Source organism: Mycobacterium bohemicum DSM 44277 (assembly GCF_001053185.1).
GTDB classification, from domain to species: domain Bacteria; phylum Actinomycetota; class Actinomycetes; order Mycobacteriales; family Mycobacteriaceae; genus Mycobacterium; species Mycobacterium bohemicum.
This window is the reverse complement of sequence record NZ_CSTD01000001.1, coordinates 1,775,562-1,876,212: the sequence shown is the minus strand read 5'-3', so window position 1 is coordinate 1,876,212 and position 100,651 is coordinate 1,775,562. Positions and strand designations below refer to the sequence as shown.

Sequence of the window (100,651 nt, the reverse complement as noted above, 5' to 3'; positions counted from 1 at the left end):
CGCGCCCGCGCCTTGCGTTCGGGCGCGGACAACACGTAGGCCGCGATGACGCCCGCGATCGCTCCGCACAGGTGGCCCTGCCACGACACGCCACCGCACTGGTGCAGCACCGGCATCGCCCCGAGCAGGACGCCGCCGTAGACGAACAGCACGACCAGCCCGACGATGATGTTCCACACCCGGCGGACGAACAGCCCGAACACCAGCAGGAAGGCCAGCCAGCCGAAAATCAGGCCCGAGGCCCCGATGTGATCGGTCGGACCGCAGGAGCTGCCCACGTTGCCGATGAGCCAGGTGCCGAACCCACCCAGGACCCAGACGATCACCGTGGCCCACACGAAGCGGGACATTCCGGCCAGCGTCATCAGGAAGCCGAGCACCAGCAGCGGGACGGTGTTGGCCGCCAGGTGCTGCCAGTTGGCGTGCAGGACCGGCGCGAAGACGATGCCCCACAGGCCGTCGGTCGTCAGCGGCCTGATGCCGTTGGAGTCCAGCCTGCCGCCGTCGAGCTGGTCGATCAGCTCGACCAGGTAGAGCAGGGCGACGAAGGTGAGGATGGCGGCCCCGCCGACGAACCACTCGGGCCGCTTCTTGGCCTGGGTCGCCGGAACGCCGGAACGTCCCCTCGGCGTGCTCCTCGCCATCGCTGCCCTTTCGACTCGGCCCGTCCAGGCTACCGGGGCGGCCCGCCGAACGCGCCGGGCAACACGTCGCGGTAGGTCGGGATGGCGGCGACCGATTCGGCGGCGAGCACCCCGGCCAGCACCGCCCGCATGAGGCAGTCGGCCGCCGCGATGCCCACCTCGGTCACCAGCCGCGTATCGGGGGCGAACGCCGCGGGCACCGGCTTCCCTGCGGCCGGGGGCGCGGCCTCGGGCGCCATTTCGATGGCCCCCGTCGCGAGCGCGAACACCGTGTCGCCGTCCAGCGGCGTGTGGGCCGGGCGGATCGCACGGGCCAGTCCGTCGTGGGCGGCGGCGGCGATCCGCCGGCACGCGGCCGCGCTCACCGCGGCGTCGGTCGCCACCACCGCGATCGTGGTGTTCAACGGGTTCAGCGGCGAGGGCAACCGGCCGAACGCCTCGATCTGGTCGGGCGGCGGCGGCCTCAGCCCGAACTCGTCGGCCAGCTCGGCCAGCCACGGCAGGCCCGTGGCCCGGTCGACGACGTCGCCCGCGGAGTTGACCGCGACGACCGCGCCGACGGTGACGCCGGACCCCAGCGTCGTCGAGGCGGTGCCGACGCCGCCCTTGAGCACCCCGGCCCGGGCACCGACGCCGGCGCCGACGCACCCGGCTGCCCGGGATTGCGCGGCCGCTTCGCACGCCCGGTAGCCGAACTCGGCCGTCGGCCGGCGGTCCCAGCCGCCGACCGGCAGATCGAAGATCACGGCGCCGGGCACGATGGGCACCACGCCGCCCTCCATCGCCACCCCGCGGCCCTGTTCCTCCAGCCAGGCCATGACGCCGTCCGCGGCGCCCAGGCCATAGGCGCTGCCGCCGGCGAGCAGCACGGCGTCGACGAACCGCACGGTGTTCGCCGGGTCGAGCAGATCGGTCTCCCGGGTGCCCGGCGCACCGCCGCGGCAGTCCACGGCCCCGACCGTGCCGGGCGGGGTCAGCACCACGGTGACGCCGCAGGCCCACCCCGCGCCCAGCGACGCGTCCGGGTCCAGGCGGTGGTAGTGACCCACCCGGATGCCCCCGACGTCGGTGATGGAACTCATCGGGCCGCCGGCGGGATCATCGCGATCCCATCAACACCAGCACGAGGTACTCCTGCAGCACGGTCAGCCACTGGTAGACGTCGAAGTGCACGGCCAGCGGATGGTCGGCCGGCAACCGTTCGGGCCCCTGCGGGCCGACCTCGAGCATGACGCCGAGCGTCAGCCGGATGTCGTTGACCGCCGCGACCCACGCGTCCGCGTCGTCGGCCGTCAGCTCGAACTTGCCCCCGTTGTCCGGGACGGTGTCCAACAAACGCTGGGCCGCAACACGTTTGGCGCCGATGATCTCGGGCTCGTGCAGGCTGCGCAGCGCGGCGTTGAGGTTCTCCGGGACGTCGGCGGGCGAGCCGTCGCCGTCGGCGGGCTTGATGAAGTCGGGCAGCAGCCGGCGCAGGGTCGGATCCCCCGGCGGGTCGGCATTCCCGGTCTTGATCCCGGTGATCTCCTCGAGTTCGTCTGCCGGCGAGGAGGATTCGCGCTCGTCGAGGAGGCCGATCATCGCCCCGGCCAGGTTCGTCAACAGGGCGGCCTCATGCGAGGCCAGGGAGGACCGAAAACGGGGACCGTTCGCGGTCTCGACGCGCTTCCATTTGCGCACAGCGTATCGCCGGTGCCTCGGCGCTCAGCTGTCCTGCTGCATCGTCGCCCACAGTCCGGCGGCATGCAGCTTGGACACGTCGACCTCCATGTTCTCCCGGCTCCCCGCCGACACCACGGCCTTTCCCTCGTTGTGCACCTGCAGCATCAGTTTGGTGGCGTGCGGCTCGCTGTAGCCGAACAGCTTCTGGAACACATAGGTCACGTACGTCATCAGGTTGACCGGGTCGTCCCACACGATGGTGACCCAGGGACTGGCCGTGGCGACCTCCGCGGCCGTCTCGCGTTGCCCGGTAGTGCCCGGCAGCGACTTCGGCTCCGTGGGCGCTGACGCAACAACCATGGCCCCCACGATACCGAGGCACACGCCGGGCGACGTCAGCCGTTACCGTTGCGGAATGAACGAGCCGGTCCTGGCTGGGCTGCTGACCGACAAATACGAGCTGACCATGCTGGCGGCGGCGCTGCGTGACGGCACAGCCAACCGCAGGACCACGTTCGAGATGTTCGCGCGGCGACTGCCCGACGGCCGCCGGTACGGCGTGGTCGCCGGGACCGGCCGGCTGCTGGAAGCCTTGCCGCACTTCATCTTCGATGACCGCGCCTGTGAGTTGCTGGCGGAGTTCCTCGACCCGGAAACGGTAGGTTACCTGCGCGACTTCCGGTTCCGCGGCGACATCGACGGCTACGCCGAGGGCGAGCTGTACTTCCCCGGATCCCCCGTGCTTTCGGTGACCGGCAGCTTCGCCGAGTGCGTGCTGCTCGAAACGCTGGCGCTGTCGATTTTCAACCACGACACCGCGATCGCGTCCGCAGCGGCGCGCATGGTCAGCGCCGCGCGGGAGCGTCCGCTGATCGAGATGGGGTCCCGGCGCACGCACGAACGGGCGGCCGTCGCCGCGGCCCGCGCCGCCTACATCGCCGGGTTCACCGCGACGTCCAACCTCGAGGCGCAGAAGCAATACGGCATACCGACGGAGGGCACGTCCGCGCACGCGTTCACCATGCTGCACGCCAGCGCCGAGGGCCCGGACGAACCGGCCGCGTTCCGCGCTCAGGTGGACGCGCTGGGCGCCGGCACCACCCTGCTGGTGGACACCTACGACGTGACCGAAGGAGTGGCCAACGCCGTGGCCGCGGCCGGCACCGGGCTCGGTGCGGTCCGCATCGACTCCGGCGAGCTCGGCGCGCTGGCCCGCCAGGTGCGTGACCAGCTCGACGGGCTGGGCGCCACCCGGACCCGCATCGTGGTGTCCGGCGACCTCGACGAGTTCTCCATCGCGGCGCTGGGCGCGGAGCCGGTGGACAGCTTCGGCGTCGGCACCTCACTGGTCACCGGTTCCGGCGCCCCGACCGCCAACATGGTCTACAAGCTCGTCGAAGTGGACGGCATGCCGGTCCAAAAACGCAGCAGCCACAAGGAAACCCGCGGCGGCCGCAAGGAGGCCCTGCGCCTGTCCCGCCCGACCGGAACCATCACCGAGGAGGTGGTCCATCCGGCGGGGCGCCCACCGACCACGAGAGAACCGTTCCGGGTGCTGACCACCCCGCTGGTCCGCGCCGGGGAGCCGGTCACCGAGCCGAACCTGGCGGCGGCACGCGAGCTCGTGGCCTCGGGCCTGCGCAGCCTGCCGTGGGAGGGGCTGAACCTGTCCCACGGCGACCCGGCGATCCCGACCGCGCAGGTCTCGGCACCGCAGCGCCAGCACGCCCCCTAGCGAAGAGAGTGACCACGTCCGAGGTATCCGTGCCCGAGTTGCTGGCCAAAGCCGTGGCGGCGCTCGGCGGCAGCGAACGGCCCGGCCAGGTGGAGATGGCCGCCGCGGTGGCGCGCGCGTTCGAAACGGGCGAGCACCTCGTCGTGCAGGCCGGCACCGGGACCGGCAAGTCGCTCGCCTACCTGGTCCCCGCGATCGTGCGCGCCCTGGGCGACGACTCACCCGTCGTCGTCTCGACGGCCACGATCGCGCTCGAGCGCGACCTGCCCCGCCTGGCCGACTCGCTCGCCGGCGCCCTGCCGCGCCCGCCGCGGTTCGCCCTGCTCAAGGGGCGGCGTAATTACCTGTGCCTGAACAAGGTTCACAACGGCGGCGCCGACGAGGAGGGCACCGGCGACGTGCCGCAGGAGGAACTGTTCAATCCCCTGGCGGCGACGGCCCTGGGCCGCGACGTGCAACGGCTCACCGCGTGGGCGTCGACCACCGAATCCGGTGACCGCGACGACCTCAAGCCCGGCGTCGCGGACCGGTCCTGGTCGCAGGTCAGCGTGTCCGCGCGTGAATGCATGGGCGTGGCGCGCTGCCCGTTCGGCACCGAATGCTTCTCCGAAAGGGCGCGGGCGACGGCCGGCCGCGCCGACATCGTGGTGACCAATCACGCCCTGCTGGCCATCGACGCGGTGGCCGAATCGGCAGTGCTGCCCGAACATTCGCTGCTGGTGGTCGACGAAGCCCACGAGTTGGTCGACCGGGTGACCTCGGTGGCCACCGCGGAGCTGACGCCCGCCGCCCTCGGGGTCGCCCTGCGCCGGATCACCCGCCTGGTCGGCCCGGAACTGAACCAGCGCCTGGAGGCCGCGACGGCCACCTTCGCCGCCGCCATCCACGACGCCACACCGGGCCGGATGGATCGCCTCGACGACGAGATGGCGACCTACCTGGCGGCACTGCGCGACGCGGCGAGCGCTGCGCGATCGGCGATCGACACCACCAGCGACGCGAAGGCCTCCGCGGCGCGCGCCGAAGCCGTTGCCGCGCTGAGCGAGATATCCGACACCGCGTCGCGGATCCTGGCGTCGTTCGCGCCCGCGATACCCGACCGCACCGACATCGTCTGGCTGGACCACGAGGACAACCGCGGGTCGCCGCGCCCGGTGCTACGGGTCGCGCCGCTATCGGTGGCAGACCTGTTGCGCGGCAAGGTGTTCGCCCGCTCGACCACCGTCCTGACGTCGGCCACGCTGACGGTCGGCGGCTCGTTCGACGCGATGGCCGCGGCCTGGGGGCTCGCCAACACCGAGGCCGCCGAGGCCGAAAGCTGGCGGGGACTCGACGTGGGCTCGCCGTTCCAGCACGCCAAGGCCGGCATCCTGTACGTGGCCGCTCATCTGCCGCCGCCGGGCCGCGACGGCACCGGTTCCGCCGAGCAGCTCACCGAAATCGCCGAACTGATCACCGCCGCGGGCGGGCGCACCCTGGGCCTGTTCTCGTCGATGCGGGCCGCCCGCGCCGCCGCGGAGGCCATGCGCGCCACGCTGTCGACGCCGGTGCTGTGCCAGGGCGACGACACCACCTCCGCGCTCGTCGAGCAGTTCAGCGCCGACCCCGAGACGTCACTGTTCGGCACCCTGTCCCTGTGGCAGGGCGTCGACGTGCCGGGCCCGTCGCTGTCGCTGGTGATCATCGACCGCATCCCGTTCCCCCGGCCCGACGACCCCCTGCTGGGGGCGCGGCAGCGTGCGGTCGCCGCGCGCGGGGGCAACGGCTTCATGGCCGTCGCCGCCAGCCACGCCGCGCTGCTGCTGGCTCAGGGGTCGGGCCGGCTGCTGCGCCGCGTCTCCGACCGCGGGGTGGTCGCGGTGCTCGACTCGCGGATGGTCACCGCCGGCTACGGGCGCTACCTGAGGGACTCGCTGCCGCCGTTCTGGCAGACGACCAACGCGGCGCAGGTGCGCGCCGCCCTGGAGCGGCTGAGGACTAGCGGGCCAGCGTGACCAGTCCGAGCTCGTTGGGGGCCGCGAGCATCGGGTGCTGGGGCAGCACGCGGACCGTGTAGCCCACCGCCCCGGCCAGCGGCAGCGGCGTCGTCGTCGAGAAGATCTCGTAGCCGCCCTCGGCGGTCGCGGTGTGCGACATCTCCACGGTCACCGGATCCAGCAGCGTGTCGGTGGAGTCGGCGCGGCCCAGCACGGCCTGCACCATGACCTCGTCGGGCCGCAGTCCCGCCAGCTGCACGGTCGCGGTCAGGGTCAGCTTGGAGCCGAGCTGCGGGGTATCGGGCAGGCCGGTGCTGTCGACGTCGGTGATCGCGATCTTGGGCCACGCCTGCTGCACCCGCCGGCGGTAGGCGGCCAGCTCGCGGGCCGCGCCGAACGCGTCGCCCCGGTCGGCGCCGTCGGGCGCCGCAACGGTCCGGCGCAGCGACCGCGCGGCCGGCATGTAGTACTGCTCCACGTAGTCGCGCACCATGCGCGAGGCAAGCACCTTCGGGCCCAGCGTCTGCAGGGTGTGGCGCACCATCTCCATCCAGCGCGGCGGCACCCCCTGCTCGTCGCGCTCGTAGAACTTCGGCGCGACGGCCTGCTCCAGCAGGCTGTACAGGGCCGCGGACTCCAGGTCGTCGCGGCGGGTCTCGTCGTTGACGCCGTCGGCCGACGGTATCTCCCAACCGTTTTCGCCGTCGTACCACTCGTCCCACCAGCCGTCGCGGATGGACAGGTTGAGCCCGCCGTTCAACGCGCTCTTCATCCCCGACGTGCCGCAGGCCTCCAGCGGCCTCAGCGGGTTGTTCAGCCAGACGTCGCAGCCCCAATACAACAGCCGCGCCATCGACATGTCGTAGTCGGGCAAAAAGGCGATGCGGTGGCGCACCTGCGTCCGGTCGGCGAACCGGACCACCTGCTGAATGAGCGCCTTGCCCCCGTCGTCGGCCGGGTGCGACTTGCCGGCGACGATCAGCTGGATCGGGCGCTCCTTGTTGAGCAGCAGCTGTTCGAGCCGGTCGGGGTCACGCAGCATGAGCGTCAGCCGCTTGTAGGTCGGCACCCGCCGGGCGAAGCCGATGGTGAGCACGTTCGGATCGAAAGCCGTTGCGATCCAGCCCAATTCGGCTTCCGAGGCGCCGCGCTCCAGCCACGACCGGCGCAACCGGCGGCGCACGTCGTCGACCAGCAGTGCGCGCAGTTGGGAGCGGATCCACCACAGGTGGCCGATGTCGACCTGCTGCAGCCGCAGCCAGACGCCGGGGTCGCCGAACGAGTCCGAGCCGAGCAGCTCGCGGCCCAGCTGCAACCATTGCGGCGCCGCCCAGGTACGCGCGTGCACCCCGTTGGTGATCGACCCGATCGGCACCTCCTCGGGGTCGAACCCGGGCCACAGCTCGTTGAACATGGCGCGGCTGACCCGCCCGTGCAGCAGCGAGACGCCGTTGGCGCGTTGGGCCAGCCGCAGGCCCATGTGCGCCATGTTGAATTTGGCGGGATCGTCCTCGGCGCCCAGCGCGACGATCCGATCGGTCGCCACGCCCGGCAGCAGCGTGGACTCGCCGGTGGCGTCGGCCTTCCCGCCGAGGTAGCGCACCACCAGGTCCACCGGGAACCGGTCGATGCCGGCGGGCACCGGGGTGTGGGTGGTGAACACGGTGGACGACCGCACCACCGTCAACGCGGTGTCGAAGTCCAGCCCCTGCTCGGCGATGAGCTCGCGGATGCGTTCGACGCCCAGGAATCCGGCGTGGCCCTCGTTCATGTGGAAGACCTCGGGCGCGGGCAGCCCCTCGATGGCGGTGAACGCGCGGATCGCGCGCACCCCGCCGATGCCGGCCAGTATCTCCTGTTTCAGGCGGTGTTCCTGGTCCCCGCCGTAGAGGCGGTCGGTGACGCCGCGCAGATCGTGCTCGTTCTCCGGCACGTCCGAATCGAGCAACAGCAGCGGGACGCGACCCACCTGCGCCACCCACACATGGGCGTGCAGCTGCGCCGAGTCGGGAAGCGTCAGCGCTATCACCACGGGATCGCCACCGGCGTCGGTCAGCAGCCGCAACGGCAGCCCCTGCGGGTCCAGCGACGGGTAGGTCTCGTTCTGCCAGCCGTCCGCGGTCAGCGACTGGCGGAAATACCCGGAGCGGTAATAGAGGCCCACCGCGATCAGCGGGACGCCGAGGTCCGACGCCGACTTCAGGTGGTCACCGGCCAGGATCCCCAAGCCGCCGGAGTAATTCGGCAGCACCTCGGCGACCCCGAACTCCATCGAGAAGTAGGCGATGCCGCTCGGGGCGTCGCCGCCGTCGGCTTCCTGTTGCTGATACCACAGGGGGCGGCTCAGATAGTCGTTGAGATCGGCGGCCAGCTCGTCGAGCCGGGTCAGGAAGCTCTCGTCGAGCGCCAGTTCGTCAAGACGGGCCGGGTTCACGCCGCCGAGCATGGCGACCGGGTCCGCGCCGCACCGCTCCCACAGCGCCGGGTCGATGGACGCGAACAGGTCCTGCGTCGGTTTGTCCCACGACCAGCGGAGGTTTGTCGAGAGCTGATCGAGCGCGGTGAGGCGCTCCGGGAGGTGAGCACGGACAGTGAACCGGCGAAGGGCTTTCACGCGCCATACCTTACTGAGGATTTCGGTGCGCGCACGGCGACCGCAACACACGTCTACCGCCGAGGGTGTGACCTGACACTAGGCTGGGTATCGGTTAAGTGTTGGGGCGGCGACGCAGCTTCCCCGCAGAGGAAGTCCCACGGCAGGGAAGTCCCACGACAGGAAGTCCGCCAGACGACAGGCATTCCGCGACGAGCACACCCGCGGTTTGGCCGCACACAAATTGAAACACTGCCGGCGACAATGCGGTCCGCGGAAGCGGACCGAGGAGGAGCCGGGCAAATTGAAATGGAGCGTTGGTGCCCGGTCGTGTCGAGATCGATAACGTCCAGCCCGTTGTGTCCTGCGGCGCGTACCCGGCCAAGGCCGTGGTCGGTGAGGTGGTCCCGGTCAGCGCCGCGGTGTGGCGTGAGGGCCACGAGGCGGTGGCCGCGACCCTGGTGGTCCGCTATCACGGCGCCAGGTACCCGCAGCCCAGCGAGACCCGCCGCATCAAGGCGGTGCAGGCCCCCGAGAAACCACTGGAATCCACGGCGTCCGACGGTGCCGAGCAGCAGCGCATCAAACCCTTGATGTTCCCGATGACCGAGGGTCAGGAACCCTACGTGTTCCACGGCCACTTCACGCCCGACCGGGTCGGACTGTGGACCTTCCGGGTGGACGGATGGGGGGACCCGATCCACAGCTGGCGCCACGGGCTGGTCGCCAAGCTCGAGGCCGGCCAGGGTGAGACGGAGCTGTCCAACGACCTGCTGATCGGCGCCGCGCTGTTCGAGCGCGCCGCCACCGGCGTGCCACGCGCCGTGCGCGAACCCTTGCTGGCGGTGGCGACGGCGTTGCACAGCCCCGGGGACCCGGTGACACGCACCGCGCTCGCGCTTTCCCCGGAGGTCGAAGAGCTGCTGGCCACCTACCCGCTGCGGGACCTGGTCACCCGGGGTGAGCAGTACGGGGTGTGGGTGGACCGGCCGCTGGCCCGGTTCGGCTCCTGGTATGAGATGTTTCCGCGCTCCACCGGCGGCTGGGACGCCGACGGCAAGCCCGTGCACGGCACCTTCGCCACGGCGGCCAAACAGCTGCCGCGCATCGCGGAGATGGGCTTCGACGTCGTCTACCTGCCCCCGATCCACCCGATCGGCAAGGTACACCGCAAGGGGCGCAACAACTCTCCCACCGCCGCCCCCGGGGACGTGGGCTCGCCATGGGCGATCGGCAGCGACGAGGGCGGCCACGACGCGGTCCACCCGGCGCTGGGCACCATCGACGATTTCGACGAGTTCGTTTCCGCCGCAAGGGATTTGGGCATGGAGGTAGCGCTGGACCTGGCGCTGCAGTGCGCACCCGACCACCCCTGGGCCCGCCAGCACCGCAACTGGTTCACCGAGCTGCCCGACGGCACCATCGCGTACGCGGAGAATCCGCCGAAGAAGTACCAGGACATCTACCCGCTGAACTTCGACAACGATCCCGCGGGCCTGTACGACGAGGTGCTGCGGATCGTCCGGCACTGGATGGACCACGGGGTGAAGTTCTTTCGCGTGGACAACCCACACACCAAGCCGCCGAACTTCTGGGCGTGGCTGATCGGGCAGGTCAAGAGCATCGACCCCGACGTGCTGTTCCTCTCCGAGGCCTTCACCCCGCCGGCCCGGCAGTACGGCCTGGCCAAGCTCGGGTTCACGCAGTCCTACAGCTATTTCACGTGGCGCACGGCCAAGCAGGAACTTACCGAATTCGGCGAAGCGATCGCCGCCGCCGCGGACTTCCGGCGCCCCAATCTGTTCGTGAACACGCCCGACATCCTGCACGCGATCCTGCAGCACAACGGGCCGGGCATGTTCGCCATCCGCGCCGTGCTGGCCGGCACCATGGGCCCGGCCTGGGGCGTGTACTCGGGCTACGAGCTGTTCGAGCACCGGGCGGTTCGCGAGGGCAGCGAGGAGTACCTGAACTCGGAGAAGTACGAGCTGCGGCCCCGCGACTTCGAGGGTGCGCTGGCCGAGGGCCGCTCGTTGGAGCCGTTCATCGCGCGGCTCAACGAAATCCGCCGTCTCCACCCCGCGCTCCAGCAGCTGCGCACCATTCACTTCCACAGCGTGGACAACGACGCGCTATTGGCCTACAGCAAATTCGACCCCGCGTCCGGCGACTGCGTGTTGGTGGTGGTGACGCTCAACGCCTTCGGCGCCGAGGAAGCCACGCTGTTTTTGGACATGGCGGCATTGGGTATGGAGCCTTACGAACGATTTTGGGTACGAGACGAGCTCACCGGCCAGGAATTCCAATGGGGCCAAGCGAACTACATCCGCCTCGACCCGGCACGAGCGGTGGCGCATGTGATCAACATGCCACTCATTCCGCAGGAGTTCCGGATGACGCTGCTCCGCAGGCCGCCACACGGACCGGAGGGATTGTGACATGAGCCAAGCCGATCAACTCGCCAAGACGCACCTGGCCCCCGACCACGAGGAGCTGTCGCTCCTGCTGGCCGGTGCGCATTACAACCCGCACGGCGTTCTGGGCGCCCACGAGTACGGCGACCACACCGTCATCCGCGCGTTCCGGCCGCACGCCGAAGAGGTTGTCGCGCTGGTGGGCAAGGACCGTTTCCCGTTGCAGCACATCGAGGCCGGCCTGTTCGCCGTCGCGCTGCCGTTCGTCAACCTGATCGACTACCGGCTGGAGATCACCTACCCGGGCGGTGAACCGTACGTCGTCGCCGACGCCTATCGCTTCCTGCCGACACTCGGCGAGGTGGATCTGCACCTGTTCGGCGAGGGCCGCCACGAGCGGCTCTGGGAAGTGCTCGGCGCGCATGCCCGTTCGTTCACCACGGCCGACGGCGAGGTGACCGGGGTGTCGTTCGCGGTGTGGGCCCCCAACGCCAAGGGCGTGAACCTGATCGGCGAGTTCAACGGCTGGACCGGCAACGACGCCCCCATGCGGGTGCTGGGCTCCTCGGGAGTGTGGGAACTGTTCTGGCCCGACTTCCCGGAGGAGGGCCTCTACAAGTTCCGTGTGCACGGCGCCGACGGGGTCGTGACCGAGCGGGCCGACCCCATGGCGTTCGCCACCGAGGTCCCGCCGCACACCGCCTCGCGGGTGACGCGCAGCAGGTACACGTGGAACGACGCCGACTGGATGGCCCGGCGCGCGCAGCGCAACCCGGTGTTCGAGCCCATGAGCACCTACGAGGTCCACCTGGGCTCCTGGCGTCCCGGTCTGAGCTACCGCGAACTCGCCCACCAGCTCACGGCTTACGTTGTCGACCACGGATTCACCCACGTGGAGTTGCTGCCGGTCGCCGAGCACCCGTTCGCCGGATCGTGGGGCTACCAGGTCACCTCGTACTATGCGCCGACGTCTCGATTCGGCACGCCCGACGACTTCCGCGTGTTGGTCGACGCTCTGCACCAGGCGGGCATCGGCGTCATCGTCGACTGGGTGCCGGCGCACTTCCCGAAGGACGCGTGGGCGCTGGGGCGCTTCGACGGCACCCCGCTCTACGAACACTCCGATCCCAAGCGCGGCGAGCAACTCGACTGGGGCACTTACGTGTTCGATTTCGGCCGGCGCGAGGTGCGTAATTTCCTGGTGGCCAACGCGCTGTACTGGCTGGAGGAGTTCCACGTCGACGGTCTGCGCGTGGACGCCGTCGCGTCGATGCTCTACCTGGACTACTCGCGGCCCGCGGGCGGCTGGACGCCGAACATCTACGGCGGCCGGGAGAACCTGGAGGCGGTGCAGTTCCTGCAGGAGATGAACGCCACCGCGCACAAGGCGGCGCCCGGGATCGTCACGATAGCCGAGGAGTCCACCTCCTGGCCGGGCGTAACGCGGCCGACAAGCCTTGGCGGCCTTGGTTTTTCGATGAAGTGGAACATGGGCTGGATGCACGACACGCTCGATTACATCAGCCGCGACCCGATCCACCGCAGCTACCACCACGGCGAGATCACCTTCTCCATGCTCTACGCCTACAGCGAGAACTTCGTGCTGCCGATCAGCCACGACGAGGTGGTGCACGGCAAGGGCACGCTGTGGGGCCGGATGCCGGGCAACAACCACACCAAGGCCGCGGGCCTGCGCAGCCTGCTGGCCTACCAGTGGGCGCACCCGGGCAAACAATTGCTGTTCATGGGGCAGGAATTCGGGCAGCGGGCCGAGTGGTCCGAACAGAACGGGCTGGACTGGTGGCAGCTCGACGAACAAGGCTTCTCCAACGGCATCCTGCGCATGGTGCGCGACATCAACGCCATCTACAGCAGCCACCCGGCCCTGTGGAGCCAGGACACCATCCCCGACGGCTACTCCTGGATCGACGCCAACGACTCGGCGAACAACGTGCTGAGCTTCCTGAGGTACGGCAGCGACGGCTCGGTGATGGCCTGCGTGTTCAACTTTTCGGGCAGCGAGCACGGCGACTATCGGGTCGGTTTGCCGTCGGCCGGCCGCTGGCGCGAGGTCCTCAACACCGACGCGACCGACTACAACGGCTCGGGCATCGGCAACATGGGCGGCGTCGACGCCACCGACGACCCGTGGCACGGCCGCCCGGCCTCGGCGGTGCTGGTGTTGCCGCCCACGTCGGCGTTGTGGCTCGAGCCGGAGTAGAGGGCGCACGGGCCTGACGGCCCTCGCGAGCAGACGCAGAATCGCATAAATCTTTCGATTTTCGTGCGATCTGCGTCTGCTCGGCGGTGACCTCAGTACAGGGCGTTGGCGAGGTTGCGCCGTCCGGCGACCACCTCTGGGTCGGCCGGATCGAACAGCTCGAACAGCTCGATCAGCCGGGTGCGCACCCGGGTGCGCTCGTCCCCGGAAGTGTTGCGCACCAGCGCGGTCAGGCGCTGAAACGCCGCGGTCACATCCTGGTTGAGGATCTGCACGTCGGCGGCCGCGAACGCGGCGTCGATGTCGCCGGGCGCGGCGTCGGCGACGGCGACGGCGTCCGGGCGTTGCGCGGTCGCGCGCGCAAGGAAGTCGATCTGGCGGATTGCGCCCTTGGCCTCCGCGCTGCCGGGATCACCATCCAGGATGGCCTGATACGCCGTCTTGGCCGCCTCGAAGTCGCCGGCATCCAGGTGCTCGCGGGCCGCGGCCAGCGCGGGGTCGACCGCCTCTGCCTCCTCTGAACCGCTTGCGCCCCTGAGCTTTCCGGCCGTTGCGGACAGCAGCGAGTCCACCCAGCGACGCAATTGGTCGGCGGGTTGCACGCCCTGGAAGCTGGACAGCGGCTGCCCGGCGGCCAGCGCCACGACGGTGGGGACCGCGTCGATGCCGAATATCTGGGCCACCCGGGGCGACACGTCGACGTTGACGGCCGCCAACGCCCACTTCCCCGCGTCCTCGGCGGCCAGGCCGGCGAGCGTCTCGACCAGCTCGACGCACGCGTCGCTGCGCGGCGACCACAGCGCCACCACCACGGGCACTTCCTCCGAGCGGATGATGACTTCGGCCTCGAAGTTGGCCTCGGTGATCTCGACGGCGGTGCCCGACGGAGCGGGTCCCGAGCGTCCCGTCGCCGTGGCTTGCTGCTGGGCCCGCTGCTTGAGACCGGAGAGATCGACCGCACCGGCCAGCGCGGGCCCGATAGAGGGTCGCGGACGCGTCACGCCGTCAAGTCTGGCATGCCGATCGGGGCCCCATCCACCCGGACCGGCCGCCGCTCGCCGACGGCGAAATCTGCTCCCGGCCACCCCCGGTGACGGAAATCACAAACGCCGCCGGAGGCCTCCGCCGGCAGCGCAGACGCCGCCGCACAGCAAACTAACCGGCCCGCAGGATCAGGGCGTCGCCCTGCCCGCCGGCGCCGCAGAGGGCGGCAACTCCGTAGCCGGAGCCGCGGCGCTTGAGCTCCAGCGCCACGTGCAGTGCGATGCGGGCCCCCGACATCCCGATGGGGTGGCCCACGGCGATCGCGCCGCCGTTGACGTTGACGATGTCGGGGTCGACGCCGAGCTCGCGGGTCGAGGCCAAGGCCACGGCCGCAAACGCCTCGTTGATCTCCACGACGTCGAGCCGGTCGACGGGAATGCCCTCGCGGCCGAGCGCCTTCTTGATCGCGTTGGCCGGCTGCGACTGGAGCGTGGAATCGGGGCCGGCAACCACGCCGTGGGCCCCGATCTCGGCGAGCCAGGTCAGGCCCAACTGCTGGGCCTTTTCCTTCTTCATGACCACGACGGCGGCCGCACCGTCGGAGATCTGCGACGCCGAACCGGCGGTGATGGTGCCGTCGCGCCGGAACGCGGGCTTCAGGCCGGCCAGCGACTCCGCGGTGGTGTTCGCCCGGATCCCCTCGTCCTCGGCGAACTGCAGCGCGTCACCCTTGCGTTGCGGGATGGTGACCGGAACCACCTCGTCGGCAAACACGCCGTCCTTCCAGGCCGCGGCCGCCCGCTGGTGCGAGCGCGCGGCGTATTCGTCCTGCTCGGCGCGGGTGAACTTGTCGAGGTCGTTGCGCTGCTCGGTCAGCGCGCCCATCGGCTGATCGGTGAACACGTCGTGCAGGCCGTCGTAGGCCATGTGGTCGAGCACCGTGACGTCGCCGTACTTGTAACCCGCGCGACTGTCCATCAGCAGGTGTGGCGCCTTGGTCATGGATTCCTGGCCGCCGGCCACCACCACGTCGAACTCCCCGGCGCGAATGAGCTGGTCGGCCAGGGCGATGGCGTCGATGCCGGACAGGCACATCTTGTTGATGGTCAGCGCCGGCACGTCCCAGCCGATGCCGGCGCCCACCGCGGACTGTCGCGCCGGCATCTGGCCGGCCCCGGCCGTCAGGACCTGGCCCATGATCACGTACTCGACCTGCGACGCCGGCACGCCCGCCTTCTCCAGCGCCCCGGCGATCGCGATGGCACCCAGGTCGCTGCCCGAGAAATCCTTCAGCGAGCCCATCAATTTTCCGATGGGTGTCCGTGCTCCAGCAACGATCACCGACGTCGTCATCACTGTCTCCTCACGCCTACCGGGCGGTCGCTAAACGGCCAATTCCGCTCCCCGACGAAGCGGAATCTTTGCCGCCAGGTTACCTTTATGTGATGACGACCGATCAAGTTGACGCCCGTCAGGTCCTGGCCACCGCGCTGGTGACGGCGATCGATCACGTCGGCATCGCAGTCGCCGACCTGGACGCGGCAATCACCTGGTACCACGACCACCTCGGCATGATTCTGGTGCACGAGGAGATCAACGAAGACCAGGGCATCCGCGAGGCGATGCTGGCGGCGCGCGGGGCCCCGACCGGCACCGCGCAGATCCAGCTGATGGCCCCGATCGACGAGTCGTCGACCATCGCGAAGTTCATCGACAAGCGCGGCCCCGGCATCCAGCAGATGGCCGTGCGGGTCAGCAACCTCGACGCCATGTGCGAGCAGCTGCAGGCGCAAAACGTCCGGCTGGTCTACGAGGCGCCCCGGCGCGGCACAGCAAACTCGCGGATCAACTTCATCCACCCCAAGGACGCCGGCGGGGTACTCATCGAGCTCGTCGAACCGGCCTGCTAGCGCCGGTCGCTCACGACCATTTCCGGGTCGGGCCGCGGGTGGCGCGGTGGCCCCAGCACGGGGTGTGCCAGTGCCGCCGGTCTTCCACCGATCCCGAATCGCCCCCGAACGGCGAGTCGATCGGCCACACCACCAGATGGGCAGTGCCCGAACGTATTTCGTGATCGCAACCGGGGCACCGGTAGGTCTTGACCGCGCGGGCCGCGGCCACCGGACGGACCTCGTAGGAGTGGCCGTCGGGCCCGATCTCCACCCGGCGCGGCGCCGGCAGGGGCGGCAGCGACCGTCGCCGGCGTGACGGTGGGCGGCGCGCAGCCATGCGGCCAGTGTATGCGGGCGCCTTCAGAACAGCCGGTATTCGTCGCTGTCCATCCCGCGCATCTGGTCGTAATCCAGTGTCAGACAACGAATGCCGCGATCGACTGCCAGCGTTCGCGCCTGCGGCTTGATCTGCTGCGCGGCGAACACCCCCTTGACCGGCGCCAGCACGCTGTCGCGGTTGAGCAGTTCGAGGTAGCGGGTGAGCTGCTCGACGCCGTCGATCTCACCGCGCCGCTTGACCTCCACCGCCACGCAGCCGCCCCGTTCGTCCCGGCACAGCAGGTCGACGGGCCCGATGGCGGTCATGTACTCCCGGCGGATCAACGTGTACCCGTCACCCAGCAGCTGCACATGCTCGGCGAGCAGGGCCTGCAGGTGCGCCTCGACCCCGTCCTTGACCAATCCGGGGTCGACGCCCAGATCGTGGCTCGAGTCGTGCTCGATCTCCTCGACGGTGATGCGTAGCTGTTCGCCCGCCTTGTTCTCCACCACCCACACGGGCGCCTCGCCGGGTTCCTCGATCAGCCAGCACGGCGGGCTCATCCAGTTGAGCGGCTTGTAGGCCCGGTCATCGGCGTGCACACTGACCGAACCGTCGGCCTTGAAAAGCAACAGCCGGCGCGCGGACGGCAGATGCGCGGTGAGCCGGCCGACGTAATCAACGGTGCACTGGGCGATCACTAGACGCACCCGACTCACCTTAGATCGTGACCGACCAAATAGGCTGGCGGCACCATGTCGGCCCACCAGTCCGTAGCTCAACGCCTGGGCCGGGTGCTCGAGGCTGTGACCCGTCAGAGTGGCCGGCTGTCGGAAACGCCTGCCTACGGCTCGCTGCTGCTCGGGCGGGTCACGGAAAGCCAGGCCCGCCGGCGCGTGCGCATCCAGCTCATCCTGACCGTCTTCATCCTGGTGGCCAACCTGATCGGGATCGGGGTGGCGATACTGCTGCTCACCGTCGCCTACCCGAGCCCCAGCGTCTTCAGCGACGCGCCGGCGTGGATCACCTTCGGCGTGTCGCCCGCGTACATCGTCGTCGCGCTGGCGTTCGGAACATTCCTGATCACCCGACAAACGTTGGCCGCGCTGCGGTGGGCCATCGAAGAGCGCAAGCCGACGCCCGAGGACGAAGGCGCCACCTTCCTGGCGCCGTTCCGGCTGGCGCTCGGCGTGCTGATCCTCTGGGGCATCGGCGCGGCGCTGTTGACGACGCTCTACGGGCTGGTCAACACCACCTTCATTCCCATCGTCGGTTTTCCGGTCAGCTTCTGTGGCATCTTGGTGGCCACCGCGTGCTACCTGTTCACCGAGTTCGCGTTACGGCCGGTCGCGGCCCAGGCGCTCGAGGCCGGCAGGGCGCCCAAGCGGCTGGCGCCGGGCATCATGGGCCGGACCATGACGGTGTGGGCACTGAGCTCCGGGGTCCCGGTTTTCGGCATCGCATTGACCGCGTTCTTCGCGCTCACGCTCAAGAACTTGACCGAGACGCAGCTCGCAGTCGCGGTCCTGATCCTGGCGACGGCCACACTGATCTTCGGCTGCCTGCTGATGTGGATCCTGGCCTGGCTCACCGCCACGCCGGTTCGGGTGGTGCGCGCCGCGCTGAGGCGCGTCGAGCAGGGCGACCTGCGGGGCGACCTGGTGGTGTTCGACGGTACCGAACTCGGCGAGTTGCAGCGCGGATTCAACGCGATGGTCGACGGCCTGCGCGAGCGCGAACGGGTGCGGGATCTCTTCGGCCGCCACGTGGGGCGCGAAGTCGCCCTGGCCGCCGAGCGGGAGCGGCCGAAACTCGGTGGGGAGGAACGCCACGTCGCCGTCCTGTTCATCGACATCGTCGGTTCCACGAAGCTGGTGACCAGCTGGCCCGCGGCCGAGATCGTCAAGCTGCTCAACCGATTCTTCGGGATCGTCGTCGAAGAGGTGGACCGCCATTGCGGGCTGGTCAACAAGTTCGAGGGCGACGCGACGCTGGCCATCTTCGGCGCACCGAATCACCTTGACAGTCCCGAGGATCAGGCGCTGTCGACCGCCCGCTGCATCCGCGATCGCCTCTGCCGCGAGATCTCGGAATGTCGGGCGGGCATCGGGGTGGCGGCGGGGCAGGTCGTCGCCGGCAACGTCGGCGCCCGAGAGCGGTTCGAGTACACCGTGATCGGCGAACCGGTCAACGAGGCGGCCCGGCTCTGCGAGCTCGCCAAGTCGCACCCGGGCCTGCTGTTGACGACGGCGGGCACCCTGGAGGGGGCGAGTGAATCCGAGCGTGCCCGTTGGTCGTTGGGCAAGACCGTGACGCTGCGTGGGCACGAGCACCCCACGCAACTGGCTTCACCCGCCGACCGCGGGTGAGGCTCACGCGTGGCGCAATACCAGCAATTCGCCGGTGAGCGTCCCGTCCTCGAGCAGCCGGCCGATCGTCGAACTCTGGCGTTCGGCCAACTGCCAGGCCTCCGTGTCCCCGTAGCGCTCGGCGAGCTTCTCGGTCACCGCGTCGATGCGTGCATCCCAGTCCTCCGGAATCTCCGGCAGATCGGCCGTACCCAGGCGCTTCTCGACGCGAAGGGAGGACCGCCCCACCAGATCGAGCAGGCCGTCGGGCGTCGGGAAATGGTTCTCCGGCAGCTCATCAGGACTGATCTCGCGGTGGATCACGAAGACCAGCAGGCCGATTCGCCCACCGGGCCGCACCGTGCGCCGCAGTTCCGCCAGCAGCGCGGGTTGGTCCGGCGTCGTGCACAACACCCCCAGCGACCACGCGGCGTCGAAGCTGCGATCCGCCAGCGGCAGCGCCGACGCGTCGGCGCGCACGACCGGATAGCCGAACAGCCGCTGCGCGGCGCGGCACGCGCCGGCTTCGGGTTCGGCAAGCACGGGCGCAACCGAGCGCGATTGCACGGCATACGCGGCGGGACCGCCGACGCCGGCCCCGCAGTCCAGGAGCGAGGCCCCGGCTGCCAGGTCCATGTGACCGATCAGCCAGTCCAGCGCGGCCGGACTGCCGCTGCCCCGGCATCCCGCCGGGATGTGGTACTCGGGGCCGAGGTCGGCGGCGACCCGTGCGTTCCACTCCGCGACGGTGTCGAACTCTGCATCCATAGCTTCGGTCACGAGGCCTCCTTCCGCACGCGGCGACCAACTTCCGCTTTAATCTCCGCGCCGACGCGGGCGCCCGACGCCGAGGCAAGCCCCGAAATGTTCACCCCGTCAACGCCATCAATGGACAGTAGCGTCCGTGCCTCATCGACCGCCGCCGCGATGCCGGCCGCCACCGGATCGGCCGCACCCAGGACCCGCTCGATCAGTTCCCCGTCCAGTCCGACGCCCGGCAAGCCCTCGAGCACCGCCGCCGACACGCTGTCGGTGAACACCGCGACCGCGGCGATCACCGGGATGACCAACCCCAGCGATCGGGCCGCCTTGGTGAATTCGGCCACTACGTCGGGAGACGGCACATGGTTGAGCACGGCCACGCCGGCCCCGGCCCGCTGCTTTTCCACCAGGCGGGCGGGGCGGGCGTGCACGGGTGGCGCGGTGGGCGTTTCGGGCACCGCCGGAACCATGTCGAGCGCGGCCGCCAGCGACACCAACCGCGGCCCGTCGAGATCGAACGTCTGCGTGACTTCCGGGCGGACGTCGTAGCCGCGTCCGTCCCCGGTCACACAGAGTGCGGTGTCTACCCCGATGGCCTTCAGCCCCCGCAGCTCCTGCTCGAGGACGACCCGGTTCCGGTCCCGGCATGACAGGGTGATCCACGGGGTCACACCGGCGTCCAGGAGTAAGGAACCCATCAACGTGGGCGGAAAATCGGGCTTGTTCTGATGCTCACCGACCAGAACGGCGTCGCACCCGGGCGCCAGGACGGAGGCCGTTGCCGCGACGGCTCCACGATCGAAGGGCGTGCAACTGAAATCGGCGAGCACCAGGGGCGCGCGCACCGGCCGCGGTGCGCGCGGTTCGACCGGGTCGCCCGACCACGGCACCACATCGCCGAATGAACAAGGACCCGGACGCATTTCGCACTGACCGTCGTGGCGCACCCCGCCGCAGGGGCCGAACTCCATCCGTTTCGGACACCCCAGCTCCGCCGTCAACGTCACCCCTTTTGCGCGTAAATGGTCCCAGGCGGGTACCCCGTGGGATGCGAGCGCAAGCGCTCGCGTTGGCCGCCGCCCACTGCCATGTCGCTTTTCCGCTAGTTTTGTCGGCGCCGGGGTGTAACTGTGGAGGCGTGCACGACGATTTCGAACGCTGCTACCGGGCCGTCCAGTCCAAGGACGCCCGATTCGACGGCTGGTTCGTCACGGCCGTGCTGACGACCCGGATCTATTGCCGGCCCAGTTGCCCGGTCCGCCCGCCGTTCGCCCGCAACGTCCGGTTCTATCCGAGCGCCGCGGCGGCCCAGCGGGCGGGCTTCCGGGCGTGCAAACGGTGCCGTCCCGACGCGTCGCCGGGCTCGCCGGAATGGAACGTGCGCGGCGACGTCGTGGCCCGCGCGATGCGGCTGATCGCCGATGGCACCGTGGACCGTGAGGGCGTCGGCGGCCTGGCCGCCCACCTCGGTTACACGGCCCGCCAGCTGGAACGGCTGCTGCGGGCCGAGGTCGGCGCCGGACCGCTCGCGCTGGCCCGCGCCCAACGGGCCCAGACGGCCCGCGTGCTGATCGAGACCACCGAGCTGCCGTTCGGCGACGTCGCGTTCGCCGCCGGGTTCGCCAGCATCCGCCAGTTCAACGACACCGTGCTCTCGGTGTTCGAAATCTCCCCGACGGCCCTGCGGCGACAGGCGGCGGCCCGACCGACCCCCGTCGCCGCGTCACCAGGTGCCGTCTGCCTGCGGCTGCCCGTGCGGACGCCGTTCGCCTACGAAGGCGTGTTCGGCCACCTGGCGGCAGGCGCCGCGCCCGGATGCGAGGAGGTCCGCGGCGGTTCGTACCGGCGCAGCCTGCGGCTACCCTGCGGCAATGCCGTGGTCGCGCTGACGCCCGCGGTGGACCACGTACGCTGCGCGCTTGTCCTCGACGACTTCCGCGACCTCACCACCGCCATCGCCCGCTGCCGGCGGCTGCTGGACCTCGACGCCGACCCGGAGGCCGTGCTGGACGCGCTGTCGGGGGACCCACAGCTGGCGCCGGCGGTGAAAAAGGCTCCCGGACAACGTATTCCCCGCACGGTCGACGAGACGGAACTCGCCGTGCGGGCCGTGCTCGCCCAACAGGTGTCGACGAGGGCCGCGCGGACCCACGCCGGCCGGCTGGTCGCGGCCTACGGTCAACCGATTCGTGACCCCGACGGCGGGCTGACCCACACCTTCCCCGACGTCGGGCAACTCGCCGAGATCGACCCCGCGCACCTGGCCGTCCCCAAGACTCGGCGGCGGACCCTGACCGCACTGGTCGGCGGCCTCGCCGACGGAAGCATCGCGCTGGATTCGGGCAGCGACTGGGAACGGGCCCGAACGCAGCTGCTGGAAGTGCCTGGCATCGGCCCCTGGACCGCGGAAGTCATCGCGATGCGCGGCCTCGGCGACCCGGACGCCTTCCCCGCCGGTGACCTGGGCCTGCGGTTGGCCGCCAAGGAACTCGGCCTGCCCACGGCGGAGCGACAACTGGCCGCTCACAGCGCGCGGTGGCGGCCCTGGCGCTCCTACGCCACCCAGCACCTGTGGAGCACCCTCGATCATCCCGTAAACCATTGGCCACCAAAGGAGGCCGCATGATCCGTTACCGCACCATCGACAGCCCAATCGGACCGCTGACGCTGGCCGGCCGCGACTCGGTGCTGACGCACCTGCGGATGGTCGACCAGACCCACGAGCCGAGCCGCGCCGACTGGTCCCCGGACCCTGGGGCGTTCGCCGACGTCGTCGACCAATTGGCGGCCTACTTCGCCGGCGACCTCACCGACTTCGACATCAGGTTCGATCTCGGCGGGACGCAATTCCAGCGGCGGGTCTGGCAGGCGCTGCTGACGATTCCCTACGGCGAGACCAGATCGTACGGGCAAATCGCCCAACAGATCGGCGCCCCCGGCTCGGCGCGGGCGGTGGGATTGGCCAACGGACACAACCCCATCGCCATCGTGGTTCCGTGCCACCGCGTGATCGGCGCCGGCGGAGGCCTCACCGGATACGGCGGCGGACTGGACCGGAAGCGGACCCTCCTGGAATTGGAGAAAAGGCGCGCGTCGACGAATTTGATGCTGTTCGACCGGCTTTAGGAGAATGCAAAAACACCCCCGTTGCCGGGGGCGTTTTTGTGTATGTTCGGCGGTGTCCTACTTTTCCACCCAGTCGGGCAGTATCATCGGCGCTGACAGGCTTAGCTTCCGGGTTCGGAATGGGACCGGGCGTTTCCCTGTCGCTGTGGCCGCCGTAACTCTATTTAAATTTGGGTATCGGTGGGGGGTGTGGTGTCCACGTCAATAATGACATGGGCATGGATATGTGGTTGCGATGTGTGTTGGTAAGTTTTCGGCCGGTTAGTGCCAGTTCCCTGCACCCATTACTGAGCTTCCAGGTCTGGCCTATCGAACCCGTGTTCTGCGGGGGGCCTTATCCCTCTAAAAGGGTGAGAAACCTGATCTTGGAGAAGGTTTCCCGCTTAGATGCTTTCAGCGGTTATCCTGTCCGAACGTGGCTATCCAGCGGTGCCCCTGGTGGGACAACTGGTATACCAGAGGTTCGTCCGTCCCGGTCCTCTCGTACTAGGGACAGGTTTCCTCAAGTTTCTGACGCGCGCGGCGGATAGAGACCGAACTGTCTCACGACGTTCTAAACCCAGCTCGCGTGCCGCTTTAATGGGCGAACAGCCCAACCCTTGGGACCTGCTCCAGCCCCAGGATGCGACGAGCCGACATCGAGGTGCCAAACCATCCCGTCGATATGGACTCTTGGGGAAGATCAGCCTGTTATCCCCGGGGTACCTTTTATCCGTTGAGCGACACCCCTTCCACTCGGGGGTGCCGGATCACTAATCCCGACTTTCGTCCCTGCTTGACTTGTAAGTCTCGCAGTCAAGCTCCCTTGTGCATTTACACTCAACACCTGATTGCCGTCCAGGTTGAGGGAACCTTTGGGCGCCTCCGTTACATTTTAGGAGGCAACCGCCCCAGTTAAACTACCCACCAGGCACTGTCCGTGAACCGGATATACGGTTCGACGTTAGGTATCCAATACGATCAGAGTGGTATTTCAACAACGACTCCGCCCCAACTGGCGTTGAGGTTTCACAGTCTCCCACCTATCCTACACAAACCGTACCGAACACCAATACCAAGTTGTAGTGAAGGTCCCGGGGTCTTTTCGTCCTGCCGCGCGTAACGAGCATCTTTACTCGTAGTGCAATTTCGCCGAGTCTATGGTTGAGACAGTTGAGAAGTCGTTACGCCATTCGTGCAGGTCGGAACTTACCCGACAAGGAATTTCGCTACCTTAGGATGGTTATAGTTACCACCGCCGTTTACTGGGGCTTAAATTCTCCGCTTCACCTTACGGTTAACGGGTCCTCTTAACCTTCCAGCACCGGGCAGGCGTCAGTCCGTATACATCGTCTTGCGACTTCGCACGGACCTGTGTTTTTAGTAAACAGTCGCTTCTCACTGGTTTCTGCGACCGGATTCCGCTCCCAGCGCAGGCTGTTCACGGTGTTCCGGCCCCCCTTCTCCCGAAGTTACGGGGGTATTTTGCCGAGTTCCTTAACCATAGTTATCTCGTACGCCTCGGTATTCTCTACCTGACCACCTGTGTCGGTTTGGGGTACGGGCCGTGTGTGAACTCGCTAGAGGCTTTTCTTGGCAGCAGAGGCTCACCGAATTCGCCTCAATCGGCTATGCATCACCTCTCAGGATTAATGAGCGACGGATTTGCCTATCGCTCTCCCTACAGGTTTGCCCCAGTATTACCACTGACTGGTACGGCTACCTTCCTGCGTCACCCCATCGCTTGACTACTACCAGCGAAGGTCCCATGCAGCCGGCGATCCTCGCACCCCGAAGGGATTGATAGACCACCATTTGGATGGTTAGTACCGCTGATTCATCAGGGACGCGCACACACGGGTACGGGAATATCAACCCGTTGTCCATCGACTACGCCTGTCGGCCTCGCCTTAGGTCCCGACTCACCCTGGGCGGACTGGCCTGGCCCAGGAACCCTTGGTCTTACGGCGGGCAAGGTTCTCACTTGCCTTATCGCTACTCATGCCTGCATTCTCACTCCCCCACCCTCCACCACCGGTCACCCGATGGCTTCGCTGAATGAGGGACGCTCCCCTACCCAACCTTGCGGTTGCCGCGGCTTCGGCGGTGTGCTTGAGCCCCGCTACATTATCGGCGCACAATCACTTGACCAGTGAGCTATTACGCACTCTTTCAAGGGTGGCTGCTTCTAAGCCAACCTCCTGGTTGTCTCTGCGACTGCACATCCTTTCCCACTTAGCACACGCTTAGGGGCCTTAGCCGGCGATCTGGGCTGTTTCCCTTTCGACGTACGGAGCTTATCCCCCGCCGTCTCACTGCCACGCTATACACCACGGCATTCGGAGTTTGGCTGACGTCAGTAACCTAGTAGGGCCCATCGGCCATCCAGTAGCTCTACCTCCGTGGTGAAACACGCAACGCTGCACCTAAATGCATTTCGGGGAGAACCAGCTATCACGGAGTTTGATTGGCCTTTCACCCCTACCCACAACTCATCCCCTCAGTCTTCAACCTAAGTGGGTTCGGGCCTCCACGCGGTCTTACCCGCGCTTCACCCTGGCCATGGGTAGATCACTCCGCTTCGGGTCCAGAACATGCCACTACACCCCAAAGGGGATGCGCCCTATTCAGACTCGCTTTCGCTGCGGCTACCCCACACGGGTTAACCTCGCGACATGTCCCTGACTCGCAGGCTCATTCTTCAAAAGGCACGCCATCACCCCACGAGGAGGCTCTGACGGATTGTAGGCACACGGTTTCAGGTACTATTTCACTCCCCTCCCGGGGTACTTTTCACCATTCCCTCACGGTACTAATCCGCTATCGGTCATCGAGAAGTATTTAGGCTTACCGGGTGGTCCCGGCAGATTCACAGCAGATTCCACGGGCCCGCTGCTACTCGGGAGTTGATACAAGGCAGGTGCCGGGTTTTCGCGTACCGGGCTCTCACCGTCTACGGCAGACCATCCCAGGCCATTTCCGCTAACCACGACACTTTCTGACTGCCCCTCAGCCAGGTAGAGCTGAGACATACCAATCCCACAACCCCGCACACACAACCCCTACCCGGTTATCCATGCATGCGGTTTAGCCTGTTCCGCGTTCGCTCGCCACTACTGACGGAATCACAATTGTTTTCTTCTCCTACGGGTACTGAGATGTTTCACTTCCCCGCGTTACCTCCCGCACCCTATATATTCAGATACGGGTAACACGACATCACTCGTGCTGGGTTTCCCCATTCGGAAATCCTCGGATCAACGCTCGGTTGACAGCTCCCCGAGGCATATCGCAGCCTCCCACGTCCTTCATCGGCTCTCGATGCCAAGGCATCCACCATGCGCCCTTAGACACTTACTTACACACAGAAATCAATAAAGAAATTACACAAATGAACACGCGCCAAGGGGCAGCGCATTCATTAGATGCTCGCAACCACTATCCAATACTCAAACACCACACCCCACCACCAAGATGGAGGGACACCACTCAGACAGACCGAGTGTTGTCTCAGGGCCCAATAGTGTGTCTGGCGAACGTTTGCTGTTGCGCACCCGGCCCCCGCCCACTACAGGCGGGAACCCCTCACGGCTCACACCCCACCAATTGGGGTGTTTTTCGTGGTGCTCCTTAGAAAGGAGGTGATCCAGCCGCACCTTCCGGTACGGCTACCTTGTTACGACTTCGTCCCAATCGCCGATCCCACCTTCGACAGCTCCCTCCCAAAGGGTTAGGCCACTGGCTTCGGGTGTTACCGACTTTCATGACGTGACGGGCGGTGTGTACAAGGCCCGGGAACGTATTCACCGCAGCGTTGCTGATCTGCGATTACTAGCGACTCCGACTTCACGGGGTCGAGTTGCAGACCCCGATCCGAACTGAGACCGGCTTTAAAAGGATTCGCTTAACCTTGCGGCATCGCAGCCCTTTGTACCGGCCATTGTAGCATGTGTGAAGCCCTGGACATAAGGGGCATGATGACTTGACGTCATCCCCACCTTCCTCCGAGTTGACCCCGGCAGTCTCTCACGAGTCCCCGGCATTACCCGCTGGCAACATGAGACAAGGGTTGCGCTCGTTGCGGGACTTAACCCAACATCTCACGACACGAGCTGACGACAGCCATGCACCACCTGCACACAGGCCACAAGGGAACGCCTATCTCTAGACGCGTCCTGTGCATGTCAAACCCAGGTAAGGTTCTTCGCGTTGCATCGAATTAATCCACATGCTCCGCCGCTTGTGCGGGCCCCCGTCAATTCCTTTGAGTTTTAGCCTTGCGGCCGTACTCCCCAGGCGGGGTACTTAATGCGTTAGCTACGGCACGGATCCCAAGGAAGGAAACCCACACCTAGTACCCACCGTTTACGGCGTGGACTACCAGGGTATCTAATCCTGTTCGCTCCCCACGCTTTCGCTCCTCAGCGTCAGTTACTGCCCAGAGACCCGCCTTCGCCACCGGTGTTCCTCCTGATATCTGCGCATTCCACCGCTACACCAGGAATTCCAGTCTCCCCTGCAGTACTCTAGTCTGCCCGTATCGCCCGCACGCTCACAGTTAAGCCGTGAGATTTCACGAACAACGCGACAAACCACCTACGAGCTCTTTACGCCCAGTAATTCCGGACAACGCTCGCACCCTACGTATTACCGCGGCTGCTGGCACGTAGTTGGCCGGTGCTTCTTCTCCACCTACCGTCAATCCGAGAAACCCCGGACCTTCGTCGATGGTGAAAGAGGTTTACAACCCGAAGGCCGTCATCCCCCACGCGGCGTCGCTGCATCAGGCTTGCGCCCATTGTGCAATATTCCCCACTGCTGCCTCCCGTAGGAGTCTGGGCCGTATCTCAGTCCCAGTGTGGCCGGACACCCTCTCAGGCCGGCTACCCGTCGTCGCCTTGGTAGGCCATCACCCCACCAACAAGCTGATAGGCCGCGGGCCCATCCCACACCGCAAAAGCTTTCCACCACAAGGCATGCGCCTCGAGGTCATATCCGGTATTAGACCCAGTTTCCCAGGCTTATCCCGAAGTGCAGGGCAGATTGCCCACGTGTTACTCACCCGTTCGCCACTCGAGTATCTCCGAAGAGACCTTTCCGTTCGACTTGCATGTGTTAAGCACGCCGCCAGCGTTCGTCCTGAGCCAGGATCAAACTCTCCAAACAAAATCTCCTCGATAACGAGGTGAATTCAAATCAGAGATAACCTGACAAGACGTCATTACTGACATCTAAATAACGACCACACCCACACACGGGGAGTGTGAGGTGCGGTCAAAAACAACAACAAACAATTACACCAAACACACTATTGAGTTCTCAAACAACACTTGTTCCGCCCGCTTCCGGGCAACCCTGCCAGCTTAATATCAGTCTGGCGGGGGCGTCAAGCCCCAATTTTGGTCATCCTGTAAGTCGGAGACCGCTTCGGGGCAGCCGTGCCAGGCTAGTACCGATCCGGCGAGGGAGTCAAGTGGCCCCAGGTTTCGATCTCCATGGAGTGGCGATCGCGCTTGTGGGGCACTGACTTTGGCTACTCTACCCGCTCGATCTCGGCTCCCAAAATCGCCAGGTTTTCCACGAACAACGGGTAGCCGCGATCGATGTGGAACACGTCGTGGACCTCGGTGTCACCGTCGGCGACCAGCCCCGCCAACACCAGGCCGGCGCCGGCGCGGATGTCCGAGCACCACACCGGCGCGCTGGACAATTGCGGGAGGCCCCGGACCACGGCGTGATGGCCGTCAGTGCGCGCGTCGGCGCCCAGGCGGATCATCTCTTCGACAAATCGGAACCGGGCCTCGAACACGTTCTCGGTGATCATCGACGTGCCATCGGCGATGGAGGCCAGGGCGATAGCCATCGGCTGCAGGTCGGTCGGGAATCCGGGGAACGGCAGCGTTGCGACGTTGACGGCCTTGGGCCGCTCGTACTGGGTGATCCGAAAGCTGTTGTCGGTCTGGGTGACCGTGGCGCCGGCGTCGTGCAGTTTGTGCAGCACCACCTGCAGGTGCGCCGGGTCGACGCCGGTCACGGAGATGTCCCCGCGCGTCATCGCCGCGGCGATGCCCCAGGTGGCGGCGACGATGCGGTCCCCGATCACCCGGTGCTCGGTCGGATGCAGGCGCGGCACGCCGGTGATGGTCATGGTCGGCGAACCCGCACCCTCGACCCGCGCCCCCATCTGGTTGAGCATGGTGCACAGGTCGACGACGTCGGGCTCGCGCGCCGCATTGTGGATCGTCGTCACGCCCTCGGCCAGGACCGCGGCCATCAGGATGTTCTCGGTGGCCCCCACCGAAGGGAATTCCAACTGAATCTCGGCCCCCCGCAACGTGTCCGCCTGAGCGACCACGCAGCCGTGCTCGATGTTGCATTGCGCGCCCAGCTGCCGCAGCCCGGCCTGGTGCATGTCCAGGGGACGCGATCCGATCGCGTCGCCGCCGGGCAGCGCCACCCTGGCCCGCTTGCACCGCCCGACCAGCGGCCCCAGCACGCAGACCGAGGCCCGGAACTGCCGCACCGCCGCGAAGTCGGCGTCGTACTTCGGCTCGTCCGGCGAGGTGATCCGGGCGACGTCGCCGTCGAGTTCCACGGTCGCGCCCAGGCCGCGCAACACCTCGGCCATGAGCGGAACGTCCAGGATGTCGGGGCAGTTCGTGATCGTGCTGGTGCCCTCGGCCAGCAGCGTCGCGGCCATGAGCTTGAGCACGCTGTTCTTGGCGCCCCCCACTGCGACTTCGCCGGACAACCGGTTACCGCCGGTCACCACGAATCGCTCAGCCACCCGGGTCAGTTTAGTGATGCGGTACCGGCTTGTCAGTCAGCCCGCTTGACGACGATGCGCGCCTTGTACCGTTTGCTCATGGCTATACACCTGACCCGCATCTATACGCGCACCGGTGACGACGGGACCACCGGATTGAGCGACTTCTCGCGGGTCTCCAAGAACGACCCGCGGCTGGTGGCGTACGCCGACTGCGACGAGGCCAACTCCGCGATCGGCGTCGCGATCGCCTTGGGACAGCCCGACGAAACGCTTGCCGGGTTGCTGCGGCAAGTCCAGAACGACCTGTTCGACGCCGGTGCGGACCTGTCCACCCCCGTGGTGGAAAACCCGCAATATCCGCCGCTTCGGGTGACCCAGCCCTACATCGATCGGCTCGAACGCTGGTGCGACGAGTACAACGAGCCGCTGCCGGCGCTCAATTCCTTTGTGCTGCCGGGTGGTTCACCCCTGTCGGCGCTCCTGCACGTCGCCCGCACGGTGGTGCGGCGGGCGGAGCGCTCGGCGTGGGCCGCGGTCAACGCCGCGCCGGACACCATGAGCGCGCTGCCGGCGAAATACCTCAACCGCCTGTCCGATCTGCTGTTCATCCTGGCGCGCGCGGCCAATCCCGAGGGCGACGTGTTGTGGAAACCGGGCGGCGGCGCGGCCGACGGCGGATAGCATGCGACGCAATCGGTCGATACCGCCGGTGACGGTGATCCCCGTGCTCGTCTATCCCGACGTCAGGGCGGCGGTGGACTGGCTCACCGCGGCGTTCGGCTTTACCGAGCGCACGCGGATCGGCGACAGCCACCGGGCGCAGATGAGCGTCGGCGCGGGCGGCGCGGTGATCGTGGCGGACGCGGCCGGTGAGCGGCAACCGCCCCGGCCCGAGAGCGTGACGCACGAGATCAAGGTGCGCGTCGACGACGTCGCCGCCCAGTTCGAGCGCGCGCGAGCGGCCGGGGCCACGGTTCTGGAGCCGCCCACCGACCGCGAATACGGCGAGCGGGAATGTACCGTTGCGGATCTCGCCGGGCACCGCTGGCAGTTCAGCGAAACGCTGCGCGACGTGGCCCCGGAAGAGTATGGCTGCCAAACGATTTCGCCGTGGCCGGGGGCAGACGGCTAGACGCTGCGGCGGCGGGCCCGCGGGGACGGGCGCGACTCCAGCCACGACAGGAACGCGGTCAGCGCGCCACGGTCGAGGGCAAGCTCGTAACCGGACCGGCGGTCCTGAGTGGTGTCGCGCAACTCCAGGACGACGATCTCATGGGTCATGATGTCGAACTCGTCGCCGCGGGGCGCGCGCCGGGCCACGATCTCCACGCCCCTGCGGCTGAGCCGGCGGTCCGGCCACAGGCGCAGACTGGACAGCCGGTAAAACGCGGCTTCGCCGCCGCGGTAACGGATTACGCCGTGCCGCCAGCCGTGACCCCCGACCGCGGGAATGTCGCGCATGATGCCCGCCGTCCCGCCCTGGCGCAGCTTCCACAATCGGTAGCTCAGGGCGACGACGGCGGCGGCCAACACGACGACGAGCACGACCATGCCGTTCATGGGCGCGCTCATCGAGGGTCAGTCGATCGCGCCGACGGCGCGCAACCTGGCTCGGCCGCGCGCCGCGATGCGAGGATCGTCGGACTCCGAATCCTCTCTGGCGGAGCTCTCGTCGATCTCCGACTCGAACTCCGCCGACTCCGCCAGGACGGTGACCGACTCCTCGGTCACCGACAAGAATCCGCCGTCGACCGCGATCCGCAGGTCGTCCTCACCCTCGCGTTCGACGCGGACCATGGCGTCGTCGACCAACTGAGCGACCAGCGGAATGTGGTGGGGCAGTATGCCGATCTCCCCCGCGGTGGTGCGGGTGAACAGGAACGTCCCCTCACCCGACCAGATCTTGCGGTCGACGGCGACGATCTCGATGTTCAACTCGGCCATGGCACAGCGCCTTTCACAAGCTTGTTACCGATCCTCAGGAGTCGAGCTTGGCGCCGAAGCTCTCGGCCTTCTTGGCCAGGTCGTCGAGGCCGCCGATCAAGAAGAACGCCTGCTCGGGAATGTGGTCGAACTCGCCCTTGGTCAGCCTGTCGAACGCCTCGATGGTCTCCTTCACCGGGACCGTCGAGCCGGGCTGGCCGGTGAACTGCTCGGCCGCCATCATGTTCTGCGACAGGAAGCGCTCGATGCGCCGCGCGCGCTGGACGAGCTGCTTGTCTTCCTCGGACAGCTCGTCGATGCCGAGGATCGCGATGATGTCCTGAAGGTCCTTGTAGCGCTGCAGGATCCGGATGACCTCTTGCGCCACCCGGTAGTGCTCATCGCCGACGACGCTCGGGTCGAGGATCGTCGAGCTCGAGGCCAGCGGGTCCACCGCGGGGAAGATGCCCTTGGAGAACACCGAACGCGACAACTCGGTGGTGGCGTCGAGGTGGGCGAACGTCGTCGCGGGCGCCGGGTCGGTGTAGTCGTCGGCGGGCACGTAGACCGCCTGCATCGACGTGATCGAGCGGCCGCGGGTGGACGTGATGCGCTCCTGCAGCTCACCCATCTCGTCGGCCAGGGTGGGCTGGTAACCCACCGCCGACGGCATTCGGCCGAGCAGCGTGGAGACCTCGGACCCCGCCTGGGTGAACCGGAAGATGTTGTCGATGAACAGCAGCACGTCCTGGCCGGCCTCGTCACGGAACCACTCGGCCATCGTCAGAGCCGAGAGCGCGACCCGCATACGGGTGCCGGGCGGTTCGTCCATCTGACCGAACACCAGCGCCGTGTCCTTGAGCACGTCGGCTTCCTTGAGCTCGACCCAGAGGTCGTTACCCTCACGGGTGCGCTCCCCGACGCCGGCGAACACCGACGTGCCGCCGAAGTTCCGGGCGATGCGGTTGATCATCTCCTGGATCAGCACCGTCTTGCCCACGCCGGCACCGCCGAACAGCGCGATCTTGCCGCCGCGGACGTACGGGGTGAGCAGGTCCACGACCTTCAGGCCGGTCTCGAGCATCTCGGTGCGGGGCTCGAGGTCCTCGAACGCGGGCGGCTTGCGGTGGATGGACCAGTGGTCGAAGTCCTCGCCGTACCCGGGCTCGTCCAGACACTTTCCCAGGGCATTGAACACGTGGCCCTTGACGGCCTCGCCGACGGGCACGGAGATCGACCTGCCGGAGTCGGTGACCTCGACGCCGCGCACCAGGCCGTCGGTGGGCTGCATCGAGATGGCGCGAACCAGGTTGTCGCCCAGGTGTTGTGCGACCTCGAGCGTCAGCGTCTTCTTGAGTTCCTCGAAGGTGATCTCCGCGTTGAGCGCGTTGAACAGCTCCGGGACGGAACCGCGGGGGAACTCGACGTCGACGACGGGGCCGGTGATCCGGACGACCCGGCCGCTGGTCTCGCCGTTGGTCGACTTCTTGTCGGTCTTCTCGTCGGTGCTTTGGATAGTAGCAGCCATAATCTTCTTCTTCCTCGTGTGCTACTTAGCATCGGCGAGCGCGTTTGCGCCGCCAACGATTTCGCTGATTTCCTGGGTGATCTGAGCCTGCCGCTCGCGGTTTGCCATCAGCGTCAGCTCTTTGATCAAGTCGTCGGCGTTGTCGGTGGCCGACTTCATCGCGCGCTGCCGCGACGCCAGCTCCGATGCCGCGGATTCCAGCAGTGCCGCGTAGACGCGCGTCGTGATGTACCGGGGCAGCAACGCCTCGAAAAGCGTTGTGGCGCCGGGCTCGAACGAGTACAGGGTGTGCAGCTCCTCGGGCTCTTCGACATACTCCACGATCAGCGGGGCGATGCGGTGGGCCACCGCCGCCTGCGACATCATCGACTTGAACTCCGAGTACACGACGTGCAGTTCGTCGACGCCCTGCTCGTCGCCGGTCTGATCGTCGTCGCCCGCGCCCTTCATGAAGGTATCGACCAAGGTCGAGGCGATCTCCGCGGCGTCTTCATACGAGGGTTGCTCGGAGAATCCCGTCCACGATTCGGTGATGTCCCAGTTGCGGAACCTGAAGTAATTCAGCGCCTTACGGCCCACCGTGTACACCACCGGCGTCTTGCCTTCCTCCCGCAACAGGGAGAACAGCTCCTCGGAGCGGCGGAAGATGCCGGAGTTGTGCGCGCCGCACAGACCGCGGTCGGAGGAGACCACCAGGACTCCCGCCCGCTTGGGTTCTGCCCTCTCGACCAGCAGCGGGTGGTCGAGTGCGGCCTCGGCGGACAGGGTGGTGAGCATCGCGGTGATCTGAAAGGCATAGGGCCGTGCGGATTCCAACCGCGCCTGCGCCCTGCCGATGCGCGAGGTCGCGATCATCTCCTGGGCCTTGGTGATCTTCTTGATCGACCCCGCGGAGCGAATCCGGCCCCGTAGTTCCCGAAGTGTGGCAGCCATTGTCCGCTACTTCTTGTCCTTCTTTTCCTTGGCCTTCGGCTTTTCCTTCTTGACCTTGACGGACTCCTTCGCCAGGTCCCCCTCGTCCATCGGCTCGACGTGCTCGTCGGGCACCACCGAACCGCCGTCCGAGGCCCCGAAACCCTTCTTGAACTTGTTGATGATCTCGACCAGCTGGTTCTCGCCCTCCTCCGAGAGCTTGCCGCTGTCGCGGATGCCGGCGAGGAACTTCTCCTCGGAGGCCCGCATGTGGTCCAGCAGTTCGGTTTCGAAGCGCCTGACGTCCTCGACGGGCACCGAGTCCAAGTGGCCGCCGGTGCCCAGGAAGATCGACACCACCTGCTCCTCGACCGGCATGGGCTGGTACTGCGGCTGCTTGAGCAGCTCGACCAGCCGCTCCCCGCGCTCGAGCTGGGCCTTGGACGTCGCGTCCAGGTCGGACGCGAACGCGGCGAAGGATTCCAGCTCCCGGTACTGCGACAGGTCAAGACGCAACGACCCGGCCACTTCCTTCATGGCCTTGATCTGCGCGGCGCCGCCGACCCGGGACACCGACACACCCACGTTGATCGCCGGCCGCACGCCCTGGTTGAACAGGTCGGACTCCAGGAAGCACTGCCCGTCGGTGATCGAGATGACGTTGGTCGGGATGTAGGCGGAGATGTCGTTGGCCTTCGTCTCGATGATCGGCAGGCCGGTCAGCGAGCCGCCGCCGAGCTCATCGGACAGCTTGGCGCAGCGCTCCAACAGCCGGGAGTGCAGGTAGAACACGTCGCCGGGGTAGGCCTCGCGGCCGGGCGGACGGCGCAGCAGCAGCGAGATGGCGCGGTAGGCCTCGGCCTGCTTGCTCAGGTCGTCGAACACGATCAGCACGTGCTTGCCCTCGTACATCCAGTGCTGAGCGATCGCCGAACCCGTATACGGGGCAAGCCATTTGAAGCCCGCGGAGTCCGACGCCGGCGCCGCGACGATGGTGGTGTAATCCATCGCGCCGCCCTCTTCGAGCGCACGCCGCACCGACGCGATGGTCGTGCCCTTTTGCCCGATCGCCACGTACACGCATCGGACCTGCTTCTTCTCGTCGCCACTCTCCCAGTTCTCGCGCTGGTTGAGGATGGTGTCGACGCACACCGCGGTCTTGCCCGTCTTGCGGTCGCCGATGATCAGCTGCCGCTGGCCGCGACCGATCGGCGTCATCGCGTCGATGGCCTTGATGCCGGTTTGCAGCGGCTCGCTGACGCTTTGCCGCTGCACCACCGACGGCGCCTGAATCTCCAGCGCGCGCCGGATGTCGGTGTCGATGTCGCCCTGGCCGTCGATCGGGTGGCCGAGAGGGTTCACGACACGCCCCAGGAAGCCGTCGCCGACGGGCACCGACAGCACCTCGCCGGTGCGCTTGACCTGCTGGCCCTCCTCGATCTTCTCGAAGTCACCCAGGATCACCGCGCCGATGCTGTGCTCATCGAGGTTCAGCGCGACGCCGAGCACGCCGCCCGGGAACTCCAGCAACTCCTGGGTCATGACCGAGGGCAGGCCTTCGACGTGCGCGATGCCGTCGCCGGCATCCGTGACCGTGCCGACCTCCTCGCGGGTGGTGTCGGAGGTGAAGGAGCCTACGTACTCCTCGATGGCGCCCTGAATGTCCTCAGCGGAGATTGTCAACTCGGCCATGGCTTTTCGTCTTCCTACTTGATCTGTGTTCGCGTCGGTTGTGATGAATCGTTCGTGGTCAGTCCGGCAACTGGGCCTCGGCGGCGGCCAGACGCGATGAGAGTGTCCCGTCGATGACCTCGTCGGCCACGGAGATCAGCAGCCCGCCCAGCAGCTCGGCGTCGACCTGCAGCTGCACCGCCACCGGGTGGCCGTAGATGCGGCTGAGCACTTCGGTGACGCGGCCCCGTTGCTCATCGCTGAGTTCGGCCGCGGCGTTGACCTGCGCGACGACTTCGCCGCGGCGCGCCACGGCCACCTCGGCCAGGAACTGAACGGCCTCGTCGGCGTTCTGGCCCCTCAGCAGCTCGATGGTCTGGGTCAGCAGTGCCCGCACGATCGGGTTGACCGAGCCGCTCGAGCCCTCAAGCACCTTGTGCAGCAAGCCGACCCGGCCCTCCACCGGAACGGCGTAGTCGCCCAACAGAATCGCCAGTCTCGGTTGCGCGTCGAGGATTCGGGAGAACCGGAATAGCTGGTCCTCGACCTCGTCGACCTTGTTTTCCCGCTCGGCGACCTCCAGCAGCGCCTGCCGGGAGATGTGTTCGATGGCGGCGACAAGGTCGGCGTTGGCCGACCAGCGCTCCGAGACCGCAAGTCGCAGGATGTCCAGGGTGGCGTCGCCGACCTTGCCCGTTACCAGTCGCTCGATCAACGTGACCCGGGGCGCGGCGTCTTCGGCGGGCACCGTGAGGTACCGGGTCACCACAATCTCGCGGTCCAGCATCTGCCCCACCGCGACCAGTTCGCGGGAAACGTTGGAAAGGGCGTCGTTGTCGAGGTTTTTGGCGATGTCGCGAAAGCGATCCATCAGATCGGTCAGCGCAGCCCGACTCGCCGACCGCATCTTGGTCAGCAGCGGGTAGGCGACTTCGGCGGGTGCGGGCGCCATGGCCTCGAGATCGTCCAGGAACCGGTCGACCGTGGCCGACTGCTGGGCAGGGTCGGCGACGTAGTCCCGCACCAATTCGCCGGCCCGGCGCACGGCCTCGTGACCGAGCTCGAAGCGAAGCTGGCGGCTCAGCTGGGTCCGCAGCAGGTCGACCTGGCGGGTGCCCTGGGATTCGATGCGTTCCGCCTCGACGCCGGACTGGGCCCGCAGCTGCTCGGCGATGCGGCCCGAATCCGTCTGCGCCTCTTCGACGATCCGCTCGGCCTCCGCCTTGGCCTCCTCCACGGCCTTGTCGTGGGCCGAGGTGGATTCCGTCAAGCGATCGGCCGCCGCGGCGGAGTCCTTCAATTGTTGGCGCACCGCGTCTTGCCGCGCGGCCATCAAACGACGCACGGGCGGCACGACGTAACGCACCACCAGAAACACGATGAGCGCGAAGCCGATCAGCTGTCCGATGAAAGTCGACATGCGTTGCTACCGCCCGGACTTCCCGGTTGACGAGGTGGGTGCGGCGACGGGGGCGATCTCGACACCGAGGATGCGGCTGGCCAGCGTCGCCGACATGCTCGCCACGTTCGCGCGCAGGTCCAATTCCACGGCGTCCCTCTCCCGCTTCAATTGCTCGGAGGCCATCTGCAATGTCGACATCACCTGTTGCTCGGCACGGGCGCGCGCGTCCTCGACCACCTTACGGCCTTCCGCGCGGGCATCGTCGCGCAACGACGACGCCCGCACGCGGGCCTCCTTGAGGGCTTCCTCGTAGTCGGCCCGGGCCGCCTCGAACTGCTCGGCGGCCTTCTTGTTGTCGGCAACGGTCTTGGCGACCATGGCTTCCCGTTCGCGCATCACCTTCAAAATCGGCGGTACGACGAAGGTGCCGATGACGGCCAGCACGATGAGGAAGATGGCCAGCACGAAGAAGAACGTGCCATTGGGGACGAGGAAGTTACTCCCGCCGCCCTTGCCGCCCTCGCCGCCCTGGCCCGCGGCCAGAACAACAAAACTCGTGTCGCCCATCACCACGAGTTAGGTGACCGGGGTGGCGAAGACGAACAGCGCCATGAACGCCAGGTTGATGAAGTAGGCCGCCTCGACCAGACCGACGGTGATGAAGAACGGGGTGAATAACCGGCCCTGCGCCTCAGGCTGCCGGGCGATGCCGGAAACCAGTGCGTTGCCGGCGATTCCGTCGCCGATACCGGCACCGATCGCGCCACCGCCCATGATGAGGCCACCACCGATGAGGGCACCGGCAGCGATAGTGGGGTCCATTCTTTCCTCCTTTATGTGGTGGCTGTCTGGTAGCGGTCTACCAGGCGCCTGTACTGATGTCTGAACTGGTGCTTGTTCGGGGACGATGGGCGGCGGACTCAGTCATGGTGTTCTTCCACCTCCATCGCTTGGCTGAAGTACAAGATCGTCAGGATGGAGAAGATGAAGGCCTGGATGGCGCCGACGAACAGGTCGAACGATTTCCAGATCGCGTTGGGCAACCACATGATGTACGGCGGGAACAGCGCGATCAGCGCGACCAGGATGCCCCCGGCGAAAATGTTGCCGAAAAGCCGGAGCGACAAGGAGATCGGCTTGGCGAGCTCCTCGACCAGGTTGATCGGCGCCAGGAACGCGACGTGCCCCTTGAGCACGGCCAGCGGGTGCCCGACGATGCCGCGGCGCCAGATGCCGGCCACGTGGTAACAGACGAACACGAACAGGGCCAGGGCCAGCACGTAATTGATGTCGGCGGCCGCCGACTTCAGCAGCTCGGTGGTGTGTCCGGATTTGTCGGTGTATTGCAGTGGCAGCACCGACAGCCAGTTGGAGATCAGGATGAAGACGAATATGGTGACGGCCAGCGGTAGCACGAAGGGCGCGATGCGCATGCCGATGGCGCTCTCGATCTGGCCGCGCATCTGCTCGGTGATCGCCTCCCAGAACAGCTGAACCCCGCTGGGCACGCCGGTCGAGGTGATCTTGGCGCGCAGGAAGAACGCCAGGGCCAGGACGATGACCGCGGCGATCGCGGTCGACAGGATCGTGTCCGTGTTGACGGTCATACCTAACCAGGTAGCCGTGTTGTGCTGGCCGACCTCGATCTGCGACTCGGCCAAGAACACTTCACTCATTGCCCGGGTTCCTTTCCTCCGCCACTTCGGGGGCCGCCACCCCGGTGGCGCGGATCTTTTTCCAGACCGGCAGCGCCGTCGTCGCGACCAGCAGCACCTGGAACAGCGCCAGGCCGAACATCACGCCCAGACCGGCCGGCCGGAAAACAAAGGCGATGATCAGCGCGAGAACCGTGATGACCGCCAGGCGGGTCGCGGAGTTCACCGCCATCGACCTTTTCAGCGGATGGTCCTGGGCCGTGATCGCTGCGACCGACCGGCGCACCAGCAGCGCGTTGAGCAAACCGAGCAGCAAGCCGATGCCGAAGAAGACCCCCGCCAGCAGGTGACCGGACAATCCGGCGGCCAACACGGCCGCGGCCGTGATGACGAGGCAGGTGACGAGAAGCCGGACGGGACGGAACGCAACAGAGGGAAACACCAACGGCGCATCCTGCGCTGGTGTCGTCACTGCAGCACCTCAATCCCAGCTTGACGGAACGGGAACCCCACGACCGACTGATCGGTGGCCCGCCGAGCGTATCGCACGCCACAGCCGAATTTGCCCAAGGGGTATCTCCCGGCGTCCGGCGTGAGCCGGCGCGGTCGAACCAGCGTCCGATGGGCCGTTCGGCCAGTAGCCTGCGAGGCTCGTTTGGGGGTTCTACCTGCACCTTATCACACGAGAGACGGTTACTACTACTGGTCGTCGTAGTCTTCGCGGCGGCGCAGCAGCGGGATGATCGTTGCGACGCCGGCCACCACTATGGCCGCCAGCATCACCATGGCGGTGTGGCGGGGATTGAAAAAGATCGTGCTCGCCGCGCCGAACGCGACGATGCCGACCCAGAGGTAGATCAGCAACACCACCCGGCGATGCGAATGGCCGATCTGCAGCAACCGGTGGTGCAGATGCATCTTGTCGGGGCTGAACGCGCTGCGTCCCGCACGCGTGCGGCGCACGATCGCCAGCAGCAGATCGAGCATCGGGACGAAGATGACCGCGGCGACCAGCAGGAACGGCGAGAGGAGAGCAAACACGTCGCGCGCGCCGTAGGCGTTTTGGGAGACCGGGCCCGCCGCCGTGGTCGAGGCGGCGGCGAGCATCAAGCCGATCAGCATCGAGCCCGAATCGCCCATGAAGATCTTCGCGCGATGAAAGTTGTGCGGAAGGAACCCGAGGCACGCCCCCGCGAGCACCACCGAGATGACGGCGGGCGGATAGAACAGCACGTCGCCGCCGTGATCGCGCAGCAGGCCAACGGAGAACATGCAGATCGCCAGCGCGGTGATCAGTCCCAGCCCGGCGGCCAGCCCGTCGAGGCCGTCGACGAAGTTCATCGCGTTGACCACCGACACCGTCAGCGCCAGGGTTAGCAGGATCGACGACGCCTGGTCCAGCACGATGGTGCCGACGCCGCCCAGCGGGATATAGAGGACACTCCAGGCCACACCCATGGTCACCAGGACGCTGGCCGCGGTGATCTGACCGGCGAACTTGGTCAGCGCGTCGAGCCCCCAGCGGTCGTCGATGAGGCCGATCCCCATGATCACCGCACCGGCCACCAGCACCGCGGGCATCCCCGTCGAATAGACGAAGCCCCGGGTGAGCGCGGGCAGCTGGGACGCCAGGAAGACGGCCGAGACGACTCCGATGAACATCGCGAGCCCGCCCATCCGCGGCGTCGGCGTCACGTGCACGTCGCGTTCCCGCGGATAGGCGACGGCGCCCAGGCGGGTGGCCAGCACGCGCACCGGGCCGGTCGCGAAGTAGGTCATGATCGCCGCGGTAAGCCCCACGAGCGCCAGCTCGCGCAGCGGGACACCGGCGCTGCGATCGGAGAGAGCGAAGAATCCACCGGCAAGGCTGGCTGCGTGGCTGGACACCTCGAGACCCTACTGCACCGACCTGAGGCACGAAAAACCGCGCCGGCCCCCTATGCGGTCAGCACCGCCGGATCGACACCGAGCACCTCCGCGACCCGCTCGGCGCTCACCGGACCGACCCGCAGGATGCGCGGGGCCGGCCCGGTGAGGTCGACGATCGTGGAGGCGGCCTGCCGGGCGGACGGCCCGGCGTCGAGGTAGACGTCGACGAGGTCACCGAACTGGTCGCGCGCCTCGGCGGCATCGACCGCCGGCGGGCGGCCCGAAACGTTAGCGCTGGACACCGCCATCGGACCGACCTCGCGCAGCAGCTCGATGGCGACGGGGTGCAGCGGCATCCGCAGCATCACGGTGCCGTGAGCGTCACCCAGATCCCATTGCAACGAAGGCGCCTGCGGGACAACCAGACTCAGCGCGCCGGGCCAGAATGCGCGGATGAGGTCGCGGGCCCCCTCGGGCATCGTGTAGACCAGCCCCTCGATGGTGTGCCAGGAGCCGACGAGCACACCCACGGGCATGTCCCTACCCCGGCCCTTGGCCGACAGCAGGGCGGCCACCGCGGCGCTGTTGAATGCGTCGGCGCCGATGCCGTACACGGTGTCGGTTGGCAGAACGACCAGCCTGCCGCCCTTGAGCGCCGTGACCGACGAGGCGATGCCGAGCGCGCGCCGATCCGGGTCGGCGCAGTCGAACACCTCAGTCATCGGCGCCGCTCCGTCCGGCCGTCACGAACCGCGGCCGGCCGGCCAGGTCGTGGCGGGTGCGGATGTCCTCGAATTGCCCTGCGGCACAGAATAGTGCGGCGGTCTGGGGCGCCGTGGTGTCGTCGTGCTCGACGGCGACCAGGCCGCCCGGTCGCAGCCAGCGCGCGGCGAGTCCGACGATCGGCGCGATCACCACCATCCCGTCCGGCCCGCCGAACACGGCGTGCCGCGGATCGTGCCCGGCCACCTCGGGCGCGACGTCGGCGTCGTCGGGAACGTAGGGCGGGTTCGCCACGACGAGGTCCACCCGGCCGTCCAGCTCGGGGAGCAGCCCGGGGTCGGTGACGTCGGCGCGCAGCAACTCCACGGACGTGCCCTCGGCATTGCGGCGCGCGTAGCCGAGTGCGTCCTCGGAGTCGTCGACGCCGATGACGCGCGCCGAGGGCAGGCGGTGGGCCAGGGCGATCGCCAACGCGCCGGAGCCGGTGCACAGGTCGACGATCAGCGGCCGGTCCGGAAGCGGTTGCGCCAGAGCCCATTCCAGAATCGCCTCGGTCTCCGGACGAGGGATGAACACGCCCGGACCGACATTCAGCTGCACCGGCCCGAACGACGCGGTCCCGATCAGGTGCTGCAGGGGGACCCGCCGCGACCGCTGGGCCACGATCTGCCGGTATCGGCCGAAGAATTCCTCGCCGGGCGCCTCGAGCAGCGCGAGCCGGCCGCGCTCGGTGCCCGCCAGGTGGGCGGCCAACTGCTCGGCGTCGTGCCGGGCCGAGTCGATCCCCGCTGCGGCGAGACGCGCCGCGGCACAGTCGATCTCCCGCCGCAGCTCCATCATGTGTGTTGCAGCCGGGATTGCTTGTCGGCGGCGCTCAGCGCGTCGAACAACGCGTCGAGGTCACCGTCGAGCACCTGATCGAGGTTGTGGGCCTTGAAACCGATTCGATGATCGGTGATCCGGTTCTCCGGGAAGTTGTAGGTGCGGATCCGCTCGCTGCGGTCCACCGTGCGGATCTGGCTGGCGCGGTCGGCCGACGCGTCGGCCGACGCCTGCTCCTCGGCCAGCGCCTGCAGCCGGGCGGCCAACACCTGCATCGCGCGGGCCTTGTTCTGCAGCTGCGACCGCTCGTTCTGACAGGTGACGACGATCCCGGTGGGCAGGTGGGTGATGCGCACCGCGGAGTCGGTGGTGTTGACGCCCTGCCCGCCCTTGCCCGACGACCGGTAGACGTCGACGCGCAGGTCCGACTCGTCGATCTGCACCTCGGCGACTTCCTCAGGCTCGGGATAGACCAGCACGCCGGCGGCCGAAGTGTGCACGCGCCCTTGAGATTCCGTGACGGGGACGCGTTGCACGCGGTGCACCCCGCCCTCGAACTTCATGCGCGACCACACACCGTCGGCCGTGTCGCCCTTGCTGGCGATGGACAGGGTGGCGTCCTTGTAACCGCCGAGGTCGGAGGTCGTTTCGTCCAGGATCGTCACGGTCCAGCCGTGCCGCTCGGCGTAGCGGATGTACATTCGCGCCAGGTCGGCCGCGAACAACGCCGACTCTTCGCCGCCCTCACCGGATTTCACCTCGAGGACGATGTCGTCGGCGTCGTGCGGGTCGCGGGGCGCCAGCATGTCGGTGAGCTGGGTGTCCAACTCGGCCACCTGCGATTCCAGCTGCGCCACCTCGTCGACGAACGACGCGTCGTCGGCGACGAGTTCGCGGGCCGCTTCCAGATCGCCGCGGGCGGCGGCCAGCTTGCGGTAGGTGGCGACAATGGGGGCCAACCGGGCGAACCGGCGGCCGGCCTTGCGCGCCTCGGCGGGGTTGCTGTGCAGCGCGGGATCGGCCAGCGCACGCTCGAGTTCGGCGTGCTCGGCCACCAACACGTCAATCGTCTGGACCGGCTGCGTCATCTCTCACCTCCTGCCCGCCTTGCCGCAAACGCGAACCGACGCCCGGCCCGTGCGGTTGCACAGTTCGGGCGTCGGTAAGCCAGCTATTTGTCGGCGTTTTCGGTGTTGTCCGTGTCGGCCGCGGCCTTGCGCTTGCCGTAGCGCTTCTCGAAGCGGGCCACCCGGCCGCCGCTGTCGAGGATCTTCTGCTTGCCGGTGTAGAACGGGTGGCACTGCGAGCAAACCTCGACGACGATGCGACCGCCCGTCTTGGTGCTGCGCGTCTGGAAGGTGTTGCCGCAACCGCAGACGACCGTGGTCTCCGCGTACTCGGGATGAATGTCGGTTCTCATGCTGTCCTCTTCGTGGTCGAGCGTCGATTATGCCAGGTCAATCGCTATCCCCCCAAAACGACGGGAGACGCCCCGGCATTCCCGCGGGCATCGAGGCCGTCGATCCGCCGAAACGTGCACTGTGGCGGCGCGACGCGGCGTGTCGTGTGCCTGGTGCACGTGTCGCGGGGGTGAATCGTCCTTAGTCGTTGTCCATCGAGCCGGGTGTGGTCTTGGACACCTGGACCAGGAACTCGTAGTTGGTCTTCGTCTTGCGCAGCTGGCTCATCAGCAGATCGATGGCCTGGTGCGAGTCCAGGCCGGAGAGCACCCGACGCAGCTTGTGCACGACCGCGAACTCGTCGGGCGACAACAGCAGCTCGTCCTTGCGGGTACCGGACGGGTTGACGTCGACCGCGGGGAACACCCGGCGCTCGGAGATCTTGCGGTCCAGCTTCAGCTCGGCGTTGCCGGTGCCCTTGAACTCTTCGAAGATGACCGTGTCACCGGTGGAGCCGGTCTCGACCATGGCGGTGGCGATGATGGTCAGCGACCCGCCCTCTTCGATGTTGCGCGCGGCGCCCAGGAAGCGCTTGGGCGGGTACAGGGCGGTGGAGTCCACACCACCGGACAGGATCCGGCCCGAGGCGGGCGACGCGTTGTTGTAGGCGCGGCCCAGGCGGGTGATCGAGTCCAGCAGCACCACGACGTCCTTGCCCTGCTCGACGAGGCGCTTGGCCCGCTCGATCGCCAGCTCGGCGACCGAGGTGTGGTCCGACGGCGGCCGGTCGAAGGTCGAGGCGATGACCTCACCCTTGACCGAACGCGTCATGTCGGTGACCTCCTCGGGCCGCTCGTCGACGAGCACGACCATCAGGTGGCATTCCGGGTTGTTCTTGGTGATCGCGTTGGCGATGTCCTGCAGGATGGTCGTCTTGCCCGCCTTGGGCGGGGAGACGATCAGCGCGCGCTGGCCCTTGCCGATCGGCATGATCAGGTCGATGACCCGGGTGGTCAGCCGGTCGGGGGTGGTCTCCAGGCGCAGCCGCTGGTTCGGGTACAACGGCGTCAGCTTGCTGAATTCCGGACGCTTCTTGGCGTCTTCGACCGGGCCGCCGTTGACGCTGTCCAGGCGCACCAGCGGGTTGAACTTCTGCCGCTGGTTGGGCTGCTCCCCGTCGCGGGGCACCCGAACGGCACCGGTCACCGCGTCGCCGCGGCGCAAGCCGTTCTTGCGCACCATGTTCATCGACACGTAGACGTCGTGCGGCCCCGCGAGGTAGCCGGAGGTGCGAACGAAGGCGTAATTGTCGAGGACGTCAAGGATTCCGGCGACCGGCTGGACGACGTCGTCCTCACGCAGTTCGGCGTCGGCGCCGTCGGCCGAGCGCTCCCCGCGGCGACGGCGGTCGCGGAACCGGCGTCCCCGCCGGCCCTGACGGCCCTCGCCGTCGTCGTCCTGCTGGTTTTGGTTCTGGTTCGAGCCGCCCCGGGACTGCTGTCCGCCGGAGTTCTGCTGGTCGCCGCCCGAGTCTTGTTCGCGCTCGTCGGTCTTGGTGTCTTGCTTGTTGTCTTGGCGGCCGCGGCGGTCGTTGCCTTCGCCGTCGCGGGGGGCCGAGCCGTCACGATCGGTCTGGCGGGCCGATCCGGCTTCGCGGGAGGCGCCGCGCCGTTCCCGGGCGGGCGAGCCGTTGCGCCCTTCCTGCGCCGGAGCCGTCTGCGGCTGCGTCTCCGCCGGTGTCTCGGCGTCGGCCTTGACCGGGGCTTCGCCCTGCGACGGGCCGGCGGTGGTGGTATTGGCCTTGCCGTCCCTGACCTCTTGGATCGCGGCGATCAACTCGTTCTTGCGCATGCCCGAGGTCCCCTTGACGCCGGATCGATTCGCCAGCGCGCGCAGTTCGGGCAACACCATCGCCGACAGCGAGCCAACCGGGGCATCCGTTTTGGCCTCCGGCGTGGTTTCGGAGGTGTCTGTGGTCACGGGGCCGGACAGCGGGTCGCTGTCGGTGCTCTCGCCAGCCGTGAACAGGTCCGTATCAGTCACGGATTTCCTTTCTTCCCCCGCTGATCAGCTCATACGGGAGGTCGTTGCATTCAGCGGAATCGCCGAGTGCGCCCAATCATCGACTCTGCAACGGGTTATCGCCTGGACCGGCGGGAGAGTATGGCGAACCTCGTCCACGAGAAGAATTGGTGGTTGTCCTAGCCGCAATGCAGTATGCAGATGCTGCGATTGCTGGACGGCTCCGAGGATAGCCTGCATCCTGGCCGGAAGCAAGCAAACCCTCCCGGCGCGCTGTGGATCAACCGAGCACCTTGACTCCCGGGCTCCAGCGAACTCCTTCGCCGGCGGTCATCGCAATGATGGTAAATCCTTTAGCGGCACCGTACTGGACCACTTCCGCGGGTAACTCCGGCTCGGTGGTCAGTGCGATCAGGGAGGGACCAGCCCCAGAAAGCGTCGCTGCCACACTATGACGCCGCATCAGCCGCAAATATTCCGCCGAGGCGGGCATCGCCGGGCCCCGCTGCCGTTGATGGAGCATGTCCTCGGTGGCCGCCATCAACAGGTCCGGACGTTCGGTCAGCGCCACCACCAGCAACGCGGCCCGGCTGACGTTGAACCTCGCGTCCTCGTGGCTGACCCGGCCGGGCAGCAGTACCCGGGTCTCGGCGGTCAGCGAGCGATCCTCCGGAACGGCGCAGAACAACCGGATGTCGGGGTGCAACCGCAGGGGTACCGCCGAGTAGACCGGCCGCTCCCCCGTGCAGTCCACCCACGACACCACCGCCCCGCCGAGCACCGCGGCCGCCGCGTTGTCCGGATGGCCCTCGAACTCCGAGGACAGCTGGATCAGCTGGGTCTCGGTCAGCGGTGGCGAATCCGTCTGTGCAACAAGACCGTTGGCGGCGGCCAGGCCACCCACCACGGCGGCCGCGGAGGAACCCAGACCACGCGAATGCGGGATCGCGTTGCGGCAGCGCACCACCAGCCCCGCGGCGCCGACCCCCGCCGCGTGCAGCCCGCGTTCGACGCCGCGCACCACCAGGTGGTCGCGGGTCAGCGGCACCTGGTCGGCGCCCTCCCCCTCGACGATCACCTCGAGACCGGATTCCGTTGTCTCGACCACGATCTCGTCACACAGGCTCAACGCCAGGCCGAGGCTGTCGAAGCCCGGACCCAGGTTCGCGCTCGATGCCGACACCACGGCGGTGGCGGCCAGGCCGGCGGGCAGCATCGGGGTCACGGACAGCCATCCATCTAGACGAGCCCCAGCTTCTCTACCACGAGCCCAGGGTCCACCGGCACCGGCGACACGCTGGGCATGTCCTTGAGCGCCGTGTCGGGATCCTTGAGGCCGTTGCCGGTGACGGTGCACACGACCGTCGAGCCGCGGGTCACCCAGCCATCATCGACGGCCTTGAGCAGGCCCGCGATGCTGGCCGCGGAGGCGGGCTCCACGAAGACACCCTCGGACCGGGCGACGAGATGGTAGGCGGCCAGGATCTCGTCGTCGGTGGCGGCCAGGAAGCGTCCGTTGGATTGCTGTTGCGCCTCGACCGCCGCCGTCCACGACGCGGGCGCGCCGATGCGGATCGCGGTGGCGATGGTCTCCGGGTGGCTGACCGGCTTCCCGAGCACCAGGGGCGCCGCGCCTGCGGCCTGGGTGCCCAGCATGCGGGGCAGCGCGGTGATCAAGCCCTCCTGGTGATACTCGCGATAGCCCTTCCAGTACGCCGTGATGTTGCCGGCGTTGCCGACGGGCAACGAGTGCACGTCCGGGGCCGCCCCCAGCGCGTCGACGATCTCGAACGCCGCGGTCTTCTGGCCCTCGATGCGCACCGGGTTGACCGAGTTGACCAGCGAGATGGTCGGGAAGTCTGCGGTCATCTTGCGGGCAAGTTCCAGGCAGTCGTCGAAGTTGCCGTCGATCTGAATGATCTTGGCGCCGTGCATCACCGCCTGGGCCAGCTTGCCCATCGCGATCTTGCCCTGTGGTATCAGCACCGCGCAGGTGATGCCGGCGCGCGCGGCGTACGCCGCGGCCGACGCCGAGGTGTTTCCGGTCGACGCGCACAGCACGGCCTGCTGGCCGCGCGCCACCGCGTCGGTGACCGCCATCGTCATCCCCCGGTCCTTGAACGAGCCGGTGGGGTTGAGGCCCTCGACCTTGAGGTGGACCGTGCAGCCGGTCCGCTCCGACAGCCGGGGCGCCGGGATCAGCGGGGTGCCGCCCTCGAGCAGGGTGACCGGCGTCCAGTCCGCGGCGACCGGCAACCGGTCGCGGTAGGCCGCGATCACCCCCGGCCACGGTTGGTGGGTGGCCGTCCGTGAAACGCTCACAGGCTGGTTCCTTCCAGTCGCAGCACGCTGGCGACGTTGCGCACGACGTCCAAATCGGCGAGCGCGTCGACGGTTTCGGATAGTGCCGCATCGGTGGCGGTGTGGGTCACCACGACGATGCGCGCCCCCACGCGGTGCCCGCCCTCGTCGGCCACCCCCTCCTGGCGGACCTCGGCGATGCTGACGTCGCGTTTGGCGAATTCCGCTGCCACCGTGGACAACACACCGGGCGTGTCAGCGACGTTCATACTGACGTAGTACCGGGTGGAGATCAGCCCCATCGGGGCGACCGGCAGTTGGGCATAGCGGGACTCCCTGGGCCCGCGGCTGCCCAGCACCCGGTTGCGGGCGGCCATCACCAGGTCGCCCGTCACCGCCGACGCGGTGGGCGTCCCGCCGGCCCCCTGGCCGTAGAACATCAGCCGCCCCGCGGCGGCGGCCTCGACGACGACGGCGTTGAAGGCGCCGTTGACGGTGGCCAACGGGTGCGACAGGGGCACCAGCGCCGGATAGACGCGGGCCGAAACCCGTTGCTGCCCATCGTCGCCGGTGATCCGCTCGCAGATCGAGAGCAGCTTGATGGTGCAGCCGAGCGCCCGCGCGGTCGCGAAGTCGGCCGGGGTGATCTTGGTGATGCCCTCGCGGTAGACGTCGTCGGCGTGCACCCGGGTGTGGAAGGCGATGGACGCCAGGATCGCGGCCTTGGCGGCGGCGTCGTAGCCCTCGACATCGGCGGTCGGGTCGGCCTCGGCGTATCCGAGGGCGCTGGCGTCGGCCAGGGCGCTATCGTAGTCGGCGCCGGTGCTGTCCATCGCGGACAGGATGTAGTTGGTGGTGCCGTTGACGATGCCGGCCACCCGCAGCACCGTATCACCGGCGAGCGACTGGGTGAGGGGGCGGATGACCGGGATGGCACCGGCGACGGCCGCCTCGAAATACAGGTCCACGTGCGCGTTTTCGGCCGCCTGCGCCAATTCGCCGGTGGACGTCGACAGCAGCGCCTTGTTCGCGGTGACGACGGACTTGCCGTGCTCGAGCGCGCACAGGATGGCCTTGCGCGCCGGTTCCACCGGCCCCATCACTTCGACCACGATGTCGACGTCCTCGCGGGACACGAGTTCCTCGACGTTGTCGGTGAGCAATTCGATGGGCACCCCGCGGTCGGCGGCCACCCGGCGGACGCCGACGCCGCGCAGCACCAGCGGCGCGCCGATGCGGGCCGCGAGGTCTCCGGCACTGTCCTCGATGATGCGGACGACTTCGCTGCCGACGTTGCCCAACCCGAGTACCGCTACGCCGACGGGCTTTTCGTCACCGGGCACGGTTCACCTCACTTCCAGACTCAGCAGATCGTCGACCGTTTCACGGCGCAGGATGAGGCGGGCGTGGCCCGCGCGCACCGCGACGACGGCGGGCCGCCCCACCATGTTGTAGCGGCTCGACAACGAGTAGCAGTAGGCGCCGGTGGCGGCGATTCCGAGGAGGTCGCCGGGCCGCAGATCGTCGGGGACCCAGGTGTCGCGGACGACGATGTCGCCCGTCTCGCAATGCTTTCCGACGATCCGGGTCAGCGTCGCGGGGGCGTCGCTGGTTCTGGAAACCAGTCGGGCGTCGTACTGCGCGTCATACAGGGCGGTGCGGATGTTGTCGCTCATGCCGCCGTCGACGCTGACGTACCGGCGGTGCGCCGTGGCGCTGATGTCAACGTCTTTGACGGTGCCGACCTCGTAGAGCGTGATGGTCCCCGGGCCGGCGATGGCGCGGCCGGGCTCGACCACGAGTGTGGGGCTGGACAACCCGACGGCGGCGGATTCCTTGCCGACGATCGCGCTCAGCTTGGCCGCGAGCTCGCTCACCGGCGGTGGGTCGTCGGTGGCCAGGTAGGAGATGCCCAGGCCGCCGCCGAGGTCGACGGTCGAGATCTGCGCGGTCTTGTCGACGCCGAATTCCTCGACGACCTCTCGCAGCATGCCGATGACGCGGTGTGCGGCGAGTTCGAAGCCGTCGACGTCGAAGATCTGCGAACCGATGTGGCTGTGCAGCCCGACCAGCCGCAGGTGGTCGGTGGCGAAGACCCGGCGAACGGCCGCCATGGCCGCGCCGCTGGCGATGGACAGTCCGAACTTCTGGTCCTCGTGCGCGGTCGAGATGAACTCGTGGGTGTGGGCCTCGACCCCCACGGTGAGGCGGACGAACACGTCCTGGACGACCCCGGCGTCGGCCGCGATGGCTTCCAGGCGCTCGATCTCGGTCATCGAGTCCAGAACGACATGGCCCACACCGGCTTTGACCGCGTCGGTCAGTTCGGCGACCGATTTGTTGTTGCCGTGGAAGGCGATGCGCTCGGGCGGGAAGCCGGCGTGCAGCGCGACGGCCAGTTCCCCGCCGGTGGATACGTCGAGGGACAGGCCCTCCTCGTCGACCCAGCGCGCGATTTCGCTGCACAGGAAGGCCTTGGCGGCGTAGTACACGTTGCGTCCGCCGCCGAAGGCCGACGCCATGTCGCGGCAGCGGGACCGGAAGTCGTCTTCGTCGATGACGAACAGCGGGGTCCCGTACTCGTGGGCGAGGTCGGTCAGCGGGATGCCCGCGAGGGCGGCCACCCCGGCGTCGTCGCGAGTTATGTTGCGCGGCCACACGTTGGGCGCCAGCCGCAGCAGGTCCTCGGCGGATTGCGGGCGCGGGGGGCTTTCGCTGTGCCGGGTCTCGTCGGCGTGCCGCGGCCCGGCCGGGTGGACGTTCACATTCGCTCCGGGGCGTCGACGCCGAGGATGGTCAGCCCGTTGGCGATCACCTGCCGGGTGGCCTGGCACAGCGCCAGCCGCGCGGCGTGCAGGTCGGTGGGTTGCTCGTCGCCCTGGGGCAGCACCCGGCAGGAGTCGTAGAAGCGGTGGTAGTCGCCGGCGAGGTCCTCCAGGTAACGGCAGACCCGGTGCGGTTCGCGCAGCGCCGCAGCGGTTTTGAGCACGCGGGGGAATTCGCCGATGGTGCGCAGCAGCGTGCCCTCTTTGTCATGGGTGAGCAGCTCGAGGTGGCCGGTGTCCGGGGCCAGGCCGAGCTCGTCGGCGTTGCGGGCCAACGCCGAGAGTCGGGCGTGCGCGTATTGCACGTAATAGACGGGGTTTTCGTTGGACGCCGAGGACCACAGCGCCAGGTCGATGTCGATCGGGGTGTCCACCGACGAGCGGATGAGACTGTAGCGCGCCGCGTCGACGCCGATCGCCTCGACGAGGTCGTCGAGAGTGAGCACGGTGCCGGCGCGCTTGCTCATGCGGACCGGCTGGCCGTCACGCACGAGGTTGACCATCTGCCCGATGAGCACCTCGACGGTGGCCGGGTCTTCGCCGAACGCCGCGGCGACGGCCTTGAGCCGGGCGATGTATCCGTGGTGGTCGGCGCCGAGCATGTAGATGCACAGGTCGAAGCCGCGCTGGCGCTTGTCCAGGTAGTAGGCGATGTCGCCGGCGATGTAGGCGGGCTTGCCGTCGCTCTTGATCACGACGCGGTCCTTGTCGTCGCCAAAAGCGCTGGTGCGCAACCAGGTTGCGCCGTCTTTTTCGTAGATGTTGCCGGTGCCGCGCAGCCTGGCGATGGCCTGCTCGACTCGGCCGCTGGTGTGCATCGAGTCTTCGTGGGTGTAGATGTCGAAGTCGGTGCCGAATTCGTGCAGCGACTCCTTGATGTGGGTGAACATCATGTCGACGCCGATCTGGCGGAAGGTCTCGAGCATCTCCGTGTCGGGCAGGCTCAGCGCGTCGGGCGCCTTCTCGAGGATCTGCGCGGCGATGTCGTTGATGTAGCTGCCCGCGTAGCCGTCCTCGGGGGTCGGTTCACCCTTGGCGGCGGCGATCAGCGAGCCGGCGAACCGGTCGATCTGGGCGCCGTGGTCGTTGAAATAGTATTCGCGCACCACGTCGGCGCCCTGGGTCGACAGCAGCCGCCCCAGCGCGTCGCCGACCGCGGCCCAGCGGGTGCCGCCGATGTGGATCGGTCCGGTCGGGTTGGCCGAGACGAACTCCAGGTTGACCTTCAGCCCGTCGAGAGCGTCGGACTGGCCGAACTCGTCGCCTGCGTCGATGACGGTCCCGACGATCACCGCCTGCGCCGAGGCCTCCAGGCGCATGTTGATGAAGCCGGGCCCGGCCACTTCTGCCGAGGCGACGCCGCTCGCCTCCGCCAGCGCGTCGGCGAGCAGGCCGGCCAGCTCGCGCGGGTTGACGCCCACCTTCTTGCCCAGCTGCAGCGCCAGGTTGCTGGCGTAGTCGCCGTGCTCGGGGTTGCGCGGCCGTTCCACCGTGACCGTCGGCGGCAGCGCCGCAGCGTCGAGCCCGCGCTCGGCCAGCACCGCGGCGGCGGTGTCTTTGAGCAGCTCAGCCAGGTCGGCGGGGGTCACGAGCGTCCATCCTATGGGCTAGGGTGCTCTCGCCTCGAATCTATTGCGGTGCCCGGGCGCCCGCCGCGATGCGCTAGTCTGTGCGTGCTTGTTTCTAAGCCCCATGGCGCGACGTCACGTCGGTTGCGCCCCCGTAGCTCAGGGGATAGAGCGTCTGCCTCCGGAGCAGAAGGCCGCAGGTTCGAATCCTGCCGGGGGCACCAGTTTCGCCGCAGCTCAGAGTACGTTTCAGCCGGGATCCCGCAGGAGCGTGCATTCGCTGCGTTTCTTCCGCCTCGAGTTACTGCTCCTCGCACGGTCCGGCGTTGATGCGGCTCGCGATTTCTCGTTGGGTTACCTCGCGATCCTGACTCGTCCGGCACCGCAGCGCGCCTTAACCCCCGGGCGGCGGAACCACTTGGTAGCGGAAAGACCACTCCACGTCGGTGCCGTCGCCGCCGCCGACCGGTTTGCTTTCGCCGAGCTGTAGGTCGGCCACCCGGTTGCCCCGTCTGACCTTGCGTTGCGCCTTTTGCATCGCGAGCGCGTGGACGTGCCCTTCGGGCATGCGTCGCGGCACGGTGATCTTGTCCTGCCGCGTCTCGTGTTGATCGGTCACGCTGCCTATGCTGCCCGAGATGTCCTCCAGCCAAACACAGGAGGTGCCTGTTCAGGCGGTCCCCACTCACAACTGAGGCAGAAACCCGGGCAGCAGCCAGTTCAGCGAGGGATCGAGAGTGCCCTTGTACTGCGGGCAGTAGGCGGCCACCGAAACGCCGACGTAGAAGCCGGCTTTCTTGGCCGGGAGATGCGTATCGCGGATCACGTCCATCACCAGGAAGGACGAGTCCTGGCCGCTGTCGAGCGCGGCGCACACGTCATGGCCGGTGGCAATCGCGGAGTCGCGGTTATTGACGCCGATCCCGTAATTCTGCAGCGCCCCGATGAAGGCATCGTCGGTTGCATCCGCCGACGCCGGCACTGCGGAGAACAGCGCGGCAGCGGACAGCAGGACGGCGCAAATGGTCGACGACTTCACGACACCTGGGTTCGTAGGGGTCACGTGCTCCTCTGTATGGGCGAATCGGCCTTTCGCGCGGCGGCCACCGTCTCCGAGACGGGTCAGCTCATACGCAGCGATCCTCCGCCTCGGCAGAACGTGCGTCCAGTCGCGTAATTCCTTCCCGCGCCGCGGCACCGATCTCGGTTGCGATTGCACTAAGAGTTTTATTGAGAACTCCGCAAGGCCGCCTGCGTCAGTGCCCGTGCAGCAGGAACAGCCCGTAGGCGGCGACCGACTGCGCGTCGGCCAGCACTCCCGACCGGATCATCTGCTCGACGTCGGCGCGCGAAAACCATTCGCTGCGCATGTCCTGTTCCTCGTGCTCGCGGTCGGTCTCGCCCTCGATGATCCCGGTGGCCAGAAACGCCCACCCGCGTTGGCTGGTCATCCCCGCGGCGACGTCCAACACGCCCAGCGCCTCGAACGAGGTTGCGCGGAGCCCGGTTTCCTCGCGCAGCTCGCGCTCGGCCAGCGCGGACGGCTCGACGTCGGCCAGGCCCGGCGCCGTCCCCTGCGGAAACTCCCACCGGCGTGCGCCGAGCGGATACCGGTACTGCTCGACCAACTGGAAGCGCTGCCCGTCGTAGGGCATCACGAGCGCGTAGGTCGGCTTGTCCACCACGCTGTAGATACCCAGGCTGCCGTCGGGCCGGCGGACGTCGTCCTCGCGCAGCGAGAGCCACTGGTTGCGATAGATCTCGCGCGACGCCACGCGTTCGATGAAAGGCACCCGGCCAGTATGTCGAGCGCGCATCGGGCGCGGCGAGGTGGAACGGCATGGGGGGAAGGACCACCGGCCCTTGTCGCGGCGATCGGCGCAGTGTCGGATAGTCGTAACGCCGGGCCGATCCCGGCGACAACGAATCTCACGGGAGGCGGGCGCGGATGCCCTACGAGCGGAAGCACGGGTAACGGTGAACGGTCACATCATCGTCTGCGGTGACGACTCGCTGGCGACCACGATCGTCGACGAGCTGAACAACTCCGGTGCACGGATTGTCCAGATCGCCACCGCCGCCGAGGTCGCCGGCGCCGGCGTCGACCGTGCGCTCGCGGTGGTCTCCGTCGGGTCAGACGACGCGTTGAACCTCGAAATCGCCTTGCTGGCAAGGAGATTGAATCCGAAGGTGCTCGTGGTGGCCCGGCTGGCCAACGACGTGCTGCGCGAGGCGGTGGCCGACGACAACGGCCCCGGGGCGATCCTGGACGTCGCCGACCTGGCGGCGCCCTCGGTCGTCGAAGCGTTGCTGGCCCGAACGACGCACCCGTTCGAGGCGGCCGGCATCGAATTCCTCGTCTCGGCCGACGAGGCCCCCAAGGACGCCACCCTGCGCGAGATCTACGGCGACCTGGCGCCCGTGGCGGTGATCCGCGGGGAGAACTCGCCCACCCCCGGCGAGGTGGTGACCTGCCCGGGCCGCGACCTGCACGTGTACGCCGGCGACTGCACCTCGATGATCGGCACCAAGGACGAACTGTCCGCCCGCGGCATCAAGGTGCCCCGCCGCACGGCGACCCGGGCCCACCGGTCCGTGCGGCGGCGGGTCTTCGACGCCGCACGGGCCCTGCGCGACGAAGTGAACCCGATGCTGTTCCCGTCGCTGGGCGTCGCGGTGGCCGTGATCGCGGTGTCGACGGCCGTCATCCGGCTCTCCTATCGGGGCCGGCCGATCGGCTGGGTCGACGCCCTGTACTTCACCTCCGAGACGGTCACCACCGTCGGCTACGGGGACTTCAGCTTCGCCAGCCAGCCCACGTGGCTGCGCCTGTTCAGCGTCATGCTGATGTTCGCCGGCGTGGCGATCACCGCGATCCTGGTCGCCTTCTTGGCCGACCTGCTGCTGTCGCGCCGCTTCGTGCAGACCGAGGGCCTGCGGCGCGCGCGGCACCTGCGCAACCACATCGTCGTCGTCGGCCTCGGTTCGTTCGGGGTCCGCGTGGTCAGTGACCTGACCGCCGCCGGTTACGACGTCGCGGTCATCGAGCGCGACGAGAACAACCGATTCCTCTCGACGGCGGCCGAACTCGACGTGCCGGTGATCTTCGGTGACGCGACGCTGCGGCGGACGCTGGAGTCGGCCCGCGTCGACCGCGCCCGCGCGGTGGCGGTGCTCACCCAGGACGACATGGTCAACATCGAGACCGGCATCGTGCTGCGCGAGATGCTGGGCCCGCGGGTGCTGCCGGACGTCGTCCGCCCGCACGTCCCGATCGTGTTGCGCATCTACGACCGCGCGCTGGGGTCCTCGATCGCGCAGCGGTTCGGCTTCGACCACGTCCGCTCGACGGTCGACCTGGCCGTGCCATGGTTCATCGGCGCCGCGATGGGACTGCAGGTGCTGGGCACGTTCTCGGTCGGGCAGCGCTCGTTCATGGTCGGCGCCATGCTGGTGGCGGCCAACAGCGAACTCGACGGGCTGCGGATGTTCGAGCTGTCGACCCAGACCCGGGTCATCGCGATCACCCGCGAGGACGCGCCGGTCAACCTGCATCCGCGTCGCGACGCCTGGCTGCGCGGCGGCGACACCGTCTACCTCGTCGGCCCCTACCGCGAGCTGCTGGCCACCCTGCGCAAGGGCCGGCCGCCCGCCCCCGCCGCCGCGGCGAACGAGCGCGCGTCCTGAGCTGCCAAGCGCGCCGGGCGTGACGACCTACAGCCGCCCCGCCACGTCCGCCGCGCGCCGCACCTGGTCGATATCCGAGCTGGTCGGGATGAGCTGGAGCTCGTCGGTGCCGATTTCCTCGAACTTGCGCAGCACACCCAGCAGCTCGTCCTCGCTGCCGGCCCACCCGGTCGTCGGGGCCATCGCGTCGACGTATTCGGCCGGGATCCAGTTCATGTAGTGGCGCAGGTGCCGGTGGACCTGCGAACGGGCCCGCTCGGGGGGTCCGAACGCGAACCAAAACGACGTCGCCAGATGGGGTTTGGGCTTGCCGGCCTGCGCCCACGCGTCCCGCGCCACGTCGAACAACTCGTTCTGCTGCGCGACGTCGAGGTCCAGGGTGATGCCGGCCAGTCCGTCGGCCCACGCGGCGGCGCGGCGGATGGTCTTGGGGCCGATGCTGCCGACCAGCAGCGGCGGGCCGCCCGGCTGCACGGGCGACGGGCCGACCGGCAGCACCGAGTCGGTCAGCTTTTCACCGGCCCACACCCGTTTCATCACGGCCACCCGCTCGGCCATGCCCCGGATGGTCTGGGTGGCCGGGTCGGCGCCGACGGCCTGGTAGTCCTCCTGCCGGCCGCCCACGCCGATGCCGACCGACAGCCGCCCGTCGCACAGCACATCGCCCGTCGCCAGGGCCTTGGCCAGCATCACCGGGTGGTGCAACTGCGGGACGATCACCGTCGTGAGCAGCCGCACCCGGCTGGTCCAGGCAGACAGCGCCCCCAGCAGCGTCAGGCTGTCCGGGTTGTCGAACGCGATGCGCTCGCCCCAACACAGCGACGAAAACGGGCCCTCGTCGATGGCCCGCGCCCAGTCCCGCAGGACGGCCGCGTCCAGGTCCGGCTCCATCACCGGCATGGTCATCGCTATGCGCACGACGGCGATTCTGGCACGGCCGGCAATGGCCTGACCCGTTTTCGGGTGGCAGCATGGCCAGATGAGCGTTACCAGTACGTCCATCGCGCACGTCCGACTGACCGTCACCGACATCGAGCGGTCGCGCCAGTTCTACGAGAGCGTGTTCGGCTGGCCTGTCTTGTTGGAAATTCCCGAGAATGCCAACGAAGCGACGCGAGACCAGCTGGGCTTTCTGTTCGGCGGCGTCATCTACGACCTCGGCGGCACGCTGCTGGGGCTGCGGCCGGTGGCGACCGACCGCTTCGACGAGGACCGGGTGGGCCTCGATCACCTGGCGTTCCGGATCGGCAGCAAGGACGAACTCGACAGCGCCGCAGCACATCTCGATGAGTTGGCCATCGCCCACGAGCCGATCAAGGACATCGGGCCGTCCTACATCCTGGAATTCCGCGATCCGGACAACATCGCGCTGGAGCTCACCGCGCCGAAGTAGCCGAGCGTCTCTGACGTCATGGGTCATTGCTCAAAAACCCGCTCGACCGGCGCGACGAAGCTCTATCGGAACTGACGGCGGCCCTTGACGGGTGTCGCCGCACCTATGCCCGCCTCGCGCGCAGGTGTAGAAAAGGATCATGGCGCCTGATTGCGGCTATGCCATTCGTTTCCCCGTCGCCGCTTGCGATCTGCACGTAAGCGACGCGAATCCAGGTTCGTTCGGCCAGCAATGGATTCCTGCTCGGCTAGAGGGTGCGTCCACCTAGAACGCGCGCCACCAGCACCGACAGCACGTCCCGGCTGCCGGACAGTCGAAGGCATCTGCTTTTCAGCTACGCGAGCCCGGCGGCACCTGAATGGGCACCTATGCGTGCGAGCGGATCACGACCCTAAGCCTTCTGGTGACGGCCCAACAGAACGGAAACCCCTCTCCATGTTCACTGGCATGATCAACCATTCCGGCGCCCTGATCGGCACCATCTTGGTGTTGACGGGCGCCGCAACTGTTTACGGCGGCGCGGCGACCGCCGACACGAATCAAGACGATCAATTCCTGGCGTTGCTTGACGCGGAAAACATCCCCGCGCTCGAGAATGTGCCGAGCCTCATCGCGTCAGCCCACCGAGACTGCCGCAGACTCGATTCCGGCGTTCCGGTGGCCGAGGTGGTGCGCGAGAAGGTGAACGATGCCTACAACGTGGACCCGGGCGAGCGCGGATACCCCATCGACCGCCTCGCTCGCACCATGACCCTGTTCGTCACGGCGGCGGTGGATGCCTATTGCCCAAACAACAGGGGCAAGATCGCCTCCATCGCGGCTAATCCCGCTCTGGGATCCAGCGGTCCGGCTGCATACACGCGCACGGCGGTGGACTGGGGAACCGGTCTCGGGGAGCCGACGAGCTTCGCGGCGGCACGCGGGTGGGTGCTCGCCGCGTCGATCGGTACGGTTCCTTCCGGAGATCTGACCATGCCGGATCCGCCGACCCCCCTACCGTCGCCGCCCGCGGACCAGATCCGGACGCCACACCGGGCGATCGCGGCGCAGCCGCGACCGCAGCAGCCGCCGCCGCCGCCAAAACAGCCGCCCCCTCCGCCGAAGCAGCCGCCCCCTGCGCCCCAAGAGCCGCAGCCGCCTGCGGCTGGACCTCAGCCGGGGAACGCCGTGGGCGGTGGCGGTGGCAACGCCGGCGGCCAGGCGGCGGTGGCGGTGCAGGTGGCGCGGGCGGTGGCGGTCAGGCGGAGCCGCCCATGGGGCCGGGCTTCGTCAGGCTCGCGCCGTAAGAACCAGACCGCCGCATCGCCCGGGAGTGCGCGAGGTTCCCCGGTGGGGTGTGCTTCATGGCCGCCGCCGGCCCGCCTGCGCGCGCGTCGAGGTGTAGGGAGGAACCATGGCAATCCGCTTCAACCACACGATCGTAGCGTCGCGTGACAAGCATGCGTCGGCGAGTTTCCTGGCCGAGCTGTTCGGACTCCCGGACCCGCAGCCGTTCGGCCATTTCATGGCGGTCGGACTGGAACACGGCGCCACGCTCGACTACGCCGACGTGCCCGCCGGGGAGGAGATCCGCCGCCAGCACTACGCGTTCCTGGTGTCCGACGAGGACTTCGACGCGATTTACGGGAAGATCCGCTCGCGCGGCCTGCAGCATTGGGCCGACCCCCGCCAGCAACGGCCCGGCGAGATCAACCGAAACCACGGCGGGCGCGGGGTGTATTTCCTGGACCCGTCGGGGCACGCGATGGAGATCCTCACCCGCGCCTACGGCTCGGCCGGCTAATCCCCGCTGCGGACGGACCCGTGCCGGAGCCGCTCCTGGCCCCGGTACGCGTCGGCCATCCGCGCGACATGCTCGGGCAGCCGGCCGCTGGCGACGTCGGCCAGGGTGGTCTCCTCCAACACCGACCGCATGCTTGCCCGCAAGGCCCGCCACACGTCGGCCAGCGGTGCCGTGGGGCCGGAGTAGGGCAGGTCGCCGAGCCCGATGTCGCGGACGCTGGCCAGCGGACCGTCGATGCAGCGCAGGACGTCGGCGATGCTGATCTCGCTGCCGGGGCGGGCGAGTTCGTACCCGCCTTCGCGCCCGCGATGGCTGCGCACCAGGCGGTCGGTGCGCAGGTTGGTCAGGATGTCGACGAGGAACTGCGGCGGGATGCCTTGCGCCTGAGCCAAGTCGTCGGTCTTGACCAGCGTGCCACCCTCGACCGTCGCGAGCTGCACCATGGCCCGCACCGCGTATTCCGCCTTGGCTGACATGCGCACAACTCTGGATTGTGCCACCCCGGGCGGGAAATCCCGCCCAAGCTGGTCGCCGCCCTCTAACTCAGCGGCGATCGCGAGCGCGGCGCAGCCGGGCGAAGCGGGTCGCCGCCATCGAACTCAGCGGCGATCGCAGGAGGTCGACGACCAGTTGCGCCTGCTCCTCGACGGTGCGGTCGGGGGTGAGCCGCAGCTCGGGATTCGCCGGCGGCTGATACGGGCTGTCGATCCCGGTGAACTGGGTGATTTCCCCCGCGCGCGCTTTGGCGTATAGGCCCTTGGGATCACGCCGCTCACACTCGTCGATGGGGGTGTCGCAGAAGACCTCGACGAAGTCAAGGCCGGCCTCGCCGTGCACCTGGCGGGCCAGTTCTCGTTGCTCGGCCAGCGGGCTGATCGCCGGCACAAGCACCATCTGGCCGGAATCGGCGAGCAGGGCCGCCACATGAGCGAGCCGGCGCAGATTCTCCGCGCGGTCGTCCATGCTGAAGCCCAAGTCGGCGTTCAGGCCGTGACGCAGGTTGTCGCCGTCGAGAACGTAGGCCGGCGTGCCGCTTTCGAGCAGGATCTGCTCGACCAGCATGGCCACCGACGACTTTCCGGAACCGGACAGGCCGGTGAACCAAACCGTGTTGCCCCGCGTCCGGGCCTCGGCGATCGCGGACGACTTGTGCCGCACGGTGTTCGGGCTGGCCGCCTGCGCCGAGGCGTCGCGCAACACCATGCCCGCGGCCACCGTGCCGTTGGTGTTGGGGTCGATGAGGATGAAGGAGCCCGTGCTGGCGTTGCGGGTGTACTCATCGAGCAGCAAGGGTACCTGGGTGCGCAACGAGATGCGGCCAAGTTCGTTGAGCTGCAACGCCGTTGCGGACTTGTCGCGATGCAGGGTGTTGACGTCGAGCTGGTAACCCAAGGCGGTCACCCGGGCGCGGGTCGTCCGGGTGGTGTGCTTGATGAGGTACTCGCGGCCCGGCTCCAGCGCGGCGTTGTCGGCCATCCAGCACACGGTCGCGTCGAAGTCCTGGGCGATCCTGGGCTGGTTGTTGGTGCGGGCGATCATGTCGCCGCGCGAGATGTCGATCTCGTCGGCCAGGCTCACCGAGACGGCCATCGGCGGAAACGCTTCTTCCACAGGGCCGTTCGGCCCGTCGATCGCGGTAATCCGGGTCGTCTTGCCGACCGGCAACACGACCACCTCGTCGCCGGGGCGCATCACCCCGCTGGCCACGGTGCCGGCGTAGCTGCGGTGGTCCTGATGATCGAGGGTGTGCGGCCGGATGACGTACTGGACCGGGAACCGCACGTCGACCATGTTGCGGTCGCCGGCGATGTAGACCTCTTCCAGATGCGACAACAGCGACGGTCCCTCGTACCACGGAGTCTTGTCGGACTTGGTCACCACGTTGTCGCCATGCAGCGCTGAGAGCGGGATGGTGGCGACGTCGTGCACGTCGAGCCGCGCGGCGAACGCGTGGAACTCGTCGCGGATCGCCTCGAACTTCTCCCTGTCCCAACCGATCAGGTCCATCTTGTTGACCGCCAGCACCACGTGCCGGATGCCCAGCAGCGACGCCAGGAACGCGTGCCGGCGGGACTGCTCGAGCAGGCCGTGTCGGGCATCGACCAACACGATCACCAACTGGGCCGTCGACGCCCCGGTCACCATGTTGCGGGTGTACTGGATGTGGCCGGGGGTGTCGGCGATGATGAATTTCCGCTTGGGAGTGGCGAAGTAGCGGTAGGCGACGTCGATGGTGATGCCCTGTTCGCGTTCGGCCCGAAGGCCGTCGGTCACCAGCGCGAGGTCGGTGTAGTCGTGGCCGCGATCCTTGGATGTCTGCTCGACGGCCGCCCACTGGTCTTCCATCACGGCTTTGGAGTCATAGAGCAGGCGCCCGATCAGGGTGGACTTGCCGTCATCGACCGAACCGGCCGTCGCCAACCGAAGCAGCGTCGTCATCAGAAGTAGCCCTGTCGCTTGCGGTCTTCCATGCCGGCTTCCGAGATGCGGTCGTCGGCGCGGGTCGCGCCCCGCTCGGTGAGCCGGGACACCGCGGTCTCGGCGATGACTTCGGACACCGTCGCGGCGTGCGACTCCACGCAACCGGTGCAGGTGACGTCGCCGACGGTGCGGAACCGCACGGTGGCCTCGAAGACGGGCTCGTCGGCGCGCGGGTGCATGTGCCGGTCCACCGCCAGCAGCATGCCGTCGCGACGAAATACGTTGCGGCGGTGCGCGAAATAGATGGAAGGCAACTTGATCTTCTCCGCCCCGATGTAGGACCAGATGTCGAACTCGGTCCAGTTGGACAAGGGGAAGACCCGGATGTGTTCGCCCTTGTGGTGCCGGCCGTTGTAGATGTTCCACAGCTCGGGCCGTTGCGCCTTGGGGTCCCACTGCCCGAACTCGTCGCGGAAGCTGAACACCCGCTCCTTGGCGCGGGCCTTCTCCTCGTCGCGACGGGCGCCGCCGAACGCGGCGTCGAACTTGTTCTCCCGGATCGCGCGCAGCAGGGTGACCGTCTGGATCGGGTTGCGCGACGGGATGGGCTCCACCACCCGCCCGGCGTCGATGTCCTCCTGCACCGAGGCCACCACCAGCCGGACGCCTGACTCGGCGACCAGCTCGTCGCGGGTGGCGATCACCTCATCGAAGTTGTGGCCGGTGTCGACGTGCATCACCGGAAACGGCAGCCGGCCCGGCCGGAAGGCCTTGAGCGCCAGGTGCAGCATCACGATGGAGTCCTTGCCGCCGGAGAACAGGAGCACAGGCCGCTCGAATTCGGCGGCCACCTCCCGGATGATGTGGATGGCCTCGGCCTCCAGAGAGCGCAGATGGCTCAATTCGTACTGGCCCGCGGCGGCGGGCCCGGCCTTCACGGCGGTGGGCATGGGTTTCCCGTCCATCATTTCTGGTAGATTTGACCAAGTTTACTTTTATTGCCATCTATAAAATCAGGCGGCGGCGCCGTTGTCAATCTGTCAATGGGTTGGCGGGCACGAGCAGTCGCAGAATCGCAGGGATTCGGGTCGAATCGTGCGATTCCGCGTCTGCTCGGCAGTGGCGGCTAGAGCGTGACTTCGTCGAGCTTTCCGGTGGCGACGTCGAAGACGAAGCCGCGCAGTGACACGTGCTTGGTGACGAACGGGCTGTTCTCGATCCGCCGCAGCGACTGCCGGACGTCGTCGGCGACGTCCGGGAAGGCCTCGGCCGCCCACGGCGGCTTGACCCCGGTCTCGTCCTGGATGGCGCGCTTGAACTCGTCGTCGGCGAAGGTGAGCATCCCGCAGTCGGTGTGGTGGATCAGGATGATCTCCCGGGTGCCCAGCAGTCGCTGGCTGATCGCCAGCGAGCGGATCACGTCGTCGGTGACCACTCCCCCGGCGTTGCGGATGACGTGGGCCTCGCCGTCGTCCAGGCCGAGGAGCCGATAGACGTCGAGTCGCGCGTCCATGCAGGCGACCACCGCGACATGCTTGCTCGGGGGCATCGGCAGCGGGCCACGGGAGACTGGGAAGCTGCCCGCGTAGTCGGCGTTGTTGGCCAGATAGTCGTCGGTGACCGTCACTCGCCCCTCCTCGGGTTGTCGCGATGGATGCTAACCGGGGGTCGCCCGTAATTCATCCATGAGAATCAGCCGGATCACAAGCATGGAATCGGCTCGTTAACCTGTCCTCATGCGACGGCGGCGGCACGGTCAGGCATGATCCGATTCCTGGCGCGCCGGTTGCTCAACTACGTGCTGCTGCTGGCGCTGGCGTCGTTTCTGACCTATTGCCTGACCTCACTGACCTTTTCGCCGCTGGACAGCCTGCTGCAGCGCAACCCGCGGCCGCCGCAGGCCGTCATCGACGCCAAGGCCCATGCGCTCGGCCTGGACGTGCCCATTCCGCTGCGCTACGTGCACTGGGCATCGCACGCGGTGCAGGGCGACTTCGGCACGACCATCACCGGGCAGCCGGTCGGCGCCACGCTGTGGCGACGCGTCGGCGTCACCCTGCGGCTGCTGGTCATCGGGTCGGTGACGGGCACCGCGCTGGGCATCGCCGCCGGGGCGTGGGGCGCCATCCGCCAGTACCGGATCAGTGACCGCGTCGTCACCATGGCCGCGCTGCTGGTCCTGAGCACGCCGAGCTTCGTGATCGCCAACCTGCTGATCCTCGGCGGGCTCCGGGCGAACTGGGCCCTGGGCGTCCACCTCTTCGACTACACCGGTGAGACGTCGCCCGGGGTGACCGGCGGGGCCTGGGACCACATGCTGGACCGGTTGCGGCATCTGATCCTGCCCTCGCTGACGCTGGCGCTGATGGCCGCCGCCGGCTACAGCCGGTATCAGCGCAACGCGATGCTCGACGTGCTGGGCCAGGACTTCATCCGCACCGCCCGCGCCAAGGGGCTCACCCGCCGGCGCGCACTCATCAAACACGGGCTGCGGACGGCGCTGATCCCGCTGGCCACGCTGTTCGCCTACGGCGTGGCCGGGCTGGTCACCGGGGCGGTGTTCGTCGAGAAGATCTTCGGCTGGCACGGGATGGGCGAATGGCTGGTGCAGGGCATCACCGCGCAGGACACCAACATCATCGCCGCAATCACCCTGTTCTCGGGAACCGTCGTGCTGCTGGCCGGGCTGCTCTCCGACGTCTTCTACGCGGCTTTGGACCCCAGGGTGCGGGTGTCGTGAGCGCCCACGGGATGACGGGTTCGGGCGTAGCGGCGTTCACGTCGCGCCGCACCCTGGTGCTGCGCCGCTTCGTCCGCCACCGAGTCGCCGTGGCGTCGCTGGCGCTGCTCGTGCTGCTGTTCGTCGGCTGCTACGCGCTGCCCGCGGCGCTGCCGTACTCCTACAACGACCTGGATTTCGACGCGCTGCTGCAGCCACCCAACGGCCGGCACTGGCTGGGCACCAACGCGCTCGGCCAGGACCTGCTGGCCCAGATCCTGCGCGGGATGCAGAAGTCGATGCTGATCGGCGTCTGCGTGGCGTTCATCTCGACCGGTATCGCCGCCACCGTCGGGTCGGTCGCGGGATACTTCGGCGGCTGGCGCGACCGGGCGCTCATGTGGCTGGTGGACCTGCTGCTGGTGGTCCCCGCCTTCATCCTCATCGCGATCGTCACGCCACGAACCAAGAACTCCGCCAACATCTTTCTGCTCGTGCTGCTGCTGGCCGGCTTCGGCTGGATGGTCAGCTCCCGCATGGTGCGCGGGATGACCATGAGCCTGCGTGACCGCGAATTCATCAGGGCCGCGAGGTATATGGGCGTCTCCAGCCGCCGGATCATCGTCGGCCATGTGGTGCCCAACGTGGCGTCCATCCTGATCATCGACGCGGCGTTGAACGTCGCCTCGGCCATCCTGGCCGAGACCAGCCTGAGCTACCTGGGCTTCGGCATCCAGCCGCCCGATGTGTCGCTGGGAACGCTGATCGCCAACGGCACCCAGTCGGCAACCACGTTCCCATGGGTGTTCCTCTTCCCGGCGGGCGTGCTGGTGCTGATCCTGGTGTGCGCCAACCTGACCGGCGACGGCCTGCGCGACGCGCTCGACCCGGGCAGCGGGCCGCACCGGTGAGCGCGCTGCTCGAAGTGACCGACCTGGCCGTCGAATTCCCCACCGACGGCCTGCCGGTGACCGCGGTGCGCGGCATCAGCTACCGCGTCGACCCGGGGGAAGTGGTCGCCATGGTCGGCGAATCGGGATCGGGAAAATCGGTGTCGGCCATGGCTGTCGTGGGCCTGCTTCCGGAGTACGCCCGGGTCCACGGATCCGTCCGGCTGCACGGCACCGAACTGCTCGGGCTCCCCGACCCCGCGATGTCGCGCTTTCGCGGCAAGGCGGTCGGCATGGTGTTCCAGGACCCGATGTCCGCGCTGACACCCGTCTACACCGTCGCCGATCAGATCGCCGAGGCGATCGGCGTGCACCAGCCGCGTGTCGGGAAGAAGGCCGCCCGCCACCGCGCGGTCGAACTGCTTGACTTGGTCGGCATTTCGCAGCCCGAGCGGCGCGCCCGTGCGTTCCCGCACGAGCTGTCCGGCGGCGAACGCCAGCGGGTGGTGATCGCGATGGCGATCGCCAACGACCCCGACCTGCTGATCTGCGACGAGCCCACCACGGCGCTCGACGTCACCGTGCAGGCGCAGATCCTCGAAGTGCTCAAGACCGCACGCGACGTCACCGGCGCCGGCGTGCTGATCATCACCCACGACCTGGGCGTGGTCGCGGAGTTCGCCGACCGCGCGCTGGTGATGTACGCCGGGCGGGTCGTCGAGTCCGCCGGCGTGGACGACCTCTACCGGGACCGCCAAATGCCCTACACCGTCGGGCTATTGGGCTCGGTGCCCCGGCTCAACGCCGTCCAGGGAACCCGGCTGGTGCCCATTCCCGGCGCCCCGCCGTCGCTGGTCGGCCTGGGGCCGGGATGTCCGTTCGCGCCGCGCTGCCCGCTGGTCATCGACGAATGCCGTTCCGCGGAGCCGGATCTGATCCAGGTGGGGACCGGTCACCGCGCGGCGTGCATCCGCACCGACATGGTCGACGGGCGCAGCGCCGCCGACATCTACGGCGTCAACACCGAGGCGCCCGCGGCGGTGGCCGGTGACTCGTCGGTGATCGTGCGGGTGCGCGACCTGGTCAAGACCTACCGGCTGACCAAGGGTGTGGTGTTCCGCCGCGCTGTCGGGGAGGTCCGCGCCGTCGACGGTGTGAGCTTCGAGCTGCGTCAGGGACGGACCCTGGGCATCGTCGGCGAGTCGGGCTCCGGCAAGTCCACCACATTGCACGAGATCCTGGAATTGACCGCCCCGCAATCGGGTTCGATCGAGGTGTTGGGCAGCGACGTCTCGGCGCTCAGCGCGTCGGCCCGGCGAGCGCTGCGCCGCGACATCCAGGTGGTGTTCCAGGACCCGGTGGCCTCGCTGGACCCCCGGCTGCCGGTCTATGAGTTGCTCGCCGAACCGTTGCTGGCCAACGGGTTCGGTAAGGACGACACGAACGGCCGCGTCGCCGAACTGCTCGAGATCGTGGGCCTGCGCCGCGCCGACGCGGTCCGCTATCCCGCCGAGTTCTCCGGCGGGCAGAAGCAGCGCATCGGCATCGCCCGCGCGCTGGCGCTGCAGCCGAAGATCCTCGCGCTCGACGAGCCGGTGTCCGCGCTCGACGTCTCCATCCAGGCGGGGATCATCAACCTGCTGCTCGACCTGCAGGACGAATTCGGCCTGTCGTATCTGTTTGTTTCCCATGATCTTTCGGTGGTCAGGCACCTCGCGCACGAGGTGGTGGTGATGCATGCGGGCGCGATCGTGGAGCAGGGTGACAGCGAGCAGGTGTTCAACGATCCGCAACACGACTACACACGCCGGCTGCTGGGCGCTGTGCCGCAGCCGGATCCGGGGGACCGTGTCTAGCGCGGCGGGTCTGGCTCGGCGTCGAGCCTGCGGCCAGGGCGCCGAGCCTGCGCCCAGGGCGTCGTCGAAGGTGGATTTCGCGCCATGGGCGCAGACTCGGCGACGGGTCGTGAGCGCGGTCGCCGTCGCGCTGCTGGGGCTCACCGGATGCTCGCCCGCCATCGACCTGACGCCGCCGAGCGGGAACAACGCCCAGGTAGGCTCGACCAGCGACGTCAACCCGCAGGACCCAGCCACGCTGCGCGACGGCGGCAACCTGCGGCTCGCACTCAGCGACTTCCCGCCCAACTTCAACATCCTGAGCATCGACGGCAACTCCGCCGAGGTCGCGGGGATGATGAAGGCCACCCTGCCGCGGGCGTTCGTCATCGGCCCCGACGGTTCGACGACCGTCGACACCGACTACTTCACCAGCGTCGAACTCACCGGCACCAACCCGCAGGTGGTCACCTACACGATCAACCCCAAAGCGGTGTGGTCCGACGGCACGCCCATCACCTGGCGGGACATCGCGGCCCAGATCCACGCGCTGAGCGGCGCGGACAAGGCCTTCGAGATCGCGGGTCCCAGCGGCGCGGACCGCGTCGCGTCGGTGACCCGCGGCGTCGACGACCGCCAGGCGGTCATGACCTTCGCCCAGCCCTATGCCGAGTGGCGGGGCATGTTCGCCGGCAACGGCATGCTGCTGCCCGCGAGCATGACGGAAACGCCCGAGGCTTTCAACAAGGGACAGCTCGACGGCCCCGGACCCTCGGCCGGCCCGTTCATCGCCTCCTCGCTGGACCGGACCACCCAGCGAATCACGCTGACCCGCAACCCGAAATGGTGGGGGCCGCGCCCACGCCTGGACAGCATCACCTACCTTGTGCTCGACGACGCGGCGCGGATCCCGGCGCTGCAGAACAACACGATCGACGCCACCGGGGTCGGCACCGTGGACCAGCTGACCATCGCGCGGCGCACCAAGGGCGTCTCGATCCGGCGCGCGCCGGCGCCGAGCTGGTCACACTTCACCTTCAACGGTGCCAAGGGGTCGATCCTGGCCGACAAGGCGCTGCGCCTGGCGGTGTCCAAGGGCATCGACCGCCAGACCATCGCCAAGGTTGTCCAGTACGGCCTCACCAGCCACCCGGTGGCGCTGGGCAACCATATCTATGTCGCCGGGCAGGAGGGCTATCAGGACAACAGCGGCGTCGACCCCTACGACCCCGAGCAGGCCCGGCGCGAGCTCGACGCCCTCGGGTGGAAGCTCAATGGCCGGTTCCGCGAGAAGGATGGCCGCCAGCTCGTCGTGCGCTACCTGTTCTATGACGCCCAGGGCGGTCGGCAGTTCGCCGAGATCGCGCAACACGACCTCGCCCAGATCGGCGTCAGGCTCGATCTCATCGCGCGTTCGGGCAGCGGCTTTTTCACCAACTACGTCAACGTCGGGGCGTTCGACATCGCCAGCTTCGGCTGGCTCGGCGACGCGTTTCCCCTGTCGTCGCTGACTCAGATCTACCAGTCCGACGGGGCCAGCAATTTCGGCAAGATCGGCAGCCCGGAGATCGACGCCGCGATCGAGCGGACGCTGGAGGAGCTCGACCCCGCCAAGGCGCGGGCGCTGGCCAACGAGCTCGACAAGCTCATCTGGGCCGAGGGGTTCAGCCTGCCGCTGACCCAGTCGCCCGGGGACGTCGCGGTGCGCAGCACGCTGGCCAACTTCGGTGCGCCGGGCCTGGGCGACTTGAACTACGCGGCAATCGGATTCATGCGTTAGCGGATCCGGCGCCGCCAGGGGGCCGGCAGGACCGCCTCGAGCGCGGCGGCCCACCCGACCGCCTTCCACAGCAGCCGCACCTCCGGGCGTGCCGGAAGGGCATCCAGGGCCGGCGCCCGGGCGGCGAGCCCGTCGACCTCGCCGCGAAAGACCGCGCGCGCGATGGCCAGCGCGGCGGGCTCGCGGAAGTCCAGCGCACTGTGGGCCATCGTCGGCAGCTTCAGCAGCACGGCGTTCGGCAGCAGCGACGCGACGCGCTCGGCCACCGCGGGTGGGGTGATGAGGTCGCGGCCGCCCGAGATCACCACGACGGGCCAGGTGAAGTTCGGCAGCTCCGAGGGAAGATCATAGGGCTCGTCTTCGAATGTCGCGGTCTGCGTGCGGGTTTCACGTTCGGCGACTGCGGGGTCCAGCGGCAGGCCGTCGGGCTGCGCGGCGTAGTCGAGCTCGCGGAACGCGATGCGGCTCACCAGCTCTTCCTCGTAACGGAACGGCAGATAGCTCAGGGTGGTGAACCGGGAAAGCGCCCACCACAGCAGCTTTCGCCCGTCCAGCAACAGGTCGAGTTGTCGCTCGAGCAGCGCCGCTCCCCCGTAGCCGTAGACGGTCGCGACGACCTGGGTTGCGGACGCGGTCATCACGCCGGCGTCGACGAGCTTGCGCATTTTCGATGCCAGAGCGACGGTTTCGGGGCTGGCGCCCTTGAGTAGCAACCGGCGGATCGCGCGGCGCACGATCACGATGTCATGCCTGGACAGCAGCGGCGAGTCCAGGATCATCGCCCGCACCCGCCCCGGATGGCGCACGCCGACGCCGGCGGCGATGTACGTGCCGTACGACGAGCCGTAGATGACAGCCGACTCGACCTTCGCGTCGTCGAGCACCGCCGCCACGTCGTCGACGACCTGGTTGACGCTGATCGCTTCCAGCGGCAGGTCCGCGCCGGAGTCGTCGTGGCGCGACATTCCCACGCCGCGGTGCTCGATCATGATGACGTCGAGCCCCGCGGCGGCGGCGCGGCGCCGCAGCCCCTTGTACATCTGCACCGACGCCACCCCGGGGCCACCGGGGATGATCACCAGCGGGTGCACGGACTTTCGTCCCGTGCGCACGTAGTACAGGTCGAAGTCCTCGGCGCTGTCGGGAGAGACCGGCCGCCTGACCGGGCGCACGCCGGGCAATTTCGCGAGCCTGTCCTGCCGGCGGCGGCGCTTCGCGTCCATCGTCATCGGTATCGGCCCGCCATAGACCCCATTGTGCCGACAGCCGCGCCCGGTTCGCGAGCCGCCGGTGCTAACCGCTCAGGTCGATGCGGTGTGCGCCCTTGACGGCGTCATACCGATCGGGGCTGCAGGTCAGCACGATCACCTGCCCGTGGGCGCCCATGGTGTCGAACACCTCGCCCATCTTGGCCAGCCGGTCGGGATCGGTGAAGCCGAGCGCGTCGTCGACCACCACCGGCACGGTGTCCTCCTTGGCGACCAGCGCCGCGCCGGCCAGCCGCGCCAGAATGCCGAGTTGCTCTTTGGCCCCGCCCGACAGGGATTCATAGGGCACGGTGACGCCGTTGAGCGTCCGGTTGCGGATGCACAGGTCGCTGTCGACGTCGACCTCGAAGGTCGGGCCGAACACGGGCCGGCCGAGCCGCTGCAATTCGCTGCGGTAGGGCTCGACATACCGCAGCCGGGTGGTGTCGCGATGGCGGGCCATCACCGAGCGCAGCAGCTGCGCGGCCCGGGCCCGGCTGCCCACGCGGGCGTGCTCTGCGGCGGCGTGCTCGCGCTCGGTCTGCGCGGCGTCGAGCTGGCCCTGGCGGCCCTCGCCGCCCAGCACCGAGAGCCGGATGTCGATCTCCCTCAACCCCCCGGCGGCCTGTTCGTAGCGCTCGCTCAGCGCGTCGGCTTCTTCCGAGGCGGCGGCCAATTCGCCGGCGTTCGGCCTCGCGCGCCTGGCCGGTGAGTTCGGCGACCCTGTCGGCGGCCGCCCGTGCGGCGGCTAGCCGCGGGGCGACGGCGATCCGCTGCGCCGACAGCTCCGCCACCTGCTCGGTGAGCACGGCGTGGCGGGATACCAATTCGTCCACCTCGGCCACCTTCGCCGCGCACTCCGCGACCGCGGCGTCGGCGGCGTCGAGGCGGGCGATCGCGGCGGACCACTCGCCGGTGGGGCGGCCCGTCGCGGTGAAATACCGTGCGTACTCCGCGTCGATCCGCTCGATGAGCAGCGGCTCGCTGCCCGACAGCGCCGCATCGTCACCGGCCGCCACGTCCAGGGCGCGCGACAGCGCGTCGCAGCCGGACAGGTCCACCGCGGCGGTCGATGTGGACTGCAGCACCCGCTGGGCGTGCCACAGGTCGTTGTCCACCGTCTCGGCCAGCATCGCGCGGACCCGGTCGTGGGCCTCGTCCCCGGTCAACTGCTCGCGGCGGGGCGCCAGCACCGTCAGCTCCGTCTCGCACTTCTTGTGGAACCGCTTGCGGTAGACGAAACGGTAAGTGCCGCAGCTGATCTCGGCCAAGACCTCGGAGCCGACGTCGCTATGGGTGGGCTTGACCTGCTTGACTTCCTTCTTCGTCGAACGGTCCTTGGACTCGAGCAGCAGGTCGAGCGCCTCGATCATCGACGACTTGCCGATTTCGTTGGCCCCGCAGACGACCACCACGCCGTGGTCGGGGAACTGGATGTCGCGATGGGCGATGCCGCGGTAGTTGGTCAGGACCAACCGGTGCAGCTTCATGCGGCCCCCCGATCAGCCAGGCGCAGCAGCAACGCCAGCGCGGCCTGCGCGTCGGCCGCCGAACCCGAATCCCCATCGCGCGCCGTCGCCACCAGCTCGTCGACGGCCGCGGCGGCGAATCCCCCGATGCCGAGATCGCTGAACTCGCCGTCGGCGGGGATGACCGCCAGGTCGGTGCGGCGTTCCCACAGGCCCAGCCAGGCGAACAACCGCGCGTACTTGTCCAGGCAGGCGTCCAGCGCGGCGCGGTCGGTCACCGTCAGCGAGCCGGTGAGCGCCAGCCGCACCACCGTCCGGTCCTTGTCGGTCAACAGGTCGAGGTTCACGTCGAGGTCGGCGACGTCGCGGCCGGTGTCGACCTGGCGGTGCAGGGTGACGAACCGCCAACGGCCCACGTGGCGGGGTTCCACGGTGACGCCCTGCTCGTCCACGTCGACGACGAGCACGTGGCCGGGATCGGATTCCACGTCGTCGAAGTTGGTGACCTCCGGCGCGCCGGAGTACCACACGCGTCCGCTGCCGCCGACTCTGGTGAGGGAATGCTTGTCCCCGAGCGCGGCGTAATGCAGCACGCCGCGGGCCAGCGCGTCCTCGAGGGCGGCGAGCCGGATCAGCGAGGGCTTGTCCCGGTCGGGGTCCAGGACGTCCACACCGCCGTGGGCGAGGAGGATCCGGGTGGCGGGGCCGGGCGCCAGGCCGTCGAGGACGTCGGCGACCAGGTCGGTGGTGGGGGCCTTCGACCGCCACGGGGCGGCGACGATCTCCACGCCGGGGCGCACCTGGTGAACGCCGGCGCGGTCGAGCACGATCACGTTCTCCGGGCGCTCCGCGGTGAACAGCGGGCCGGTGTACACCGACGCGGCGTCCAGCGGATCGTGGTTGCCAGGCAGCAGATAGACGGGAATCCCGATGGCGCGCATGGCTTCCAGGGACTGGCCGATGACTTGGGGGGAGAGCTGGTTGTGCTCGAAGACGTCACCGGCGACGACCACGAACTCGGCTCCGGTCTCGGCGGCCAGCGCGCCGAGACCGGCCACCGCGTCGCGGCGGGCCGCCGAGAACCGCGGCTGCGCGTCGCCGGCGAGGAAGTGGCGGGTCATGCCCAGCTGCCAGTCTGCGGTGTGCAGGAATCGCATGGCGGCCACTCCTTTCGGGCCCTTCAGGGATCACGGCGATCGGGGCATCGCGAAGTCTAGGTCTGGGCACCGACAAGACGGGGGACCTCGACCGGCACGTCTTACGCGCGCTGGGATCCGTGCGTCACCGGCTTGCCCGCGGCACCGGTGGCGATCGCGCGCAAGTTTTATTAAGGAACTGAACCAAATCGGTCCGGACATGAGTAGCTTCTGTAACTGATCGGGGGATGCTAGAGAACGGGAGCCGCCGATGTCGTCATTCGTGAACGCAGCGCCTGAAGTCATCGCCGCGGCGTCGGGTGACCTGGCCGGGATCCGGGAGGCCATCACGCAGGCCTCCGCCGCCGCCGCGGCCCCCACGACGGGGATCGAGGCGGCCGCCGCGGACGAGGTGTCGGCGGCCATCGCCAACGTGTTCGCCGGTTTCGGCGAGGAGTTTCACGCGCTGACCGCGCAGACGGTGAGCTTCCAGGCCCAGTTCGCGCACACGCTGAACGCCGCCGGCGCCACCTACGCCGCCGACGAGTTCACCAACGTCTCCCTGCTGATCAGAGGGGTGGAGCAGCAGTTCTTCGACCAGGGGTTCTTCTCGCCCTTCATCTATCTGACCGGGCAACCGCTGTTCGGCAACGCCGCCGTCGGGCCCGTCGTCACCGGGACCACGGGCCCGGGACTGGGCGGCCGGCTGCTCACCGCCCTCTTCAACGGGACCCTCGGCAACGGCAGCGGCGGCGTGTTTCAGGGCACGGGGATCCCCGGCGCGGTGACCGGGGTCCGCGAGGGGACGTCCTACCTGGAGATCCCGGTCGGCCCGCACGGCTACGACGCCCCGGCCCGCTGGTACTTCCCCACGCAGGCGGACGGCACGGTCAACGCCCGCGGCGTGATCTACCTGCAGCACGGCTTCCTGGGAACGGGCGGCTGGTACGGCGCCCTGGCCACCGCGCTGGCGTACGGCACCGACAGCATCGTCGTCGTCCCCACGGTGTCCTCGATTCCGTTGCCGATGGGCGCCTATTTGAGCGGCACTCAGATGCAGCAGGGTGTCGCCTCGCTGTTCCTGGGCAACGAGAGCGCGCTGAACCTCAGCGCCAGCCAGGCCGGCTACCACGGCACGCTGCCGCAGAACTTCCTGATCACCGGGCACTCGGCCGGCGGCGGCCTGGCCACGCTCGCCGCCGGCGACTACATCGCGGACCTCGGGACGGACACCGCCGCCAACCACCTGCTCGGCGTGGTGATGTTCGACGGGGTCGCAAACAGCTCCTCGGCCTTCGCTGCTGCGATCGCCAACCTCAAGACGCTGAACATCCCCGACTATGTGGTGGCATCGCCGCCGCAGGCGTGGAACGCTTTCGGCGCCACGACCAACGAACTGGTCAGCCTGTACCCGGGTCAGTTCACCGGGGTCGAGTTGCTCAACGGCTCGCACGTCGACTCGCTGCTGGGCAACAAGCCCGTCATCGACTTCATCGCGCAGCTGTTCACCAGCTACTCCCCGGGGGGCAACACCACCGCCGTGTACGACCTGTCCACGGATTGGATCAACGACATCTACGCCGGAACGCTCCCGACCGGTCCGCTCGGTGGCCAGCAGATCATTCTGGGGCCGGCCACCGGCATCGGCCTGCCGGTGTGAGCGGGTGCCGGCTGGTTATCGTGAGCAGATGAACCGTCGGCGCACCCTCCTGCTGATGCGGCACGCCAAGTCCGACTACCCCGACGGTGTCGTCGACCACGACCGCCCGCTGGCGCCGCGCGGCATCCGGGAAGCGGGACTGGCCGGCGACTGGCTGCGCGCCAACGCGCCGGCCATCGACGCGGTGCTCTGCTCCACCGCGACGCGGACACGGGAAACGTTGGCGCGCACCGGGATCGACGCCCCGGTGCGCTACAGCGACCGGCTCTACGAGGCCACGCCGGGAACGGTGATCCGGGAGATCAACCACACCGCCGACGATGTCGGCACGCTGCTGGTCATCGGACACGAGCCGACGACGTCGGGGCTGGCGCTCACCCTGGCGGCCGATGAAGGCACGGATCTGGCCGTGCTGGAACGCATCTCGATGAAATTCCCGACGTCGGCGATCGCGGTACTCACGGCGGAGTGCGCGTGGAACGCCCTGGAGCCGCGCCGGGCCGCACTGGTCGGCTTCGAAATCCCGCGCTAGGAGTTCGTCGCCAGCGTCAGCTCCATCAGCTTCAGGGCCTGCCCGCACGCGTCGATGCCCGGCGCCTGCGGATTGACCCACCAACCCACCACCCCGGCGGCGTCGCTGGCCACTCCGCACGCGCCGTTGGGGTCGTCCGGGCGCATCACGATCGACTCGATGCCGGCGATGTTGCGGTTTTCCACCTTGTACTTGAGGAACTCGGCGACCTTGCGCTCCTCGGACAGGCTGCCCTGTTCGAACCAGAACCGGGTGATGTCGATCAGCCCCGCCGGATTGGCCGCCTGCCACCGGCAGATCGCGCCGACGAACGTGCTCTGGATGTCCAGCGGATCGGCGCCCACGGTCTTGGCGAGGATGTCGCTGGTCAGCACCTCACACTCCTTGAGCAGGTTCGGATACTGCTGCTGGGAGTTGTTGTTGCGGGGCGTGCCGCCCGACCCGGCCTTCACGGCGTTGCCCGCGACCGACTTCGAGCATCCGGTCAGCACCACCAGCGCGAGGATCACGCTGATGACCGCGACTTTGACGCGCGGGCGCAAACGCTGTGCCGCGGTCATTTGGAATTCGCAATCGATTGTCGGGCCAGTTCTTTGGCGATGTCGCAGGGCGGGGGGAACGGCTTCTGGCTGAAGCTCACCGACCACTCGATGAAGTCGTCCTGGAACTGAATGCCGACCTCGCACAGCGAATCCCCCAGATTCGGCTCGTTGCCGACCGCGATGAAACCGCTGTGGCCGTTGATGTTGATGTCGTCGACGCTCGCGCGCGACAGCTCCTCGGTCTTGCGCTCACGCCCGATCGGGCTGCCGCGATACCACGAGAACGAGAAGTGCGGGCCCAGGATGCCGCCGCCGGCAAGCCACTGACAGCCGACGGAGTTGCGGGCCGTGTTGATCAGCCCGCTGACCTTCGTCAGCTCCGTTACGGTCTGATCGCTGACGCCGCCGCACTGCGGGAACATCGGCCCGTGGTGCCCCTCGCCGTTCGCCGGCGCCGACGAGCCGGTCGACCCCGCCTTGTTGTCGCCCCCACCCGAGCATCCGGCGACGGCGGCGATCAGGATCGTCAACGCCAGCGATAACCGCAACGCCATCCAAGCCAGAGCCCGCACCCTACGCCGCACCGATTTCTCGCCTACTGGTCGTCACACGATGCACTGTAGCGGCAGGCCTGGGGGTCAACCACCGACGCGCCACCTGAGCAGGCGTTTCGATCTCGGCGACCACGCCGCCGGCCCGCGCGGTGCTGACCCGGCCGCCGGCGGCGATGTGCGACAGTTACCGAATGCTCCTGGCACTGCTGCGCCAGTACGTCAGGCCGTATCGCCGGCTGGTCGGAGCACTGATGGCGCTCCAGACGATCAGCACGATGGCGTCGCTGTATCTGCCGACCGTCAACGCCGCGATCATCGACGACGGCGTCGCCCGCGGCGATACCGCCACCATCGTCAGGCTCGGCGCGGTGATGCTCGCCGTCACCGGGTTGCAGGTGCTGTGCTCGGTGGGGGCGACCTACTTCGGGTCGCGGACCGGGATGGGATTCGGCCGCGACCTGCGCGGGGCGGTGTTCGACCACGTCACCACCTTTTCCGAGCGCGAGACCGCGCGGTTCGGCGCCCCGACCCTGCTGACGCGCAGCACCAACGACGTCCGGCAGATCCAGTACCTGGTTCAGATCGCGGCCACCGTCCTGGTGACCGGGCCCATCATGTGCGTCGGCGGCATCGTCATGGCCCTGCACCAGGAGGCCGCGCTGACGTGGCTGCTGCTGGTCAGCGTTCCGATCATGGCCGTGGCCAACTACTGGATCATGTCGCGCATGCTGCCGCTGCTGCGCCGCATGCAGGGCCTGATCGACGGCATCAACCGCGTGCTGCGCGACCAACTGTCCGGGGTCCGCGTGGTGCGGGCCTTCGCCCGCGAGCCCTACGAGCGCGACCGGTTCGCGCGCGCGAACCACGCCCTGTCCGACACCGCCCTGACCGCGGGCAACCTGCAGGCGCTGATGCTGCCGGTCACGACGCTGACCGTCAACGTCTCCAGCGTCGCGCTGATCTGGTTCGGCGGGATGCGCATCGATCACGGCCAGATGCAGGTCGGTTCGCTGACCGCGTTCCTGGCCTACTTCACCCAGATCCTGATGGCCGTGGTGATGGCGACGATGACGCTGGTGGTGCTGCCGCGGGCATCGGTGTGCGCCGAACGGATCACCGAGGTCCTCTCCGCCCGCCCCGCCGTCTCGAGCCCGGCCAACCCCAAGTCCCCGCCGGGCGGGATCACGGGGGCGGTCCGGTTGGAGGGGGCGTCGTTCACCTACCCCGGCGCCGAACGCCCCGTCCTGCAGGATGTTTCGCTGACCGCGGCGCCGGGCACCACCACCGCGATCGTCGGCAGCACCGGTTCGGGCAAGTCGACGCTGGTGTCGCTGATCTGCCGGCTCTATGACGTGAGCGGCGGCGCGGTTTTCATCGACGACGTCGACGTGCGCGACTACCACACCGAGCGGCTGTGGTCGGCGATCGGGCTGGTTCCCCAGCGCGGCTATTTGTTCTCCGGCACCGTCGCGGACAACCTGCGCTACGGAAAGGCGGATGCGACCGACGAGGAGATGTGGGAGGCGCTGCGCATCGCCGACGCCGACGGCTTCGTGCGCGCGCACGATGACGGGCTGCTCATGCGCGTCGCGCAGGGCGGGATCAACTTCTCCGGCGGGCAACGGCAACGCCTGGCGATCGCCCGCGCGGTCATCCGCCGCCCGGCGATCTATCTGTTCGACGACTCGTTCGCCGCGCTCGACGTGCACACCGAGGCCCGCGTGCGGGGCGCGCTGCGTGAGATCTCCGGAGACGCCACGACGATCGTTGTCACCCAACGGATCTCCACCGCAGCCCGGGCCGAGCAGGTGATTGTCATCGACAACGGCCAACTCGTGGGCCGCGGCACCCATGAATCGCTGCTGACCGACTGCGCCGCCTACGCGGAGTTCGCCGACTCCCAGTCGGTGGGCGCGGTGCGATCGGGCCGGGCCGGGGGCGCGCCATGACCGCGACACGCGGCGCGGTGCGGCCCGCCGTCGGCCGGTCGCGCGACTTCTGGGGATCGTCGGCCCGGCTGGTGAAACGGCTTGCCCCGCAACGCCGCATGATCGCGGTGATCATGACGCTGGGCGTCACCGGAACCGTTGTCGGCGTCGTCGTGCCGCGCATACTGGGCCACGCCACCGATCTGCTCTTCAACGGCGTCGTCGGGCGACGCCTCCCGGCCGGGATCAGCAAGGCCCAGGCCGTCGCCGCGGCCCGCGCCCGCGGCGACAACTCCTTCGCCGACCTGCTCTCGGGCATGAACGTGGTGCCGGGCGCAGGCGTCGATTTCGGCGCGGTGGCGCGGACGCTGGCGCTTGCGCTGGCGCTGTATGGGCTTGCCGCGCTGCTGATGTGGGGACAGGCCCGCCTGCTGAACATCACCGTGCAGCGCACCATGGTCGCGCTGCGTTCCGACGTCGAGGACAAGATTCACCGGCTGCCGTTGGCGTATTTCGACGGCCGGCAGCGCGGCGAGGTGCTCAGCCGGGTCACCAACGACATCGACAACGTCCAGTCGTCGCTGTCGATGACGATCAGCCAACTGCTGACGTCGGTCCTGACCGTCGTGACCGTGCTGGCGATGATGCTGTCCATCTCGCCGCTGCTCACCCTGATCACCGTTGCGGCCGTGCCGCTTTCGCTGCTGGCGACCCGGGCGATCGCGCGGCGCTCGCAGCGCCTGTTCGCCGCCCAGTGGACGAGCATCGGACGCCTCAACGCCCACATCGAAGAGACCTACAGCGGGTTCACCGTGGTCAAGACCTTCGGCCACCAGGCGGCGGCGCGCGAGCAGTTCCGCGCGTTGAACGACGACGTCTACCGGGCCAGTTTCGGCGCCCAGTTCGTCTCCGGGCTGGTCGGGCCCGCGACCACGTTCGTCGGCAACCTGGGCTACGTCGCGGTCGCCGTGGTCGGCGGCGTGCAGGTGGCGACCGGGCGCATCACCCTGGGCAACATCCAGGCGTTCATTCAATATGTGCGCCAGTTCAATGCCCCGCTGAGCCAGGTCGCCGGGATGTACAACGCCGTGCAGTCCGGGGTGGCCAGCGCCGAGCGGGTGTTCGACCTGCTCGACGAGCCCGAGGAGCCGGGCGACTCGCCGCTGCGGTTGCCGGCGCCCACCGGCCGGGCCGGACGTGTCGAGTTCGAGCGGGTGAGCTTCTCCTACCGCCCGGGCACCGAGGTGATCCACGACCTGTCCATGGTCGCCGAACCCGGCAGCACGGTCGCGATCGTCGGGCCGACCGGGGCCGGCAAAACCACGCTGGTGAACCTGCTGATGCGGTTCTACGACGTGGATGCCGGCCGGATCCTCATCGACGGCGTCGACATCACCACCGTGAGCCGGGAGTCGCTGCGCTCGGGAATCGGCATGGTGCTGCAGGACACTTGGCTCTTCGACGGGACCGTCGCGGAGAACATCGCCTACGGGCGCCCGGACGCCGGCGACGACGAGGTGGAGGAGGCAGCCAGGGCCGCCTACGTCGACCGGTTCGTCCACACGCTGCCCGCGGGCTACCAGACTCGCATCAGCGGCGACGGCGCCAACATCAGCGCCGGCGAAAAGCAGCTCATCACCATCGCGCGCGCATTCCTGGCCCGCCCCCGGCTGCTGATCCTGGACGAGGCGACCAGTTCGGTGGACACCCGCACCGAGGCCCTGATCCAGCGCGCCATGTGCGAACTGCGCCGCGATCGAACGAGTTTTATCATCGCGCATCGGCTTTCGACGATCCGCGACGCCGACCGCATCCTGGTGGTGGAGGCGGGCCGGATCGTGGAGCAGGGTGACCACGCCGGGCTGCTGGCCCGCCGCGGCGCCTACTACGCGATGACCCGGGCGTAGCTGATGGCGGCAGTTGCGGTGAACCGGTCCGCCGGTGATATGCGCGAGAATCGATCACGTCCCGTCCCCAAAGCACGCACTCCGAAAGGCTGGTAAGCGCGATGGCGAACACACGTCTCGAGTTCGGCCTGCTCGGACCGTTGGAGATGACCGTCGACGGCGCCCCCGCGGCGTTGGGTACGCCCAAGCAGCGGGCGGTTCTGGCGCTTCTGCTGATGAACCGCAACGTTCCCGTCGCCGTCGAACGGCTCATCACCGGCCTGTGGGACGGCTCTCCCCCGTCGGGCGCGCGGGCCAGCATCCATTCCTACGTGTCGAATCTGCGAAAGCTGCTCGCCGGACACGGGATCGACCCCCCGGCGGCGTTGACCGCCGCGCCGCCGGGTTACCGCCTGACCGTCGCCGACGGCGACTGCGACCTCGGGCGGTTCATCGCCGAGAAGACCGCGGGTGTGCATGCCGCGGCGGCCGGCCTCTTCGAAGCGGCCAGCCGGCACCTCTCCGAGGCGTTGGCGCAGTGGCGGGGACCCGTGCTGGAGGACCTGCGCGACTTCGCGTTCGTCGAGACCTATGCCACCTCCCTGGTCGAAGAGAAGATCCTCGTCCACACCGCGCAGGCCGAGGCCGAAATGGCCTGCGGCCGTGCCCCCGCCGTGATCGCCGAGCTGGAAGCCCTGACCGCCGAACACCCCTACCGCGAGCCGTTGTGGGCCCAGTTGATCACGGCCTACTACCTGTCCGACCGGCAGTCCGACGCGCTGGCGGCCTACCGCCGCGTGAAGGCCACGCTCGCCGACGAGCTGGGGATCGATCCCGGGCCCACGCTTCGCACCCTCAACGAGCGGATCCTGCGCCAGGAACAACTCGATGCCCGCAAGTCGGCGAAGACCACCGCTGCCGGGGTGATCACCGTACTCGACCAGCGCACCATGGTGTCGGGCCAGAAGGCCGTCGCGTGCCTGACGACGGACTCGGGGCGCAGCTATCCGCTGCAGGCGGCGGCGACCCGGATCGGGCGGCTCGGCGACAACGACATCGTGCTCGAGAGCCCCAACGTCAGCCGCCACCACGCCGTCATCGTCGACACCGGGACCAGCTACATCATCAACGACCTGCGTTCGTCCAACGGCGTGCACGTGCAACACCAGCGGATCCGCTCGACCGCCACGCTGCACGACGGCGACCACGTCCGCATCTGCGACTACCACTTCACGTTTCACACCGCCGGCGGCGACGCCTAGCCGTCCGGGCCGCCGCGGCGAATCACTGTGTGCAACAGGACAAGACATCACAGCAGCGCGTCGGCGAGGCGATCGACCTGGTCGAGATCGGCGACGCAGGGGTGGAACACGACCCCGTCGAACCCCAGGTCCCGGTAGGCCCGCACGGTCTGTGCGGCGTCGAGGGGCGAGGTGAGCATGTCGGCGACGTTGAGTGCGGCGTAGTCGGGCTTGAAGCCGTAGTAGCGCTGCAGGTGGGCCCGGCCGGCGGCGACGGTCTCGGCGTCGCCGAGGGCGAAGTTGACGCTGGCCGAAAGCCTCGGTCGGCCAGCGCGATTCGCCTCCGCCCACGCCGCGCGCACCCGGTCGGCGAGCACGGACGCCCCGGCGGTCCAGCCGTCACCGATCGTCGCGGCGCGGCGGATCGAGGCGTCCGCGCGCCCGCCGAACAGGATCGGAATCCGCACCGGCGCAGGGGCGAGCGCCTTGTCGCCGGTGACGGTCCTGGCGTCGCACGTCTCACGCAGGACGGCCACGGTCTGGTCGAGGATGCGCCCACGCCGCCGGAAGTCCACGCCGACGGCGGTGTAGTCGTCCGGCCGGCTTCCGATTCCCAGGCCGAGGGTGAGGCGGCCGGAGGATGCGCCGGCGAGGGCGGTGACTTGCTTTGCCAGCAGCGCCGCCGGATAGAGCGGGGCCAGCAGCACGTTGGTGGTCAAGCCGATGACTGTCGTCGCGCCCGCGGCCACGGAGAGCGCGACGATCGAGTCGAGGCTTTCGTAGACCAGGCGGTCGATCGCCGCCAGTTCGGCGAAGCCGCGCCGCTCGGCCCGGCGGGCCCACTCGGCGTGCAACGGACCCGGCACGTGCGCGATATGGCTGGGCAGTCCGATTCCGATCTGCATGGTGATCGCTCCTCAGGGGTTCACTGATTCGAAGACGGCGTCGTAGCGCCCGCCGCGGGCGGCGAAGCGCACGCGTTCGGCGCCGCCGACCACGATCTCGGTGGCGTCGGGCCGGCCGCGCAGCAGCGACATCGTCTGGGCGACAAAGTCATTCAGCGCCATCACATCGGGACCGCGGTCCTGGCCGGCGAGCATGTCGGTCTCCACCCGCGGCGGGATGATCTCGATCACCTGGACGCAGGTGTGGCGCAATTGGCGGCGAAGCGACTGGGTGTAGGAGTGCAGGCCCGCTTTGGTTGCCGAGTAGGTCGGCGCGACCGCTTTGGGCACGAACGCCAACGCGGAGGTCACGTTCACGATCGCGGCGTGCGGTTGGCCCAGCAGGGTCGGTAGTAGCGCTGCAGTGAGCCTCATCGGGCCGAGTAGATTGACCGCCACCGTGGCCTCGGCGATCCCGGCGAGGGCGGCCTGACCGGCCAGCAGGTCCTCGGAGAGCATGATGCCCGCGTTGTTGACGAGGACGTTCAGGCCGGGGTGGCCGGCGCGAAGTTCGGCGGCCAGCCGGTCGATGCCGGCCGGCTCGGCAAGGTCCACGCGACGGCATTCCATGCCCGGGTTCGCATCGGCGACGGCCCGCAGCGCGTCGCGACGGCGCCCCGCGATCACAACCTGGTTGCCCGCTCGATGCAGGGATTCGGCGAGGCCGCGGCCGATTCCGCTGGCGCCGCCGGTGACCAGGACGGTGTTGCCGGTCAGGTTCATGGGCTCCAGGCTGGCAGCGGCGGCCGCAAAGTTGCTATGCCTGCGCCGATATTGACGAGAAGTCCTCATTAATGTTGCGATTGGCGCATAATTTCCTCGTGATCGACGCCATGGACGCGCAGATTCTGCATGCCCTGCAGTTGGCTCCGCGGGTGTCATTCCGCCGGATCGCCTCCGTGGTCGGGGCCACCGAGCAAACCGTCGCCCGGCGCTACCATCGGCTGCGCCGCGACGGCGTCGTGCGCGTTGTCGGGCTGGAGAACCGCTGGGTCGATGGCGAAGCGAGCTGGGTGTGCCGGATTCGCGCCGCACCCGAGCGGGTGTCGCAGCTGGCCGACGCGCTGGTGCGCCGGCCCGACGTCTCCCACGCCAATGTGCTGGCGGGATGGACCGACCTCGTCTGCGTCATCCGTGCGCCGCTGGGCAACGGTCGCGAGGATCTCCTGCGGCTGTTGCCGCGGACGACGGCTGTCACGGACATCACCATCGACCTGCTGCTGCATGCGTTCGGCGACCCGGCAAACACGCCGTGGACGGGCTACGGCCACCCACTCTCCGAGCGGCAAGCCGCGCAGATCCTGGCCGAGCGGACCTGCGCGGTGTCGCGCGATCAGCCGACCTTGCCCGCCGCCGAGGACCGTCCGATCCTCGAGGCGCTCGCCGAGGATGGCCGCACCCCGCAAGCAAAACTCGCCGCGCGGACCGGCTGGTCGGTGGCCAGGGTGGGCCGGCGACTCGCGGCGCTGGAGGCCTGCGGCGCGCTGCTCTACGACGTCGACGTGCTACCCGAGCGCCTGGGGCACCAGCTCAGTTGCATGCTGTGGCTCACGGTGGCGCCCCGCGACATCGAGCGCGTCGGCGAACGTATCGCGGCGCACCACGAGATCGCCTTCGCCGGCGCCACGAGCGGATCCAAGAACCTGATGGCGATTGCCATCTGCCGCGACGCCGACGACCTGTACCGCTACCTCAGCGAGCAACTCGGGCAGATCGACGGGATCCTCGGCTACGAGGTCAACGTCCGCACCCAGCGCCTCAAGCAACACGGATCGCTGGTCGCCCACGGGAGGCTGATCAATCCGCTCCCGACCCGGCCCGCGCGCTGAGCGAATTCAGCCTGGCGGCAACGGTATTGGTGCTGGCGGCCGTCACACGCTGCCCACCGAACGCGCTGAAGCGGATCCGGCGGCACGCACAGCCGGTGGTCGGCAGGCGTCTGCATATACGGCGGTGGCAGCACCCGCTTCGCGGGTCACGGGCAAACACCCGGATTGGTGGGCGGTTTGTTGGTATGGTCGGCGGGCCTGGGTTGGTTTGGAGGTTCACCGGATGAGCGACGCGCAGGCTTCGCGGGTGGGTTCGACGTTTGGGCCCTATCGCCTGACGCGGCTGTTGGGCCGCGGTGGGATGGGCGAGGTGTATGAGGCCGAGCACACCGTCAAGGAATGGACGGTGGCGGTCAAGCTGATGACCGCGGAGTTCAGCAAGGACCCGGTGTTTCGCGAGCGGATGAAACGCGAAGCGCGCATCGCCGGTCGTTTGCAAGAACCCCACGTGGTGCCCATCCACGATTACGGCGAAATCGACGGGCAGATGTTTTTGGAGATGCGCCTGATCGAGGGCACCGACTTAGACAGCCTGCTCAAGCGCTACGGCCCGCTGACCCCGCCACGCGCGGTGGCCATCATCACCCAGATCGCCTCGGCGCTCGATGCCGCGCACGCCGCCGGGGTGATGCACCGCGACGTCAAACCGCCCAACATCTTGGTCACCCGCGACGATTTCGCCTACCTGGTCGACTTCGGCATCGCCAGCGCGACCACCGACGAGAAACTCACCCAACTGGGCACCGCCGTGGGCACCTGGAAATACATGGCCCCCGAACGCTTTTCCAACGCCGAGGTCACCTACCGCGCGGACATCTACGCGCTGGCCTGCGTGCTCTATGAATGCCTGACCGGCGCCCCGCCCTACCGCGCCGACAGCGCGGCCAGCCTGGTCACCGCCCACCTGATGGACGCCATCCCCCAACCCAGCACCCAGCACGCCGGCGTGCCCAAGGGCTTTGACGCCGTCATCGCCCGCGGCATGGCCAAAAAACCCGAAGACCGCTACGCCAGCGCCGGCGACCTGGCCCTGGCCGCCCACGAAGCACTCACCGACCCCGACCAAAACCACGCCGAAACCATCCTGCGCCGCAGCCAAGAAGCCACCCTGCCCACCATCGACACCACCCCCGCCACCCCCGAACCCCGCACGCCGCCCGCAGCGCCCGCGCCGTATCCCCCCGGGCCACTCCCCGGTGACTGGGTAACGCCGCCACCCAATACCCCAGTGCCCCAACAGTTCCCCGGGCCCGCCTTAAACCCCGCCCGCAAACGCAACCCCTGGCCCCTCGTCGCCACGGTCGCGGTGGTGCTGGTGGTCGTCGTCAGCGGGATCGGCATCTGGCTCGTCGTCCGGCCCAAGCCGGCGCCGCCACCCGACCCGGTGTCCACCGATCAGCTCAGCGCGCTGCTGCTGAGCACGTCGGACATCAACTCGATCATGGGCGCCTCGACCATGGAGGCCGGCAAGCCGATCACGGCGATGAACACCTCCGAGCTGACGCTGTCGGCGCCGGACTGCCAGGGAGCGCTCTACACCAGCCAGGACCCGGTGTATGCGGGTAGCGGCTACACCGGGATCAGCGCACTGGTGTCATCCGAGCCCGGAGACAACTACACCCACTGGGCCAACCAGGCCGTCGTCGCGTTCCCGTCCGCGGACAAGGCCAAGGCGTTCCTGCAGAGTTCGGCGACCACGTGGAAGGACTGCGCGGGCAAGACGATCGAGGTGACGAAGAACGGCGACACCATTCACTGGACGTTCGGCGAGCTGAGCGGCGCCCCGCCCAAGATCGCGATGGCCGACTCCGAGGAGGGCGCTGACGGTTGGGGGTGTCAGCGGGTGCTGGGCGTGGCCAACAACGTGATCGTCGACATCAGGGCCTGCGCTTACCACGTCGGCGACCAAGCCGGACAGATCGCCGACAAGATCGTCGCCAACGTCAACAAGCTGTAGACTCCGCACACCGCGCAAAAGCTCGACGGCACTGCGTCTTTCGCTTACGAAGGCAGATCCGGGCCCTGCGCGCGCAGGTCGTCGACCGCCGACATGGCGTCACGCAGCTTGGCCAGCCATTCCTCGGTGTGCTCGCCGACCAGCTTGACCGTCCAGGCCAGCGCGTCGGCGCGGGACCGGGCGACCCCGGCGTCGACCAACGTGTCGAGCACCTGCCGCTCGGGTTGCTTCAGGCGCGTCATCACCGGTACGGCGATGTGGGTGAACAGGATTCGCTCGCCGGCGACCTCGACTCCCCAGGAAACCTTGCGGCCGTAACGATCCTGCGCCTCGTCGGCAATGCGCATCCGCTCGGAGCGCGTCTCCTCGCGGAAGCGCGCGACTCGCCCCTCCGCGCGGGCCCCGCTCTCCTGCTGCTCGCCCTCGGGTTCGGCGAGCTTGCCGATGACGGTGATCTCCTCCCGGTCGACGATCACCGCGGGGTCGTTGTCGAACCAGGTTTCGGGGATGCGTCCGGCGAACCATTCGGCGGCGCCGCTCGCGTCGGGTTGCTGGGCCTGCTGCCAGCCTCCGGGCCGGCCGTAGCGCCGCCCGTGCATGTGGTTTGCTTTCATGATTACATGATTACACCGTTACATCGTAATGGGGAAGGGTGTTCGCCCCCGGCGAACCCGGGGCGGTCCCCAGCCCCGGCTCAGGTGGGGCGAGCCGTTGTTATCCGCAGCTCAACGGAGTAATTTGGGCTGCGAAGCAGGCCCGGAAGCGACCAATTCCAAGCGCCGGAAGATGGGTAGGAAGCCGGCCGCGTGCGACACGCGCATGACGGAGTCGTCCGCCCCCAGAGTCGCCCGGGCCTGCCTAATGCCGGCGTTCGCGGCTCAGCCGCCACTCCGCCGAATCCGAAACAGCTTGACCTCGTTCTTGATGCCCTTGAGCCGGCGCGAGCCAGCAAACGACCCCTCTAAATTGCCGATGCCGCCGACGGCCTCCCAGACCGAATCGGCGGCCAGCACCGTTCCCGGGCGGGCCACCCCGGTCACCCGGCTCGCCACGTTGACCGGGCTGCCGAACCAATCGCCGGCCCGGCTGACCGCCATTCCCGACGCCAGACCGGCGCGCAAGCGGGGGAAGTCGTTGTCGCCGTCGACCGCGTCGACGAGCTTGAGCAGCACGTCCAGCAGGGGCGCGGGCTGCGGACTGACGAACATCACCGCGTCGCCGATCGTCTTGATGAACCGCACCGGCGGCACGGTCGCGTCGCGGGCCATGTCGGCCAGCCGGTTGGCGAGCCGGCCCAGCTCTTCGGCGGACACCACTTCGCCGATGCGGGTGAAGCCGACGAGGTCGGCGAAGCCGACCGTGACCTGGCGGGCTCCCGGCAGCGGCTTGCCGGCCGCGCGCTCCGCGGCGTTGACGGCCTCGATCTCCATCATGTGGCGCAGGTGCATGAACAGCATGTCCTGGATCATCGGGCCCAGCAGGGGAGCGATCTGGCTCACGAATGCCATTGAGCCTTTGGCGATGTCGACTTCCGTCGACCCGGGTCGCATGATCGTCGTGAGCGCGGTGTAGCGCATCACCTCGGCGGCGTGCGACAGGCCCTCGGCGAGGACCCGCACGACCAACAGGACCTGATCGGGTTGCACGCCGAGCTCGATGAACCGCTGGACGTGCGCAGCGGCCTCGCCGTCGGCGCGCATGTGCACGACGGCATCGGGATCGTCCACCCGCACAAGACCGATGGCTCGCTGGACCCGCTCCAGCAACGTCAGCTCGACGCCGTAGATCTCGCTGATCTCCCGGGTCGACATGTACGTGCCGTCGTCGCCGATCAGGTGGCGGGTGGCCAGCAGCAGCGGTGAGCTGCTGGCGCGGATCTCGTCGGCGGTGACACCCTGCTCGAGCAGCCATGCGACCAGCTCAGCCCGCTCGGCGCGCGCCGCGCCCTCGAGCCCGTCGAGCAGATCTTCGATGTTCTCGATCCCCCCGGGGTCCACGACGCCAACCTACAACCCCGGCGAGGCGACGCGGCCGTGGCGCATCATGGCCGATTTCAGGACAGCGGCGGGCGGCGGTCGGCCCACGGCCGCGCGGCCTCGATCTGCGCCGACAGGGACAGCAGCGTCGCTTCGTCGTACGGGCGGCCGACGAGCTGCACCGACAGGGGCAGCCCGTCGCCGTCGAGGTCCCACGGCACCGACGCCACCGGTTGCCCGGTGAGGTTCCAGATCTGCTGGTAGGGCACCCGCTGCCCCACCAGCAGCAGCGTGGACACCGCGCCGCGGCGCTGGTAGGCGCCGATGCGGGAGGGCCCGGTGGCCGTGCCGGGCGTGACGACGACGTCGACGTCGTCGAAGATCGCCTGGATCCGGGCGCTCAGCGCGGGCTCGGCGGCCAGGACGGCCTCCATGCGCCGGTCGGAGAAATAGGTGCCCAGGCGGGCGATGTTGCGGGTGCGCGTTTCGAGCTGCTGCGGGCGGGCCTGCGCGTCGGCCTCGTCACTGATGCCACGCAGGTAACGCGGCAGGAAGTTGAGGAGGGTGGCCGACGCCGGGTATTCGGGGTCGGCCCGCACGACCTCGTGGCCGAGATCGCGGAAGAGCGCGCCGGCCTGCTCGACGGCCTCGAGTTGCGCCCGGCCGACGCGGACGGGCAGTGGGGTCGGGGCCTTGGTGCTCAACGCGATTCGCAGCTTGCCGGGCGCGCGCGCCGCCGCGGCGCCGAACTCCCCTTCGGGCCCCGGCACCGTCGACGTGACGTCGAGGAACAGCGCCGCGTCCCGCACCGAACGGGCGAGCGGGCCGTTGACGCTGAGCCCGTACCACGCGCCATCGTGCGGCTCCAGCGAAACCCGGTCGCGCTGCGGCTTGACGCCGAACAGGCCACACCACGTCGCCGGGATGCGGATCGAGCCGCCGCCGTCGGATCCCAGCGCCAGCGGGGCCAGTCCGGCCGCCACCGCGGCGGCGCTGCCGCCGCTGCTGCCGCCGGGGGTGCGCCGCGGATCCCAGGGGTTGCGGGTCGCCCCGAACGTCAGCGACTCGGTGTAGGGGAACATCATCAGCTCGGGCACGTTGGTCTTGCCGATGATGACCGCGCCGGCGGCCCGCAGGCGCCGCACCACCTCCGAGTCGGCCGTGGCCGCCGGTCCATGACCGCCGCTGCCGCACGCCGTCACTTCCCCGGCGACGTCGGTGTCGTCCTTGATCGCGACGGGCACGCCCAGCAGGGGCCGGCGCTCACCGGCGTCGAGCCGCTCCTGCGCGACGACGGCCTGGTATCGCGCGTTGTCCGCCGCCACCACGCGGTAACAGCGCAGTTCGTGGTCCAGGCGGGCGATGCGGTCCAGGTAGACCTCGAGCAGGTCCGGTGCGGTGAGTTCACCGTCGGCCAGCATCTGCGCCTGTGCGGCCGCTCCGGCGAAGGCAACCTCGCGAGCGTCCACTGCGGCAGCGTATCCCGCAGCTCGGGCCGGCCAGTACCGTGGGCGACATGTCCTGCGTCTTCTGTGCGATCGTCGCCGGAGAGGCCCCCGCCATCCGAATTCATGAGGACGACGACTATCTGGCCATCCTCGACATCCGCCCGTTCACCCGCGGCCACACCCTGGTCGTTCCCAAGCGGCACACCGTCGACCTCACCGACACCCCGGCGGAAACCCTGGCCGGGATGGTCACCGTCGGGCAGCGGATCGCCCGGGCCGCACGCGCGACGGAATTGGCCGACGCGACCAACATCGCGATCAACGACGGCCGCGCCGCCTTCCAGTCGGTGTTCCACATCCACCTGCACGTGTTGCCGCGGCGCGACGGCGACAAGCTCTCGGTCGCCAAGGGGATGCTGCTGCGCCGGGATCCCGACCGCGAAACCACCGGGCGGATCCTTCGGGAGGCGCTGGCCCGGATCGACGCAAACCAGTCCGAGTGAGGATTTGAGCAGCCCAATATCGCCAGGTAGTGGCCCGAAAGGCGGGTCGTCGGACTATTCTCCAGTAACGCGCGGTGACCGCTTTGGCTCACCGCGAGCTCGGGATCGGCTGGAGCGGCTATGAAGCGCTGGACGGGTAACCCCTGGCGGCGGCTCGGACTGCCCTCGCGGCTCGGTTGGCTGGTCCTGGGGTTCTACGGCACCGCGATGCTCCTCATCCTGGCGGACTGGGTCGCCGGGTGGCAGAGCCCCCATGGGCAGCGCCCGCTCTACCAGGCCGTTTCACTCCCGGCTTTGGTGTTTGCGGCGGCGTGCGCGGGCTACGCGGCCTACCACGCGACGGGGCGCCACCGCTTGGGCTGGCTGGCACTGGTGCCCGCCATGCTCGGCGCCGCGGTGGGGCAGATCATCTGGGCGGTCTACGACGTGCGTCCAGAGGTCGAGCACGCCAGCCATCCGGCGGTGGGTGAGGTTTTCTTCAGCCTCTATCCGTTGGGCGCGATGGCCGCGCTGGTCCTGATCTCGCGGGCCTCTCGGAGCACCCCACGCCGCCTGGTGCTCGACGGTCTGATCGTGGCGGCCTCGCTCTTCGTCATCTGCTGGGTGTTCGTCCTGGACAAGCAGCTGCGGGAGGACGCGGGCTCCATGCCGGTGACGCTCGGTGAGGTGACCGCCGACATCATTCTGGCCACCACGGCCATCATCATGCTGTCGCGGGCGCATGCGACCGACTGGCCCAGCCGGCGCCTGGTGGCCGTGGGCATCGCGGTCATCTCCATCGCCGACATGCTGGTGGTGTTCAGGGCCGGGTTCGGCAGCTATCACGACAGCGACCCGGCCGACGTGTTCCGGCTGGCGGGCATCGGGATGATCGCGCTGGGCGCCCTGGCCAGCGTCACCGAGTCCCCCACCCGCCCGTCGCGCACGGACGAGATCTTGTCGCGTACCCGCCTGTGGCTGCCCTACCTTCCGCTGCTGGTGGCCGCCGCCGTCGGTCTGAGCCACGCGGTGGGCCTGATGGCGCACGGGCCGATGCTCGCCGCGCTGGGCCTGCTGGCCGCCGCCGTGCTCGCCCGCCAGTTCCTGGTGCTGCTGGAGAACCGGAAGCTGTTGTCCGAGGTGGCGCGGGAAGCCTTCCGGGACAGCCTGACCGGGCTGGCCAACCGCGCTTTTTTCCTGCACCGGTTGGAGGAGTCCGTCGCCCGGCTGCAGCACGACACCAACTCCTTCGCCCTGTTGTGCCTGGACCTGGACAACTTCAAACAGGTCAACGACGCGCTGGGCCACCCCGCCGGCGACGAACTGCTCGTCCGGGTCGCCGGGCGGCTCACCGCCGTCCTGGACAGCAGGGACACCATCGCCCGGCTGGGGGGCGACGAATTCGCCGTGCTCCTGCGGGGTTCCGTCGACGAGGCACACGCCGCGGCCCATCGGGTCCTCGACGCCTTCAACACCGCGATCGTGATCGAGGGAGTTCCCGTCTCCGTCCGGCCGAGCATCGGCTTCACGGTCGCCACCCCGGCCTCCAACTGTACCGTCGACCAGCTGCTGCGCCACGCCGACCTCGCCATGTATACGGCCAAACGCGAAGGCGGACAATGTGTTCGCAGCTTCATCCCCGACCTGCCCCTGCGCTATTCGTTGCCGGAAGACGCCGCCTCGACCGCCCCGGCCGGCGAAGGGTGGCCGCCGGGCGCGGCCGCCTCCGCCTACCAGGCCGTCACCGGCACGCGGGGCTCCACCGGCGCTTTCGGCAACGGGACGGCGGTGGCGCCGGCGCTGCGACCCGTTGCCGGCCCGGCGACATCGGCACACGACCTGCCGCGCCGCGCGGCCGACGGCATCCGTTGGCCACCGACCGGTATCCGAATCGTTCTGGCGCTGTTGGCGTTTGGCGTGCTGGTCTTCGCGGTGACCAGCGTCGCCGATCCGAAGGCCAGTCACGGTGTGCTCTTTGCCGATTGCCTGTATGCGGCGTTGAATGCGTTGGCGGCCGCGCTCATCGCCCTCCGCGCGATCCGCGTGGCGGCCGACCGGTTGGCCTGGTCGTTGATCGCCGCCGGCATGGGGCTGTCGGCGCTCGGCGACATCGTCTACGCCGCATGGGTTACCGAGGGTCAGTCGCCGTCGCCGGCCGATCCGGAGTACCTGGCGTTCTATCCGTTCGTCTACGCCGGACTCATCCTGCTGACGCGGGCGCGCCTGCGGCGGGGGCCCGTTGCGCTGCAGCTCGACTCCCTGGTGTGCGGTCTCCGCGGCCCGCGCACCGGCGACCGTGCTGGTGGGCCTCGCCTACCCGGCGGGCGACCTGCTTCTGCTGGCCCTGGCCGCCGGCGTGCTGCCAATAGTGGGCTGGCGCAACGGATTTCGTTGGCTGATGCTGGCCCTCGGGTTCATCGGGTTCGCTGTCGCGGACACGGTGTACCTGTTCCAGACCTCCGCGGGCTCCTACCGGGTCGGCACCACGCTCGACGTGCTCTGGCCCGCATCGTCGCTGTTGGTGGCGGTGGCCTGCTGGGCGCCGTGGTCGTCGGCGGCCCCCTTGCCGCGGCGTGGCCTGAGCTCGTACACCGTGCCGGTGGCGTGCACGGCCATCGCGGTTGCCGTGGCCGTGCTGGGCCACCGTTCGGGACTGGCATCGACGCTCGCCGCGTTGAGCCTGGTCGCGGTCGCAGCCCGGTTCTCGGTGACCTTCCGCGATGTGGGCATGCTGGCCGAAAGCCACCGGCACGCGATGACCGACGACCTGACCGCGCTGCCCAACCGGCGGTCGTTGGCGACGTCCCTGACCGAGCTGCGCCGCCCCGACTCCGCCGGATCCGCCGCGTTGAACTCGCGGGTGTCGCGCCGGGCGCTGATCCTGTTGCACCTGTGCGACTTCGAGGAGATCACGGAGTCGATCGGTCGCCACTTCGCCGACGAGCTGGTCTGCCGCGTCGCGAACCGGTTGGCCGGCACGGTGCGTCGGGAAGGGTTGCTGGCGCGCGTGCGCGACGACGAGTTCGCCGTCCTGCTCGACGAAGGATCCGATCTGATCACCGCGCGCACCCAGGCGGGCCGGCTGCTGGAGGCTCTCAGCGAGCCGTTCCAGCTCGACCCGGTCACCATGGGCGTCGACGCGTGCGTCGCGATCGCGCTCTACCCCGACCACTGTGAGCATCCGCAGGAGTTGCTCACCCGGGCCGAGACGGCGGTGCGCCATGCGAAGTCGACGTCCGGCAAGATCGCGGTGTACGACCCGGCGTTCGAGATGTACCGCGACAACGACCCCCGCCTGGTCGAGGAGCTGCGGGCCGCGCTCGTCGAGGGCGGTGTCGATCAGGGCCTGACCCTGCACTACCAGCCCAAGATCAACGCCGCCGACGGCAGCGTGCACAGCGTGGAGGCGCTGCTGCGCTGGCACCATCCCACCCGCGGGCTGTTGCTGCCGGAGGAGTTCCTGCCGGCAGCCGAGCGCGCCGGGCTCAACCGCAGGATCGCCGACCGCACGATCGACTCGGCCCTGGCGCAGGTCCGGTGCTGGCGCGAGCGGGGCATGCTGCTGCCGGTCGCGGTGAACCTGTCGACCACCAATCTGCTCGACCTCGAGCTGGTGGGCACCATCGACCGGCTGCTGAAGGCGTACGGGCTTCCGCCGAACGCGCTGATCATGGAGATCACCGAAAGCGCCCTGGTCGACTCCGCGCGGTCCCGCAACACCGTGACCGCGCTGCAGCACCTGGGCGTTCGCATTTCGCTGGACGATTACGGGACCGGCTGGTCGTCGCTGGCGCGCCTGCAGGACGTCTCCGTCGACGAGCTGAAACTGGACAGGATCTTCGTCTCGCGGCTGGTCCAGGACCCGCGCTCGGTGGCGATCGTGCGCTCCACGGTCGCCCTGGCCCGCAGCCTGGGGGCCGATCTGGTCGCCGAGGGGGCCGAAGACGAGATGACCCTGAACGCGCTGCACCGATACGGGTGCACCATCACCCAGGGGTTCATCCACACGCCGCCGCTTCCCCCCGAGGAGCTGTGGCAGTGGATCACCACGCACGCGCCCCGGCCCAAGGCGGGTCAGCCGCAGCAGGCCGGTGTGCCGGAGTGACCGCCTAGAACAGCTCCTTGGCCAGCAGCTCCAGCGTCGCCACCCGCGCGGGCGCGGTGCCCCGGTCCGTGCCCAGGTGGGCCGAGGCGACCGGGTGCACCATGACCTCGTCGACGCCGAATCGGTCGGCCAAGGCCCGCACCTGCTCGGCGGCCTGCGCGGGTGTGCCGAGGACGGCCCGTCGCAGGCCGCTGTCCACGATGCGCTGCTGCTCCGGGCCGAGCTGCGCCACCTCGGCCTCCTCGACCAGCGGCACCGGCCCGAGCGGCTGACCCGTGCGCAGCCGCGCCATCATCTGCAGGTTGGGCAGCATCAAAGCCGTTGCCTCGTCGCGGGTTTCGGCCACCGCGGCGTTGACCGTCAGGAACGTCAGCGGCTCTGGGGTCAGGGCGCTCGGCTTGAAGCGGGACCGGTAGACCTCGAGCGCCTCCTCGGTCCCCTGGCCCGAGAAGTGGTGGGCGAACACGTACGGCAGCCCCTTGGCCGCGGCCAGGTGCGCCGAGTACATCGACGACCCCAGCAGCCACAGCCGCGGCTCGCTCGCGGCCGCGGGGGTGGCCTTGAGCCGATAGTCCCCCGAGCGCAGCGGCACCACGACGCCGCGCGCGCTCATCAGCGCGACCACGTCGTCGAGGTAATCGGGGAAGTTCTCGATGTCGTCATCGCCGCGGCCGCTGCGCAGGGCGTACGACGTCACCGGGTCGGAGCCCGGCGCCCGCCCGATGCCGAGGTCGATGCGGCCCGGGGCGGCCGCCTCCAGCAGCGCGAACTGCTCGGCGACCGCCAGCGGCGCGTGGTTGGGCAGCATGACGCCGCCGGAGCCGAGCCTGACGTGTGTCGTTTGCGCGGCAAGGTAGGCGATCAGGACCGGCGGGCTGGTGGCGCCGACCGACGGCATGTTGTGGTGCTCGGCGACCCAGTAGCGGGTGAAACCCAGGCGGTCGGCGGCCTGCGCCAGCTGCACGGTGGCCGCCAGCGCGTCACCGGTGGTCTGGTCGCTGCGTACCGGGACGAGGTCGAGGACGGAAAGGCGCACGCCCGCGACAACGCACTTTTCGGTTCGAACGTTCCCGGGGCCGCCGCGTGCAGACGCAGAATCACCCGACACGCCGGCCGCGAGTGCGATTCTGCGTCTGCTCGCCGAAGGAGGTGTCAGTAGTCCTTGAGGATGATGGAGTTCACGATGCGCTCGAACACCTCCTGCGGTATCGGCGCCCCGCCCGGGATGTTGTCGACGACCAGCCACTGGTTGCGCTTGACGTAGTCGTTGAATTCCTTGTGGTAGTTGGCGAACCCGAGTTCGTAGTCCTCGCCGGCGGCCTTGAGCTCACCGGCCAGCATGTAGGCGCCCAGCAGGGCCACGCTGGTCCCCTGCCCCGACAGGGGTGAGCAGCAGTATCCGGCGTCGCCGACCAGCGCCACCCGGCCCTTTGACCAGCTGTCCATCTTGATCTGCGACATCTCGTCGAAGTAGAAATCCGGCGCGCTGCGCATGTACTCCAGCAGCTGCGGGCGCACCCAGCCGTCGTCGGCCATCCGCTTCTCCAGCTCGACGAACTGGGCGTTGGTGTCGCGGTAGTCGATGCGCAGGTCAGGGTCCATGAAGCCGACCATGGCCCGGGCCTCGGTGTTGTTGCGCGCGCTGTAGACCCCGGCCATGGTGTGGTCGCCGTAATGCCAGGTCTGCCAGTAGTCGAGCTCCAGGAAGTTGGGCACGGTGAAGATCGCCGCGTGGGTGCCCAGCGGCTCGATGAACTGCTCCTCGGGGCCGAACACCAGCCGGCGCACGTTGGAGTGCAGCCCGTCGGCGCCGATGACCAGGTCGAAGCGGCGTTCGTCGGCCTGCTCGAAGGTGACCGTGACCGACGTGCCGTCGTCGCGCAGCGCGGTGATGCTGTCGTCGAAGATGAACTCCGTGGTCAATTTGGCTGTGTCGTACAGCAATTCGACGAGATCGTCGCGCAGCAGCTCGATGTCGGGGTTGGCGATGAGCCCGCCCGTAGGCGTCGATTCGGTGTCGCGCGAGAGCTCGTTGCCGTCGCGGTCCACGACCGAGGAACCGCGGATCCGCGTCCTGACGTGGTCTGCGGCCGCCCGAAGCGCCATGCGCTGCAAAACCTCCAGCGCCGGTCCCCGCACGTCGATCGCCTGCCCGCCGCGCCGCAGGCCGGGGTGGCGCTCCACCACCGTCACCGAATACCCATGCCGTCCAAGCCAATACGCCGTCGCGATGCCAGCCACGCTGGCCCCGGAAACCAGTACGCTCCCGGTCACTTGATCCCTGCCAGCTTCTTGGCCTTTCCGAAGACGTCGTCGAGCATTACCGGAGTCAACCTACCGGTGAACATATTCTGCTGGCTGGGGTGGTAGCAGCCCAGCAACCGCACGCCCGCCCCCAGCTCGGCCACCGCGCCGTGGCCGAACCGCGGTTTGGGCACCCCGGCCGCGACCGGCAGCCGCAACGCCACCTGCCACGCAAACCCGCCGAGGGCCACGATCACCCGGACGTGCCCGGACACCAGCCGCCATTCGGCGTTCAGCCACGGCCAGCAGGTGTCCCGCTCGGCCGGGGTGGGTGCGTTGGCCGGCGGCGCGCACCGCACCGGCGCGACGATGCGAACGTGGTCGGTGCTCAAACCGTCCGCGGCGTCGACGCTGGTCGGCTGATTGACCAGGCCGGCCCGATAGAGCGCGGCGTACAACTGGTCGCCCGAGCGGTCACCGGTGAACATCCGACCGGTCCGGTTGGCGCCGTGCGCGGCCGGCGCAAGCCCGACGATCAGCAGCCGCGGCCGCGGCGCCCCGAAGCTCGGCACCGGGCGGCCCCAATACGGCTGGTCGGAGAAGGCGCGGCGCTTGGCATGCGCGACGTCCTCGCGCCAGGCGACCAGCCGCGGGCAGGCCCGGCAGACGCTCACCATCGCGTCGAGGTCCGGGATCGAACCGGCCCGGGCGCTCAACGCGACCACCCGGGCGGCGTCGGCGGCCACCGGGGTTTGCGGCGTCGCCGGGTCACCGGGCCATCCGGAGCCGGGACCGACCGGGGAGGCGAACGCCTGGCCGGTACTTGGGTGGGCGAGCACGTGACCATCCTGCCCGAGCGGCGAAATTCGGTGGTCTCATCCATCGCATGGCGTTAGATTCAGCCCCGATATCCCATGAGAAGCACCCGGGCCCCGGCGGTCCTGATCCTGTTCGCCACGTTGACGGCGACCGCGGGTACCGGCATCTCGATAGTCGCGTTCCCCTGGCTCGCGCTGCAGCACCACGACAGCGCGAAGGACGCCTCGATCGTGGCCGCCGCCATGACGGTGCCGCTGGTCTTCTCCACGCTGGTGGCCGGGACCGCTGTCGACTTCTTCGGGCGCCGCCCGGTGTCGCTGGTCTCCGATTCGCTGTCGTGTTCGGCGGTGGCCGCGGTGCCGCTGACCGCCTGGCTGTTCGGCAGCGGCGCGACCGACGTTGCGGAACTGGCCGTGCTCGCCTTCTGCGCGGCCGCCTTCGACCCGGCCGGGACGACGGCGCGCCAGTCGATGCTGCCGGAGGCGGCCGCCCGGGCGGGCTGGTCGCTGGACCGCACCAACGGCGTCTACGAGGCGGTGCTCAACCTGGCATACATCGTGGGCCCGGGCATCGGCGGTGTGATGATCGCGACGGTGGGCGGCGTCAACACGATGTGGGTGACCGCGGCGTTATTCGGCTTGTCCTTGCTGGCGATCGGGGTGCTGCGCCTCGAGGGGGCCGGCAGGCCACACCACGCGGCGCGACCCGACGGACTGTTGTCCGGCATCGCCGAAGGGCTGCGGTTCGTCTGGAACCTGCGGGTGCTGCGCACGCTGGGCTTGATCGACCTGACCGTCCCCGCGCTGTCCCTGCCGATGGAAAGCGTGCTGTTCCCGAAGTACTTCTCCGACCGCCACCAGCCCGCCCAGTTGGGCTGGGTGTTGATGGCGCTCGGGGCCGGCGGCGTGGCGGGGGGGCTCGGGGACGCCCTGCTGCTCTCGGGGCGCCTGCGGCGGCGCACCGCCGTGCTGACCGCGACCCTCACCTTCGGCGCGGCCGCGATCGGCATCGCGTTCCTGCCGCCGCTGCCGGTGATCCTGGCGCTGTGCGCGATGACCGGCCTGGTCTACGGGCCGATCGCGCCGATCTACAACTACGTGATGCAGACGCGGGCGCCCCAGCACCTGCGCGGCCGCGTGGTCGGGGTGATGACCGGGCTGATGTACGCCGCGGGACCGCTGGGACTGCTGGTGGCCGGTCCGCTGACCGACGCCGCCGGGCTGCACGCCACGTTCCTGGCGCTGGCGATCCCGATCCTGCTGATCGGCCTGCTCGCGTGCGCCGCGCCGTCGCTGCGGGAACTGGACCGCGCGACCGTAGGATCGGGACCGTGAGCCTGCCGTGAACCCCGACGCCCTGGCGGAGCTGATCGCCGCCCTGCCCGACGGGATGGTGGTCACCGATCCGACGGTGACCGAGGGCTACCGGCAGGACCGCGCCTTCGACCCGTCGGCGGGCAAACCGCTGGCCGTGGTGCGGCCCCGGCGCACCGAGGAGGTGCAGGCCGTACTGCGCTGGGCGTCGGCCCACCGGGTGCCGGTGGTGCCCCGGGGCGCCGGCAGCGGCCTGTCGGGCGGAGCGACGGCGCTGGACAACGGCATCGTGCTGTCGACCGAGAAGATGCGCGACATCGCCGTCGACCCCGTCACCCGGGTCGCCGTGTGCCAGCCCGGCCTGTTCAACGCCGAGGTGAAGCAGGCCGCCGCCGCCCATGGGTTGTGGTATCCGCCGGACCCGTCGTCGTACGAGATCTGCAGCATCGGCGGCAACATCGCCACCAACGCCGGCGGGTTGTGCTGCGTGAAGTACGGCGTGACCACCGACTACGTGCTGGGCCTGCAGGTGGTGCTGGCCGACGGCACCGCCGTGCGGCTGGGCGGCCCGCGGCTGAAGGACGTCGCGGGGCTGTCGCTGACGAAACTGTTCGTGGGCAGCGAGGGCACGCTCGGGGTCATCACCGAGGTGACGCTGCGGCTGGTGCCCGCGCAGCACACGTCGAGCATCGTGGTGGCGTCTTTCGCGTCGGTGGGGGCGGCGGTCGACGCCGTGCTCGGCGTCACCGCGCGGCTGCGGCCGTCGATGCTGGAGTTCATGGACGCGGTGGCGATCAACGCCGTCGAGGACACGCTGCGGATGGACCTGGACCGGTCGGCGGCCGCGATGCTGGTGGCCGGGTCCGACGAGCGCGGTCCCGGCGGCCCGCAGGACGCGGCGGTGATGGCTTCGGTGTTCGCCGAAAACGGTGCGGTGGAGGTGTTTTCGACCGACGACCCGGACGAGGGCGAGGCGTTCGTCGCCGCCCGGCGGTTCTGCATCCCGGCGGTCGAGGCCAAGGGTTCGCTGCTGCTGGAGGACGTCGGGGTGCCGTTGCCGGCGCTGGGCGAGTTGGTGACCGGGATCGAGCGCATCGGGCTGGAGCGGGAGCTGGTGATCTCGGTGATCGCGCACGCCGGCGACGGCAACACCCACCCGCTGATCGTCTACGACCCCGCCGACGCCGTCATGACCGAGCGCGCCCACCTGGCCTTCGGCGAGATCATGGACCTGGCCGTCGGGCTCGGGGGCACGATCACCGGCGAGCACGGCGTCGGCCGGCTGAAGCGCCCGTGGCTTACGGGATACCTCGGCCCCGAGGTGATGGACCTGAACCGGCGCATCAAGACGGCGCTGGACCCGCTGGGGATTTTGAACCCGGGGTCGGGGATCTGAGTTGTTGCTCGAGTGCCCGGCTCGCCGGGCGTTCGGTGGCCCGCGCCCGGCTGGCGGGGCCCTCGTCGGCCAGGATGGTTGACACGACGCGCGGTGTGTCGTAAACATGAGACATGTCTGTTGATGTGTCTCATGGCGCGGCGGCGCGGTTCGAGCTCGCCACCGCGGACACCTGGGCGAACCCGTGGCCGATGTACGGGGCGCTGCGCGACCACGACCCCGTGCACCACGTCGTCCCCGACGGCAGGCCCGACCAGGACTACTACGTGTTGTCCCGGCACGCCGACGTGTGGTCGGCGGCGCGCGACCACGAAACCTTCTCCTCCGCGCAGGGGCTGACCGTCACCTACGGCGACCTGGAAATGATTGGCCTGCAAGATAATCCGCCCTTCGTCATGCAGGACCCGCCAGTGCACACCGAGTTTCGCAAACTGGTGTCGCGGGGGTTCACACCGCGGCAGGTCGAGGCCGTGGAGCCCAAGGTGCGCGAGTTCGTGGTGGAGCGCATCGAGCAGCTGCGCGCCGACGGCGGCGGCGACATCGTCACCGAACTGTTCAAGCCGCTGCCGTCGATGGTGGTGGCGCACTACCTGGGCGTGCCGGAGGAGGACCGGGCGCAGTTCGACTGGTGGACCGACGTGATCGTGGCGGCCAACACGGCCGACGGCGGCGTGGCGGGCGCGCTGGAGACCGTCGGGGACGCGGTCGGGTCGATGATGGCCTACTTCACCGCGCTGATCGAGCGGCGACGGGTGGAGCCGCAGGACGACACGATCTCGCACCTGGTGGCCGCCGGCGTGGGCGCCGACGGCGACATCGCCGGAACTCTGAGCGTGCTGGCGTTCACGTTCACGATGGTGACCGGCGGCAACGACACCACCACCGGAATGCTAGGCGGCTCGATGCCTTTGCTGCACGAGCGGCCCGACCAGCGCCGCCAGCTGGTCTCCGATCCCGGCCTGATCCCCGACGCCGTCGACGAGTTGCTGCGGCTCACCTCGCCGGTGCAGGGACTGGCGCGCACGACCACCCGCGACGTCACCGTCCATGGAACCACCATCCCGGCCGGCCGAAAGGTGTTGCTGCTGTACGGGTCGGCCAACCGTGACGAACGCCAGTACGGCGACGACGCCGGCGAACTCGACGTGACCCGCTGCCCGCGCAACATCATGACGTTCAGCCACGGCGCACACCACTGCCTGGGCGCGGCCGCGGCCCGGATGCAGTCGCGCGTGGCGCTGACCGAATTGCTCTCGCGGTGCCCTGATTTCGAGGTCGACGAGGCGGGGATCGTCTGGTCGGGTGGCAGCTACGTGCGCCGGCCGCTGTCGGTGCCGATCCGGGTGAAGTCCTGATGCCGGCGGACTGGCTGGGGGCGCACCGCGTCGAG

The 100,651-nt window shown here is 68.7% G+C and carries 83 protein-coding genes, 1 tRNA gene, 3 rRNA genes and 2 pseudogenes (1 of these 89 running past the window's edge); 32 read left to right on the top strand and 57 right to left on the bottom strand.

The window, feature by feature from the left end:
- The 4 genes from BN971_RS08540 to clpS all read right to left on the bottom strand — a co-directional run.
- The coding region (locus BN971_RS08540; protein WP_090349922.1) for a rhomboid family intramembrane serine protease at positions 1-644 on the bottom strand (644 nt) is incomplete at its 3' end.
- A gap of 29 nt (positions 645-673) precedes the next feature.
- Positions 674-1,726 carry a P1 family peptidase gene (locus tag BN971_RS08535; RefSeq protein ID WP_085183183.1) on the bottom strand — a complete coding sequence of 351 codons (1,053 nt, stop codon included), beginning with the start codon at positions 1,724-1,726 and terminating at the stop codon, positions 674-676.
- 16 nt (positions 1,727-1,742) lie between these two features.
- Entirely contained in the window at positions 1,743-2,324 is a 582-nt protein-coding gene (aosR, locus tag BN971_RS08530) for an oxidative stress transcriptional regulator AosR (protein WP_085183184.1), read from the bottom strand.
- 24 nt (positions 2,325-2,348) lie between these two features.
- Positions 2,349-2,666 (bottom strand): ATP-dependent Clp protease adapter ClpS, encoded by a 318-nt coding sequence (gene clpS, locus BN971_RS08525; protein ID WP_085183185.1) that lies wholly within the window; start codon positions 2,664-2,666, stop codon positions 2,349-2,351.
- A 55-nt stretch (positions 2,667-2,721) separates the two neighbouring features.
- Between clpS and BN971_RS08520 the strand changes: the two genes are divergently transcribed.
- The gene (locus tag BN971_RS08520) at positions 2,722-4,041 is read left to right on the top strand and encodes a nicotinate phosphoribosyltransferase (protein ID WP_085183186.1); all 1,320 of its coding nucleotides are present in this window, start codon (positions 2,722-2,724) and stop codon (positions 4,039-4,041) included.
- Between the two features lie 8 nt (positions 4,042-4,049).
- Entirely contained in the window at positions 4,050-6,035 is a 1,986-nt protein-coding gene (locus tag BN971_RS08515; RefSeq protein WP_090349920.1) for an ATP-dependent DNA helicase, read from the top strand.
- Here the strand turns inward: BN971_RS08515 and glgP are convergent.
- Positions 6,019-8,631, bottom strand: a complete 2,613-nt coding sequence (gene glgP, locus BN971_RS08510) for an alpha-glucan family phosphorylase (RefSeq protein WP_085183188.1) — start codon at positions 8,629-8,631, stop codon at positions 6,019-6,021. The genes BN971_RS08515 and glgP overlap by 17 nt on opposite strands.
- Before the next feature lie 299 nt (positions 8,632-8,930).
- Here glgP and BN971_RS08505 point away from each other — a divergent pair, with 299 nt between their 5' ends.
- Positions 8,931-11,048, top strand: a complete 2,118-nt coding sequence (locus tag BN971_RS08505; RefSeq protein ID WP_085183189.1) for an alpha-1,4-glucan--maltose-1-phosphate maltosyltransferase — start codon at positions 8,931-8,933, stop codon at positions 11,046-11,048.
- A 1-nt stretch (position 11,049) separates the two neighbouring features.
- The gene (gene glgB, locus BN971_RS08500; RefSeq protein ID WP_085183190.1) at positions 11,050-13,245 is read left to right on the top strand and encodes a 1,4-alpha-glucan branching protein GlgB; all 2,196 of its coding nucleotides are present in this window, start codon (positions 11,050-11,052) and stop codon (positions 13,243-13,245) included.
- 92 nt (positions 13,246-13,337) lie between these two features.
- Here the strand turns inward: glgB and BN971_RS08495 are convergent, their stop codons facing one another.
- Entirely contained in the window at positions 13,338-14,246 is a 909-nt protein-coding gene (locus BN971_RS08495) for a tetratricopeptide repeat protein (protein WP_085183191.1), read from the bottom strand.
- Positions 14,247-14,400: 154 nt separating this feature from the next.
- On the bottom strand, positions 14,401-15,582 hold the full coding sequence (locus BN971_RS08490) for an acetyl-CoA C-acetyltransferase (RefSeq protein WP_085183192.1): 1,182 nt from the start codon (positions 15,580-15,582) through the stop codon (positions 14,401-14,403).
- 89 nt (positions 15,583-15,671) lie between these two features.
- Between BN971_RS08490 and mce the strand changes: the two genes are divergently transcribed.
- A complete protein-coding gene (gene mce / locus BN971_RS08485) occupies positions 15,672-16,139 on the top strand; it encodes a methylmalonyl-CoA epimerase (RefSeq protein ID WP_085183193.1) in 468 nt (155 codons plus the stop codon).
- 10 nt (positions 16,140-16,149) lie between these two features.
- Here mce and BN971_RS08480 read toward each other — a convergent pair whose 3' ends face one another.
- Both BN971_RS08480 and nucS read right to left on the bottom strand, forming a co-directional pair.
- A complete protein-coding gene (locus BN971_RS08480) occupies positions 16,150-16,458 on the bottom strand; it encodes a hypothetical protein (protein WP_085183194.1) in 309 nt (102 codons plus the stop codon).
- Between the two features lie 23 nt (positions 16,459-16,481).
- Positions 16,482-17,150: an endonuclease NucS gene (nucS, locus tag BN971_RS08475; protein ID WP_085183195.1), complete on the bottom strand. Its 669-nt coding sequence runs from the start codon at positions 17,148-17,150 to the stop codon at positions 16,482-16,484.
- 45 nt (positions 17,151-17,195) lie between these two features.
- Between nucS and BN971_RS08470 the strand changes: the two genes are divergently transcribed.
- On the top strand, positions 17,196-18,809 hold the full coding sequence (locus tag BN971_RS08470; protein ID WP_085183196.1) for an adenylate/guanylate cyclase domain-containing protein: 1,614 nt from the start codon (positions 17,196-17,198) through the stop codon (positions 18,807-18,809).
- A gap of 3 nt (positions 18,810-18,812) precedes the next feature.
- On the opposite strand, the gene BN971_RS08465 is transcribed toward BN971_RS08470, so the two are convergent.
- Positions 18,813-19,568: a class I SAM-dependent methyltransferase gene (locus BN971_RS08465; RefSeq protein WP_245837065.1), complete on the bottom strand. Its 756-nt coding sequence runs from the start codon at positions 19,566-19,568 to the stop codon at positions 18,813-18,815.
- Positions 19,565-20,521 (bottom strand): methylenetetrahydrofolate reductase, encoded by a 957-nt coding sequence (locus BN971_RS08460; RefSeq protein ID WP_085183198.1) that lies wholly within the window; start codon positions 20,519-20,521, stop codon positions 19,565-19,567. The genes BN971_RS08465 and BN971_RS08460 overlap by 4 nt, the downstream gene beginning before the upstream one ends.
- 167 nt (positions 20,522-20,688) lie before the next feature.
- Here BN971_RS08460 and BN971_RS08455 point away from each other — a divergent pair, with 167 nt between their 5' ends.
- Both BN971_RS08455 and BN971_RS08450 read left to right on the top strand, forming a co-directional pair.
- The gene (locus BN971_RS08455) at positions 20,689-22,176 is read left to right on the top strand and encodes a DNA-3-methyladenine glycosylase 2 family protein (protein ID WP_085183199.1); all 1,488 of its coding nucleotides are present in this window, start codon (positions 20,689-20,691) and stop codon (positions 22,174-22,176) included.
- Positions 22,173-22,676 (top strand): methylated-DNA--[protein]-cysteine S-methyltransferase, encoded by a 504-nt coding sequence (locus BN971_RS08450; protein WP_085183200.1) that lies wholly within the window; start codon positions 22,173-22,175, stop codon positions 22,674-22,676. Before BN971_RS08455 ends, BN971_RS08450 begins: the two co-directional genes overlap by 4 nt.
- Before the next feature lie 44 nt (positions 22,677-22,720).
- Here BN971_RS08450 and rrf read toward each other — a convergent pair.
- From rrf to murA, 4 genes are all read right to left on the bottom strand, one after another.
- Positions 22,721-22,833 (bottom strand): 5S ribosomal RNA (gene rrf, locus BN971_RS08445).
- A gap of 84 nt (positions 22,834-22,917) precedes the next feature.
- Positions 22,918-26,015, bottom strand: a 23S ribosomal RNA gene (locus tag BN971_RS08440).
- Positions 26,016-26,289: 274 nt separating this feature from the next.
- Positions 26,290-27,821, bottom strand: a 16S ribosomal RNA gene (locus BN971_RS08435).
- Together the 16S, 23S and 5S rRNA genes form the textbook arrangement of a ribosomal RNA operon.
- Before the next feature lie 367 nt (positions 27,822-28,188).
- Positions 28,189-29,442: a UDP-N-acetylglucosamine 1-carboxyvinyltransferase gene (murA, locus tag BN971_RS08430; protein WP_085183201.1), complete on the bottom strand. Its 1,254-nt coding sequence runs from the start codon at positions 29,440-29,442 to the stop codon at positions 28,189-28,191.
- A gap of 78 nt (positions 29,443-29,520) precedes the next feature.
- Between murA and BN971_RS08425 the strand changes: the two genes are divergently transcribed.
- Both BN971_RS08425 and BN971_RS08420 read left to right on the top strand, forming a co-directional pair.
- The gene (locus BN971_RS08425) at positions 29,521-30,105 is read left to right on the top strand and encodes a cob(I)yrinic acid a,c-diamide adenosyltransferase (RefSeq protein ID WP_085183202.1); all 585 of its coding nucleotides are present in this window, start codon (positions 29,521-29,523) and stop codon (positions 30,103-30,105) included.
- 28 nt (positions 30,106-30,133) lie between these two features.
- The gene (locus tag BN971_RS08420) at positions 30,134-30,556 is read left to right on the top strand and encodes a VOC family protein (protein ID WP_211279844.1); all 423 of its coding nucleotides are present in this window, start codon (positions 30,134-30,136) and stop codon (positions 30,554-30,556) included.
- Here the strand turns inward: BN971_RS08420 and BN971_RS08415 are convergent.
- The 21 genes from BN971_RS08415 to argS all read right to left on the bottom strand — a co-directional run bounded on the left by BN971_RS08415 (position 30,553) and on the right by argS (position 52,066).
- Positions 30,553-30,996 carry a DUF2550 domain-containing protein gene (locus BN971_RS08415; protein WP_085183204.1) on the bottom strand — a complete coding sequence of 148 codons (444 nt, stop codon included), beginning with the start codon at positions 30,994-30,996 and terminating at the stop codon, positions 30,553-30,555. The two genes, BN971_RS08420 and BN971_RS08415, sit on opposite strands and share 4 nt — an antisense overlap.
- A gap of 6 nt (positions 30,997-31,002) precedes the next feature.
- Positions 31,003-31,368 carry a F0F1 ATP synthase subunit epsilon gene (locus BN971_RS08410; RefSeq protein ID WP_085183205.1) on the bottom strand — a complete coding sequence of 122 codons (366 nt, stop codon included), beginning with the start codon at positions 31,366-31,368 and terminating at the stop codon, positions 31,003-31,005.
- Positions 31,369-31,402: 34 nt separating this feature from the next.
- Entirely contained in the window at positions 31,403-32,863 is a 1,461-nt protein-coding gene (gene atpD, locus BN971_RS08405) for a F0F1 ATP synthase subunit beta (protein WP_090350045.1), read from the bottom strand.
- A 33-nt stretch (positions 32,864-32,896) separates the two neighbouring features.
- Positions 32,897-33,808 (bottom strand): F0F1 ATP synthase subunit gamma, encoded by a 912-nt coding sequence (locus tag BN971_RS08400; protein WP_085183207.1) that lies wholly within the window; start codon positions 33,806-33,808, stop codon positions 32,897-32,899.
- Between the two features lie 6 nt (positions 33,809-33,814).
- Positions 33,815-35,479 (bottom strand): F0F1 ATP synthase subunit alpha, encoded by a 1,665-nt coding sequence (gene atpA / locus BN971_RS08395; protein WP_085183208.1) that lies wholly within the window; start codon positions 35,477-35,479, stop codon positions 33,815-33,817.
- A 58-nt stretch (positions 35,480-35,537) separates the two neighbouring features.
- Positions 35,538-36,878, bottom strand: a complete 1,341-nt coding sequence (locus BN971_RS08390) for a F0F1 ATP synthase subunit B/delta (RefSeq protein WP_085183209.1) — start codon at positions 36,876-36,878, stop codon at positions 35,538-35,540.
- 6 nt (positions 36,879-36,884) lie between these two features.
- Entirely contained in the window at positions 36,885-37,427 is a 543-nt protein-coding gene (locus BN971_RS08385) for a F0F1 ATP synthase subunit B (RefSeq protein ID WP_085183277.1), read from the bottom strand.
- Between the two features lie 9 nt (positions 37,428-37,436).
- Complete coding sequence (locus tag BN971_RS08380; RefSeq protein WP_071509226.1) at positions 37,437-37,682, bottom strand: F0F1 ATP synthase subunit C; 246 nt, start codon at positions 37,680-37,682, stop codon at positions 37,437-37,439.
- 98 nt (positions 37,683-37,780) lie between these two features.
- Positions 37,781-38,536 (bottom strand): F0F1 ATP synthase subunit A, encoded by a 756-nt coding sequence (atpB, locus tag BN971_RS08375; protein ID WP_085183210.1) that lies wholly within the window; start codon positions 38,534-38,536, stop codon positions 37,781-37,783.
- Positions 38,529-38,987 carry an ATP synthase subunit I gene (locus BN971_RS08370; protein WP_085183211.1) on the bottom strand — a complete coding sequence of 153 codons (459 nt, stop codon included), beginning with the start codon at positions 38,985-38,987 and terminating at the stop codon, positions 38,529-38,531. The genes atpB and BN971_RS08370 overlap by 8 nt, the downstream gene beginning before the upstream one ends.
- A gap of 227 nt (positions 38,988-39,214) precedes the next feature.
- A complete protein-coding gene (locus BN971_RS08365; protein WP_085183212.1) occupies positions 39,215-40,402 on the bottom strand; it encodes a glycosyltransferase family 4 protein in 1,188 nt (395 codons plus the stop codon).
- 50 nt (positions 40,403-40,452) lie between these two features.
- Positions 40,453-41,106, bottom strand: a complete 654-nt coding sequence (locus BN971_RS08360) for an L-threonylcarbamoyladenylate synthase (RefSeq protein ID WP_085183213.1) — start codon at positions 41,104-41,106, stop codon at positions 40,453-40,455.
- A complete protein-coding gene (gene prmC / locus BN971_RS08355; RefSeq protein ID WP_090349919.1) occupies positions 41,099-41,947 on the bottom strand; it encodes a peptide chain release factor N(5)-glutamine methyltransferase in 849 nt (282 codons plus the stop codon). The genes BN971_RS08360 and prmC overlap by 8 nt, the downstream gene beginning before the upstream one ends.
- The gene (gene prfA, locus BN971_RS08350) at positions 41,944-43,017 is read right to left on the bottom strand and encodes a peptide chain release factor 1 (protein ID WP_085183215.1); all 1,074 of its coding nucleotides are present in this window, start codon (positions 43,015-43,017) and stop codon (positions 41,944-41,946) included. Before prfA ends, prmC begins: the two co-directional genes overlap by 4 nt.
- Before the next feature lie 83 nt (positions 43,018-43,100).
- The gene (gene rpmE, locus BN971_RS08345) at positions 43,101-43,349 is read right to left on the bottom strand and encodes a 50S ribosomal protein L31 (RefSeq protein ID WP_085183216.1); all 249 of its coding nucleotides are present in this window, start codon (positions 43,347-43,349) and stop codon (positions 43,101-43,103) included.
- 181 nt (positions 43,350-43,530) lie between these two features.
- Entirely contained in the window at positions 43,531-45,372 is a 1,842-nt protein-coding gene (gene rho, locus BN971_RS08340; RefSeq protein WP_085183217.1) for a transcription termination factor Rho, read from the bottom strand.
- Between the two features lie 259 nt (positions 45,373-45,631).
- Positions 45,632-46,567: a homoserine kinase gene (gene thrB, locus BN971_RS08330; RefSeq protein WP_085183278.1), complete on the bottom strand. Its 936-nt coding sequence runs from the start codon at positions 46,565-46,567 to the stop codon at positions 45,632-45,634.
- Positions 46,568-46,590: 23 nt separating this feature from the next.
- A complete protein-coding gene (thrC, locus tag BN971_RS08325; RefSeq protein ID WP_085183218.1) occupies positions 46,591-47,673 on the bottom strand; it encodes a threonine synthase in 1,083 nt (360 codons plus the stop codon).
- Complete coding sequence (locus BN971_RS08320) at positions 47,670-48,995, bottom strand: homoserine dehydrogenase (protein WP_085183219.1); 1,326 nt, start codon at positions 48,993-48,995, stop codon at positions 47,670-47,672. Before BN971_RS08320 ends, thrC begins: the two co-directional genes overlap by 4 nt.
- A gap of 3 nt (positions 48,996-48,998) precedes the next feature.
- Positions 48,999-50,417, bottom strand: a complete 1,419-nt coding sequence (gene lysA / locus BN971_RS08315) for a diaminopimelate decarboxylase (protein WP_085183220.1) — start codon at positions 50,415-50,417, stop codon at positions 48,999-49,001.
- Complete coding sequence (gene argS, locus BN971_RS08310) at positions 50,414-52,066, bottom strand: arginine--tRNA ligase (protein ID WP_085183221.1); 1,653 nt, start codon at positions 52,064-52,066, stop codon at positions 50,414-50,416. Before argS ends, lysA begins: the two co-directional genes overlap by 4 nt.
- A 127-nt stretch (positions 52,067-52,193) precedes the next feature.
- Between argS and BN971_RS08305 the strand changes: the two genes are divergently transcribed.
- A tRNA-Arg gene (locus tag BN971_RS08305) sits at positions 52,194-52,269 on the top strand.
- A gap of 170 nt (positions 52,270-52,439) precedes the next feature.
- Here BN971_RS08305 and BN971_RS08300 read toward each other — a convergent pair.
- From BN971_RS08300 to BN971_RS08290, 3 genes are all read right to left on the bottom strand, one after another.
- Positions 52,440-52,664 carry a hypothetical protein gene (locus BN971_RS08300; protein WP_085183222.1) on the bottom strand — a complete coding sequence of 75 codons (225 nt, stop codon included), beginning with the start codon at positions 52,662-52,664 and terminating at the stop codon, positions 52,440-52,442.
- Between the two features lie 66 nt (positions 52,665-52,730).
- A complete protein-coding gene (locus tag BN971_RS08295) occupies positions 52,731-53,084 on the bottom strand; it encodes a DUF732 domain-containing protein (RefSeq protein ID WP_245837067.1) in 354 nt (117 codons plus the stop codon).
- A gap of 217 nt (positions 53,085-53,301) precedes the next feature.
- A complete protein-coding gene (locus BN971_RS08290) occupies positions 53,302-53,862 on the bottom strand; it encodes an NUDIX domain-containing protein (protein ID WP_085183224.1) in 561 nt (186 codons plus the stop codon).
- Positions 53,863-54,022: 160 nt separating this feature from the next.
- Between BN971_RS08290 and BN971_RS08285 the strand changes: the two genes are divergently transcribed.
- The gene (locus tag BN971_RS08285; protein ID WP_245837071.1) at positions 54,023-55,732 is read left to right on the top strand and encodes an NAD-binding protein; all 1,710 of its coding nucleotides are present in this window, start codon (positions 54,023-54,025) and stop codon (positions 55,730-55,732) included.
- Between the two features lie 27 nt (positions 55,733-55,759).
- Here BN971_RS08285 and BN971_RS08280 read toward each other — a convergent pair whose 3' ends face one another.
- A complete protein-coding gene (locus BN971_RS08280; RefSeq protein WP_085183226.1) occupies positions 55,760-56,638 on the bottom strand; it encodes an LLM class flavin-dependent oxidoreductase in 879 nt (292 codons plus the stop codon).
- A 73-nt stretch (positions 56,639-56,711) separates the two neighbouring features.
- On the opposite strand from BN971_RS08280, the gene BN971_RS08275 reads away from it, so the two are divergent.
- The 3 genes from BN971_RS08275 to BN971_RS08265 all read left to right on the top strand — a co-directional run bounded on the left by BN971_RS08275 (position 56,712) and on the right by BN971_RS08265 (position 58,908).
- Positions 56,712-57,125 (top strand): VOC family protein, encoded by a 414-nt coding sequence (locus BN971_RS08275; RefSeq protein ID WP_085183227.1) that lies wholly within the window; start codon positions 56,712-56,714, stop codon positions 57,123-57,125.
- 435 nt (positions 57,126-57,560) lie between these two features.
- Entirely contained in the window at positions 57,561-58,559 is a 999-nt protein-coding gene (locus tag BN971_RS08270; protein ID WP_090349918.1) for a DUF732 domain-containing protein, read from the top strand.
- Entirely contained in the window at positions 58,519-58,908 is a 390-nt protein-coding gene (locus BN971_RS08265) for a VOC family protein (protein ID WP_085183229.1), read from the top strand. Before BN971_RS08270 ends, BN971_RS08265 begins: the two co-directional genes overlap by 41 nt.
- On the opposite strand, the gene BN971_RS08260 is transcribed toward BN971_RS08265, so the two are convergent.
- From BN971_RS08260 to BN971_RS08245, 4 genes are all read right to left on the bottom strand, one after another.
- A complete protein-coding gene (locus BN971_RS08260; protein WP_085183230.1) occupies positions 58,905-59,390 on the bottom strand; it encodes an Rrf2 family transcriptional regulator in 486 nt (161 codons plus the stop codon). The genes BN971_RS08265 and BN971_RS08260 overlap by 4 nt on opposite strands.
- A gap of 61 nt (positions 59,391-59,451) precedes the next feature.
- On the bottom strand, positions 59,452-61,347 hold the full coding sequence (gene cysC, locus BN971_RS08255; RefSeq protein WP_249262710.1) for an adenylyl-sulfate kinase: 1,896 nt from the start codon (positions 61,345-61,347) through the stop codon (positions 59,452-59,454).
- Positions 61,347-62,279, bottom strand: a complete 933-nt coding sequence (gene cysD, locus BN971_RS08250) for a sulfate adenylyltransferase subunit CysD (protein ID WP_085183279.1) — start codon at positions 62,277-62,279, stop codon at positions 61,347-61,349. Before cysD ends, cysC begins: the two co-directional genes overlap by 1 nt.
- A 176-nt stretch (positions 62,280-62,455) precedes the next feature.
- A complete protein-coding gene (locus tag BN971_RS08245; RefSeq protein WP_085183232.1) occupies positions 62,456-62,956 on the bottom strand; it encodes a beta-class carbonic anhydrase in 501 nt (166 codons plus the stop codon).
- 135 nt (positions 62,957-63,091) lie between these two features.
- On the opposite strand from BN971_RS08245, the gene BN971_RS08240 reads away from it, so the two are divergent.
- From BN971_RS08240 to BN971_RS08225, 4 genes are read left to right on the top strand one after another with little or no spacing between them, the layout of a single operon-like run.
- Positions 63,092-64,069: an ABC transporter permease gene (locus BN971_RS08240; RefSeq protein WP_085183233.1), complete on the top strand. Its 978-nt coding sequence runs from the start codon at positions 63,092-63,094 to the stop codon at positions 64,067-64,069.
- An 11-nt stretch (positions 64,070-64,080) separates the two neighbouring features.
- Positions 64,081-64,959: an ABC transporter permease gene (locus BN971_RS08235; RefSeq protein WP_085183234.1), complete on the top strand. Its 879-nt coding sequence runs from the start codon at positions 64,081-64,083 to the stop codon at positions 64,957-64,959.
- Positions 64,956-66,794, top strand: a complete 1,839-nt coding sequence (locus BN971_RS08230; protein ID WP_085183235.1) for an ABC transporter ATP-binding protein — start codon at positions 64,956-64,958, stop codon at positions 66,792-66,794. The genes BN971_RS08235 and BN971_RS08230 overlap by 4 nt, the downstream gene beginning before the upstream one ends.
- Positions 66,795-66,804: 10 nt before the next feature.
- A complete protein-coding gene (locus tag BN971_RS08225) occupies positions 66,805-68,553 on the top strand; it encodes an ABC transporter family substrate-binding protein (protein WP_372511964.1) in 1,749 nt (582 codons plus the stop codon).
- On the opposite strand, the gene BN971_RS08220 is transcribed toward BN971_RS08225, so the two are convergent.
- The 3 genes and pseudogenes from BN971_RS08220 to BN971_RS08210 all read right to left on the bottom strand — a co-directional run bounded on the left by BN971_RS08220 (position 68,550) and on the right by BN971_RS08210 (position 72,426).
- Positions 68,550-69,782: an alpha/beta hydrolase gene (locus BN971_RS08220; RefSeq protein WP_085183237.1), complete on the bottom strand. Its 1,233-nt coding sequence runs from the start codon at positions 69,780-69,782 to the stop codon at positions 68,550-68,552. The two genes, BN971_RS08225 and BN971_RS08220, sit on opposite strands and share 4 nt — an antisense overlap.
- Positions 69,783-69,846: 64 nt before the next feature.
- Positions 69,847-71,290 (bottom strand): annotated as a pseudogene (locus tag BN971_RS08215) (AAA family ATPase).
- Entirely contained in the window at positions 71,287-72,426 is a 1,140-nt protein-coding gene (locus tag BN971_RS08210) for a metallophosphoesterase family protein (protein ID WP_085183280.1), read from the bottom strand. Before BN971_RS08210 ends, BN971_RS08215 begins: the two are co-directional and overlap by 4 nt.
- 250 nt (positions 72,427-72,676) lie before the next feature.
- Between BN971_RS08210 and BN971_RS08205 the strand changes: the two genes are divergently transcribed.
- Positions 72,677-74,065 carry a PE domain-containing protein gene (locus BN971_RS08205; RefSeq protein WP_085183239.1) on the top strand — a complete coding sequence of 463 codons (1,389 nt, stop codon included), beginning with the start codon at positions 72,677-72,679 and terminating at the stop codon, positions 74,063-74,065.
- Positions 74,066-74,093: 28 nt separating this feature from the next.
- Positions 74,094-74,597, top strand: a complete 504-nt coding sequence (locus tag BN971_RS08200; protein ID WP_085183240.1) for a SixA phosphatase family protein — start codon at positions 74,094-74,096, stop codon at positions 74,595-74,597.
- Here the strand turns inward: BN971_RS08200 and BN971_RS08195 are convergent.
- Together BN971_RS08195 and BN971_RS08190 are read right to left on the bottom strand one after the other, a co-directional pair.
- Positions 74,594-75,157: a DUF3558 domain-containing protein gene (locus BN971_RS08195; RefSeq protein WP_085183241.1), complete on the bottom strand. Its 564-nt coding sequence runs from the start codon at positions 75,155-75,157 to the stop codon at positions 74,594-74,596. The genes BN971_RS08200 and BN971_RS08195 overlap by 4 nt on opposite strands.
- Positions 75,154-75,723: a DUF3558 domain-containing protein gene (locus tag BN971_RS08190; protein WP_085183242.1), complete on the bottom strand. Its 570-nt coding sequence runs from the start codon at positions 75,721-75,723 to the stop codon at positions 75,154-75,156. The genes BN971_RS08195 and BN971_RS08190 overlap by 4 nt, the downstream gene beginning before the upstream one ends.
- Positions 75,724-75,884: 161 nt before the next feature.
- On the opposite strand from BN971_RS08190, the gene BN971_RS08185 reads away from it, so the two are divergent.
- From BN971_RS08185 to BN971_RS08175, 3 genes are all read left to right on the top strand, one after another.
- Entirely contained in the window at positions 75,885-77,642 is a 1,758-nt protein-coding gene (locus BN971_RS08185) for an ABC transporter ATP-binding protein (protein ID WP_085183281.1), read from the top strand.
- Positions 77,639-79,528, top strand: a complete 1,890-nt coding sequence (locus BN971_RS08180) for an ABC transporter ATP-binding protein (protein WP_085183243.1) — start codon at positions 77,639-77,641, stop codon at positions 79,526-79,528. Before BN971_RS08185 ends, BN971_RS08180 begins: the two co-directional genes overlap by 4 nt.
- Before the next feature lie 101 nt (positions 79,529-79,629).
- A complete protein-coding gene (locus BN971_RS08175; protein WP_085183244.1) occupies positions 79,630-80,769 on the top strand; it encodes a BTAD domain-containing putative transcriptional regulator in 1,140 nt (379 codons plus the stop codon).
- 47 nt (positions 80,770-80,816) lie between these two features.
- Here the strand turns inward: BN971_RS08175 and BN971_RS08170 are convergent, their stop codons facing one another.
- Together BN971_RS08170 and BN971_RS08165 are read right to left on the bottom strand one after the other, a co-directional pair.
- Positions 80,817-81,653, bottom strand: coding sequence for an LLM class flavin-dependent oxidoreductase (locus BN971_RS08170; RefSeq protein ID WP_090349913.1), 837 nt, complete (start codon positions 81,651-81,653; stop codon positions 80,817-80,819).
- Between the two features lie 12 nt (positions 81,654-81,665).
- Complete coding sequence (locus tag BN971_RS08165) at positions 81,666-82,415, bottom strand: SDR family oxidoreductase (RefSeq protein ID WP_085183246.1); 750 nt, start codon at positions 82,413-82,415, stop codon at positions 81,666-81,668.
- A 71-nt stretch (positions 82,416-82,486) separates the two neighbouring features.
- Between BN971_RS08165 and BN971_RS08160 the strand changes: the two genes are divergently transcribed.
- Together BN971_RS08160 and BN971_RS08155 are read left to right on the top strand one after the other, a co-directional pair.
- Positions 82,487-83,521: an Lrp/AsnC family transcriptional regulator gene (locus BN971_RS08160; protein WP_085183247.1), complete on the top strand. Its 1,035-nt coding sequence runs from the start codon at positions 82,487-82,489 to the stop codon at positions 83,519-83,521.
- A 223-nt stretch (positions 83,522-83,744) separates the two neighbouring features.
- Positions 83,745-85,478 (top strand): serine/threonine-protein kinase PknH/PknJ, encoded by a 1,734-nt coding sequence (locus BN971_RS08155; protein ID WP_090349912.1) that lies wholly within the window; start codon positions 83,745-83,747, stop codon positions 85,476-85,478.
- Between the two features lie 44 nt (positions 85,479-85,522).
- Here BN971_RS08155 and BN971_RS08150 read toward each other — a convergent pair whose 3' ends face one another.
- The 3 genes from BN971_RS08150 to BN971_RS08140 form a co-directional block, all read right to left on the bottom strand.
- A complete protein-coding gene (locus BN971_RS08150; RefSeq protein ID WP_085178932.1) occupies positions 85,523-86,092 on the bottom strand; it encodes a hypothetical protein in 570 nt (189 codons plus the stop codon).
- Positions 86,093-86,356: 264 nt separating this feature from the next.
- Complete coding sequence (locus BN971_RS08145; RefSeq protein ID WP_085178933.1) at positions 86,357-87,475, bottom strand: adenylate/guanylate cyclase domain-containing protein; 1,119 nt, start codon at positions 87,473-87,475, stop codon at positions 86,357-86,359.
- 56 nt (positions 87,476-87,531) lie between these two features.
- The gene (locus tag BN971_RS08140) at positions 87,532-88,923 is read right to left on the bottom strand and encodes an amidase (protein WP_085178934.1); all 1,392 of its coding nucleotides are present in this window, start codon (positions 88,921-88,923) and stop codon (positions 87,532-87,534) included.
- A gap of 47 nt (positions 88,924-88,970) precedes the next feature.
- On the opposite strand from BN971_RS08140, the gene BN971_RS08135 reads away from it, so the two are divergent.
- Positions 88,971-89,405 carry an HIT family protein gene (locus tag BN971_RS08135; RefSeq protein ID WP_085178935.1) on the top strand — a complete coding sequence of 145 codons (435 nt, stop codon included), beginning with the start codon at positions 88,971-88,973 and terminating at the stop codon, positions 89,403-89,405.
- Positions 89,406-89,612: 207 nt separating this feature from the next.
- Positions 89,613-93,489 (top strand): annotated as a pseudogene (locus BN971_RS08130) (diguanylate cyclase domain-containing protein).
- Positions 93,490-93,493: 4 nt separating this feature from the next.
- Here the strand turns inward: BN971_RS08130 and BN971_RS08125 are convergent.
- From BN971_RS08125 to BN971_RS08115, 3 genes are all read right to left on the bottom strand, one after another.
- The gene (locus BN971_RS08125) at positions 93,494-94,525 is read right to left on the bottom strand and encodes an LLM class flavin-dependent oxidoreductase (RefSeq protein WP_085178937.1); all 1,032 of its coding nucleotides are present in this window, start codon (positions 94,523-94,525) and stop codon (positions 93,494-93,496) included.
- 116 nt (positions 94,526-94,641) lie between these two features.
- The gene (locus BN971_RS08120) at positions 94,642-95,763 is read right to left on the bottom strand and encodes an FAD-binding protein (protein ID WP_085178938.1); all 1,122 of its coding nucleotides are present in this window, start codon (positions 95,761-95,763) and stop codon (positions 94,642-94,644) included.
- The gene (locus BN971_RS08115) at positions 95,760-96,572 is read right to left on the bottom strand and encodes a uracil-DNA glycosylase (protein ID WP_085178939.1); all 813 of its coding nucleotides are present in this window, start codon (positions 96,570-96,572) and stop codon (positions 95,760-95,762) included. The genes BN971_RS08120 and BN971_RS08115 overlap by 4 nt, the downstream gene beginning before the upstream one ends.
- Positions 96,573-96,647: 75 nt before the next feature.
- On the opposite strand from BN971_RS08115, the gene tap reads away from it, so the two are divergent.
- The 4 genes from tap to BN971_RS08095 form a co-directional block, all read left to right on the top strand.
- Positions 96,648-97,886 carry a multidrug efflux MFS transporter Tap gene (gene tap / locus BN971_RS08110; protein ID WP_090349910.1) on the top strand — a complete coding sequence of 413 codons (1,239 nt, stop codon included), beginning with the start codon at positions 96,648-96,650 and terminating at the stop codon, positions 97,884-97,886.
- Positions 97,887-97,893: 7 nt separating this feature from the next.
- A complete protein-coding gene (locus tag BN971_RS08105; protein ID WP_085178941.1) occupies positions 97,894-99,261 on the top strand; it encodes an FAD-binding oxidoreductase in 1,368 nt (455 codons plus the stop codon).
- A gap of 113 nt (positions 99,262-99,374) precedes the next feature.
- Positions 99,375-100,616 carry a cytochrome P450 gene (locus BN971_RS08100; protein ID WP_085178942.1) on the top strand — a complete coding sequence of 414 codons (1,242 nt, stop codon included), beginning with the start codon at positions 99,375-99,377 and terminating at the stop codon, positions 100,614-100,616.
- Positions 100,616-100,651 carry the beginning of a TetR/AcrR family transcriptional regulator gene (locus tag BN971_RS08095; protein ID WP_085178943.1) on the top strand. Its footprint extends 543 nt past the window's final position, so only the first 36 of its 579 coding nucleotides appear in the window; its start codon is at positions 100,616-100,618; the stop codon falls past the right edge of the window. Before BN971_RS08100 ends, BN971_RS08095 begins: the two co-directional genes overlap by 1 nt.

What these genes read in the sequence shown, in the direction of transcription:
- BN971_RS08490 (WP_085183192.1), bottom strand. Translation starts at nt 15,582, where the DNA reads ATGACGACGTCGGTGATCGTTGCTGGAGCACGGACACCCATCGGAAAA.
- BN971_RS08450 (WP_085183200.1), top strand. Translation starts at nt 22,173, where the DNA reads ATGATCCGTTACCGCACCATCGACAGCCCAATCGGACCGCTGACGCTG.
- BN971_RS08160 (WP_085183247.1), top strand. Translation starts at nt 82,487, where the DNA reads ATGTTGCGATTGGCGCATAATTTCCTCGTGATCGACGCCATGGACGCG.
- BN971_RS08480 (WP_085183194.1), bottom strand. Translation starts at nt 16,458, where the DNA reads ATGGCTGCGCGCCGCCCACCGTCACGCCGGCGACGGTCGCTGCCGCCC.
- prfA (WP_085183215.1), bottom strand. Translation starts at nt 43,017, where the DNA reads ATGACGCAGCCGGTCCAGACGATTGACGTGTTGGTGGCCGAGCACGCC.
- BN971_RS08280 (WP_085183226.1), bottom strand. Translation starts at nt 56,638, where the DNA reads ATGACCATGCCGGTGATGGAGCCGGACCTGGACGCGGCCGTCCTGCGG.
- BN971_RS08195 (WP_085183241.1), bottom strand. Translation starts at nt 75,157, where the DNA reads ATGACCGCGGCACAGCGTTTGCGCCCGCGCGTCAAAGTCGCGGTCATC.
- clpS (WP_085183185.1), bottom strand. Translation starts at nt 2,666, where the DNA reads ATGGTTGTTGCGTCAGCGCCCACGGAGCCGAAGTCGCTGCCGGGCACT.
- rpmE (WP_085183216.1), bottom strand. Translation starts at nt 43,349, where the DNA reads ATGAGAACCGACATTCATCCCGAGTACGCGGAGACCACGGTCGTCTGC.
- BN971_RS08380 (WP_071509226.1), bottom strand. Translation starts at nt 37,682, where the DNA reads ATGGACCCCACTATCGCTGCCGGTGCCCTCATCGGTGGTGGCCTCATC.
- BN971_RS08425 (WP_085183202.1), top strand. Translation starts at nt 29,521, where the DNA reads ATGGCTATACACCTGACCCGCATCTATACGCGCACCGGTGACGACGGG.
- cysD (WP_085183279.1), bottom strand. Translation starts at nt 62,279, where the DNA reads ATGCCCACCGCCGTGAAGGCCGGGCCCGCCGCCGCGGGCCAGTACGAA.
- BN971_RS08390 (WP_085183209.1), bottom strand. Translation starts at nt 36,878, where the DNA reads ATGTCGACTTTCATCGGACAGCTGATCGGCTTCGCGCTCATCGTGTTT.
- atpA (WP_085183208.1), bottom strand. Translation starts at nt 35,479, where the DNA reads ATGGCCGAGTTGACAATCTCCGCTGAGGACATTCAGGGCGCCATCGAG.
- BN971_RS08200 (WP_085183240.1), top strand. Translation starts at nt 74,094, where the DNA reads ATGAACCGTCGGCGCACCCTCCTGCTGATGCGGCACGCCAAGTCCGAC.
- BN971_RS08210 (WP_085183280.1), bottom strand. Translation starts at nt 72,426, where the DNA reads ATGCGATTCCTGCACACCGCAGACTGGCAGCTGGGCATGACCCGCCAC.
- thrB (WP_085183278.1), bottom strand. Translation starts at nt 46,567, where the DNA reads ATGCTGCCCGCCGGCCTGGCCGCCACCGCCGTGGTGTCGGCATCGAGC.
- BN971_RS08175 (WP_085183244.1), top strand. Translation starts at nt 79,630, where the DNA reads ATGGCGAACACACGTCTCGAGTTCGGCCTGCTCGGACCGTTGGAGATG.
- glgB (WP_085183190.1), top strand. Translation starts at nt 11,050, where the DNA reads ATGAGCCAAGCCGATCAACTCGCCAAGACGCACCTGGCCCCCGACCAC.
- BN971_RS08180 (WP_085183243.1), top strand. Translation starts at nt 77,639, where the DNA reads ATGACCGCGACACGCGGCGCGGTGCGGCCCGCCGTCGGCCGGTCGCGC.
- BN971_RS08415 (WP_085183204.1), bottom strand. Translation starts at nt 30,996, where the DNA reads ATGAGCGCGCCCATGAACGGCATGGTCGTGCTCGTCGTCGTGTTGGCC.
- atpB (WP_085183210.1), bottom strand. Translation starts at nt 38,536, where the DNA reads ATGAGTGAAGTGTTCTTGGCCGAGTCGCAGATCGAGGTCGGCCAGCAC.
- BN971_RS08400 (WP_085183207.1), bottom strand. Translation starts at nt 33,808, where the DNA reads ATGGCTGCCACACTTCGGGAACTACGGGGCCGGATTCGCTCCGCGGGG.
- BN971_RS08205 (WP_085183239.1), top strand. Translation starts at nt 72,677, where the DNA reads ATGTCGTCATTCGTGAACGCAGCGCCTGAAGTCATCGCCGCGGCGTCG.
- BN971_RS08265 (WP_085183229.1), top strand. Translation starts at nt 58,519, where the DNA reads ATGGCAATCCGCTTCAACCACACGATCGTAGCGTCGCGTGACAAGCAT.
- BN971_RS08170 (WP_090349913.1), bottom strand. Translation starts at nt 81,653, where the DNA reads ATGCAGATCGGAATCGGACTGCCCAGCCATATCGCGCACGTGCCGGGT.
- BN971_RS08535 (WP_085183183.1), bottom strand. Translation starts at nt 1,726, where the DNA reads ATGAGTTCCATCACCGACGTCGGGGGCATCCGGGTGGGTCACTACCAC.
- tap (WP_090349910.1), top strand. Translation starts at nt 96,648, where the DNA reads ATGAGAAGCACCCGGGCCCCGGCGGTCCTGATCCTGTTCGCCACGTTG.
- BN971_RS08220 (WP_085183237.1), bottom strand. Translation starts at nt 69,782, where the DNA reads ATGACGATGGACGCGAAGCGCCGCCGCCGGCAGGACAGGCTCGCGAAA.
- BN971_RS08135 (WP_085178935.1), top strand. Translation starts at nt 88,971, where the DNA reads ATGTCCTGCGTCTTCTGTGCGATCGTCGCCGGAGAGGCCCCCGCCATC.
- BN971_RS08410 (WP_085183205.1), bottom strand. Translation starts at nt 31,368, where the DNA reads ATGGCCGAGTTGAACATCGAGATCGTCGCCGTCGACCGCAAGATCTGG.
- BN971_RS08290 (WP_085183224.1), bottom strand. Translation starts at nt 53,862, where the DNA reads ATGCGCGCTCGACATACTGGCCGGGTGCCTTTCATCGAACGCGTGGCG.
- BN971_RS08165 (WP_085183246.1), bottom strand. Translation starts at nt 82,415, where the DNA reads ATGAACCTGACCGGCAACACCGTCCTGGTCACCGGCGGCGCCAGCGGA.
- BN971_RS08385 (WP_085183277.1), bottom strand. Translation starts at nt 37,427, where the DNA reads ATGGGCGACACGAGTTTTGTTGTTCTGGCCGCGGGCCAGGGCGGCGAG.
- BN971_RS08100 (WP_085178942.1), top strand. Translation starts at nt 99,375, where the DNA reads ATGTCTGTTGATGTGTCTCATGGCGCGGCGGCGCGGTTCGAGCTCGCC.
- BN971_RS08270 (WP_090349918.1), top strand. Translation starts at nt 57,561, where the DNA reads ATGTTCACTGGCATGATCAACCATTCCGGCGCCCTGATCGGCACCATC.
- prmC (WP_090349919.1), bottom strand. Translation starts at nt 41,947, where the DNA reads ATGATGGAGCTGCGGCGGGAGATCGACTGTGCCGCGGCGCGTCTCGCC.
- BN971_RS08470 (WP_085183196.1), top strand. Translation starts at nt 17,196, where the DNA reads ATGTCGGCCCACCAGTCCGTAGCTCAACGCCTGGGCCGGGTGCTCGAG.
- BN971_RS08155 (WP_090349912.1), top strand. Translation starts at nt 83,745, where the DNA reads ATGAGCGACGCGCAGGCTTCGCGGGTGGGTTCGACGTTTGGGCCCTAT.
- BN971_RS08185 (WP_085183281.1), top strand. Translation starts at nt 75,885, where the DNA reads ATGCTCCTGGCACTGCTGCGCCAGTACGTCAGGCCGTATCGCCGGCTG.
- BN971_RS08360 (WP_085183213.1), bottom strand. Translation starts at nt 41,106, where the DNA reads ATGACTGAGGTGTTCGACTGCGCCGACCCGGATCGGCGCGCGCTCGGC.
- BN971_RS08240 (WP_085183233.1), top strand. Translation starts at nt 63,092, where the DNA reads ATGATCCGATTCCTGGCGCGCCGGTTGCTCAACTACGTGCTGCTGCTG.
- cysC (WP_249262710.1), bottom strand. Translation starts at nt 61,347, where the DNA reads ATGACGACGCTGCTTCGGTTGGCGACGGCCGGTTCGGTCGATGACGGC.
- BN971_RS08275 (WP_085183227.1), top strand. Translation starts at nt 56,712, where the DNA reads ATGAGCGTTACCAGTACGTCCATCGCGCACGTCCGACTGACCGTCACC.
- BN971_RS08520 (WP_085183186.1), top strand. Translation starts at nt 2,722, where the DNA reads ATGAACGAGCCGGTCCTGGCTGGGCTGCTGACCGACAAATACGAGCTG.
- BN971_RS08235 (WP_085183234.1), top strand. Translation starts at nt 64,081, where the DNA reads ATGACGGGTTCGGGCGTAGCGGCGTTCACGTCGCGCCGCACCCTGGTG.
- BN971_RS08460 (WP_085183198.1), bottom strand. Translation starts at nt 20,521, where the DNA reads ATGGAGTTCGGCCCCTGCGGCGGGGTGCGCCACGACGGTCAGTGCGAA.
- BN971_RS08150 (WP_085178932.1), bottom strand. Translation starts at nt 86,092, where the DNA reads ATGAAAGCAAACCACATGCACGGGCGGCGCTACGGCCGGCCCGGAGGC.